The organism is Burkholderia sp. BCC1996 (assembly GCF_905339955.1).
Lineage (GTDB): Bacteria > Pseudomonadota > Gammaproteobacteria > Burkholderiales > Burkholderiaceae > Burkholderia.
Genome location: NZ_CAJPHM010000014.1, coordinates 1 through 112,849 on the forward strand (window position 1 = coordinate 1; position 112,849 = coordinate 112,849).

Sequence of the window (112,849 nt, forward strand, 5' to 3'; positions counted from 1 at the left end):
CGCCCTACTCGGCGACATGGGAACCGGCAGCGCGTTGACCGACGTCGCACTCGCAATCGGCCGAATCAACCATTTCGGCGGCAACGCCTTGGTAGCAGGCACGACCGACCCCGAGCACCCCGTCGCCGTCGTCGTCAGACCACCGTCGAAGCTCACCCCGATCGATCCCGCCAAGGACTGGTTCCGCGCACGCGGCGGCAACAACGCGTACCTCCCGTGGTGGGGACGCCGACACGACACCGACTACGGCATGCAAGGCTATTCGTGGTGATGCAAACCAGCACCGCGGCATGTGGCGAGCAAAACGCCAATGCCGCGCGAATCATCGAGAGGACGAGTCATATGCGAGGAATCATCCGGGTAGGCGACAGCCATACCCACGGCGGCCGGGTCGAGTCCGGCGCCGATATCAGCAAGGTCATGGGGCGGGCGGTCGCGCGCTTCGGCGACACGTGTTCGTGTCCGATCCACGGCACCTGCACGATTGCCGCCGGCGACGCTGCCTTCAACGTCGAAGGTCGGGCCGCCGCATTCGACGGTCACAAGACTTCGTGCGGTGCGACGCTCATTTCTTCCATTCCGAGCTCCGGGCGCCCCTGAATGCTGAAGATACGACGCATGACCGCCGAACAGTTCCAGCTGCTGCGGCTTCAAGATACCCGGATCAAACCGTTGAACCAATGGGCCCTGCACGAGATTTTCGTGAAGGGCCGCCCACAGCGCGAGCTGGCCGCGAAACTGGGTATGAACCGCTCGGCAATGTCGCAGCTCGTTCGCAAGGCGTGGCAGCGGTATCTGGAACTACCGGGCAACGTCACGCACCTCACCACGCTCACGATTACGATCCCCACGAAATATGAACAAGCGCTGCATGCCTGGGTGCAGGACGCGCATCGTTTATCGAATCAGCCCGATCAAGACGAGTTGACGTGATCGACGCGCCCCTCAAGGCGTTCACGGACATCCGATACGTCGCAGGCAGGCCGGGCAACGCCCATCGGCAGCGCCCGGCCGCGCCGGCATCCGCATGAACAATTCCCGATCTTCTATCAGGCCCAGACGAAAACAAATTCCCCCATATCAAACAAAAAGAAAACGTTATTCCACATCGCTCTGAATTCACAGCCACCTTTGGATCCTTTTTCCCCGTCCTCCCTCGTATCATTTCTCCCATTCCGAAGAGAAAGAACCAGAGAAGGACATGAGCGATACCACCCCGCTGCACTACCTCGACTACGCAGCCACCACCCCCGCGGATCCCCGCGTGATCGAAGCGATGACGGCCTGCCTCGGTGCCGACGGCATCTTCGGCAATCCCGCGTCGAGTTCGCACGCCGCCGGCCGGCTCGCGAAGGAAAAGGTCGAGCACGCACGCGCGCAGGTCGCCGCGCTGATCGGCGCGCAGGCCGACGAGATCGTCTGGACCTCGGGCGCCACCGAATCGAACAACCTCGCGCTGAAGGGCTACGCGGAGACCGCGACCGGCAAGCGCCACCTCGTCACGAGCCGCATCGAACACAAGGCGATCCTCGACACGATGGCGAACCTGTCGAAGCGCGGCATGACCGCGACCTACCTGACACCCACCGCCGACGGCGAAATCACCGTCGACGCCGTGGCCGCGGCGATCGGCCCCGATACGGGCCTCGTGTCGCTGATGCTCGTCAACAACGAACTCGGCACGCTGACCGACATCGGCGCGATCTCGCGCGTCGTGCATGCGGCCGGCGCGCTGCTGCACGTCGACGCCGCGCAGGCGCTCGGCAAGACGCCGATCGACGTGCGCGCGCTCGGCATCGACCTGCTGTCGATGTCCGCGCACAAGGTGTACGGCCCCAAGGGTATCGGCGCGCTGTTCGTCCGCCGCGAGATCGCCGAGCGCATCGCGCCGCAGATCCACGGCGGCGGGCACGAGCGCGGCCTGCGCTCGGGCACGCTCGCGACGCACCAGATCGTCGGCATGGGCGTGGCGTGCGAACTGGCCGCCGAGAAACTCGAGCGCGAAGCCGCGCGGATCGCGGCACTCAGCGCACGCCTGAAGGACGCGCTGCTCGCGCTCGGCGACATCACGCACAACGCGGCAGCGGCACGCCGCATCCCGCACACGCTGAGCCTCACGGTGAACGTGCCGGGCTTCTTCCCGTTCATGCTCGGCGATGCGCTCGCCGTGTCGTCGACCTCCGCATGCAACTCGACCAGCGGCGCGCCGTCCCACGTGCTGACCGCGATCGGTCTCGACGAGCAAGCCGCGGGCCGCACGGTGCGGATCAGCTTCGGCCGCTTCACGACGGAACAGGACGTCGATTTCGCGATCGCGTGTTTCGCGCGCGCGCTCGAGCAATGCCGGGCCGCGGCAGCGACCGGGTTCACCGCATCGCGACAGATCACGCCGGCGGACCTGAAAGCGATCCGCAGCGCCGGCTTTCGCGCGGTGATCTGCAACCGGCCGGACGGCGAAAGCGCCGATCAACCGGCATTCGAGGCAATCGCCGCCGCTGCGCGCGAACTGGGCCTCGACGCGCGCTATCTGCCGGTCGAGCGCGACCGGATCGGCGATGCGGAAGTCGACGCGTTCGGCGCGCTGGTCGATGCGCTGCCGAAGCCGGTGCTCGCCTATTGTCGAAGCGGAAGCCGCGCCGGGATGCTGTGGAACCGGCTGACGGCGCGGCGGACGGCAACGGTCTGAGCGCAGCCCGCATGTGACGAAGCATCGCGCGCGTCCACGTTCATGCTCGAAACCGACGTTTCGACGCGTGGCCGCTCGGGCGTCGCGATCAGCCGCCGAATGCAAGTCGGTGGAAAGCGCGAAGTGCGCGCGAAGTGCTGCGCGCATGTCCGCTGGCACAGGCCGGGCTCGTCGATCGGGACATCATCCCGCTCGGGTCTGTTCCGGCGTCGGAGGCCCTGTTTGCATCTGGCGACGCGCAAGCCCGGCAGCCGCTACTTCGCATACTCCAGTTGCAGCGCCACCCAGTCCGACGTCGCGCCGCCGTAGCGCGCCGCGACGTCGCCGAGCACACCGGGCAGCACCGCGTCGCCGCGCCGCCCGTCCGGAATCGTCACGCGCGCGTGGCCGGCATCGACCGGTTGCGTCAGCAAGCGCAGCCCGTGCTTCGATTCGATCACGTGCGCGTCCGCCGTTGCGACGATGTCGCTGCGCCATGTCCGCGCCCACGCATCCGCGGTGAGCGCAACCGGAAGTTCGTCGAATCCGCTCGCGACAGGCAGATCGAAGGTCCGATGCCGCCAGAACGCGACGCGATTCGTCAGTGCGGTCGCCACGGCGCGCGCGGTCAACCCGAACCGGCTGCCGTCGTGAACGTCGCTCCATCCGTGCGCGCCGATGTCGCGTGCCGTTTCGCGCGCCGCCACCGGCCCCGCCAGCGCATTCACCAACGCAAGCGACGCGGGAATCGACGCCGACACGCCGCTCGTCGTCATCACCTTGCCGTCCATCACGTAGCGGCGATCGTCGACCCACGCCGTATCGGCAAAACGGCGACGCAGCCCGTCGCGCGAATACCAGTGCGCGGTCGCGATGCGATCGCGCAGCAGCCCGGCGTTCGCGAGCACGGCCGCGCCATCGCAGATCGCCACCATCGTGGCGCCGGCAGCGGCCTGTTTGCGCAGCCACGCGAGCACGGCCGGCCGGTCGGCATGATGCAAGGCCGGCACGATCACGACGTCCGCGCCGAGGGGCACGTCCGCGTCGAACCGGTCGAACGTCGTATCGGCCAGGATCCGCAGCGCGGGCATCAGTTCGACGGCGCCGGCGTCGGCCGACACGGCCACGACATCGGCCGCGCCCGACGTCTTCAGAATCGCGTACGGGACGATGAAATCGGTCGTCTCAGTTCCGGCATTGTCCGCGACGATCGCAACGAGCGGCCGCGTGCGGCCCGCCTTCGGTGCGTTCACGCTCAGCGTTTGCGTGACCGTTCGTGCGCCGTGCGCGGCCGACGGCCCCGACTGCCCCGACATGCACGCGCCCAGCACCGCACACACGAGCAGCGCAACCGCCACGCGCATCGCCCCGTTTCTGTTCCGTTCCCGCATCGCCCACCCGCGTCAATCGATTGCATGTGCGGAAAATTACAAGGATCATGCACGCGGTCACAATGACAACTCCACCGCACTTTCCGCCATGCCCCAGTCAACCGGTCCGGCACGCGACATCGTCGTCGTCGGCTTCGAAGGCGTCCAGTCACTCGACATCACCGGCCCGATGGAAGTGTTCGCGGTCGCGAACCGCCATCTTCCCGGGCATGTCCCGCGCTATCGGCTCACGCTCGCATCGCAACACGGCAACGACATCGTCACGCACGCGGGCCTGCGTCTTGCCGGCCCGACCGCGCTTGCGGCGTTGCCCGAGCCCATCGACACGATCATCGTCGCAGGCGGCAGCGAAGCGGCGCTGCGGCACGCGGCGTCGAACGCCGGCGTGCTGCCCTGGCTGCGCACGCGGATCGCGGGCACGCGGCGGATCGCGAGCATCTGCACGGGCGCGTTCGTGCTCGCCGCGGGCGGATGGCTGGATGGCAAGCGCGCCACCACGCACTGGAATCAGTGCGCGACGCTGCAGGCGCTTTGCCCCGACGTGCGGGTCGAGCCGGATGCGATCTACGTGAGCGATCCGCCGTTTCATACGTCGGCCGGCGTGACGGCCGGCATCGACCTGTGTCTCGCACTCGTCGAGGCCGACTGCGGCGCGCCGACCGCGCTCGCGGTCGCGCGCGAACTCGTGCTCTTCATGCACCGTCCCGGCGGACAGGCGCAGTTCAGCGTCGGTCTCGACATCCAGGCAAACGCGACGCCACCGATGCGCGCGCTGCTCACGTCGATCGCCGACGACCCGACCGGCGATCTCGGCGTCGCCGCGCTGGCCACGCGCCTGCACATGAGCGAGCGCACGTTTGCGCGCAATTTCCTCAAGGAGGCGGGGCTCCCACCCGCGCAATTCGTGCTGGCCGCACGCGTCGAGCGCGCGAAGGCGCTGCTGGAGCGGGCAGACTGGCCTCTCGAACGGGTCGCGGAACGTTCGGGGTTCGGCAGCGTGGATGCGCTGCAACGTGCATTCGCGAAGCGGGTCGGGATATCGCCGCGCGACTACCGTGCGCGGTTCGGACGGAAACCCGGCAAGCCGCAAGCCGAGTAGGCCGCCACAGGTTCCCTGCCGGGCCGACTCACGGAATTGCGACACGGGGCGCGGTCGACTTCAGAAGGCGATTGCGGGCCATGTCGCCCTTCACGGGAGCGCACTTTTTCCCCCGGCTGTCGCATTTCGACAAGTACGGATCATCCCGATCCGCATGGATTCCTTACAAATATTCAGCCCGCCATGCGATGCCCCCGAACGGTGCACCCGTCCGGAGTTTCACCGGATTGCCGAAATCCGATATCGCCGCGAGATTTGGCTTCATACCGTTCCGTATCGGACCGGATACGCGATCGCCATCGATGCATGACAACGCGTGCCCGCCGACGAATTCCAGGAGCGGGCCGCAGCACCGGGCCCGGGCAGCGATGACGGTCCTGCCTCGCAGGACATACGTGACGGAGCGAATATGGATGCGAAAATCCAGCCTGATGCAGGTACCGACAGCGACGTAAGCCTCCTCCACAAGATGGGATATGCGCAGGAGCTGTCGAGACGCATGAACGGCTTCTCGAACTTCGCCGTGTCGTTTTCGGTGATCTGCATTCTGTCGGGCGGCATCACCGCGTTTCAACTGGCGTTCTCCGCGGCCGGCGGCGCCTCGGTCGGCCTCGGCTGGCCGCTCGGCTCGCTGTTCGCGCTGATCGTCGCGGTGTCGATGTCGCAGATCGCGTCCGCGTTTCCGACCGCCGGCGGCCTTTATCACTGGGGCGCGATCCTCGGCGGGAAGAAATGGGGGTGGATGACGGCGTGGCTCAACCTGATCGGCCTGATCTTCGTGATCGCGGCGATCAACTTCGGCACCTACGATCCGTTCTTCAAGACGCTGATCGCACCGATGTTCGGCGTCGGTCCGGACAGCCTGACGTGGTGGCATCAGACCGCGTTCATCACGGTCATCACGATTTCGCAGGCGATCCTGAACGCACGCGGCATCCGGATCGCGAGCAAGATCACCGACCTGTCCGGCTACCTGATCTTCGTCGTGACGATCGCGCTGGTCGTGTCGCTGCTGGTCTACTCGCCGGTCACGTTCGACCTGCATCGGCTCGTCACCTTCACCAACTACACGGGCGTCGACGGCGGCGCCTGGCCGAAGCAGACCACGCCGCTCGCGTTCCTGTCCGGCCTGCTGCTGGTGACCTACACGATCACCGGTTTCGACGCGTCCGCGCATACGTCGGAAGAAACGCACGACGCGGCGAAGAACGTGCCGCGCGGCATCATCGGCTCGGTGTTCTGGTCCGCGGTGTTCGGCTACGTGATGGTGTGCACGTTCGTGCTGGTCATGCCCGACCTGACCGCCGCGATGAAACAGGGCACCGGCTTCTTCGAAGCGATCCTCGCACCGATCCCGAAGACCTTGCGCGTCTGCCTCGAGCTCGCGATGTTCTTCATCAACTACGTGTGCGGGCTCGCCGCGATCATGTCGACGTCGCGGATGATGTACGCGTTCGCGCGCGACGGCGGGCTGCCGGCGTCGAAGCTGCTGCGCAGCGTGAATCACAAACACCGGACGCCCGGCCCGGCAATCTGGACGTGCGCGGTGCTCGCGATCGTCGTCACGCTGTACGGCGACGCGTTCTCGGTACTGAGCGCGGGCAGCGCCGTGTTCCTGTTCATCTCGTATGCGATGCCGATCGGTTCCGGGATGCTCGCCGAAGGGCGCACGTGGACCGAAAAGGGCCCGTTCCAGCTGGGCATCTGGTCGAAGCCGTGCGCGCTGCTCGCGCTGGTGGGCGCGTGCGTGCTCGCGTACGTCGGCATCCAGCCGCCGAACGAGAAGGTGCTCTACGTGCTCGTCGCATTCGTGGGCGTGCTGATGGTCATCTGGTACGGGTTCGGCGTGCGCAAGTCCTTCGCCGGGCCGCCGGTGCTCAAGGACACGCGTAACGACGAGCGTATTCGCGAACTCGAGGCGAACGTCGATCCGACCGTGTGACGCGACACCGATTCGCACACAGTGCAAAAAATCCGGCTCGCGGTGTGCGAGCCGGATTTTTTTACATCGCTTCGGAACGAGCGAGGCTCAACCGCATCGACGGTCGAACCCGATTGCCGCGTCTCAGCCGTAGACCGGGAAACGCTGGGTCAACTCCGCGACCAGACCGCGTACGCGTTCGATCGTCGCGGCATCTTCCGGAGCTTCCAGCACGTCGGCGATCAGGTTGCCGACCTTCTCCGCTTCCGCCGGTCCGAAGCCGCGCGTCGTCATCGCCGGCGAACCGAGGCGGATGCCGCTCGTCACGAACGGCTTTTCCGGATCGTTCGGGATCGCGTTCTTGTTCACCGTGATGTGCGCCGCGCCGAGCGCCGCTTCCGCTGCCTTGCCCGTGATGTTCTTCGCGCGCAGGTCCACCAGCATCACGTGGCTTTCCGTGCGGCCCGACACGATCCGCAGGCCACGCTTGACCAGCGTTTCAGCCAGCACGCGTGCGTTCTCGACGACCTTCTGCTGATATTCCTTGAACTCCGGCGACAGTGCTTCCTTGAACGCCACCGCCTTCGCCGCGATCACGTGCATCAGCGGGCCGCCCTGGATACCCGGGAAGATTGCCGAGTTGATCTGCTTCTCGTACTCGGCCTTCATCAGGATCACGCCGCCGCGCGGGCCGCGCAGGCTCTTGTGCGTCGTCGTCGTCACGAAGTCGGCGTGCGGCACCGGGTTCGGGTACACGCCCGCTGCGATCAGGCCGGCGTAGTGCGCCATGTCGACCATCAGGTACGCGCCGACCGACTTCGCGATCTTCGCCAGACGCTCGAAGTCGATCTTCAGCGCGAACGCCGATGCGCCCGCAACGATCAGCTTCGGCTTGTGCTCGTTAGCCAGCTTCTCGGCCGCGTCGTAGTCGATGTCTTCCTGTTCGTTCAGGCCGTAGCTGACGACGTTGAACCACTTGCCAGACATGTTCACCGGCGAGCCGTGCGTCAGGTGGCCACCATGCGCGAGGCTCAGCCCCATGATCGTGTCGCCCGGCTTGAGCATCGCGAAGAACACGCCCTGGTTCGCCTGCGAACCCGAGTTCGGCTGCACGTTCGCGGCTTCCGCGCCGAACAGCTGCTTCACACGGTCGATCGCCAGCTGCTCGACCACGTCGACGTACTCACAGCCGCCGTAGTAGCGCTTGCCCGGATAACCCTCCGCGTACTTGTTCGTGAGCTGCGAACCCTGTGCGGCCATCACGGCCGGGCTCGTGTAGTTTTCCGACGCGATCAGCTCGATGTGATCTTCCTGGCGGCGGTTCTCGTCCTGAATGGCAGTCCAGAGTTCCGGATCGACGTTGGCGACGGTGCTGGTAGTGCGATTGAACATGATGATTGATCAAAAGAGAGTGATGGATTGACCCTGGTGGGCCGGACTTGCCCGGACCCGCGAAGTCGAGCGCCGGACCGGCGCTCGATGACGTCGACAACCATGCCGCCCCGCGACGCCGGCTGAACGGTGATTCGGCATTGCCATTCCAGCAGACGCAGATTCGTTCAGATAGAAGGATTACGACAATCCGCTAGGACACATCGCGCGGCGAACCGGCAAAAAAAATCGAAGGTCCGCATCGCTGCGGAACCTTCGACAGAACCTGCCGTTCCTGGGGAGCTCGCGCCTGCCCGTCGGCTTCCTGCGAATATCGGGGCCTAAACGGCGGAGAAACAGTTGTCGACGAACAGATGGGTGCCGTTGACGAAGCTCGATTCGTCCGACGCCAGGAACAGTGCGGCCGCCGCCACTTCCGACGGCTCGCACAGCCGGCCTTGCTGCACTGCGATAGCCGCTTCGGTCGCGTCCACGCCCATCGCCTGCAGATCCCTCAGCTCGCGCATCCCGTGCGGCGTGCGGATGAACCCGGGCGCGAGCGCATTGCAGCGGATGCCGCGATCGCGGTATTCGACGGCGATCGCGCGCGCGAACATGTGGCATGCGCCCTTGGTCGCGTCATACAGCACTTCGCCGGGCGTCGCGCAGACGGCCGAGATCGACGACGTGCAGACGATGCTGCCGCGCCCTTTTTCCAGCATCTGCGGCAGCACCGCCTGCGTCATCAGGAACATGCTCTTCACGTTCACGCCCATCAGCCAGTCCCACTCCGACTCCTCGATGTCGAGGAACGGTTTGACGATCAGCGTGCCCGCGTGATTGAACAGGATGTCCGCGTTGCCGAACTGCTTGCGGGCCGCGTCGACCGCGTTCCGCACGTCGGACTGCTTCGACACGTCGGCGCCGAGGCCGATCGCCTGCAAGCCGGCCTCGCGCAGCCGCGACGCGAGCGTGTCGGCCGCGTCGCCGTCGCGGTCGATGATCGCCACCTTCGCCCCCTGCGCGGCGAACAGTTCCGACGCGGCGGCGCCGCATCCGCCCGCGCCGCCGCTCACGATGGCGACCTTGCCGGCCAGGCGCCCGTCGATCTTGACATTCATGAGTCGTTCTCCAGTCTGGTTCGTTCGGACCGCTCAGCTGAACAGCGTCCGAAGATGATCGTTGAGGAAATGGCCTTCAGGGTCCACGCTGCGGCGCAGTTCGCGGAACGCCTCGGCCTTCGGGAACCAGCGGTCCACGTCGTCGCGGTTCGTGAAGTGCAGCTTGCCCCAGTGCGGACGCGAGCCGTAGTCGCGCAGGATGTCGTCGACGTCCTTCAGGAACGGCCAGTAGTCGACGCCGTTCGGACCGCCCGAGCACGAAATCGTCACGCTATCCTGATGATTGAACGGGCTGATCCACGCCGGGTCGCCCTTCGTGAAGCGGTACTCGACCGGGAAGATGCAGTCGCGATGCTTCGTGAGGATCAGCTCGCGCACGCGGCGCAGCGCTTCCTTGCCGTGTTCGGCGGGCACCGCGTATTCGAGCTCGTGGAAGTTCGCGACGTAATGAATCGCGTAGACCTCGGAGCTGTACGCGATCTTCTCGTGCTCGCCTTCGTAGAACGTGCGCTCGTCGGTGATGTCCATCACCTTGATCTCGCACACGTCGTAGTCCTTCTTCGAATTCGACACCTTCGTGGTGTCCGGCAGGCAGTACAGGTGACGGCTTTCGGACGTCGGGCACCAGAAGAACCCGAAATGGCGATGCTTCGCCGCGAGGTCGTCGTACTGTTCCATCAGCGCCTCGAAGTCCTCGCGCCACACGCGGTCGTGCAACCAGAACGCGTCGGTCACCTGCAGCGTCAGCTCCGACACCACGCCGAACAGGCCGAGGTTCACCTGGGTCGCGTGCAGCAGATCGAGGTCCTGCTGGTCGCTCACTTCCATGATCGAGCCGTCGGGGCGAACGATCCGCATCCCGACCACCTGCGACGACAGGTTGCCCAGCGTCGTCCCCGTGCCATGCGTGCCGGTTGCGAGCGCACCGGCAATCGCCTGGGAATCGATGTCGCCCTGGTTGACGAGCGAGAAACCGATGTCCTTCAGATGACGCGTCACCGCATTGATCCGCGTGCCGGCCTTCACCGTGACGCGCTTGCGTCGCTCGTCGACCGCGACGATGCCCTCGTAGTCCTTCAGCGACAGCAGCAGGCCGCTCGTCGCGACGATCGGCGTGAACGAATGTCCCGATCCCGAGCATCGGACGTTCTTGCCCTGGCGCGTCGCGGCCTGCACCAGTTCGGCGATTTCCGCCTCGCTGGTCGGCGACGCCATGTGCGCGGCGACGCACGACTGATTGCCGACCCAGTTCCGCCAGAACCCGCCACGTGGAAGCTCCATCGACGTCTCTCCAGAAAAGTGCCGCCGGACCCGCGCCGGCAGCCGTGTTCGGTTCGTCCGGCAACGAAGCGGGATGCTCCCGGCGCCGGCGCGATGCGTTGTGTTCCGTTCGTACCAAAGGTATTGCGCCGGCCGGCTTTTCACTATCGGATTTCGGCAAGCGAGGGTTTTCTCCGGGAATCGGGCCGCCGGGGTTTTTGACCGGCGCGCGCAGCGGCTACAATGCGTCGATCCGGCCCGCCCCTTCCCGACTCCGATGACGCCGTCCGCCGATCCGAGCGATTTTTCCGGCGCCCCGCCGTTCGCACGCGCGGTGGCGTTCTGCGCGTTCACCGACGTGGAGGAACAGGCGCGGATCTTCGACGGCTGGCATCTCAACTACACGCAGATCTCGGGCGGCCGGTTTCATGGTTCGTCGTCCATCGTGTCGCTCGGCGGCATCCGGCTCCTGGTCGAAGACCTCGACAAGGTGATCCTGCAGCAGGGCGCGGTGCCGTCGGACCGCATCGCGGTGGCCGTGCCGCTGGAACTCGAAGGGCATGCGCGCATGTGCGGCGAGAAGAGCGGGCGCGACAGCCTCCACGTGTTTTCCAGCCAGCCGGTGTTCGAGTTCTATTCGCCCGACCGGCACGTGCTCGTGAACGTCGAGATCGAGCCCGACAAGCTGTCGACGGAAGCGATGCGCACGCTCGCCGCGTCGCTGCGCGCGCGCACCTTCGCGCCGCTGATCCCGATGACGCCCCAGGTCGCGGACCGCCTGCGCGACCTGCTGCGCCACACGATGGCCGCGGCCGCGAAGAGCACGCCGATCGAGGACGTGACGACGCCGGCGCGGATCGAACTGCTCGAACGGACCGTGCTGTATGCGATTTCAGAAGCAATGACGATGCCCGCGCCGGATGCGAACGCCCTCGCGACGCGGCCGACGAAGTACTGGTCGCTCGTCAACGCGGTGCAGGCGCGGCTGCAGGATGCGTCGACGTGCCCGCTGTCGATCGCCGAACTGTGCGTGCAGCTCGGCATCAGCCGGCGTACCGCGCAGTACGCGTTCAACGACACGCTCAACCTGAATCCGATCGCGTACCTGCGCGCGGTCCGGCTGAATCACGTTCGCCGCGAGCTGCGGCTCGGCGGGTCCGTGACGTCGGCCGCGACGAAGTGGGGCTTCTGGCACCTGAGCAGTTTTGCGCAGGACTACCGCGCGATGTTCGGCGAGTTGCCGTCGGCGACGGCGAGGCGCTACGCGCACCGGGAAGGCTGAGCGTCGATCGCATGAAGCATGACGCGGCTTCGCGTTGCCCGCGCGTGAACCGAACTTCGATGAAGAAAGCCGCGGCCGAACGTGCGCCGCGGAGGTTGAAGGCAGGCCGCCGCCGCGGTCGAGCGGCCGACCCCCATCGGCACCGGCCGACACCGGCCGCCCTCCCGCGCGCGACCTGGCTACACCGTCACTCCTGCTGTTCCTGCTGCGCCTGCACCTGCCGCTGCTGGATGAACTGCCGCACATCGCTCATCGTCACGCGACCGGTGTGTTTCGCATCGATCTCGTCGAAGTGCTTCGCGACGAACCCGAGCCCGCCCCTCTGCGCCTGCGCTTTCGTCACCGCCGCGCCGTTGCTCAGTACCGTGTTGCCGCCGAGCCGGGCATCGACGCGCTTCTGCGCCTGCTGCTGCAGCGTCGCGCCGGTCGACGGCAATACCGGCGCCACGCGGGTCGAAGGAAAGAACGGGCCGTCGACGCCGTGCCCGCCGCGCGGCAGCTTCACCGGCGCCACCGCCTGCGGCGGCAATGCGTAGGCGCTGCTCATCACGGCACCGAGGACGATCAACGGGGACATACGCCGCATCAAGTTGATTAGGGACATGATCACTCGCATTCAATGGATGAATAGAGGGTTCCTTTTCGCAAGGAGTCCGTCGTTTACGGTTTACGGTGCCGTTGCCAGCGTCGTCGCGGTGGTCGCGCCCGGCGCGGCGCCGGTCGGCGTGCCGGCCGGGTTCTCGTCCGGCCACGGCGGCGGCAGCGTGTGCAGCGTCAGCGCGGTCGGAATCCGCCGGCCCTGATAGAAGAGCTTCAGGTCGCGCTTCATCTGCGGACGGGCCACGTCATCCAGATACGTCATGTGCCCGCCCTGGAAGAAGTTCACCTGCAGCTTCGGGTTCAGCCCCTTCACCGTCTGCAGCCGCGCGAGTTGCTTCTCGGTGTTGAAGAACGGTGTCGCCAGATCGTGGAGGCCGTTCTCCGCGAGCACCCGGAGCTTCGGATTGAGCTGCAGCGCGCCCAGCAGATCGGGGATCGTGTCGGGCATCGGCTGGCCGTCATGCGAGAAGTCCCACACCTGGATGATGTTGTCGTTCAGCGGCAGGTAGGTCGCGTTCGGCGCGGTGTAGCCGAGGTAGTCGGGCATCTGCGTCGCGAGCGCGTTGGTGAACGGCTGCGAGATCAGGATGTCCGACGGATCGCCGTCCGTTTGCAACCGCGGGTCGGCGTTCGGCAACGACACGCGTCCGTCGTAGCGGCCGATCGTCGTGCCGGGCACCAGGTTCGTGCCGAACGGATTCGCGTTGAAGTAGTCGCGCAGCGCGTGCTGCGTGAGGCTCGACGGCAACGACCACAGCGTCAGCGTCGCATCGCTCGGGAACACCGGCGTGCCGAGCGCGTCCGGAATGCCGAGCTGGCTCAGCACCCACGACTGCGAGTACTGCTGCAGCTGGTTGTAGATCAGCGTTGTGAACAACTCGGTCTGCAGCGCATACAGATAGGGATTGACCGGCGCCGGCGACACCTGGTTGAAGTACGCCGCGACCGCCGCATAGCCGGGCAGGTAGCCGGCCACGGTATCGGTCTCGAGCAGCAGCCCTTCGGTCGACTGCGTGATCGCGACCGCTTCCACCGCATCGGCGAAGTAGTTCAGGATCGCCGACTGCAGCACGATCCCCGTCAGGTGCACGCCGGCCGATTCGAGCGCCAGCGCGAGCATGTCGGTACGCGGCGTGCCGTACGATTCACCGTACAGGTAGATCGGCGACGTGCCGCGGTTGTTGACGTTCAGGTAGCGCTGGATGAAGTCGCGCATGATGTTGACGTCCGCATCCGAACCCCAGTACTTCTGGTTGGTGTTCGGCAGCACGGCTTCCGACAGCCCGGTTCCCGGCGGGTCGATGAACACGAGGTCGGTCGTGTCGATCAGGCTTTCCGCGTTGTCGACGAGCGGATAGTTCGGCCAGTTGCTGCCGAACAGCGGATCGGGCGTGGCGACACGCGTCGGCGCGAACGAGCCGAGCCGCAGCCAGATCGACGACGAGCCCGGGCCGCCGTTGTAGACGAACGTGACGGGGCGCGGCTTGCCGTTCGTGCTCGGCACCGTGTACGCGACGTACGACATCGACGCTTCCGCGTTGCCGTTCGCGTCCTGCGCGGTCAGGTGGCCGGTGGCCGTCGTGTAGCTGACCGTCGTGCCGCCGGATTGCCACTGGTAATGCATCACCGCCGCCTTCTCCGAGACCTGCGCGGCCGCGAGGCCGTCGGTCGCGTTCATCGAATAGGCGACGGGGTCGACGTAAGGCTGGTTCGCCGCCGGCGTCTGGCTGCCGGCCGCCTGTTGCGCGCCGGCCTGCTGGCTGGCGGTGGCCTGCGCGAGGCTCGATGCGCCGACCGACGACGAATCGTCGCCGCCGCAGCCCGCAAGCACCATCGTCACGACGGTCAATGCGCCCAGCCCGGCCAGCCGGCCGCGACGTGCGCGGCGGCTGCCGGTAATGCTCCTGTCTGGTTTCATGCCTCGATCCTTGTGTTGGGTCGGATACCGCTTCACACAGGCCGCCATCGCCGGCGAAAAACGCGCAGGCATACCCGCCACTCGCGTTGCACGGTCGGCAGACGGCGGTTGGGGAATGGACTTCTTCGAGAGACTGAACTTGATACAGACACAGCAAACTGCTGGCGGAGAATGATGCGGGAACGCCGCCCCCTGGCAGTTTCGACGACTTATCGTATTACCAATATTTACGACATGACAAAAATAGGCGGTGCTGCGCCGCGTTGTCAAAGATCATTCCGATATTAAAAAATCTCTTATGATGCGAACGGCGGTCAGTGTCTGGTATTTGAAAGAAAAACGATTGTTCGAACTAGACACGTTGCGTGAATCATTTTTCCTGAAATGCCGTCCGTTTTGCGCAGATCCCGTAGCGCTTGGCGAGTATTGGAATCGCGCGCAAAAGCCCTTCAAATCGACAGGATTTTTCTTTCATTTTAATTATCCGAATTCGATTAGAGCGAATCATTGAATAAAGCCCGACATCATCCACAAAATACCGATTCCGACCATTTGCACGATGCACCGAGGAATTATTTACCCGATATCGGAATTAAACCATCGGATGCACTGAACGGCATTGATGCGTAATACGCGGGTATTCGCAACGAAGAAGCGATCATTCGCGCCACGCGTTCCGGATCGGATTGCGGCGATCGCGAATCGGGCACGTGATGCATGGAGGAGAGAGAGGCCGGTGAGCGAGCGACAACGCATGATTTGCGCGCCGCCGCCGACTCACGCGACGACGTGCGGCAGCGCCGCACGCCGTACTTCAGAGGTTCGACGTGGAGGAAATCAGCGCCCGCCGCCCGGCAGCGCGATATCGATCAGCACCGGATCGTGGTCCGACGAACGATACGCATCCGGCGCGTAGAAGGTCTTCTGCTGCTCGGCCGACTTGTACGCGAGCGTGTACTGCAGCGCGAGCGGCTCGTCCGCGTTGATGTGCCATTCGTGCACGGCCTTCACGTGCGATGCGAGCGGCAGCGACGCGAGCGCGTGATCGAGGTAGCCGGCTTCGCCGTTGTACACGTAGCTGTACGCGTTCGCGCCGATCCAGCGCGACACGAGGTTGCGGTAGCCGCGCGATTCGAGCAGGCGGATCGGGTCTTCGTACGTATAGCTGTTGAAGTCGCCGATCAGCAGCGTGCCCTGCCCCGCGACGCCCGTCGGCGTGCCGGCGAGCCAGTCGGCCAGCTTCGCGGCCGCGCGCGTGCGCGTCGGGTTCCAGCAGCCCTGGCCGTCGCCCTGGTCGAGATCGTCGTTCGCCGCGTCCGGGCAGTTCTTCGACTTCAGGTGGTTGACCGCGATCGTCAGCGCCTGCTTGCCGCCGATCCGGCGGAACGACTGCGCGAGCGGCTGGCGGTTCTTGTCGTCGATCGCGAGCGTCGACGCGCGGCCGACGGGTTCGACCGTGCGGCTGTCGTAGATCATCGCGACCGTGATCGCGTCGCCGCCGAGGCGCGACGTGCCCGGGTCGACCACGCGCCAGTGGCTGCCGAGCTTCGCCGCGAGCTGGCGCACCGCGCTCAGTTCGCCATAGCCGTTGTTCTGGATTTCCATCAGGCCGATCACGTCGGCGTCGAGCGCCTTCAGCGCACTGACGATCTTCGCTTCCTGGCGCTGGAATTCCGGGTAGCTCTTCGCGCCGCGGTTGTTCGGATCGTCGAAGCCGCCGCCGAGACCGTTGCCGTTGAAGTAGTTGAGGACGTTGAACGACGCGACGCGCAGGTTCGATTTCGGATCGCGCGCCGGCGCGTTGGTGCGCGGGTTCGCACGCGCGTCGAACGCCGGCGCGGCCGCGCCGGGCAGCGGCTGCACGCGCCATGCGCCGTAACGCACCTCGAGCACGCCTTCGACGTCGCGCACGGTGTAGCCCGAGCGCAGCGTGTTGGCGGCCGACAGTTCGGGCGCCGGATACGGCACGGTCGCCGGGTTCTGCTTGTTCGAGCCGTCGTCGAGGATCAGCCGGTTGCGTGCGTTCGCATCGATCTGCGTCTGCGCCTGCGACGGCGGCACCACGCTCGTCGGCGTGTGCAGGCGGCCGTTGCTCAGCATCACGCTGCCGTAGCGGCCGAGCTCGTAGTTGTCGGTGACGGTGAGCGTCTGCGGCAGGCGCACGCGCATCCCTTCGTACGCGGCGAACGCGTTCGGGTTGTCGACCGGCAGCGTGAGCGTCGCGGGCGTGACCGTCTGGCCGTTCGCGCACACCGCGATCGCGCCCGACAGCGTCAGCTGCGTCTGCCCGTATTTTTCCTCGACCTTGCCGCTCACGTGCACGAGATCGCCGGCCTTCGCGCGCGCTTTCGGCGCATAGACGAACAGGCCTTCGGACACGCCCGGCTGGTTGCGGCGCTGCGCGTCGGCCTGCTGGACGAAGAAGCCGCCGAAGCCGTCCGTGCCGCCGAAATCGGCGGTGACGACCGCTTCGATCGACACGTTCTGCCCGGCGAGCGGCGACGGCGCACCCGGCCCCTGGATGTCGGCGATCGGCGTCGTGCTGCCGCCGCAGTTCGGGCTGACGGGGGCGGCAGTGGCGGCGAAGACCGGTGCGGCAAGCGTGGGAAGCAGCAATAGCGGGGCAAACAGGCGGATTGTCGAGCGCATGGCGGGGAATCCCGGTTGTGAGGATAGCGAAAGCTTAGCGGCGCTCGATGACAGTTGTTAGTAACCGGAAGACAGATGAACGTAATCTTCGACACCGCTGCGCGATGGCGATCGACCGCGCGCCCGCGGTCGGAAAGCGGGAAATCGCCTGACGAATCCCGCCCCCTGTTGCGACGATTTCCCGATGCCGGCTTCGCCCCGCCAACCGTGGAGCTAAACCGTCCCCGGCAACGCGCTCGACACGAGCACGGCAGCCACCATCAGCACGCCGGCCAGCACGACCGCCTCGATCCGCAGCACCGCGCCGAACCGGCGCAACAGGCCGGCCGGCGTCGCAGCGGCCGGGTCCTTCAGCGCCGCCAGCAGCTTCGGCATCTCGAAGAACCGGTTGTGCCCGCCGAGCGCCGCCGCGATCAGCACGAGCGCGAGCTTGAACAGCAGGATCTGTCCGTACGTCGACGCAAGCAGGTTCGCGGGCGTATCGACACCGCGCCAGCCGTTGTAAGCGCCGGTCGCGAACAGCACGATCAACGCATACGTCGACGCATCCGACAGCGACTGCACGAACGATGCGCCGGTCGTGCGTTCGCTCGCGGGCATGCCGGCAAGACGCGGCATCACGCCGAACGCCGTCACGAACACGAGCCCGACCCACGCGCTGATCGCCAGCAGATGCAGCCAGTCGACCCACACCGGCACGCTGAACAGCCCCGCGTCGACCGGATGCCCGCCGTTGCTGCGCGCGAGTGCGACGCCCGCGAGTGCGGCCCACATCGCGAACGGAAAGCGCGTGTCGTTCGCATCCCGAAGCAACGACAGCAGCACGACGACCGCCGTGAACACCGCACTGGCCAGCCACGCGTGGCCGAAGCCGGTGCCGGCGAGCATCGAGCGGACGGCCGGCCCGGCGTCCAGCATCGACACGTCGCTCATCAGCGCGCAGTGTGCCCAGAACGCGGTGGTGCTCGCGAGCAGCGACACGACGGACGCGATGCGCAGCGTCGCGACGAGACGCCGCGCGATGCCGTGCTGCCACGCCGACTCGCCGCGCGCGAGCCAGTGGCTGCCGAGCAGCGCGCCGACGATGACGGCGAACCCGGTGTTCTGGATCGCCACCGACACGAGCCTCAGGAGGCCGACGAAGCCCTCGTTCACCCCTTCACCCTGAACGTATAGGTACCCTTGGTGCGATGCGCGTCGGCGGTCATCGCCACCCACTGCACCGTGTACGCGCCGGGCGCGAGCTTCGGGATCGCGACGGTCATCACGCGCGGGTTCGACGCATCGACTTTCGCCTTTTCGTGCGCGACGGCGTTGCCGCTCGCGTCCGACACCTTCACCGAGCTGAACGCCGGTTCGAGGTCTTCGTTGAACGCAAGGCGCAACGTGTCGGGCGCGGTATCGACCGTGCTGCCCGTCGCCGGCGCGGCGCTTTCCAGCTTGCCGTGCGCGAATGCCGCGGCCGGCACGGCGGCGGCGATCGCGCCGGCCGTGGCGAGGGCGGCCAGCCGCCCGAAAGTGGTGATCTTCATGGTCATGCCCGTCATCACGGTTTCTTCAGCTCAACGACGGTCAGCGCGCCGCTCACGTCCTCGGCGACGAAGTCGACCTTGTCGCCCACCTTCACCTGCGACAGCATCGCCGGATCCTTGACCTTGAACACCATCGTCATCGCATCCATCCCGAGGTTGTCCAGCGGACCGTGCTTGATCGTCAGCTTGCCCGTGCCCGTATCGATCTTGCGGATCTCGCCGTGCGACATCCCGCGCTTCGCGTCGGCGCCCTGCATCGCGCCGCCGCTCATGTCCATGCCGGCCATGTCGCCGGCCGCGTACGACGCGGCGGAAAACGCCAGCATGCAACCCGTTGCAATCGAAACCAGTTCCTTCTTCATCGTGCGTGCTCCTGAGTGAGTGAAACGAAAACCGGCGGCCGCATCGTCACGCGCCGCCGCATGCTGCCTGCCGCTCAACCGTCCGGCAATTCGCCGGTGTATTCGTAGGCGACGGTGCCCTTCGGATGCCGGAACCAGCCCGGATCGCGATAGTCGTTGCGGCCGAGCCCCTGCCGCACCTTGCAGACCGTGAACATGCCGCCCATCTCCAGCGGCCCGAACGGGCCGGTGCCCGTCATCATCGGCAGGGTGTTGTCGGGCAGCGGCATTTCCATGCCGCCCATCGCGCCGCCGGTGCTGCCCATCGCCATGTAGTCGGGCACGAGCTTGCCGATCTTCTGCGCGAGATCCTTCTGCGGCACGCCGATCAGGTTCGGCACCTGGTGGCCCATCGCGTTCATCGTGTGATGCGACTTGTGGCAATGGAACGCCCAGTCGCCCGGACGATCGGCGGTGAACTCGATCGCGCGCATCTGGCCGACCGCGACGTCGGCCGTCACCTCCGGCCAGCGCGCCGCCGGCGGAATCCAGCCGCCGTCGGTGCCGGCGACCTCGAAGCTGTAGCCGTGCAGGTGGATCGGATGGTTCGTCATCGTCAGGTTGCCGAAACGAATCCGCACGCGATCGCCCGCCCGCACCGGCAGCGGGTCGATGCCCGGAAACACGCGCGAGTTGAACGTCCACATGTTGAAGTCCGTCATCTCGTTGACGCGCGGCGTGTAGCTGCCCGGATCGATGTCGTACGCGGCGAGCAGAAAGACGAAGTCGCGATCGACCGCCATCGTCGCGCGATCCTTCGGATGCACGATGAACATGCCCATCATCCCCATCGCCATCTGCACCATCTCGTCGGCGTGCGGGTGATACATGAACGTGCCGTGCGCCTCCAGCTGGAACTCGTAGACGAAGGTCTTGCCGGGCGGGATATGCGGCTGCGTAAGGCCGCCGACGCCGTCCATGCCGTTGGGCAGCCGCAGCCCGTGCCAGTGGATCGTGGTGTGCTCGGGCAAGCGGTTCGTCACGAAGATGCGGACCTTGTCGCCTTCGACGGCCTCGATCGTCGGGCCCGGCGACTGGCCGTTGTAGCCCCACAGGTTCGCGTTCATCCCGGGCGCCATCTCGCGCACGACGGGTTCGGCCGTCAGGTGGAACTCCTTCCAGCCGTTCTTCATGCGCCACGGCAGCGTCCAGCCGTTCAGCGTCGCGACGGGCGTGTACGGGCGGCCGTTGGGCGGCACGAGCGGCGGCTGCGTGCCGGCCTTCGCCATCGTGGGCGCTTCGGGCAGCGACGCCGCGCCGGCCTTGCTGACCATCGCCGCACCGAGCAGCGCGGCACCCGAGCCGCTGAGAAATTGTCGACGGGACACCATGTCAATGACCTTCCGGATGCGTTGCGGGCGCTGGTTGCGCCACGGGTGAAGAAGCCGGCCGCGACGCAGCGTCGGGCGTGGATGCGGCGGGAGCGTCCGCGCGCGGCGTTGGCTGTGTTGGCTGTGTTGGCTGTGTTGGCTGTGTTGGCTGTGTTGGCTGTGTTGCCTGCGTTGCCTGCGTTGCCTGCGTTTCCTGTGTTGCCTGTGTTGCCTGTGTTGCCTGTGTTGCCTGTGTTGCCTGTGTTGCCTGTGTTGCCTGTGTTGCCTGTGTTGCCTGCGTCGGCTGCGTCGCCTGCGTTGCCTGCGTTGCCTGCATCGGCTGCGCCTGCGTTGTCTGCCCAGTCGGCAGCCGGCCGCCGACGGCCGCCTGCAGATCGGTTTCAGCGAGCCAGTAGTCCTTTAGTGCATCGATGTAGCCATTCACCGCGCCGACCTGCTCGCGCGCATCGGCCAGCAGCTCGAACACGCTCGCGAGCATCCCGTTGTAACGCAGCAGCAACTCGTCCGAGATCGTTCTACGCAGCGGCACGACTTCGTCGCGATAGTGCTTCGCGACGTCGTAGCGCGTCGTGTATGCCGCATACGATTCGCGCACTTCCGAGCGCGCGTCGATGGCCGTCTGCGCGAGCCGGTTCGCCGACTGCATGTAGACGGCCTCGGCCCGCGCGACCTTCGCGCCGCCCCAGTCGAACAGCGGAATCTCCACGCTGATCTCGTAGCCGTGCTCGTGCCCCTTGTCGGTCTCGTAGTTGTTCACGTAGCCGAGATCGACCGCGTTGACGAAGCGTGTCGCCTTGCTGAGCCCGAGCGACGACGCGACGCCCTGCGTCCGCAGCTTCGCGGCCTGGATGTCGAGGCGGTTGCTCATCGCATAGCGTTCGAGATCGGGCAGATCGGGGCGCGCCTTCGGCAGGTCGGGCAAGCGCTCGGGCAGCGTGTACCGCGTGCGCTCGCCCCACAACCCCATCGCGCGCGTGAGCTTCTCGCGCGCGGCCACGGCCTGCTGTTGCGCCTTCGCCTGCTGTGCGACCGCGTCCGCGTGGAACGCCTGTTCGCGTGCGTAGTCGAGCCGGCTGGAATTGCCGGCCTGCCGCATGCGCTGCGCGAGTTCGGCGGCCGCGCTCGCGGCATCGCGCACCTGTTGCGCGTAGTTCGCGGCCTGTTCGGCGGCGACGGCTTCGACATACGCACGGCGCGCGTCGGCCGCGACCTTCAGCATCGCGTCGGCCGTCTCGAGCCTGGTCTGCTCGAAGCGGCGGCGTTCGATGTTCGTCGCGAGCGGCAGCATCAGCAGCGCGAACACGTTGGCCGAGAACGTACGGCCGAGACTCAGTTCGCCGTCGCCGGCCCGCGTGCGGCTGAACGAGAAGCGCGGATTCGGCAGCCGGCCGGCCTGCACGAGATCGGCCTCCGACAGCCCGAGTTCCGCATACGACGCCTGCAAGCCGCGATTGTTCAGCAGCGCAAGCTGCACCGCGTCGTCCATCGACAGCGGTTTCGCGAGCAATTCCTTCGTCCGCTTGTCAACGGCTTCGCGGTCGGCATCGGTCCTGACGATGACGGCGTCTTTCCCGATCCGCTCGGATGCGGCGGACGACACGGCGCCGAAGCCGCCGTCCTTCGAAAACGTCGTGCAGCCGGCGAGGAATGCCAGCGCGAGCATGGTCGCGCCGAATCGCGGTGAAATCGCAAATCGCATCATTGCCCGGCCTCTCCGTGCATCGAATGGGCTGCGCCGCCCGCCGGGTTTCCGGGCTTCGCGTGTCCGGTCGCGGGTCCCTTCGTGGCCCCCTTCGCGGGCCGCTCCATCACGTCCCGGTTCAGTTGCTTCCAGCCCGGGCCGGCGTCGTCGCGATACGGCACGTAGCCGTCGAACGCGGACGTCGTCGTGACGTCCGGCACCGACGCGGCCGCATCGGCCGGATCGGGAAAGGCGGTTTGCGCGGGCGCGAGCGACGGCACGAGGCTCGCCGCGCCAAGCAGCGCCGCAATGATCAATCGCATGGATGTTTCTCGTCGTGAGTCGTGAGTCGTGCGGCGGACGTCGGGCGTTCGCCGGCACCGTGTGTGGATCGCGGCCGGTGGCCGCGGGCAGGGACTAGACGGAAATCCGGCGCGGCGGCCTGTCGATGCCGCCGGTCAGGAACGACACGACGACGGTCGAAGGCGCGAAAGAGACGATCGCGGTACCGATGTCCGACGTAACGGGCACCGCAGGCACCGCCGCCATGCCCGTGCCGAAACAGCAGGATCCGCAGGCGGAACAAGGCGTCGCATGCCGCGAGTGGTTGTCGTGCTCATGCGGTTCGCCGTGCATGCGCTGCATCGCATGCGACGCAGCGGGCGCAGCGGCGCTCGCCCCATGCTCCGCATGCGGCACCGCAGCGACCGTGCCCGCGCACCGCATCGACCCGGTCGCGAACGACTGGATCGGCACGCACAGCGCCAGCAGCACGACGAGGATGAATTTGCGCCAGTACGACATGGATGCGGAATCAGGCAGACAATGACCGGATGAACGGGAGCGGCGCCGCGATGGCGCGCTCCGGACACAAGACGGCCGCAGCTTATCGTCGCCGGCGTGACGACGACATGGCCGAAACATGACCGGATTTTCATGAAGGGCGGCACGGCATCGCACGCGCGCCGGATGACAATTCCGTCATCCGCCGGTCATCTTTCGCGCACGCGCGGCGCCGTAAGCTCACGCGTTACACTGACCGGCCGGAATCACCCACGGCCTGCACCACCATGCGGATACTGATAGTCGAAGACGAACCCAAGATGGCGTCGTACCTCCGCAAGGGGCTGACGGAGGCGAGCTACACGGTCGACGTCGCCGAGAACGGCCAGGACGGGCTGTTCCTCGCGCTGCACGAGGATTTCGATCTCGTCGTGCTCGACGTGATGCTGCCGGAACTGGACGGCTTCGAGGTGCTTCGGCGCCTGCGCGCGCAGAAGCAGACGCCGGTGCTGCTGCTGACGGCCCGGGAGGCGATCGAGGACAAGGTCACGGGGCTCGAACTGGGCGCCGACGACTACCTGCTCAAGCCGTTCGCGTATGCGGAGTTCCTCGCCCGCATCCGCTCGCTGCTGCGCCGTGCGCCGCGCAATGCGCGCGAGATCCTGCAGGTCGCCGATCTGGAAGTCGACCTGATCAAGCGCCGCGTGCGGCGCGCCGACACCCGCATCGACCTGACCGCGCAGGAATTCGCGCTGCTGCAGCTGCTCGCGGAACGCGAGGGCGAAGTGCTCACGCGCACCTTCATCACATCGCAGATCTGGGACATGAATTTCGACAGCGACACGAACGTCGTCGATGCGGCGATCAAGCGCCTGCGCGCGAAAATCGACAACGCATACGAGAAGAAGCTGATCCACACGATCCGCGGGATGGGCTACGTGCTCGAGGATCGCGCGTGACCGGCGGCCCCGCCCCGTATTCGCTGCTTCGGCGCCTGACGCTCGCGTTCGCGGCCGTGGCCGCGCTCGTGTTCGCGCTGACCGGCGCGTACCTGTACCGCTCGCTGTCCGCCGAATTGACCCGGCGCGACGACATCGAAATCGCCGGCAAGCTCGACCAGTTCCTGCAGCTCGCGCGGGCGAGCGGCTCGACCGCCGCCCTGCGCGCCGACCCGGCCGTCTTCCATGAAGTGCTGCTGTCGCATCCGGGCGTCTATCTCGGCATCTACGACGGCGCGAACCGCCCGCTCGTCGAACACACCGACGCGGCCGGCCACACGCTCGCATCGGTGATCGCACGGCCGCAGCCGGCCGGTGCCTCGCGCGCGGCCGCCAGCCCGTTCAGCTGCGCGCCGCCCGGCATCGGCCCGTCGCGCTGCGTGCGTGCACGCGCCACGTTGCCGTCGGGCGAAACCGTCCAGGTCGCGGTGGCGCGCACGGCGGCCGATCGCCAGTCGCTGCTCGAAAGCTATCGCGTCGACATCTGGCTCGCGGCCGCGCTCGGCGCGCTGCTGGTCGGCGCGCTCGGCTACGCGGTCGCGTCCCGCGGCCTGCGTCCGGTCGAGAGCCTCGGCCGGCAGACGTCGCGCATCGAGGCGCACAACCTCAACGCGCGTCTCGACGCGCGCGGCGGCCCGGTCGAGTTACGCGAGCTCGCCACCTCGGTCAACCGGATGCTCGACCGGCTCGAGCGCGCGTTCGTGCGGCTGTCGCAGTTCTCGTCCGACCTCGCGCACGACATGCGCACGCCGCTCGCGAACTTGATCAGCGCGTCGCAGGTCACGCTGTCGCGCGCCCGCACCACCGAGGAATACGAAGCGCTGATCGAATCGAACATCGAGGAATGCGAACGGCTGCAGCGGATGATCGAGAACATGCTGTTTCTCGCGCGCACGGACAACGCGCGGCAGCACCTGAAGACCGCCGAACTCGACGCCGGCAACGAACTGCGCCGGCTCGCGTCGTATTTCCAGGCGCTGGCCGACGAGGCCGGCGTGCGGCTCGACGTGCGCGGCGAAGCGCCGATCGTCGCGGACGCGACGCTGTTCCGCCGCGCCGTCAGCAACCTCGCGTCGAACGCGCTCGAACACGCGGAAGCCGGGTCGACGATCGAGCTGGCCGTCTCGACCCGGCCCGGCTTCGCGGTCGTCGAAGTCACGAACCGCGGCGTGGCGATTCCGCCCGAACAGATCGAGCGGATCTTCGAGCGCTTCTACCGGATCGATTCGTCGCGGCACGGCGCGGCGCGCAACGCGGGGCTCGGGCTCGCGATCGTCAAGTCGATCGTCGAACTGCACCGCGGCAAGGTCGAGGTCGTGAGCCAGGGCGGACGCACGACGTTCGCGCTGTATTTCCCGGCCGGCGCTGCGTGACACGCGCGTGACGCCGCCGCGCGCGCACACCGATTGCTTCCTGGAATGGCATGTGCGTCCGGCAGAAGGCGGCTTACCATCCCGAATGAAGCGGCATGACCGCACACGCTTGCCGAAAGCGGCCGGCTCGGCTAGACTGCCCTTCGTCTTTGGGGAGTAGCCTGCTTTCCATCCCCGGAAAGCGAATGCGTCAACACACTCGGCCTGCGGCCGTGGCGTATTCGGCCGTATCGGTCTGGCGAGACCATCGACGCATCGCGTCGTTCCTGGTCGGACGTCGGCAGATGCGTCATGGTTCGTCCACGTCCGACCACGGAGTCCCCATGTTCCTCCTGGCTTCCCTCTCGCATTTCGCCACTGCCCGCCTGCCTGCCTGCGGAGGTGCCGCATGACCTTGATGCTCGTCGAACTGGCGTTCATGCTGATCGTCATCCTGGTCGCGGCCGAACTCTTCACGAATGCGCTCGAACATCTCGGCGAACGGCTGAAGATTTCCGAAGGCGTGACCGGTTCGCTGTTCGCCGCCGTCGGCACCGCGCTGCCCGAAACGATGGTGCCGCTGCTCGCGCTCGCGGGCGGCACGTCGAACGCGGCGGTCAACGAGGAGATCGGCGTCGGCGCGATTCTGGGCGCGCCGCTGATGCTCGCGACGCTGACGACCTTCCTGATGACGCTCGCCGTGATCCGCTCGCGCGGACTGACCGGCACGATCGCGCCCGAGCGGACCGGCTTCGTGCGCGACCTGAACTACTTCATCGCCGCATTCGCGCTCGCCACCGTCGCGATGTTCGTCCCGCATCACGTGTGGGCGGTCCGCGGGCTGCTCGCCGCGATGCTGGTCGGCATCTACGTGATGTACGTCGTGATGACGTTCCGCGCGTCGACCCGGCTCGTCGATGCCGGGCACGGCACCGAGGCGCCGCACGCGATGTTCCTGTCGCGCGTCGGGCTGCCGACCAACCTCGCGACCATCGCGCTGCAGCTCGCGCTCGGCGTCGCGCTGCTCGTCGGCGGGGCGAAGGGCTTCATCCACGGCGTCGAAGGCGTGTCGCACCTGCTCGGTATTTCCGCGCTGCTGCTGTCGCTGATCATCGTGCCGATCGCGACCGAGTTGCCGGAAAAGGTCAACAGCGTGCTGTGGATCCGCCGCAAGAAGGACACGCTCGCGTTCGGCAACATCACCGGCGCGATGGTGTTCCAGGGCACGCTGCTGCCGGCGATCGGCATCATGCTGACGCCGTGGGAGCCGCGCCCCGAAGTGCTGACCGGCGTGGTCATCACGCTCGCGGCGGCGGTCTGGCTGCGTGTCAATGCGCGTGCGCGCGGGCTCGCGATCTGGGCACTGCTGGCGAACGGGGCCGGGTATGTCGGCTATCTGTTCGTGACGTTGACGCGCTGACGCGCTGAAGACGCTGAATGCGTTGAAGGCGCTGAAGGTGCTGAAGGTGCTGAAGGTGCTGAAGGTGCTGAAGGTGCTGAATGCGCTGAAGACGCGGATCGGGCGCGTCGCCCGACAGGCGTACGCCCCCGAACGCGACCGTCGTCACCGCACTGCGCTTGACGACGCTCGCGGCGGGCGGCCATCCCGCCCGCTTCCCCGCGCTTACGACGCCTTCACGAGCCTGACGATCGTCAGCGTGCCGTTGACGTTCTCGACGCGGACCTTCACCTTGTCACCCGCATGGACCTCGGCGAGCATGGCCGCGTCCTTCGCCTTGAACGCCATCGTCATCGGCGGCATCCCGACGTTCTCCAGCGCGCCATGCTTCAGCGTGATCTTGCCGCTCGCGGCATCGACCTTCTTCACTTCGGCATCGGTCAGCGCGGCATGCGACTCGGCCGCGCCGCCCGACGACATCTTCATGCCGGACATGTCCATGCCCGACATGTCGCCCGCGGCCAGCGCGGGAACGGCGAACACGCCGGTCGCGAAAACGGCAGTGGCGGTGGCGATCAATTGATTCATCTTCATCGGGACTCTCCAGTGGGGGTGGACGGCACGTTCATGCCGTGAGGAACTGCATCGGAATGCCGCTGACGGCTTGCACCTCGCGCACGACGGCGCTGCAGCAGAAGCCACGCGGCGGGAATGACGAACATCGACAGCAGCGGCGCGGTGATCATGCCGCCGACCATCGGCGCGGCGATGCGCTGCATCACTTCGGAGCCGGCGCCGTGTCCGACCATGATCGGCACGAGGCCGGCCAGCACGACGGCGACCGTCATCGCTTTCGGCCGGACGCGCAGCACCGCGCCTTCGCGAATCGCGTCGAGCAGCACGGCATCGGTCAGCGGCGTGCCGGCGTCGAGGCGGCGCTGCAGCGCGCCCTTCAGGTACAGCAGCATCACGACGCCGAACTCGGCGGCCACGCCCGCCAGCGCGATGAAGCCCACCGACGTCGCGACCGACACCGCGTGGCCCAACGCCCAGACGAGCCAGAAGCCGCCGATCAGCGCGAACGGCACCGTGGACATCAGCAGCAGCGCATCGGCCGCGGAGCCGAACGTGACGAACAGCAGCACGAAGATCACGGCGAGCGTCACCGGCACCACGGTGCGCAGCGTCGCCGCCGCGCGTTCGAGATACTCGAACTGTCCCGACCACGCGATCGAATAGCCGGGCGGCAATGCGACCTGTTGCGCAACGACCTGCCGCATCGCACGGACTGCCGTACCCAGATCGGTGCCGCGGATATCGACGTACACATAGCCGGACAGCCGCGCGTTCTCGCTGCGGATCATCGGCGGCCCGTCGGCGATCGCGATGCGCGCGACGTCGCCGAGGCGGATCTGCGCGCCGCGCGCGGTGACGACCGGCAGTTGCCGCAGGTTCTCGAGCGAATCGCGGAGCTCGCGCGGATAGCGCAGGTTGATCGGGAACCGCTCGCGCCCCGCGATCACTTCGCCGACATCCTCGCCGCCGATCGCCGACGACACCACCGACTGGATGTCGGCCACCGACAGCCCGTAGCGCGCGGCCGCGAGCCGGTCGACGTCGACGTCGAGGTAGCGGCCGCCGTTCAGCCGTTCCGCGAGCGCGGACGTGACGCCCGGTACACGTTTCACCGCCGCCTCGACCTGCGTCGCGATCGCGTCTATCCCCGTCAGGTCCGGCCCGGAAATCTTCACGCCGACCGGCGTCTTGATGCCGGTGGAGAGCATGTCGAGCCGGTTGCGGATCGGCGGCACCCACACGTTCGACAGGCCCGGCACCTTCACCGTGCGATCGAGTTCGTCGACGAGCTTCTCCGGCGTCATCCCCGGCCGCCAGGCGCTGCGCGGCTTGAAGCGGATCGTCGTTTCGAACATCTCGAGCGGCGCGGGATCGGTCGCCGTATCCGCGCGCCCCGACTTGCCGAACACCGTGTCGACCTCGGGCACGGTCTTGATCAGCCGGTCGGTCTGCTGCAGCAGTTCGCTCGCCTTGTCGGCCGAGATGCCCGGCAGCGCGGTCGGCATGTACAGCAGATCGCCCTCGTCGAGCGGCGGCATGAACTCGCCGCCGAGCCGCGACAACGGCACGACGGTCAGCAACAGCGCGGCGATCGCGACGCCGATCGCGCGCCACGGGCGCCGCAGCGTCGCTTCGAGCAGCGGCCGGTACACGCGGGTCAGCACGCGGTTGATCGGGTTCGCGTGCTCGGGCGGAATGCGGCCGCGCACGAGATATCCCATCAGCACGGGCACCAGCGTCACCGACAGCGCGGCCGCGGCGGCGATCGTATAGGTCTTCGTGAACGCGAGCGGCGCGAACAGCTTGCCTTCCTGACCTTCGAGCGAAAACACCGGCACGAACGACAGCGTGATGATCAGCAGCGAGAAAAACAGCGCCGGCCCGACCTCCGCGGCCGACGTCGCGACCAGCTCCCAGCGCTGCGCAGTCGTGATCGGCTCGCCGGGATGCGCGTGGCCGTATGCCTCCAGATGCTTGTGCGCGTTCTCGATCATCACGATCGCCGCATCGATCATCGCGCCGATCGCGATCGCGATGCCGCCCAGCGACATCAGGTTCGCGTTCACGCCCTGGTAGCGCATCACGATGAACGCGGCCAGCACGCCGAGCGGCAGCGACAGGATCGCGACGAACGCGCTGCGCAGGTGGAACAGGAACACCGCGCAGACGATCCCGACGATCACGAACTCCTCGATCAGCTTGTCGCGGAGGTTGTCCACCGCGCGCTCGATCAATTGCGAGCGGTCGTAGGTCGTGACGATGTCGACGCCGGGCGGCAGCGATCGCTTCAGGTCGGCGAGCTTCGCCTTCACCGCGTCGATCGTCGTCAGCGCGTTCTTGCCCGAGCGCATCACGACGACGCCGCCCGCCACCTCGCCCTGCCCGTCCAGCTCCGCGATCCCGCGCCGCATCGCCGGGCCGACCTGGATGCGCGCGACGTCGCCGAGCAGCACCGGCGTGCCCGCGTCGTCGGTGCGCAGCACCACGTGGCGGAAGTCGTCGAGCGTGCGCAGGTAGGCGGACGAACGCACCATGTACTCCGACTCGGCCAGCTCGACGACCGCGCCGCCCGATGCCTGGTTGGCCTTGCCGAGCGCGTCCGCGACCGCCGCCTGCGTGATGCCGTACGCGCGCAGCTTGTCCGGATCGAGCACGACCTGGTACTGGCGCACCATCCCGCCGACGCTCGCCACTTCCGACACGTTCGGCACGGCCTTCAGCTCGAACTTCAGGAACCAGTCGTTGAGCGCACGCAGTTGCCCGAGGTCGTGACGGCCGGTGCGATCGACGAGTGCGTACTCGTACACCCAGCCGACCCCGGTCGCATCCGGCCCGAGCGACACGGTCGCGCCCGCGGGCAAGCGGCTCTGCACCTGGCTCAGGTATTCGAGCACGCGCGAACGCGCCCAATACGGGTCGGTGTGGTCGTCGAACAGCACGTAGACGAACGCGTCGCCGAACGACGAGTACGCGCGCACGGTCTTCGCGCCCGGCACGCCGAGCAGCGTCGTCGTCAGCGGATAGGTGACCTGGTCCTCGACGACCTGCGGCGCCTTGCCCGGATACGACGCCTTGACGATCACCTGCGTGTCCGACAGGTCGGGCAGCGCATCGAGCGGCGTCTGCCGCAGCGCATGCGCGCCCCACGCCGCGATCAGCACGGTGGCGAGCAGCACCAGGAAGCGGTTGCGGACGGACCAGCGAATCACGTGCGCGATCATCGCGTGCCTCCCTGCGGCTCGACCTTCGTCAGCCGGTAGCCGTCGTCGCGCTGCACGAACGCGAAACGCACCGTCTGGCCAGCCTTCACGTCCGGGAACGCGTGTGCCGACGGCTTGCCGAACGCCATCGTCATCGCGCCCCAGCCGAGTGCCGGCACCGGCTGGTGCGAGAACGTGATGTCGTCGTCGGTGACTTGCTCGACCTTGCCGGTGGTTTCGTACACCGGCGCGGCCGCGGCGGCCGGCGCTTGCGCCGCGCTCGCGCCCGCCGCGCCTTCCAGCCGCGGCAGCACGCTTTTCAGGCTCGCTTCCGAATCGATCAGGAACTGCCCCGATGCGACGACCGTATCGCCTTCGCTCAACCCGTCGAGCACTTCCGTGTCGCCGCCGACGTCGTTGCCCACCTTCACAGATACCGGCCGGAGCCGGCCGTCGCCCGTCTTCACGATGACGATCGTGCGCTTGCCGGTCGCGATCACCGCTTCGGACGGCACCAGCAGGCGCGACACCGCCTTCCGCGCCGCGACATGCACGCGCATCAGCATGCCGGGCGTGAGCCTGAGCGCCGCATTGTCGATCTCCACGCGGGCCTGCAGCGTGCGGCTGCCCGTGCTGATGCCGGGCAGCACTTCGCGGATGCGGCCGGTGAAGTGCCGCGCCGGGTCGCCCGCGAACGTCGCGTCGACCGCCATCCCCGGCTGCACGTTCAGCGCGAGCGCTTCCGGCACCTCGACGATGAGCCAGAGCGTCGACAGCCCGGCGATCTTCGCGAGCGTCTGTCCCGGCGCGACCATCGCGCCGTCCCGCACGTTCAGTTCGCTGACGACGCCGGTTTCCGGCGCGCTCAGCACGACGTGCGTCTGCGCGCGGCCGGTGCGATCGAGCGCGGCGATCATCGCGTCGGGCATCGACAGCGCACGCATCCGCGCGCGCGACGCATCGAGCAGGCTGCCATCCATCCCGCCCCGCTTGAGCGCGAGATATTCCTCCTGCGGCGCGAGCCATTCCGGCACGAACAGCGACGCGATCGGCGCGCCCTTTTCGATGCGCTGCATCGGCGCCCGTGCGTAGAGCCGGTCGATGTAGCCGGTGACGCGCGACTGCACGACGTCCGCGCGGGATTCGTCGAATTGCGTGGTGCCCACCGCATCGAAGCCGTCCGCCGTCTGCTGCCGGCGCACGGTCGCATAGCGGATGCCGAGGTTCTGCTGCAGGCCCGGATCGATCCGGACGCCCCGTGCATCGCCGCCCTCGTCCGCATAGACGGGCTGCAGTTGCATGTCCATGAACGGCGATTTCCCCGGTTTGTCGAAGTGCTGGTTCGGCACCATCGGGTCGTGCCAGTACAGCACCTTGCGTCCTGCCTGCGAATCGGGCGTGCCTGCCGCCGCGACGGCAGCCGTTGCCGCGCCGCCCGATGCATCGCGCATGCCCGCGACATAACCGGCGCCGAGCAGCGCCGCGCCCGCGCATGCCAGCAGCACCGCACGCGCCAGTGATTGCTTCGTCATGAGGTTCTCCTTCACTGCGCGGCGGCCATCGTCGCCGGCACGACCTGATATTCGAGCTGCGCCCAGGTCCGCGACACGTCGCGTCCGAGCTCGAGCACCTGCAACTGCGCGTCCAGTTGCGCGCGCCGGGCGGCGAACGTGTCGGCGAGCGAACCGGTGCCGGCCCGGTAGGCGGCCGTGGCGAGCTGCACGCGCTGCCCGGCGGCGGGCAACAGCGATTCGCGCAGGGTCGCGAGGCGTTCTCGGCCGCTTGCCAGCGTTTCGGACTGCGTACGGATATCGGCTTGCACCTGACGCAGCGTGTCCTCGTACATCAGGCGCGCCTTCGTCGCGAGCGCGGCCTTTTCGGCGACGTCGCGGTTCTGCCGGTTCTTGCGATCGAGCGGCAACGGGATCGTGACACCGACGGACACCATGTTCGAATACGCGCCGCCGCGCTGCTGGTACGCGATTTCCCACGTCCAGTTCGGGCTGCGCTCGCTGTCGGCCACCGCGGCGTCGGCCTCGGCGACCGCGATGTCGTCCGCGGCGGCGACGAGCGCCGGTTGCGACACGCGCAGTTCGTCCGGCGGCAACGACGCCACGAAGGATTCGGGCGCGGGCGGCGTGCCCGTCACATCCGTGACGGGCGCAGCCGTCCAGCGGCCGAGCGCGATGAGTGCGGTGCGATAGGCCTGCCGCGCGTCGAGCACCTGATCCTGCGTTTGCGCCAGCATCGCGCGAGCCTGGACGACCTCGCCCGCGCTCGCCTTCGCGCCGCGATACGACGCCTGCGTCGCGTCGAGCTCATGCCGCATGTGATCGAGCAGCGCCTGGCGAAGCGCGAGCGCCTGCTTCGCATAGATGGCGTCGAGCCAGGCCGCCGCGGTCCGCTGGCGCACCGTGGCCAGCTGCACGAGATAGTCCGCGCGTTCGCGGCCGACTCGCTCGTCGGCCAGCGCCGCGCGCAGCCGTCGCTTGTCGCCGGACACCCATTCCTGCTCGATGCCGATGCGGCGCATCGTCATGAAGTCCTGGCCGACGGTGAAGCGCTGCCCGCCGTTGACCGGCAGGTTGTCGATGCCGGCCTTGAGCATCGGGTCCGGCAGCTGGCCGGCCTTGACTGCCGCTTCCGAACTCGCGCGCACCGAAGCCTGCGCGGCCTGCATCGACGCGGAACGTTCGGTGGCGGCCTGCAGCGCGGCGTCCAGCGTGACGGGCGACTGCTGCGCATGGGCGCCCGCCGCCAGCAGCGCCGCCCAAAGCACGGGCGCGCGCCGGCACGCACGCCGCATGCGCGGCGTGCAGAAATCGAATGACATGGTGTAACCCCAAGTCGGAACCCGAATGGATTCCACGTCCCGAACACGGGACGAACCTCACCGCCTCGGCGGTGAACCGGTCAAATCGGGATCAGCCGATGCGGGGCGGGCGCCACAACCCGTTCGGGTCGCGGATCGGGACGGACTGCGCGTAGTGGAAGACGATCGTGCTGGCGAATGCAGCGGGACGGCTCACGTCGGCGCGGGCGGCCGGGTGATAGAGACTGCCGAACTGGCATTGGGCCGTCACCTTGCAGGCCATGCCCTTCGCTTTGGCCTTCGTGGTGTCGGTGGGCGACGCTTTCATCGAATCGCAGCCGCTCATATCGGCGGACATGCTCATGCCCGTCTTCGCTTCCATCGACGTCGTGTGCTGCATCGGACATTCACCGGTCAAGCCGCTGGCTGCCAGCCCGCTGATGGGCAGCACCGCGCAAAGCAGCAGCAGGATGAAGGTCCGAAGCAGTTTCATGGCGGCGATTATAGCGCGGCGGTTTGCGGTATGGCGCGGCGACGTGAGCGGCTTCTTACGGTGTCCGGCGCCGCCCCCAAAACGCGCTAGCGTGCCAGCCTGTCCGCGGCGAGCACCTGCTGCACGGCCGGCCGCGCCCGCACCCGCTCGTACCACGCGCGCAGGTTCGCATGGCGGCTCAGGTCGATGTCCGCGTTGTACACCGAGCGCATCCAGTCGGCCTTGCCCCAGCCCGTCAGCGCGAACAGGTACGCATCGGCGACGGTGAACGTGTCGCCCGTCACATACGGGTTGCCGTCGAGCTGCCGGTCGATCCACGCAAAGCGGCTGTCGAGCTTCTGCCGCACCGGGTCGACGTATTGCCCCGCCTGCACCGCGTAAAGCAGCGGGAGGAAGCCCTTGTGGATTTCGGTGCCGAGGAAGTTCAGCCATTCCATCAGCCGGTAGCGGGCGAGCGTGCCGTACGCGGGCGCGAGCCGCGCTTCGGGGCGCCGGTCCGCGAGATACTGCGCGATCACCGGTCCTTCGCGCAGCATCGTGCCGTCGTCGAGTTCGAGCAGCGGCACGTAGCCGAGTTCGCTCACATCGTAGTAATTGCGTCCGTCTTCAATGACGTGTTTGCGCGCGTCGACCTTGATGACCTGCGCGTCGATGCCGCTTTCGCGCAGCACGATGCAGATGGCCTGCGAACAGCTGCCGGGAGCGTGATAAAGCTTCATGCGTTTCCTTGATTGGGTGGTTCGACTATCGATTCGCCGCGACGCGGGCGCTAATATCTCGCATCGGCGCAGCACTGAGAAGAAGGCAGTCGTTTGTGCCGTAGTCACAAAAAAGTTACCGACAGGGTCAGCGGCATGAAGACGAGTGCGACAGGATGTTCCGTGGAAGAAGCGATGCGCGTGCTCGGCGGCCGCTGGCGGCTGCTGCTCGTGTCGTATCTGCTCGACGGGCCGAAGCGCTTCAGCGACCTGCGCCGCGACATGCCCGGCATCTCGCAGCGGATGCTGACGCTCGATCTGCGCGCGCTCGAGGACGCCGGCTTCGTGCGGCGCACCGTGTATCCGGAAGTGCCGGTGCGCGTCGAGTACGATCTGACCGCGGACGGCGACCGGCTGCGGCCCGTCGTCGAGGTCATGCGCGCATTCGGGCTGTGGCTGAAGGCGCGCGATGCGCATGGCGAGGTCGACGCGCAAGCCGCGCTGCCCCGATAACCCCTTACCGAGAGAAACATCATGGAACTACACGCTACCGTCGGCGCGGCCACGTCCGATGTCGACGACGACGAAAGCTTCGCGAACATCTATTGCCACGACGCGGCGCAGAACTATTGCTTCTCGCTGCTGCGCTTTCCGGAGGAAACGTCGATCGAGGTGATGGTGCTCGACCAGCTCACCGCGCACGTGAACGATCTGTCGGTGCGGCTCACGGGCGACACGCTCGACGTCGAACTCGACGAGCGCACCGCCGCGCGGCTCGACGGCAACACGCATTACGTGATTCATCTTGCGCCCGGCGAACACGATCCCGTCGCGCTGCGCGCCGCGCTGAAGGAAATCTTCGACGGCAAGAGCGGATATCGCGACGACAGCGCAAGCGCGTAACGCGAGCCGCCCGATACTCGTTCACATCACGCGCGTTCGCCGACCGCCAGCGACACGCGTTTCGCGATTCCTGCCGCTGCGCCTCGCGCCCGCGGGGGGCTGCGCGACCTCACGGGCGGCACGCGCTATGCAGCCAGCGCGGCCGCCTTGATGTTGAACGCGCGCAGCAAGTCCTCGCGGAACGCATCGACGATCGGCTTGCCGCTCGCGTTGCGCTTCATCGCGAGATGCAGCGGCACATCGAAGCCGAACGTCGCACGGCCGACGGCCTTCACGAGCCCGCGCTGCTCGAACGGCTCCGCGTAATGCGCGGGCAAGTAGCCGAGATGGCCGCCCGACAGGATCAGGATCGTCGCGGCCTCGATGCTGTCCGCGCTCGCGGTCACGCGCCGCTCCGGCAGCGGACACTGTTCCTCCGGCACCGGATACGTACGCCACACCCAGTCATGCGCCTGCAGGTCGTCCATCGACACGGGCCGCGACACATGGAACAGCGGATGGCCGCGACCGCAGTAGATCACCTGCTCCTCGGTAAACAACGGCGTGTAGTCGAGCCCCGGCACGCGATGCCAGAAATACCCGATCGCGAAATCGAGCTGGTTGTTGACGAGGCCCTCCTCGAGCTCCTGCGGCGATGCGACCTTCATCGAGAACGTGACGGCCTGGTCGCGCTTGCGGAACGTGCCGATCGCGTCGGCGACGCGCGCGTTCTCGACGAGCGGCGCCTGCCCGATCAGCCCGATCGACAACGTGCCGACCAGCTTGCGGTCGATGTCGCGCACGCGCGCGACGAACTCCGACGTCGCCGCGACCAGCGTGCGCGCCGTGGCCGCGAAGCGTTCGCCCTTCGACGTCAGCCGAAAGCCGCCGCGACCGCGGTCGCACAGCTTGAAGCCGACACGCGCTTCCAGCGCGGAGAGCTGCGTGCTGATGGTCGACTGCCGCACGCCGAGCGATGCCTCCGCGGCCGTGATGCCGCGTGCGTCGACGACGGCCAGGAAGACCCGGATGAGCCGGAGATCGAGATCGGTGGTATTCGAAAACATGCTTCAAGCCGCTGCGCTTCTCGCGCGTTGCCGGGCCGGCACGACACCGGCCGCCCGCGCCGATGAACCTGACCGGACGCGCGCCGTCATCGGCAACGGCACGCGCCATACCCGTCGTTCGTGAACGACCGCCGCTTACATCGGGAAGCCCATCGCCTTGAGCCCGTTGATCCACGCGCGTTTCCAGCCGCCTTCGGCATCCGCGCCGTCGAACGCGTGGAACGTGATCTTCGCGGCGACCCAGCGCATCGGCTCGGGCGGGATGTAGCTCGGGCTCTGGTTCGCGATGTCGAGCTTGCGCTCCGGGCTGTCGCGGTCGAACAGGATGTTCAGCCCCATGAACGCGCCGAACCGGCTCGCCGCAACGCCGAAGCCCGTGTAGCCGGCGACGAACACGGCCTTGCCGCCGAGATAGCGCTTCGCGAACACCGAGCCGCGCGAGCAGTAGTCGATCGGGCCGCCCCACGCGTGCGAGAAGCGCACGTCGGCGAGTTGCGGGAAGGTCCGGTAGAACGCCTCCGCGAGCCGGTAGTAGGTTTCGCGCCGGCCGTCCTGGTGCGGTTCCGGGTCGCCGTCGAAGTGATAGCTGACCAGCCCGCCGAAGATGATGCTGTTGTTCTTCGTCAACCGGAAATAGTTGAGCTGCGTGCGCGTGTCGTACACGCCCTGGCGATTCTTCCAGCCGATCCGCGCGAGCTGTTCGTCGGTGAGCGGCTCGGTCGCGAGCACGTGATCGCGCACCTGCATCACGCGGCGATTGATATCAGGAATGCCAACCTTTGCGGTGCCGCTGCCGAACACGACACGCGGCGCGCGCACGCTGCCCTTCGGCGTCGTCACGTACACGGTGCTGCCTTCGTCGGTCACCGTCGTGAGCGGCGTGTGCTCGTACAGCTTCACGCCGAGCGACAGCGCCGCGCGCTTGAGCCCCCACGCGAGCTTCGCCGGATGCACGATGCCGCTGCGGTTGCGCGACCACAGCGCGCCCGCGAACAGCGGCGAGTTCAGTTGCTCGAGCGTTTCCTCGCGGTTCAGCAGCACGACGTCGTGCCCGTATTCGCGATGCAGGTCGTAGTCGCCCTTCAGGTGCGCGAGGTGCCCGGGGTCCACCGCGACCGTCATCTCGCCGTTCCACTCGATGTCGGCGTCGATGGCGTAGCGCTTCAGCGTGTCCTCGAAGCCGTCGAGGTTGTGGTGGCCGAATGCCTCGAGCTGCGCGATGTCGTTCGGGAACACGCGCACCGCGTTCGGCAGCCCGTGCATCACCGACGTCGAGATGATCCCGCCCGCGCGGCCCGACGCGCCGTGCGCGATCTTGCCGGCCTCGATCAGCACCACGTTCAGGTGCGGCATCTGTTCCTTCGCCTGCACGGCCGTCCACAGCCCGGTGAAGCCGCCGCCGACGACCAGCAGGTCGGCCGTCACGTCGCCGACGAGTTCCGGCTCGGCGGCCGGTGCGGCCGGGTTGTCGAGCCAGTACGGGAACAGTTTCGTATTCGCGAGCGCCTCGGCGGCGCCCAGTGCGACCGGCGCGTGACGCGCGGCGTGCGCGTGAGCCGGTGCGGCTTGTGCTGCTTCGTTGACTTCCATTTCCATGATCCCAGCCATTCCACCTGATCGCGGCCCGCGCATGCGATGCGTGCACGGCGTGCCGAATTCGCCGAATTCAGCGATTGCGCCGATTACTTCTATCGCCGCGGTTGCCTCGGTTGCGCCGACGGCGACGATCGGCGCGATGCACCGCAAGCCGCGACGTGTGCCTTCGACACCCGCGCGACGCACGTCGCCTGCAGTCGATCGAAAACGCCGCCGCCGGGCCTCGCGTCAACCTGACGACGACGCCACGGCGGCCGCTCGCATCACGACTTCTCGAGCAGCACGTAGAACTTCTTCGCGTCCTCGATCGTTTCCCAGCGGCCCGCGAAACCGGCCGGCAGCAGGTAGCCCTGGCCCGGCGTGAATTCCTTGCGGTTGCCTTCGACATCGGTCAGCGCGATCCGGCCCTCGACGAGCCACACCGCTTCGTCCGCCGCGGTTTCCGGGAACTCCACGGAGCCGACCTTGCCTTCCCACCAGCCGATGAGGTAGCTGCCGCTCTTGCCTTCGGCCGCGCGCCAGTCGCTTTCGTCCATCCCGAAGTCGAGCTTCGTGAATTCGCCCACGCCTGCGCCCAGCGGCAGGATGTCCTTGATCAGTTTGGTCATTTGAATCTTTCGTCTCTCGATTGAAAAAAGCAGAGACAAAGTTACTCATTTACACTGCCCCGGTATGCCCCCCTGCGGGGGGGACAAACCGCGTTTTCCGCGGCGCGCAGGGTCGCAGGACTCCGTACCGTATTTCCCCCTAATGACGTTTTTGACTTCGGACGCTAGAATCGCCGCCGCTTTTCACCGGGGAACCGCATGCTGCTCAACGTGAACCCCTTCCACCGCGACACCGACCGCTTCAACGTGTCGTTCAAGGCGCTGGGCGAGCTGATCGAGACGGTCGGCACGCCGCACTTCGTGCCGCGTCTCACGCAACTGCTGAACGACGTCGTGCCGCTCGACGTCGCGCACGTCGAGCGCTCGCGCGTCGACGGCACGATGCCCACCGGCTACCGCTGCGAATGGATCGGCAGCAGCGGCATCGGCACCGCGACCGCCGAGATCTCCGACGTGATGACGCTCTACTACGAGCGCTTTCTCGACAGCGACCCGCTGTTCGCGGGGCTGCGCGGCAAGACGGGCACGATGCTGGTCGTGCGCGACATCGCGGCGATCCCGCCCGGCGAATTCCGCCAGCGGCTGTTCGACGACGTGCATATCGGCCATGAATGCGTGCTCGCGCGCGGCACCCGCTATGCGCAGCATTCGATCGCGCTGGAACGCGGCCGCGACCGCCCGCCGTTCACGCTCGCCGAAATGAACCGCTTTCGCAGCATCAGCGACGTGCTGTTCCCGCTGCTCGAGCTGCACGCATCGACCACCGCCGCGCGGCGCATCGCGCACCCGACGCCCGACGTGCATCCGCTCGCGCAGTTCGACGCGCGGATCGCGGCCGACGGCGTGAAGCTGTCGAAGCGCGAATACGAAACCTGCAAGCACCTGATCTCCGGCAAGACCGTGCCGGAAACCGCCGACATCCTCGGCGTGCGCGTCGCGTCGGCCGAGTCGTACGTGAAGCGTGCGTTCGCGAAGCTCGGGGTGCGCACGAAGCGCGAGCTGGCCGCGTGGGGCTCGGCCGTGCCGGCGTTTCCTGCGGCCGCAATGCGTGACCACGTAGGCAACGACGGCGACGACGCCGGCACGCCGCCCGCGATTGCCGGCTGATCCGGTCGCGCGTCGGCGGCCTCCCGTCGCCGGCCGCCCGTCGCCCGCCACCGGTCGCGCCGCGTCGATGCGGCGGCGCCGTTCGCATCGAAACCCGTCGATGTAAACGTTGCGACTTCAAGATCTTCGCGCCCGCGTTCTCCTCTACCATCGGCCGATCGCTTTTCACCATAAAGAGGAGACGGCCCCATGCACCGCGAACTGAACCAGCCGATGGGCGGCAACGAGATGCCGCGCTTTGGCGGCATCGCCACGATGATGCGCCTGCCGCAGGCCGACACGACCGACGGCCTCGACGTGTGCTTCGTCGGCGTGCCGCTCGACCTCGGCACGTCGAACCGCTCGGGTTCGCGCTTCGGCCCGCGCCAGATCCGCACCGAATCCGTGCTGCTGCGCCCGTACAACATGGCCACGCGCGCGGCGCCGTTCGATTCGCTGCAGGTCGCCGACATCGGCGACGTCGCGACCAACCCGTATGACCTGAAGGATTCGGTGCGCCGCATCGAGCACGCGTATGACGAGATCGTCGCGAACGGCTGCCGGCCGATCACGCTCGGCGGCGACCACACGATCGCGTGGCCGATCCTGCGCGCGCTGCACAGGAAATACGGCAAGGTCGCCGTGGTGCACGTCGACGCGCACGCGGACGTGAACGACACGATGTTCGGCGAGAAGATCGCGCACGGCACGCCGTTCCGCCGCGCGGTGGAAGACGGCCTGCTGCAATGCGACAAGGTCACGCAGATCGGCCTGCGCGGCACCGGCTATCACGCGGACGATTTCGACTGGTGCCGCCAGCAGGGCTTCACCGTCGTGCAGGCGGAGGAATGCTGGAACCGGTCGCTCGCGCCGCTGATGGCGCAGGTGCGCGAACGCGTCGGCGACACGCCGGTGTATCTCAGCTTCGACATCGACGGTCTCGATCCGTCGTTCGCGCCCGGCACCGGCACGCCGGAAATCGGCGGCCTGTCGGTGCAGCAGGGTCTCGAGATCATTCGCGGGATGAAGGGGTTGAACATCGTCGGCGCGGATCTCGTCGAAGTGTCGCCGCCGTACGATCCGACCGGCACCACCGCACTCGTCGGCGCGAACCTCGCATTCGAGATGCTCTGCGTGATGCCGGGCGTCGCCTGCCGCTAATCCGATCGACAGGAACACGTTCATGTCCACCGCCGAGCTTTCCCCTTCCGCCGCCGCCATCGTGCTGCCCGCCGCGCGCATCGCCGGCCAGCCCGTGCGCACGCATTCCGATGAAGCCGGCGCGCCGATCTTCGATGCGTCGACCGGCGCGACGATCGGCTGGCAGGAATTCGCGACGGCCGCGCACGTCGACGCCGCGGTCCGCGCCGCGCGCGACGCGTTCGCCGGCTGGCGCGACACGCCGCCCGCCGAGCGCGGCCGCCTGCTCGCGACGATCGCCGAGCGCGTCGAAGCAGGCCGCGAGCGGCTCGCGGCGCTGCAGATGCAGGTGAGCGGCAAGCCGCCGTTCGAGGCCGACGCCGACGTCGGCGACGTCGCCGCGACGTTCGCGTATTACGCGACGCTGTGCGGAAACCCGGCGTTGTTCGAGGCCGAGCCCGTCGCGTTGCCGAGCGACACCGTCGCGGCCGAACGCTTCCACGACGCGGTCGGCGTCGCCGCGCTGATCGTGCCGTGGAACTTCCCGATGGTCACGACCGCATGGAAGCTCGCGCCCGCGCTCGCGGCCGGCTGCACGGTCGTGCTGAAGCCGTCCGAACTGACGTCGCCGGCCGAGCACGCGCTGCTCGACCTGATCGCCGAAGCCGGCGTGCCGGACGGCGTCGTCAACGTCGTGAACGGCGGCGCCGAGGTCGGCGCGGCGCTGACCGCGCATCCGCTGATCGACAAGATCTCGTTTACCGGCAGCACGGCCGCCGGCCGCAAGGTCATGCAGGCCGCGGCCGAGGACATGAAGCGCGTGACGCTCGAACTCGGCGGCAAGTCGTCGCTGATCGTGCGCGACGACGCCGATCTCGACGCCGCGGTGTCGCTCGCGGTCGCGGGCGCCTTCACGAACGCGGGCCAGATGTGCTCGGCCACCGCGCGCATCCTCGTGCACGACAGCCTCTATCGCAGCTTCATGGCCGCGTTCGAGACGGCCGTGCGCGCGCTCGTCGTTGCGCCGCCTGCCACCGCGGAGGTCGCGATGGGGCCGATGATCTCGGCCGCGCAACGCACGCGCGTCGAGGCGATGCTCGCGCAAGGCATCGCGACGGGCGCGCGCGTCGCGTTCAGCGGGCGCGTCGCCGAGGGCGGCGGCAATGGCTTCTTCATGGCACCCGTCGTGGTCGCGGAGCCGGCCGCCGACAACCTGCTGTGGACCGACGAGGTGTTCGGCCCGGTCGCGTGCGTGAAGTCGTTCCGCACCGACGACGAGGCGATCGCGCTCGCGAACGACACGCGCTACGGGCTCGTCGCGACCGTCGTGACGCGCGACGCGGAAGTCGCGAAGCAGTTCCAGGCACGCGTGCGCGCCGGGCTCGTGTGGATCAACGCGCCGCAACTCATCTACCCGCATGTGTGCTGGGGCGGCTTCGGGCTCAGCGGAATCGGCCGCGAACTCGGCGTGACGGGCCTGCGCAGCTACCAGGAACTGCGCCACGCGATGCGCGCGATCGATTGACCTGCGCGGCCGTTCAGGCCGCCGGCGGCACCATCCCCGGCGGGCCGGCGCGGCACCGCGGGCCATGCCGGCCGCGCGGGATGCCGAAGCCGCCGGGCACAGCGGCCCGGCGCATCTTCGGCACCGTCACCGTCGATGCGCGGCCGCTTCGGCCTCCGTATCGTGATACTCGACGAACGCCGCGATCTTCCCGTTTTCGATCGTGAGCAGGTGCACCCAGTCGTCCTCGTAAGTGCGCCCGGTCGAATGGACACGCCAGCGTTGCGTGCCGAGCACGACGACCCGGTTGCCGCTCGCGATGAACTCGAGCGGCTCGAAGCGTTCCGCGGTCTGCGTCGACGCAAGCGCCGCGAAGAACGCCGCGACCGCCTGCTGCCCATGTCGTCTGCCGACGAACGGAACGACGTCGGCCGGCCCCGGGATGAACCAGTCGACGCTGTCGGAAAGCGTCTGCAGAATGCCCTCGATATCCGCGCGGCCGAACGCCGCGTATGCCTGCTGCACGAGTTGCACGTTGTCTTGTTCGCTCATCGCCCTCTCCCGTCATCGCAGGTTCGCCGCGGACAATTCAGCATAGTCGAACCGCGAGGCGGCCCCCATGAGGGTCTCCGGCAATCGGGCCGTGTGGATTCCGTATGAGCAATCCGTTGCGTGATCGCATCGCCCTGCCAGATGAAGCAATGCGCCGACGAATACGCGGCATGGCCGGGATCGGCGCTCCGCCACCAGACGAGATGCGGATGAGTCCGCGCCGATATCCCGCATAATCGGGCGTTGAGCGCCGCCGCGGGAAGAGACATCGTGCGAGCGCATCAATTCAAAACAGGAACGGGTGCGATCCGGCTCTCGCCGCCAGGCGCCGCCGCCCGCCCCGGGGGAAGACCAGGCAATCCCGCTGAAGACAGGACACCGACACATGGACCGAGCCGAGCACATCAGCATCGAACAGGCGGTCGATCTGCCCGCCGACGAACTGAACGGATGCGACTTTTCGTTCGAGATCGCGTGGGAGCTGAATGCGCCGTACCAGGATCTGCTCGATTTGCGCGCGCTGCCCGTGCAGCGCAAGGACTACGGCTTCGATCCGGCCGGCTGGGCGCGCGAGGCGTCCGGCGGCACCGCGCTGTTCCGCGCGAGCGCGGGCGGGCGCCTCGCGGGATTCGTCGCGATCACCGAAAGCTGGAACGGGATGGCCGAGATCGCGGAACTCGCGGTCGACCGCAGCTGCCGGCGGCAAGGGATCGGCCAGTTCCTGCTCGCGGCCGCGGAAGCGTGGGCGCGCAGCCGCGGGTTCGGCTTCATGCGGCTCGAAACGCAGGCGAACAACGTCGCAGCCTGCTGCACGTACGCGCGGGCGGGCTTCGTCGTGGGCGGCCACGACCGCTTCCTGTACGCCGACGGCGCGAACGACGGGGAAGTCGCCCTCTTCTGGTACAAGGATCTGCGCGACGGGCAAAGCGCGAAGAGCCGGACGGTCGATCCGGAATCGATGCGGCCGCTGTCGTGACCGCCGCCCCGCCGCCGCCCGCTCCGGTCCTGCTTGCGCCTTTGCTTGCGCCTTACTTCCGCGTCGCGACGATGAACAGGCGCGGGAACGGCAGCAGCACGGTGCCGTCGTCGAGCGACGGGTAGCCATCCGGACCGGCGAGCGCATCGCGATAGCGCGCGACGAACGCGTCGCGTTCGCCTTCATCGAGTGCCGCGAGGAACGGCCGCAGCGCGCTGCCCTTGAACCATTCGACGACCGCGTCGGCGCCGCCGCGCAGCGGATGGTAGTAAGTCGTGCGCCAGACATCCACCCGCGAACACGACGGCGACAGCAGCGCGTAGTAATACCGCGCGTCGAACCGCTCGGTGCGCGCCGCGTCCTTGAGCTTGTCCGCCCAGGGCCCGCCCGCGGCGACCGCGCGCATCAGCCGGTGCGCGGGTTCGTCGAGGTTGTCGGGCATCTGCACCGCGAGATGGCCGCCCGGCGCGAGCCGGCCGACGAGCGACGGAAACAGCGTGTCGTGCGCCGGCACCCATTGCAGCACCGCGTTCGACAGGATCAGGTCGTAGCCGCCCGGATCGTCCCACGTGGAGACATCCGCGAGATCGAAACGCAGCGCGGGCAGGCGCTTGCGCGCGGCCGCGATCATGTCCGGCGACGCGTCGATCCCGCGCACCGTCGCGTCGGGTGCGCGCGCGATCAGCGCTTCGGTCGAATTGCCCGGCCCGCAGCCGATGTCGAGCGCGGTATGGATCGGCGTGTCCGGCACGGCGGCCAGCAGGTCGCGGACAGGCCGCGTGCGTTCGTCTTCGAATCGCACGTACTGTCTGGCGTATTGATCGAGTGGAATTGTCACGATATGCCTCCGGCTCGGCGTGGACGGCGTCGCGCTACCCGTCGCCGTCGATGCAGCGCATGCTGCGATCCCGCCGGTCTTCGGTGGCGACGCCGGCGCGGTGACGTCAGGCTACCTCGCTCAAAGCGTCTTGACCATGAACACGCGCGCCGTCCCTTCCGGCTCGCACGGCACCTCGCCGAACGCCTCGTAACCGTGCTTCCGGTAGAAGTCCGGCGCCTGGAACGTAATCGTGTACAGCACGGCGCGCGCACACCCGCGCCGCTTCGCCTCCGCTTCGGCCTCGCGCAGCAGCCGGCTGCCGAAACCGCCGCCACGCAGCGATTCCGGCAGGTAAAAGAGGTCGATGAAGAAGAGGCCCAGTGACGTCCGGCCGGTGAGGCCGCCCACGACCTCGCCGGTCGCGGGATCGGTCACGTAGACGTCGAGCGCCGCCGAGTCGGATCGGCCCGTCATCGCGTGGTTGAACTCGCCGAGCTTGCGGCTGATGAGGTCGCGTGCGGCCGGCTGCTCGATGTCGGTCAGTTGAAGCGAAACGGCGGGATGCGCGTTCATGGCGTGAAGGTGTACGTGAAGGGGCCGCCGGGCCTGCAGCGTCCACGGCGGACGTCGTGAATCGACGCGAAACGACCAGGCGTCAGTTGTACCCGAGAATCGCCACGGCCGCGACATCCGGCCGATCGATCGTGCTGCCGACGAGCGACGTCATCGGCTCCTGCAGCACGGCCTGATACGACGTCACGCGCACCTCTTCCGGCGCGCCGGCGTCATCCCGACCGGGTTCGTCGAATGCGTCGTAGCCAGTGAAAAAACCCGCTTGCGATTGCGTAAAAGTCATCTCCACTCCTTTCGATATGTCGTCGATGTTCTGATTCAATTTGCCTGTTGCAACGTCGCCGCTTGCACGGCTGCGCCGCCATGCGCGGCCTCCGACCGCGCGAGCTGCGCGCGCGTGCGCCGCGTGATGTGAATCACCGCGAACACGACCGGCGCGATCAGCAGGCCTTCCGCGAGTTCGGGATCGACCGGCAGGTTCATCACGTGCAGCGCCTTGAACGCCGCGGTCGCGAGCGACAGCACGTAGTACGAAATGGCCGCCACCGACAGCCCTTCGACCGCGTGCTGCAGATGCAGCTGGTTGCGCGCGGTGCGCTCCATGCCCGCCAGCAGGCGCGTGACGTCCTTTTCCTGCGCGAGATTCACGCGCGTGCGCAGCAGGTCGACCGCGCGCGCGATCCGCGCGGCGATCTGCTCGTGACGCGCCCACACGCTGCGGCAGGTTTCCATCGCCGGCGCGAAGCGCCGCTCCATGAACTCCGCGATCGTCGGCATCCCTTCGATGCGCTCCTCGCGCAGCTCGTGGATGCGCGCCAGCACGAGCTTTTCGTAAGCACGCGACGCGCTGAAGCGGCCGCCGGACCCCGACAGCGCTTCGACCCGCACCGCGAGATGCGTGAGCTTCACGAGCAAGGCCGCGTCGTCGCCGTCGGCGCCGCCCGCGTCCATCCGCTGCATCAGCGTATGCAGCGCCGCGTGGATCTCGTCGAGCTCGCGGCTCATCCGCCGTGCGACCGGCAACGCGAGCAGCGCCATCATCCGGTACGTCTCGATTTCATGGAGGCGTTGCAGCAGGCGGCCGCCCTGCTCCTCGCGGAAATCCTCGTCGACGACGAGAAAGCGCATGAAGCCGTCGTCGCGCACGTGCCAGTCGCAGTACACCTTGCCGCCGCCGAGCACGTTGCTGCCGACGAGCGCGGGCCCGTCGATCCAGCGGCGCAGGTCGCCGCACACGAGCCGCGCGGCATCGCCCGACAGCAACTCCATGCGCACCGCGACGAAGCGGATGCCCGCGAGCCGTGCGAACCAGGCGGCCGGAATCCCTTCGATCGCGAGATCGTCGAAATAGCCGGTGTCGCGGCGCGGCGCGACGAACGTGAAGGTCGAGAATTCGGTGTGGCGCTCCCACTTCAGGTACCAGCCGCCCGGCGACTGCACCGCGTAGTGGGTCGCGCCGTCCTGCGGCGCGGCAATGCCGGTGTCGCGGCACAGCGCGTGCAGCAGCGTTTCGTGGATGTCGGGCTGGCCGTCCGCGTAGATCGCGTAGTGCGTGAGCGACACGGCTTCGGCGAGCCGCAGGAACGGCCGGGCATGCAATTCCGCGGCCAGTGCGGCACGCAATGGATGATCCATCATCGGTACACCACTCTTCCCTGTTCGGCGCTGCGTGCCGGGCACGCCGGCGTGATCGCCGCACCGCATCGAACGATGCGGCCGGCTCGCTGCCACTATGGCAGACACACAGCGACAATAAAAACGCATAATGCTGATCGTTACGTTCAGTTTTCCTGATACCGATGAAGATGCTCGATCACGACGTGCTGGCCACCGTCGTCGCCGTCGCGGAAACCGGCAACATGACCCGCGCCGCCGAAGCGGTGAACCGCTCGCAATCGGCCGTGAGCATGCAGATCAAGAGCCTGGAAGACGCGATCGGCCGGCCGCTGTTCGTGCGCAAGCCGCGCAGCATCGTGCTGACGCGCGAAGGCGAGGTGCTGCTGGGATTCGCCAGACGAATGCTGGCGCTGCGCGACGAGGCGTGGGCGGCCGTGGTGCGGCCGGAAGTGACGGGTAAGGTGGTCATCGGCGTGCCGGACGACTATGCGTCGTCGCTGCTGCCGTCGGTGCTGAAGAAATTCTCGGCGACCTATCCGAAGGTCGAGATCCAGGTAATCGGGTTGCCGAGCAGCGCGCTCGCGCCGCTCCTGAAGGACGGCACGGTCGATCTCGTGTGCGGCACGCGCATCAAGGGGCTGTCCGGCGACTTCATCCGCCACGAGCCGATGGCATGGGCCGCGATGACGAACGGGCCGCGCGTATGGGAAGAACGGCCGCTGCCGATCGCGGTGTTCATGCCGGGCAGCGTCGCGCGCGAGAACGCGATCCGCAGCCTCGAACGCGCGAAGCTGCCGTTCCGCACTTCGTATGAAAGCCCGAGCCTGCTCGGTCTGCTCAGCATGGTCGAGGCCGGCCTCGCGGTCGCGCCGCTCGCGCGCTGCGCGATTCCCGCGCAACTGTCGATGCTCGGCCGCTCGCACGGGCTGCCCGATTTGCCGCCGCTCGAACTGATCCTCGCGCGCAGCACGAAATCGAAGCGCCCGCCGTGCGACTTTCTCGCGGAACAGCTGATGGAAGACCTGCAGCGGCAAACCGGGCAGACCGGCGACGCGTGATCAGCGCGTCGCGCCGAAGCCGGCCGCGCCCAGCGCCGCATTGACGTTCGCGGCCACCCGATCGACGAGCGCTTCCAGCGTATCGCCGCATACCTGCGCGTGTTCCGGCGCGACGTGCTCCGCGCGTTGCCAGCCCCACTGCGCGCCCGACACGACCGACAGCGTCGCGCCGAAGCGGTTGCCGTGGCGGCGGCCGAAAGTGCTCACGCGCCGCCCGGCCACGTAGTCCTGCTCGGGCAGGCAGAGCCGGATCTCGACCGCGACCTGGTCGCGATCGTTGACGCGCGCGGCGGGGCTCACCGACGCTGCGAACACCTTGCCGATCCGCCAGGTCACGAAGCTCTCCCAGGCCTCGAGCGGCCCGCCGGCCGCGTCGACCCGCTCGGTGTCCACCGACCACTGATGCCGGTCGGGCACGACGATCGCCTGATGCAGCAGCATTTCGGCCACGCGCACCGTCGTCACGAGCTGACGCGCGAGTTGCTGGCCGGACGGCAGCAACGCCGTCCGTAACCGGCCGCTCGCCGGCCGCGCGACAGGTACGGCTTCCAATAGATCCATGACTCCTCCGTATTCGTGATCGGCGCCGCGCACGCAGCATCGCGCGCCGGTTCGCCGCCTGCGGGCGGACGACACGGCGACCGGCGATCGGGCGGCGGATCGGACAAGCCATCAAGGAACGAACGACAACCCACGAGCAACAACCGTTCCCAGCTTCACCGTGGGTTCGGCCCGACATGCAATCGGCGCGCGACCGGCCCGATCACCGCATCGGCCTGCTGCGCGATCAGCATGTGCAGCGTGAAATCCAGGTCTTCCGGCGCGATGTCGAAGTGCACGTGGATCACGTCGCGCACGGCACGCGCGCTGACGACATACACGCCGAGCGGGGAATGCAGCAGCGCCGCGAGCCGGGCGTGCGCGCGTTCGCCGGAATCGGCCGTCAAGGTGACGGGCAGCTGCAGGCGCGGGCGCGGCGGCGGGAACGGAATGACATTGCTGGGTGCGCCGGCGCGCAACTGGCGGCCGGCGACATCGCTGGCGGGAACGGGATGAATGAAGGTCATGGAGCGGACGGAGGCCGTCCCGGCTGTTCGACACGTCCCCAGCTTAGAAGAGACCGGATAAACGTCGTGCAAAAAAACGGGCCGCCCGTGCAAAAAACGGCACGGGGGACATAACACGACAGCGAGCTGCGGCGGGCCGCGCGATCGTCATGCGCGCGTTGCGGCCGCGCGCCGCGGTTCGCGTCAATCTCACCCGCGTTTGCGCCGCCCTGCCCCGCTAAGCGAACGCTTCGAGCGACGCGCGCCGCCGCTCGTCGACCATCGATTCGATCAGCGACACCAGATCGTCGGTCAGCGGATCGCAGATGCCCGGCGAGCGATGCAGCTCGAGATCGGCCGCCGGCAGCGGCGGCAACCCGTCGGTCTCGTCGAGCACGCGCCAGTTCTCGGGCAGCGTGCAGCGGTCGATCATCGTCACGGCCGCGCCGTGGTTCACCGCGATCTTGATGCCGGTCGGGCTCTGGCTCGTATAGACGACGTGATACGGCCGCTCGGCCGTCGCGAGCGCCTGCAGCCCGCGCTGCCGGTAGCAGCACGTCTCCGGAAACAGCGCGAGCGGCACCGACGCCTGCGGGCCGAGCGCGAAATCGCGGTGCGCCGCCCACACGACCTCGTGCCGGCCGAGCAGCCGCCCGCCCGCGTTCGGCCCGTGCCGCACGACGAGCGCGACGTCGAGCTCGCCGGCCTGCAGCCGTTCGAGCAGTTCGAGCGACGTGCGGCAATGCACGTGGAAGCGCGCGCCCGGCCGCATCGCATAGAACGACTTCAGCAGGTCGGGCAGCCAAAGCTCCGCATAGTCCTCAGGCAGCCCGAAGCGCACGACGCCGCGGTCGCTGCTCGCCTGCTTCAGCGCGAGGATCGCGTCGTTCTGCACCTGGATGATGCGGCGCGCATGGATCAGGAAGTTCTCGCCGTCGCGCGACAGTTCGAGCCGCCGGCTGTTGCGCATGAACAGGTGCGTGTCGAGCCGCTCCTCGAGCGTGCGGATGCGCAGGCTGATCGTCGATTGCGTGCGATGCAGTTGCCGGGCCGCCGCGGTGAAGCCGCCGCTCTCGACGACGGCGACGAATGCGCGGATCAGCTCGGGATCGAGCGAACTGAGCTTCGACCAATCGGGCCTTTGAATGGCAGCCATCGGAATTACTCGCTTTCGAAAAAAGAAGGGAAGACGAAAGATAGGGCTCGGAGCACGCCGATTGTTGTCCGGAAGCGCCCGGCCCTCCAACCCTTGCCCGGGTATGACAAACCCGGAGCCGGTTCGCGAATGCCCACCCGCCGATCCCGCCCCGCCCGCCGTCACGACGCCGGCCGAGGCCCGCCCGGCGGGCCTCCGCGCGCCGGGCTCAGGGCATTCCCGGAGACGACGAAAACTCATAGCCCGATCAGAAAACATCGATTCACCGGCCGCGCCGCGGCCCACCACAATCGCCTCACTCCCAACCTCATCGACGAGACACCGCAATGACCGCATCCCAACCCAGGCAGCTTTACATCGGCGAAGGCTTCGAAGGCCCCGGCGTCAATCTCGCGCACATCAACGTGCTGGTCGGCCCGCGCAACGGCCCGGCGGGCCAGGCGTTCGCCACCGCCCTCGCGACGCCGTCGGCCGGCCATGCGCCGTTCGTCGTGATCGCGCAGCCGGGCGTGCCGACCAAGCCGCTCACGCTGTATGTCAACAAGGCGCAGATCGCCAGCGATTTCCACGGCAACGCCACGTGGGGCGCGTCGCAGGCCGGCATCGCGAAGGCCGTGGCCGAAGCGCTCGAGAACGGCACGCTGCCGCCCGAAGCGGAAAACGACTGGGTCGTCGTGTCGGCGAACTGGGTGAACCCGCAGACCGACGATCTCGATGCCGTGTTCGAGAACAACTATCGCGCGTGCCGCAACGCGATCGTCGCCGCGATGGAAGGGCTGCCGCATCGCGATGCGGTATTCGCCGCCGCACGCGACGTGTCGAACCCGTTCTACACCCCGAAGAAAAACTGACGACGACGAGCGGCCGACACAAGGCCGCACCTGGAGGAAACATGGAATACGTCCGCCTCGGCCAGTCCGGCCTGAAGGTGTCCCGCCTGTGTCTCGGCACGATGAACATGGGCACCCCCGAATGGAAGCCCTGGATCTTCGACGAAGCGCAGAGCGAGCCGATCGTGCGCCGCGCGCTCGACGCCGGCGTCAACTTCATCGATCTCGCGGACTTCTATTCGACGGGCGTCGGCGAGGAAGTGGTCGGCCGCATCCTGAAGCGCAACGCGCGCCGCGAGGAGCTCGTCGTGACGACCAAGGTCGGCTACGACATGGGCAGTTATCCGAACGCGGGCGGCCATTCGCGCAAGCACGTGCTCGACGGCATCGACGGGTCGCTGAAGCGGCTCGGGATGGATTACGTCGATATCTTCATGCTGCACTTCTTCGACGTGAACACGCCCGTCGAGGAAACCATGAGCGCGCTGCACGACATCGTGCGCGCGGGCAAGGCGCGCTATATCGGCGTATCGACGATGTACACGTGGCAGTTCGCGAAGATCATGCAGGCCTGCGAACGAAACGGCTGGGACAAGCCGATCAACATGCAGCTGCAGCTGAACCTCGCGTATCGCGAGGAAGAGCGCGAGATGGTGCCGTACTGCATCGACCAGGGCGTCGGCGTGTCGGTGTTCAGCCCGCTCGCGCGCGGCCTGCTGACCTGCGAGCCGCAATCCACGCGCAACCAGACCGACTTCTTCACCGCGCAGATGTACGGCGACGCTGCGTCGCTCGCGATCGCGGAATCGGTCGCGAAGGTCGCGAAGCGCCGCGGCGTACCGCCCGCGCAGATCGCGCAGGCGTGGGTGCTGAGCCGCCCCGGCGTCGCGAGCATGCTGGTCGGCGCGGATTCCGTCGCGCAGTTCGACGGCGCGCTCGGCGCGCTTGAAACGCAGCTCACCGAGGAAGAACTGCACGAACTGGAACGCAACTACACGCCGTGCGACCTGATCAACGACTACACGGCCGGCAAGCGCATCGCGCGCGCGTCGCGTCCGGCGCAGGGCAGCTTCGCAACGGACTGAAGGGCTGCGGCTCCGACGCACTGAAGGAACGACACACATGAACGAATTTCTGAGGACCGGCCATTACATCGGCGGCGAATGGCACGAATCGCATGGCGCGAGCGATGCGACCTATCCGGTGCTGAACCCCGCGACCGGCGAGACGATCGCGAAAGTCGCGAAAGGCGGCGCCGACGACACGCAGCGCGCCATCGACGCGGCCGCGCACGCGTTTCCTGCGTGGCGCGCGCTGACCGCGAAGGAGCGCGGCGCACGCGTGAAGCGCTGGGGCGAGCTGATGCTCGAGCATCGCGATGCGCTCGCCGAGCTGCTGACGCGCGAGCAAGGCAAGCCGCTCGCGGAAGCGCGCGGCGAAGTCGCGTACGCGGCGAGCTTTCTCGAATGGTTCGCGGAAGAAGCGAAGCGCATGTACGGCGACGTGATCCCGAGCCCGAAGCCGGATTCGCAGATCGTCGTCACGCGCGAGCCGGTCGGCGTCGTCGCGGCGATCACGCCGTGGAACTTCCCGCTCGCGATGATCACGCGCAAGGCCGGCCCCGCGCTCGCGGCCGGCTGCACGATGGTGCTGAAGCCGTCCGAGGAAACGCCGCTGTCGGCGTTCGCGCTCGCGGTGCTCGCCGAGCGCGCGGGCGTGCCGGCCGGCGTGTTCAACGTCGTGTCGGGCGACGCGGTCGCGATCGGCGAGACGCTGACGAGTTCGTCCGTCGTGCGCAAGCTGTCGTTCACGGGCTCGACGCGGGTCGGCAAGCTGCTCGCGAAGCAGTCGGCCGACACGCTGAAGAAGTTGTCGCTCGAACTCGGCGGCAACGCGCCGTTCATCGTGTTCGACGATGCCGATCTCGATGCGGCGGTCACGGGCGCGATCGCGTCGAAGTTCCGCAACACGGGCCAGACCTGCGTATGCGTGAACCGCTTTCTCGTGCAGGACGGCGTGTACGACGCGTTCACGCGCAAGCTGGCGGACGCCGTGCGCACGCTGCGCGTCGGCAACGCGCTCGCCGGTGAAGTCGACCAGGGGCCGCTGATCAACGAGGCAGCGCTCGGCAAGGTCGAGCGGCACGTGGCCGATGCAACCGCGAAGGGCGCGCACGCGCTCACCGGCGGCAGGCGCCACGCGCTCGGCGGCACGTTCTACGAGCCGACCGTGCTGACCGGCATGACGCCCGACATGCTGATCGCCGAGGAGGAAACCTTCGGTCCCGTCGCCGGCTGCTTCCGCTTCACGACCGAGGAAGAGGCCGTCGCCGCGGCCAACGACACGCCGTTCGGGCTGTCCGCGTACTTCTACACGCGCGATCTCGGCCGCGCGTGGCGCGTGTCGGGTGCGCTCGAGAGCGGGATGGTCGGCGTCAACGACGGGATCATCTCGACCGAAGTCGCGCCGTTCGGCGGCGTCAAGCAATCGGGGCTCGGCCGCGAAGGCTCGAAATACGGCCTCGACGAATACGTGGAACTCAAGTACACGCTGATGGCCGGCCTCGGCCGCTGACCGCTCCCCGCGGTCGACCCGCGCCGCGCGCCGCCCGGGCGCGCGGCGCCTTGCACGGCGCTCGCGGGCATTCGTGCCCGCGCAGGCCGCCGCATCGCGCATGACAATCCAGGAGGCAGCTTGACCCAGGCCAACGTTCAATCCGGCACCGCGCGCGCGTTGCCGCTGTCGCGTGGCGCCGAGGCGCCGCACCGCCCCGTCGCGCTCGACGACGTGCCGCTCAACCGTTTTCACGTGAAGATCGCCGGCCTCACGTTCGGTGCGCATTTCACCGAAGGCTACACGCTCGGCACGATCGGTTATGCGCTCGCCGCGCTCGGCAGGCAGATGCCGATCGACGCGTTCTGGATGGGGATGATCGGCAGCTCGGCGCTGATCGGCATCTTCTTAGGCAGCCTCGTGTTCGGCTGGCTGTCCGACCGGATGGGCCGGCAGAAGATCTTCCTGACGAGCTTCGTGATCATCACGGCGGCCGCGTTCGCGCAGTTCTTCGTCACGTCGCCGCTCGAACTGTGCGTGCTGCGCGTGCTGATCGGCTTCGGGATGGGCGGCGACTTCACCGTCGGCCACGCGATCCTCGCCGAATTCTCGCCGCGCAAGCATCGCGGTGCGCTGCTCGGCTCGTTCAGCGTGATCTGGACGATCGGCTATGTCGCCGCGAACGTGCTCGGCCTCGCGTACGGCGACGCCGCGCCCGACGCATGGCGCTGGCTGCTCGCGTCGGCTGCATTGCCCGCGCTGATCGTGCTGGTGCTGCGGATCGGCACGCCCGAATCGCCGCGCTGGCTGCTCGGCAAGGGCCGCGTGCAGGAAGCGCGCGCCATCGTCGCGAAACATTTCGGGCCGCACGTGATGCTCGACGGTTCGGCCGAACCGCAGGCGAATGCCGGCTTCGCGCGACTGTTCCGGCGTGACCTGATCCGCCGCACGCTTTTCAACTGCGCGTTCTTCGTGTGCCTCGTGATTCCGTATTTCGCGATCTACACGTTCCTGCCGACGATCCTGAAGACGATCGGCCTCGCCGAAGGCTTCGGTGCGGACCTGCTGCTGAACGCGTTTCTCGTGCTGGGCGCGCTGATCGGCATCTGGCTGACGATCCGGCTGTCGCGACGCGGCTTCCTGATCGGCTCGTTCGCGGTGACGTGCGCGTCGCTCGTCGCGCTCGCGGTGCTGCCGTCGACGGCGGCCGTCGCGATGATCGTCGCGTTCGCGATCTTCACGCTGACGATGTCGGCATTCAGCAACCTCGTCGGCGTGTTCCCGCCCGAGTGCTTCCCGACCGAAGTGCGCGCGAGCGGCGTGGGCCTCGCGATCGCGTGCAGCCGGCTCGGTTCGGCGATCGGCACGTTCCTGCTGCCGGCCGGCATCGCGACGCTCGGCTTTCACGCGACGATGTTCGCGCTCGCGGGCGTGCTGCTGGTGGGGATGATCGTGTCCGTCGCGTGGGCGCCGGAGACGAAGCATCTGACGCTGGAGGAAGCGTCGGGGCATTGACGAGGGTGGCGGGTGGCGTGCCTGCCTCCATCGGTACGCTCGACGCTTTCGCGTCGGCTCGCCGCTGATGTGCGGCGGTGATGCCGAGCGCGATTCGAGCGAACCCAGCCGTGGCCAGGTGGGAATATCACGCGATGAGGGCCCTGACTGGATTCTCTTGTTTTACGAACCGGTCAGCCGCGTGGCGCTGCTGACGTTCGACTGGTCGTAGGGCGGGCGGGACGGCGGACGATCCGACTCGCGATTGGCCGTTCGGCGGACTCGGCGCCGCTGATTCGCGGCGATATGCTGGGGTTTTCCGCTTTTCGACCGCCACCATGCCCGCCCGCTTTGTCGACCTCAGCCATGTCCTGCCGTACGAGACGACGTACTTCGACGATCGGCTGGCGATCGAACGAAACGACCTGGATATTTCCGCGTTGTTGGGCGTGAGCGGCGATGTCCCCGATGAACTGCTCGTTTCGTTATGCGGAGCGCCTAAGGGATCGGAGATTCAAGCCTATCTCGACAGCAGAGGCTGGTTGACGCTCTCGGTCACGAACACCACCTGGATCCGATCCGAAAATCGTGTATCGGTGCGTCGGGAATCGGACACATCCCTACTCGAACTCAAGACAATCGATCTCGTCGACAACGCAATCGCGGGACTCGGCGCGGCGATGCTGTGGCGCATCGTCAGGGCGTCTGATACGTTGGGCATCACTCGAATCATTGCATTCGCGGCGGGGGGCCGGAAGGCGGCGCCCAAACCGGGCGGGCGTCGGCTATTCGGGTACTACGCATGGCCGCGGTTCGGTTTCGACGCGCCCATTCCCGACACGTGCAGCGATGAAGCGGCGTTGTTCCAGTATTTCCAGGGGCACCCGGTCGGTCTTGCCGACGGATCGCTCCGGACGCTGCGTGCGCTCTATGCCACGCGATTCGGGCGAGATTTCTGGCGTGTGGCGGGATCACATCGCTGGATGTCATTCGACGTCGCACCGCATGGCACATCCGTGCAGGCGCTACAAAGATACCTGATCGAAAAGGAGATTTACGAATGAACGCAAAGCACACGCCGATTGCCGGATTCCGGGTCGCGCGCGCCATGGCAAAGCGGGGCCGGCCGGCGAACCGGCATCGCCTTGCTCTCGTCTCCGAAGCCAGGCAATTCCTCGATACGCTCGTCGCAAACGAACTCCATCGAAGCCTGGCGCGCGTCATGCGCAAGTCCGCCGTCGGGCACGACACATGGTCGGCCGACATGCAGGCATCCCCGCCGCGACGCGTCGTCTTCAACGTCGGGCGTATCGATCTCTCCAAGTGCCAGTTGCCGGTCGAATCGATCGCCGAGATCGAAGCCAGCGGACGCCGGGAGACACTCATGCACTTCGGACACGACCCCGACGCGTAGCCGGCCACGACGGGAGAAAGCTGTCTGACTCGGCTCGACAACGAGCGTACAGGTCTCCCGTTGGTAACGATCTTTAACGGACACCAAAGTTGAAAGCACTGCGCGACTGGCGCGGACCGATCCGATTTTTCCCACATTCCGATCAGCCACGTCCTACAGTCGCCCCTACCCCTTCCGCCCCGCCTGCCCCCTCAACCACGCAGCAAACGCAACCACGTGCTCGACCGCGACACTTTCCGGCTCGACATCGAGCCAATAGCCGAACGGTCCGATCGGCTGCACCGGCGACAGCCGCACGAGGCTGCCCTCGGCGATCTCCTCCTCGATCATGTTCAGGTCGACCACCGCGAGCCCCGCGCCCTTGCGCGCCGCGCGGATCGCCTGTTCGAGCGTGGAAAACTCGATGCCGTCGGCGATCCGCGCCACCGGCACGCCGGCCTGCTCGCACCAGTCGGCCCATAGCGTCAGGCGCTTGCCTTCGTGCAGCACATGCAGCGACGGCAGTCGGCCGAGCAGCACGTCGAGCGCATCGCCGCGATAACGCGGCGCGCCGACGAGCGCATGCCGTTCCATCATCAGCAGCTCCGACTGCATTCCCGCGCGCGCCGCGCGCCCGAAGCGGATGTGGCAATGGCAGTCGTCGGCCGGCTCGGTGCGGATCGACAGCTCGACGTCGGGCAGCGCCTGCGCGAGCGTGCCGAGCCGCGGCGAAAACCACTGCGTCGCGAAGGTCGGCGGCAGCGACACCGTCAGGCGCCGCTTCGCACCCGGCCGCGTGGCGGCGACTTCGTCGACGCCGCGTTCGATCGTATCGAACGCCTGCCCGATGAACGGCAGCAACCGCTGGCCGGCATCGGTCAGGCGCACACCCTTGTGATCGCGCTCGAACAGCCGCGCGCCGAGCGCCTCCTCGAGCAGCCGGATCTGCCGGCTCACCGCCCCCTGCGTCACGCACAGCGAAACCGCCGCACGGTTGAAGCTCAGGTGACGCGCGGTCTCCTCGAAAAATCGCAGCGCGATCAACGATGGCAGGCGTCGCATGATGTGTGTCCCTTTCGTTCGTATCGTTCGTATCGTTCGAGCTGTTGCGGGCCGGCGCCGCCGACCATCCTGCGGGCAGGTCGCAACGAGGCGCGCCAACCGCCGTGCCGTAAAAGCCCCGGAGACCCGCGCCCTCCGTCGCATCCATTGATCGTCCCCGCGCCCGCGCCGCCCGCCTACAATAAGCATCCCGCACCAGACACGACACCGCCCCGTGAGACGCAAGATGCCGGCGCTGAATGCGCTGAAAGCCTTCGAGATGGCCGGCCGCACCGGCAGCTTCACGCGCGCGGCCGAGCTGCTCAACGTGACGCAGAGCGCGGTGAGCCGCCAGGTTCGCCAGCTCGAGGGCCAGCTCGGCGAATCCCTGCTCGAGCGGCGCCATCACCAGCTCGAACTGACGGCGGCCGGCCGCGTGCTGCTGCGCGCGTTGCAGCAATCGTTCGACAAGATCGAGCTGACCGTTCGCAGCCTGCAGGAAAAAACCCACCTGAACCGCCTGCGCGCGAACGTGCCGCCCACCTTCGCCGCGCGCTGGCTGATGCCGCGGCTCGGCCGGCTGCGCGACGCGCATCCCGAATTCGAGCTGAGCCTCACGACCCGCATCCACGACAGTCTCGGCGAATCGCGCGTGCTCGACTGCGCGATCCGCTTCGGCGACGGCGAATGGGACGGCTTCGACAACGCACTGCTGATGCAGGAGCAGCATATCGCCGTCTGCGCGCCCGCGCTGTATGCGCGGCTGCGACAGGACGGCGCGCCGATCGACCTGAACCGCTTCACGCTGCTGCACGTGCTCGCCACCGACGACCAGCGCTACCTGACCTGGCAGCACTGGCTGAAGGCCGCCGGCATCGCCGACGTCGACACGCGCGGCGGCTACGAATTCGACCTGCTCGACCACGCGATCCGCGCGGCGATCGACGGCCTCGGGATCACGATCGCCGATCGCCACATGGTCGCGCGCGAACTGGCGACCGGGCAACTGATGCAGGTGCTCAACGTACACGTCGACGGCCACCAGTCGTACTGGTTCGTCACGCGGCCCGAGCAGACGAACCTGCCGCACATCGTCCAGTTCCGCGACTGGCTGCAGCAGGAAGTGTGGCTCGCGAAGCGCCATCTCGAACCGTCGTCGCCGCTGCCGCAAGTGCCGCTGGCCTAGCACACGATCCGTGCGCCAAGCGTAGCCGACCGCCCCGCGCCGCGCCGAAGCGTCAACCGCGGCCGACACCTTACCGGCTCCCGCTCGCGCGCGCATCCGGATCAGTCGAAAAATGCGGGCCCGCCTCCGCCCGTCCCGCTCGCGGCCCGCACCACGGCAGCCTTGCCGGACGCGCGATTCCGGCCGATCGGTCGAGTAACGTGCATTTTTCTCATGCTCGACGCGAAAATAAGTCGTTTGTCGTGCGCTAAACGCATGAAGAGAATGGCCTCTGTCCCGTACCGCGCGCGTCGCCACCCGAAGCGATCCGCCCGCAATCATCGGAGGAGTCACTTCATGCGCACTGAACGCAACTACGTGAACGGCCGTTTCGTCGCCCCGGAAAGCGACGCGTTCATCGTGGTCCACAATCCCGCCACCGAAGCGCCTTTCGCGCGCGTGCCGGCCGCGACGCCGGCCGACGCGCTCGCCGCCGTCGACGCCGCGGCCGCCGCGCAAAAGGCGTGGCGCAAGCTGCCGAGCGCCGAGCGCGCCGTGTACCTGCACCGCTTAGCCGACGCGCTGACCGCGCGCGCTCCGGAGATCGGCGCGGCGCTCGCGCAGGAATCCGGCAAGAGCATCGAGGACGCGTCGAACGAGGCCGTCTACGCGGGCCAGATCACGCGCTATCACGCCGAGTGGGCGCGCCGGATCGAGGGCGAGATCATCCCGAGCGACACGCCCGACGAGAACCTGTTCCTGCAGCGCGAGCCGATCGGCGTCGTCGCATGCCTGATCCCGTTCAACTATCCCGTCTACACGCTGCTGCGCAAGGTCGCGCCCGCGCTGATCTCCGGCAATACCGTGGTCGTGCGGCCGAGCAACCACACGCCGGTGTCCGCGTTCGAGATCGCGAAGGCGGCCGACGAAGCGGGCTTCCCGCCGGGCGTCGTCAACATCCTGACGATGGATCACGCGACGGCCGAAGCGCTGTGCACGCACCCGGCAGTCGGGATGATCACGCTGACCGGCAGCGTGAACGCGGGCCGCAAGGTGCTCGATTACTGCAAGGCGAACATCGCGAAGCCGTCGCTCGAACTCGGCGGCAAGACGCCCGCGATCATCGAGCCCGACGCCGACCTCGAACGCGCTGCCGCCGCGCTCGTCGCGTCGAAGACGACCCATTGCGGCCAGCTCTGCACGGCGATCGAGCGCGTGTACGTGCACGACAGCGTGCACGACCGTTTCGTCGCGCTGCTGAAGGAGAAGATGGCCGCCGTGCGCATCGGCGACCGTGCGCAGGACGCCACGCGGATGGGCCCGCTCGTCAGCGCATCGGCGCGCGCGCACATCCACGGGATGGTCGAACGTGCGATCGCGGCGGGTGCGACGCTCGAAACCGGTGGCGCGATTCCCGACGGCCCCGGCTTCTTCTACCCGGCCACGCTGCTCACCGGCGTGCGGCAGGACATGGAGATCGTGCAGGAGGAAACCTTCGGCCCGATCATGCCCGTGCTGCGCTACACGACGATCGACGAAGCGATCGCGCAGGCGAACGACCACCAGTTCGGCCTGTCGTCGGTGCTCTATACCGAGCGCTACCGCACCGCGATGACCGTCGCGAACGCGATCGAGGCCGGCGAGCTGTACGTGAACCGCACGCCGGCCGATCCGTACCAGGGCTTCCACGCCGGCTGGAAGCGCTCGGGCCTCGGCGGCGACGACGGCAAGCACGGGATGCTCGAATTCACGCAGACGCGCCTCGTCGTCATGAAGTACTGACACCGCCGCACCCAAGCACCGTTTCCGGCGCGCGCGACGACACCCCGCCGCGCGCCGCCCTGACCCACCAGAACATAAAAAACCTGCACGCGTCCGCCTCAAGGACGCCTGATGGAGGAAGACATCATGCCGACCCAACCGTCGACGCCCGCCGCGTCGCTCGCGCTGCACGACGACGCTCACGCGTCGCAGCATTCCCGTGCGCAACGCTACCTGCAACTGCTGCTGCTCGTGATTGCCGCGGGCGCGATCTACCCGATGCTGTATCTGCGGCAGGTGTACCAGCCGACGATGCTGCAGTTTTTCCATATCGACGACGTGCAGCTCGGTTACCTGTATTCGTCGCTCGGCACGATCTTCCTCGTCAGCTACCTGCCGAGCGGCTGGCTGGCCGACCGCCTGTCGCCGCGCTGGCTGATCTGCTTCTCGCTGCTCGCGACAGGCGCGCTCGGGCTCGTCTACGCAACCGGGCCGTCGTTCCACACGCTCGTGCTGATCTTCGGCGGCTGGGGGCTGACCACCGGCCTCACGTTCTGGGCCGCCGTGATCAAGCGCGTGAACATGATCGCGGGCCCCGACGAACAGGGCCGTTTCTTCGGGCTGCTCGACGGCGGCCGCGGGCTCGTCGAGGCGCTGCTCGCGACGATCGCGATCACGCTGTTCGCCTACGTGACGCAAGCGCGTGGCGGCACCGATGCAGCCGGCTTCACGCTCGTCGTGCATCTGTACGCGTTCTTCTGCATCGCGCTCGGCGTGCTGCTCGCGCTGGTGAAGGATCCGGTGGGCGCCGGCGGTCGCAAGGCCGTGACGGAACGCCGAAAAGGCAGCGTGCTGACCGACCTGAAGACGCTCGCGGCGATCCCCGAGCTGTGGCTCGTCGCCGCGATCGTGTTCTGCGGCTACCAGGTGTTCTGGGCGACCTACAGTTTCTCGGCCTACCTGCATGAAGGCAATTTCGGGCTCAGCGCGACGGCGGCCGGCTTCATCACGACGCTCAAGCTGTGGATGCGCCCCGTCGGCGGCATCGGCGGCGGCTTCCTCGGCGACCGCGTGTCGAAGGTGTCGGTGCTGTTCTGGGCGCTGGTGCTCGCCGCGCTGTCGCTCGTCGGGCTGATCGCCGCGCCCGCGCACAGCCCGCAGGCGATGCTCGTCGTGCTCGTGCTGTTCATCGGCATCCTCACCTATGCGATCCGCGGCCTCTACTGGTCGCTGCTCGACGACTGCAAGGTGCCGACCCATTGCGCCGGACTCGCGATCGGCCTGATCTCGGTGCTCGGCTATTCGCCCGACGTGTTCGTGCCGCTGATCAACGGCTACGTGACGCAGACCTGGCCGGGCGCGCACGGCTACCAGCTCTATTTCGGCTACATCGCTGCGATCGCGCTCTGCGGCGCGGGCGCCGCCGCGTTCCTCAAATACCGCCTCAACCGCATTCACCGTATCCAGGAGTCCGCATGAAGATCGTTTCGCTCGAAACCCATATCGTCGCCGTGCCGCCGCCGCATATCGGCGGGATGTACTGGATCTTCGTGAAGCTGAAGACCGACGACGGCATCGAAGGCGTCGGCGAGATCTACTCGGCGACGTTCGGCCCGAAGGCGATGGCGCCGATCATCGACGACGTGTTCGAACGCCACCTGCTGAACCGCGACCCGCATCACGTCGAACGGCTGTTCCGCCAGGCCTATTCGAGCGGCTTCACGCAGCGACCGGATCTCACGATGATGGGCGTCGTCAGCGGCCTTGAAATGGCGTGCTGGGACATCATCGGCAAGGCCGCCGGCAAGCCCGTGTACGAACTGCTCGGCGGGAAGATCCACGAGCGGCTGCGCTCGTACACGTACCTGTACCCGAAGAACGCGAAAGGCGAATACGACTACGACGATCCCGACCTCGCGGCCGAATGCGCGGCCGAGAACGTGAAGCTCGGCTTCACGGCCGTCAAGTTCGATCCGGCCGGTCCGTACACGGCCTACTCGGGCCACCAGCTGTCGCTCGAAGTGCTCGACCGCTGCGAGACGTTCTGCCGCAAGGTGCGCGAAGCCGTCGGCAGCAAGGCCGACCTGCTGTTCGGCACGCACGGGCAGATGGTGCCGTCGTCGGCGATCCGGCTCGCGAAGCGGCTCGAGAAATACGACCCGCTGTGGTTCGAGGAGCCGGTTCCCCCCGGCCAGGAAGAGGCGATCGCGCAAGTCGCGAAGCACACGTCGATTCCGATCGCGACCGGCGAGCGCCTGACCACCAAGTACGAATTCCACAAGCTGCTGCAGGCGGGCGGCGCATCGATCCTGCAGTTGAACGTCGCGCGTGTGGGCGGCCTGCTCGAAGCGAAGAAGATCGCGACGCTCGCCGAAGTGCACTACGCGCAGATCGCACCGCACCTGTACAACGGGCCGGTGGGCGCGGCCGCGAGCATCCAGCTCGCGACCTGCACACCGAACTTCCTGATACAGGAAAGCATCATGACGTGGGGCGGTTTCCACACCGAAGTCGTGAAGACGCCGATCCGCTGGGAAGACGGCTACATCGTCCCGTCGAACGAACCGGGCCTCGGCATCGAACTCGACATGGACGTCGTGAGGCGCCACACGCCGTACACCGGCGAACGGCTGCACCTGCAGATGGGCGAACACCCCGTCGACGTGAAGGATCTCGCCCCCGCGAAGGGCTGAGCGCAAAGGACAGACATGAGCTACGACTACATCATCGTCGGCGCGGGCTCGGCCGGCTGCATCCTCGCGAACCGCCTGAGCGAATCGGGCCGGCACTCGGTGCTGCTGCTCGAAGCGGGTGAGCGCGACGGGTCGTTCTGGTTCAAGGTGCCCGTCGGCTTCACGAAGACCTACTACAACCGCCGCTACAACTGGATGTACTACAGCGAGCCCGAGGCGCAACTCGCCGATCGCAAGCTTTACTGCCCGCGCGGCAAGGTGGTCGGCGGCTCGGGCTCGATCAACGCGATGGTCTACGTGCGCGGCCAGCGCAGCGACTACGATGACTGGGCGGCCGCCGGCAATCCGGGCTGGGCGTACGACGACGTGCTGCCGTACTTCCGCAAGCTCGAAACCCACGCGGCAGGCGCGACCGATCCGCAGCATCACGGCGCGACGGGGCCGATCCACATCACGTCGATGAAGGCCGACGTGCATCCGATCGTCCATGAGTTCCTGAAGGGCTGCGGCGAACTGAACCTGCCGCGCACCGACGATTTCAACGGCGCGCAGTTCGAGGGCGCGGGCATCTACGACCTGAACACGAAGCACGGCGAACGCTGCTCCAGCAGCTTCGCGTACCTTCGTCCCGCGCTGGGCCGCGCGAACCTCACGCTCCGCTCGGGCGTGCTCGTGCGGCGCGTGACGTTCGACGGCACGCGCGCGACCGGCGTGGTCGTCGCGGGCGGACACGGCGACGAAACGCTCGTCGCCGCGCGCGAGGTGATCCTCGCGGCCGGTGCAGTCGATACGCCGAAGCTGCTGCAACTGTCGGGCGTCGGCGATCCGGCGCTGCTCGCGCGCTGGCGCGTGCCGCTCGTGCACGCGCTGCCGGCCGTCGGCCGCAACCTGCAGGACCACCTGTGCGTGAGCTTCTACTTCAAGGCGAACCGGCCAACGCTGAACGACGAGATGGGCACCCTGCTCGGCAAGATGAAGATCGGCCTGCGCTATCTGCTGATGAAGCGCGGCCCGCTCGCGATGAGCGTGAACCAGGCGGGCGGCTTCTTCCGCGGCACGGCCGATGTGCAGGAGCCGAACATTCAGCTTTACTTCAACCCGCTGTCGTACCGGATCCCCAAGAGCGACCGCGCGAGCATCAAGCCCGAGCCTTACTCCGGATTCCTGATCGCGTTCAACCCGTGCCGGCCGACGAGCCGCGGCACGATCGAGATCGCATCGAACCGCGCGGAAGATACCGCCAAGATCCACATCAATGCGCTGACCACGCAGAAGGATCTCGACGAAGCCGTGCAGGGCAGCAAGATGATTCGTGCGCTGATGCGCGCGCCGGCGCTGAAGTCGATGACCGTCGAGGAAATCTCGCCGGGGCCGCAGGTCGATTCCGACGAAGCGATGCTGCAGTATTTCCGCGAGCAGTCGGGTTCGATCTACCACCTGTGCGGCTCGTGCGCGATGGGGCCGGACGCCGCGACGTCGGTGGTCGATGCGTCGTTGCGCGTGCACGGGCTGCAGGCGCTGCGGATCGTCGATGCATCGGTGTTCCCGAACATCACGTCGGGCAACATCAACGCGCCGACGATGATGGTCGCGGAGAAAGGCGCGGATCTGGTTCTGGCGGATGCGGGGCGTGGCGAGACGAACGGCGTGCCGACGAACGAGCGGGAACCCGTCGCGCATTGAGCGAGCGCGGTGATCCCGTCGAAAGTCGTTCATACTTCGCGAGATCACTCTCCTCGCGCGACAGGTTACCGAATCAATGCCGACACACAAAAAGGAAATGAAGCGATGGCACGCGATCACGTTTCTCTCGCTGATTCTCGCGCCGCTCATCATCATGTTCGTCGGCCTGTTTGCGACGGAGCGCTGCTATCCCGCCGACTGGCCCGGTTCCTCGGCGGTCGTCGCCGGATTCACGCTCGCCTTCGTGCTGCTTGCAATCGTCGTCACGTCGGACCTTCGAACAGCGTGCAGTATCAAGGAGTTCTTGCTCTGCGTTCTGATGTTCGGCGGCCTGGGCATGATGTTCGGCAACTTCACACTCACGGCGCTGGTCAGAATGACCGCGCATTCGCCGCGGTCATTCGAGACCGGTTTCGCACTCGATGCGTCCGGTCCGAAGGGGTGCAGGCACCAGGCGACCTTCATGGACGCCGCCCTCGGCGCGCCGATTTCGGTGTGCAACCGCGATCTGGATCTGCCTGACGAAAGTGCGCCGGGTGTCGTCCGCGTCGAGGAGCTGGTCGGCCCGTATGGCGTGCGGCTGATCGACATATCGGTCGTCAAGTCAAACGCGGCCGGCACGTAGCATCGCCCCCGGGGATCGCGAACGGGTCGCCGCCCCGCCTCAGTCGCTCGCACTGCCCGGCGCTCCCGCATCGCCAAACACCCGCACGATGTGATCGATCATCGCGCTCATCCGCGCGGTATGCCGCAAGTCCTTGTGCGTCACCATCCAGACTTCGTAAGGACGCGCGGACGTACGCGCCGGCCACACGCGCACCAGCGCGTCGCGCTCCGCGATCGGCACCGGGAGCTCGGCGAGCCCGAGCCCGGCGCGCGCCGCCGCGCGCAACATCAGATTCGAATTCAGCCCCGACACGATCCGCCCCGCGCGCACCGGCTCGCCGACCACCGTGAGCGGGCCGCGTGCATTCAGGTGCGGCAGGAAGCACACGAGGTCATGCCCTTCGAAGCCGGTGCCGGGCACCGGTTCGCCATGCCGCTCCAGGTATTCCTCCGACGCGTACAACCCCGTCGGCCACGCGGCGAGCCGGCGCGTGAGCAGATCGGGATTGTCGGGCTTGATCGTACGGATCGCGATGTCCGCCTCGCGCTTGGCCAGGTTCTCCACCTGCGTCGACGTGTTGAGCAGCACGCGCACGTCCGGATGCTCGTCGTGCAGGTCGCGCATCGCGCGCATCACGAATTCGAGCCCGATCGTATCGGTCGTCGTCACGCGCACGTCGCCGGCAAGACGCCGGTCGACGCCCTGGGTCTGCCGCACCAGGTCGATCGCCGATTGCTCCATCTTCTCCACGTTGCGCAGCGCGACCTCGCCCACCGCGGTCGGCACGTACCCGGCCGACGTGCGCAGGAACAGCGTCGCGCCGAGCGCGCGCTCGAGCGCCGCGAGCCGCCTGCCGACCGTCGCCTGGTCGAGCCCGACCGCCCGCGCGGCGCCGCGCAGGCTGCGTTCGCGGTGGATCGCAAGAAAGATCCGTGCGTCGTCCCAGTTCAAGCGCCTTCTCCCGGTGTGATGCAAATTTGCATCTGTGGTTGTGAAAATCGCTGCGCGAATTCATCAAGACCCAAGCCTATACTTTTTTCACCGACCACTCACCAGTCTTTTCGAGGCAAACATGTCCGATACGCTCTCCCCCGTTCCCGCCGACATGGCGGCAGTCGAAATCACCCGCCCCGGCGGCCCCGAAGTCCTTGCAACCGCACGTCGCCCCGCGCCGCAGCCGAAGGCAGACGAAGTGCTGATCCGGGTTCACGCCGCCGGCGTGAACGGCCCGGACGTGCTGCAACGCAAGGGACTCTACAACCCGCCGCCCGGCGCATCCGACATCCCGGGCCTGGAAATCGCGGGCGAAGTCGTCGCGACCGGCGCAGCCGTGCACGGCTTCGCGCCGGGCGACCGGGTCAGCGCGCTGGTGACGGGCGGTGGTTATGCGGAATACGCGGTCGCCCATCACCTCACGACGATGAAGCTGCCGCCCGGACTCGACATGATCGAAGCCGCGGCGCTGCCGGAAACGTTCCTGACGGTCTGGCTGAACCTGATCCAGCGCGGGCGGCTGCAGGCGGGCGAATCGGTGCTGATCCACGGCGGCGCGTCGGGCATCGGCACCACCGCGACGATGATCGCGAAGGCGATGGGCGCGTCGACCGTCATCACGACCGTCGGCTCGGAAGCGCATCGCGCCGCGAGCCTGCAGCTTGGCGCGGATCACGCGGTGCATTACCGGGAAGAAGATTTCGTCGCCGAAGTCGACAGGATCACCGCCGGCAAGGGCGTGGACGTGATCCTCGACATCATCGCGGGCGACTACGTCGCGCGCAATTACCGGGCCGCGGCGATGAACGGGCGGATCCTGCAGGTCAGCGCGCTGAACGGGCCGGCGAAGGAACTCGACGTGTGGCCGATGATGACCAAGCGCCTCACGCACATCGGTTCGACGTTGCGCTCGCGCACGCCGGAGGAGAAGGGCGCGCTCATCGCCGAACTCGAACGGCACCTGTGGCCGCACGTCGCAGCCGGCACGGTCAGGCCGCAGGTGTTCCGCACCTTCCCGCTCGACGACGCGCGCGGCGCGCACGCGCTGATCGACTCCGGTGTGCACGTCGGCAAGATCGTGCTGACGACGGCCGCGCACCGCGCGGCCTGACCGGGCACGACGCGTCAGTTCACGCTCGTGCGCTTCTCGACGAACCGCCGCACATAATCGTCCGCCGGACGCGACAGGATGTCGTCCGGCGTGCCGACCTGCACGAGCGTGCCATCACGCAGGATCGCGATCCGGTCGCCGATGCGCAGCGCCTCGTCGAGATCGTGCGTGATGAACACGATCGTCTTCGACAGCGTCGCCTGCAGTTCGAGCAGTTGATCCTGCATCTCGGTGCGGATCAGCGGATCGAGCGCGGAGAACGCCTCGTCCATCAGCAGCACGTCGGTATCGGCCGCCAGCGCGCGCGCCAGCCCGACACGCTGCCGCATCCCGCCCGACAACTCGTCCGGATAATGATCGCCGTAGCCGTCGAGCCCGACCTTCGTCAGCCAGTTGCGCGCGGCCTCGGCCGCGTCGTGGCGCTTCTCGCCGCGCGTGCGCAGCGCATACGCGGCGTTGTCGAGCACGGTCTGGTGCGGCAGCAGCCCGAAGTTCTGGAACACCATGCTGACCTTGAAACGGCGCAGCTCGCGCAGCCCGTGCGCGTCGAGCTTGATCACGTCGCTGCCGTCGATCACGATCTCGCCGGCCGTCGGCTCGATCAGCCGGTTGAAGTGCCGCACGAGCGTCGATTTCCCGGAACCCGACAGCCCCATGATCACGAAGATCTCGCCCGACTCGATGCCGAGGCTCACGTCGTTGAGCCCGACGTTGCAGCCCGTTTCGGCCAGCACGTCGGCCTTGCGCTTGCCCGAGCGCAGCAGGTCGAGCACGCGCGCATGCGCGGCCTGCGGCCCGAACAGCTTGTACACGTGTTTGACGTCGATGGTCGCCATGTCTGCCTCCGTTCCTATGCGCGCGACGATTGCGTCGCCTGATTCGAATCGACGCCCGCCGACTCCGCCTTGCGCGGCAGCCGGTACGGCACGCGCGACGCGCCCTTCTGTCGGCGCTGCTGTGCGAGCCGGCGGCGCGCGCGCCGCTCCTGGCCGAAGCCCTGGCTGATCCGGTCGATCACGATCGCGAGGATCACGATCGCGAGGCCGGCCTGCGTGCCCTTGCCGACGTCGAGCGTCTGGATGCCCGCGAGCACGTCCTCGCCGAGCCCGCGCGAGCCGATCATCGACGCGATCACGACCATCGACAGCGCCATCATCGTCGTCTGGTTGATGCCGGCCATGATGCTCGGCCGCGCGAGCGGCAACTGCACGTTGACGAGCAATTGCCAGCGCGTCGTGCCGAACGCACGCGCGGCTTCCGTCACGTCCGGATCGACCTGGCGGATGCCGAGATCGGTCAGGCGGATCAGCGGCGGCAGCGCGTAGATGATCGTCGCGAGGATCGCGGGCACCTTGCCGAGGCCGAACAGCATCAGCACCGGGATCAGGTACACGAAGCTCGGCAGCGTCTGCATCACGTCGAGCACGGGCAGCAGCATCCGGCGCAGCCATGCGCTGCGCGACGCGAGGATGCCGGCCGGCACGCCGATCGCAACCGACAGCACCGTCGCGACGAGCATCAGCGCGAGCGTCTGCATCAGCTTGTCCCACAGGCCGAAGCAGCCGATCGCGTAGAGCAGCAGCATGAAGAGCGCGCCGAGGCCGATGCGGCGCGTCGCGTTCCACGCGATCGCGCCGACGACCAGCAGCACGAGCCACGGCGGCGCGACGCGCAGCGCGCCTTCGAGCGGCACGAGCAGGTAGCGCAACACGAGCGCGCTGAAGTGATGGAAGCTGTCGCCGTATTGCGCGACGAACGTCTCGAGCGCGCTGTTCACCCAGTCGGCGATCGACAGGTGCAGAAAGAAGCCGTTCATGTTGATTCTCCGTCGCGCCGCGAAGGCGCGTGACGGCGGCGGCGGGTGCGGGCCCGTCGCCGCGCGCAGGTTACGCGCCCTTCAGGCTGCCGGCGATCTTCTGCGCGACGTCGGCCGGCACCCACTGCTTCCACATGTCCTGGCGGGTCTTCAGGAACTGCGTGGCCATCGCCGCGCCGTCGATCTTCTTCGTCGTCATCTCGAGGATCGTCTGGTTCAGGAAGTCCATCGGGAAACGCACCTTGCCGAATACGCCGACGAGATCGGGATTCGCATCGGCGAACGGCTTCGACACGCCGACCGTCAGCCGCGACACCATGTACGACGACGCGCACTGGTGCGTGCTGCTCTCGTCGCGCAACGTCTTCCAGCATGCTTCGTTATAGGCCGGCATCTTCAGCGCCGTGAACTTGTATTTCGCCATCAGCGCGGCCGGGCCCCAGTAATAGAACACGATCGGCGCGCCGCGCTGGTACGCGGACGCGATCGCCGCGTCGAGCGCCGCACCGGTGCCCGGGTGGAAGTTCGTGTACGACTGGTCGAGCTTGAGCACCTTCAGCAGGCGCGTGTTCACGCGCTCGCAGTCCCAGCCCGTCGGGCAGTTCAGGAAGCGGCCCTTGTCCGGTTCCTCCTCGTCGGCGAACACCTGCTTGAACTTCGGCAGATCGTCGACCGATACGAGCCCGGGCGCGACCGGCTTGATGTTGCGCGCCGGATCGCCCTTCACCACGTAGTCGGGCACGAACCAGCCTTCGGTCGTGCCGCCCGGCAGCGTGTCGCCGATCAGCTTCACGGCGCCCGACGAAACGGCCTTCGCGGTGATCTCGCTGCGGCCCGTCCACTGCTCGGCCCAGATCTGCAGGTCGTTGCGCGCGAGCGCCGTTTCGGTAGCGGCCGTGCTGCCCGGCACGACGTCCGTCTTGCAGCCGTAGCCCTTCTCCATGATCTGCCGCAGCACTTCGGTCGCAAACGATCCGCTCTCCCACGTGATGCCCGCGAAATGGACCGTCTTGCCGTCGGCGCACGCGCCGCCGGCCGCATGGGCCGCGGGCGCGGACAGGATCGCCGCGGCGGCGAGAAGGACCGTTTTCAGTCGTCGAATCTGCATGGTGGGTCGTCTCCAAATCGAATCTGTTGTTTGTGCGTCGCGGCATGCGCGGCGACCGGCAAATCGCGAAGCCAGCCACGTCCGGTCAGGCTGCATGGTCGAGCCACCAATATGTTTAGGGAAACGAGTAATTCCGATCATTGCAATCGGCAGCGCCAATCGATCGTCGGGTGCCTCGCGAGGCCCGCCGGACGGGCCCCTCAGCCGATTCACCGGGCCCGCGCACGGCCCGGAACGGGCTGCGTCGAGCCTTGTTCGGGCACCGCTCGACCCACATTGAAGCGCGGCGCCGCGCACACCGTTTCGACCGTCGAAACGACCCGCCGCGCCCCATTGGCGAACCCGATCCCATCCATCGAAATTACTCGCTTTCGAATCCGTTTCGGCTTGGGAAGAATGCGCGGTGTCATCGGAGGAGACACGACCCGACCCAGCCGGTCGCCGCGCCGCCGCGCATCGCGCGTTTCCGGCGCCGCGCGCGCTGCGCCGGGTCGCCCCGGATGACGGGGCGCGCCTCGCCGGACGCGCTCACGACAACCGATACAAGAAGCTGGATATCCCGGAGATCTCTCAATGAAAAAGACCCTGACGGCGCTCGCCGTAACGGCAACCTTCGCAGCCCCCGCGTTCGCGCAAAGCAGCGTCACGCTGTACGGCGTGATCGACGAAGGCCTGAACTACACGAACAACGTCGGCACCGGCCACGTCTACGAGATGGCGAGCGGCTACGCGCAAGGCAGCCGCTGGGGCCTGAAGGGCAGCGAGGATCTCGGCGGCGGCATGAAGGCGATCTTCCAGCTCGAGAACGGCTTCGACGTGAACACCGGCCGGCTCAACCAGGGCGGCCGCATGTTCGGCCGCCAGGCATACGTCGGCCTGAGCCAGACGCAGTACGGCACGCTGACGTTCGGCCGCCAGTACGACTCCGTCGTCGACTATCTCGCGCCGACCACGGCCAACGGCAACTGGGGCGGCTACCTGCTCGCGCACCCGTTCGACAACGACAACACCGACAACTCGTTCCGCCTCGACAACACGGTGAAGTACGCGAGCCCGAACTTCGGCGGCTTCCAGTTCGGCGGTGCATACAGCTTCAGCAACAGCACGAACTTCTCGGACAACCGCGCGTACAGCTTCGGCGCGCAATACCAGAACAACGGCCTGCTGATCGGCGCCGCCTACCTGCAGGCGAACCGTCCGGGCGACGGCTCGGCCGGCGCGATCACCGCGAACGACGCGAGCTACATCGCCGAGCGCATGCGCGTGTTCGGCGCGGGCATCAACTACACGTTCGGACCCGCGACGGTCGGCTTCGCATACACGAACTCGAACTACAAGAACCCGACCGGCAACGGCTACCTCGGCACGCCGGGCGCGATCATCGCACCGGGTGCGACCGTCAGCGCGATCAAGTACCAGAACTTCGAGGTGAACGGTTCGTACCAGATCACGCCGGCGTTCATGGTCGGCGCGCAGTACGTGTTGTCGCTCGAGAAGTACGACGCATCGACCGGCGACGCGAAGCCGAAGATCCACTCGGTCGGACTGATGGCCGACTACAACCTGTCGAAGCGCACCGACGTGTACGTGCAGGCCGCGTACCAGCACATCGCCGGCGACAAGACGAACTCGATTCTCGACAACGCGTTCATCCCCGGCACCGACGCGCCGTCGTCGACGTCGAACCAGGTGGCCGTGCGTCTCGCGCTGCGCCACAAGTTCTGACGCAACCCGGTTCTCCGTTCTTCACGCGACACCCGCGCCGCTCGGCCCGAGGTGTCTTCGCCCGCCCGCAAGCGCCAGCCTGCCGGCGGGTTTTTTGTTTCGCGCCGCGACGACGCGAGGCAACGTGATTCGGCGCAGGTCGTGCGTGTGCCCGGTCAACGCTGACAGGACAATCGCCCACGAGCCGGTACGCTGCGTGCCACCTCGACGTCGGGCATTCCCATGCCGCACGACGAGCGCGACGTATCGCGCGGCCATCAAGCCCGAGCCGTATTCCCGATACCTGATCGCGTTCAACCCGTGCCGGCCGACGAGCCGCGGCACGATCGCGCTCGCGTCGAATCGTTTCCCGCGCAACCGACGCGCCCCACGGATGGAAGGGAACGCGCGACTTCCGCGCGATCGCCTCTCCGGCAACGACGGTCGGCCCCCTGCATCGCCTGGTCGGAATAACGCCCGCCGGCACACGGGAAAACACTGCCATGAATCAGCCGCGCAGCCTGCGCGCACGGGCTCGAAACGTGCATTCGGTTTTGACGCAAACCCCGGTGAAACAGGGAGAACCGTGACGTCCGTCGTCCACCGTACGCGGGCAAGGGTTTGTCTGGTTGGTTTTCGATGCCCGCCTGCACTAGCCTCGTGAGGTCTGCCCCCGCGTCGTTCGGCCGGCGGGACATGACGTCGTGCACATTGACAATCGAGTGTCGGCGCGCGGCCTCGCTGCCGACGTTTCATTGCGTTCGGTCACGCATGTCGTTGCCGCCGGAGAAACATCCTCTGGCTCGCGTGCGATGTGACGCGAGGCGATCCGGGGCAACACGCGCGCCGGCCAGCCGTCGGTGTGCACCGGGGAACCGCAGGCCCGATCGTGGAGACGCACCGTGAAGCGCATGCCATTTCGCTGCATCCATGCCATCAGCTATGCAAGCGTGCTGCTCTTTCAGGCCCAGGCGCAAGCGCAGTCGCTGGACGCCCAGTCGACGCAGGAGAACATTTCCGCGCTGCGCCACGAAGTCGATCGCCATCTGCAGGAACTGAGTGCACTCAAGCGCAAACTGGCCGACGAGGAAGCCAATCTCTCGCGCCTGAGCCGGGCGCTGGACAACCGCGAACTCGCGGCCCGGCGTGGCGCGGGCACCGGCGATGCCGGCGGCTCCGGCGACGCGGCGACGCAGGCCGATACCGGTTCCCCGGGCAGCGCGCCCGGCGCGGCCGGCAACGCCCCCGGCAACGTGCAATCTTCGGCCGGGTCCGCCGCGCCGCCGAGCCGGCCGGTCGGCCAGGCACCGGTGGCGGAAACCGCACCGCCGCCTGTCGCGCCGATCTTCGATCAGCCCGGCGTGCTGACGCCGAAGAACAAGTTCGTCGTCGAACCGTCGTTCCAGTTCAGCTATTCGTCGTCGAACCGCGTCGCACTCGTCGGCTACACGATCATCCCGGCGCTGCTGATCGGCCTGGTCGACGTGCGGGAAGTCAAGACGACCACGCTGACGGGCGCGGTCGCGGTGCGCTACGGGATCACCAACCGGATGGAAGTCGAAGTCCGCGTCCCCTATGTGTACTCGACGAACGACACGATCAGCCGCGAGATCTTCACCGGTACCGCCCAGGACAACGCGTTCAACAGCCACGGCAAAGGCCTCGGCGACGTCGAAATGACGCTGCGCTACCAGTTCAATACCGGCGGCCCCGACAAGTTCTATTACATCGGCTGGCTGCGCTTCAAGAGCGCCACCGGCAAGAGCCCGTTCGACGTCGTCACCGACTGCGTCACGCGCTGCGTCGGCAATGCCACCGGCACCGGCCTGCCGCTCGAGCAGCCGACGGGCTCCGGCTTCTACGCGATCCAGCCTGGCCTCACGTGGCTCTTTCCGTCCGACCCGGTGGTGTTCTTCGGCAACCTGAGCTATCTGCACAGCTTCAGCCGCGACAATCTCAGCCTCACGATTCGCGATGGACAGAAGGACTTCATCGGCAAGGTGCAGCCCGGCGACATCTGGGGTTTCAATATCGGCATGGGCCTCGCGCTGAACGAGAAAGCGTCGGTGAGCCTCGGCTACGACCAGAGCATCGTACTGCCGCCGAAACAGAACGGCCAGACGGTGCCCAGTTCGGTGCGCGTGATCCTCGGCTCACTGCTCCTCGGTTACTCGTACCGGTTGTCGCCGAAGACCACGCTGAATCTCTCGATCGGCGCCGGCCTCACACGCGACACGCCGGACGTGGTCATGACGCTGCGCGTGCCGATCGCATTCTGATCGCCCGCGTGCGCGTGCGGCGGGCCGCGCGCCGCACGCGGGCCCCGGCGCGCCAGTGCGCGCTCGTCTGCCATTCATCGGTCGCTCACCGAGCCTTCATCGCCCCGGCAATACGCCGATCAACGCATTGTTCAGCGTCGACATCACGTTCAGGTTCTTGAACGTCGACAGTGTGTTGACGGTCGTGTTGATCGTCGTCACCGCCTGGATTTGCTGGTTGTTCAACGTGTTCTGGATTACCGCGCCGGTCAGCGCCGGCAGCGCGGCGGGCTGCGCGGCGTTGCCGGCGCCGACCTGGATCAGCGCGCCCGCGTTCGCGGCCGCCAGCGCCTGCGCCTGTTGCGCGGTGATATGACTGATGTCCGGGATGTTGAAGCTGGTCGTCGTGACCAGATTGCCGTTCACGAACGCGACACGCGACACGCCGAACGAAACCTTCAGACCGCTCGGCATATCGAAGCCGCCGCGCATCGCATCGAGGCGCGCGTCGCTGAGCGCGATCGCGCCGGCTGCCGGCCAGTTCCGTTCCTGCGCGCCGCCCGGCTCCACGGCCGGCGGCCCTGCCGCGCACTCCGCCATCGCGAGCGGCGCGGCACGCAGGATCGGCACCTCGCCGGCCCGCGACTCCGCAGGCGCCGCATCCGCGCCCGCGTTCGCGGCGGATGCCTCGACGACGCCGCTCGTCTGCGCGACCGGCACGTCGGTCGCGGCCAGCGCGTCGTCCTGCATCGCCGCCGCACTGACGGACGTCACCCCGCCGCACACCATCACGGCGATGCCGGCGATGTTCCTGGTCTGGGATCTCATGACGGTCCTCAAAAGTCGTTCGGGCCGTGCTTCGGCATCACGACGTTGTACAGGCCGTCGCGCGCGATACCGGTGTAGAGCGGCGCGCTGGGCGCGACGCGCCAGTCACGCGGGTCGTTGAACACCGCCAGCTCGGGCCGGTTGTGAATCACGAAAATCACATGGTCTTCCCACTTCTGCTCGAAGCTCGCCAGCGACATCGGGCGCGTGCCGGTGGCCGGATCGCCGACGAGCACACGCCCGTCACGCAGCCCCTTCACGACCACGAAATGGTGATAGCCGTGCTCGGTGATCAACACGATCGCCGGCGTGTGCGTCCTGGCGAGCGTCTGCAACGGCAGCTCGAACCCGTCCGCGACAAAGCCGTGCGCGTCGAGAAACCGCCGGATGTCGAGCAGCGAGAAGCCCTGCTGGCGAATCTTCTCCTGATTGCCGTTCTCCCACATCTGGGCGAAGGCGGTCTGCTCGGTCATCGGATAGTTGTACTGATAAGTCAGCAGCGTCGCGACGGCAGCCGACCCGCAACTGAAATCGAATTGCTGCTTGACGGTGCGCTTGAAGCGGGCCTCCTTGAGACTCGTGACGTGCATCGCATAGCCTGCGCCCGCCGGATCGACGACCGTCATCTCGTCCGCCCATGCAATCGGGACGGACAGCGCGTAAGCGAGCGCCGCGATGCATGCTGCGGCAACCGGTCTCATCGCTCAGTTCCCGAAGCGCACGTTGAGCACCGTCGCGTTCTGAATCAGCACGTTGGCGCCGGTATTCTGGATGACCGTGGGCAGGCCGCTCGCATTGGCGAACGAGCCGTCGGCGATCGAATTCGAGCCGGTCGACACGCGGTTCGCCACGTTGTCGGTCACCGCGCCGGTCAGATAGTTTTGGCCGATCAGCGCATCGCCGCCCCGATGCTCGTCGAGCTGGTCAGGCGTCATCGCGACACCGAAGCTGCCCGCTTGAGCGGTCGCGGTGTCGGTCGCAGCGGGTATGGCTGCCGCAGCGGGCGCGACGGCCGCGGCCGGATCGGCGTGATCCGCGCGCGCGGCGGGTAGGGAAGGTGCCGCTGCCGGCGCAACATCGGCGGAGGCCTCCGCCGCAACGGTTCGCGACCCGTCAGCCGTGGCATGGGCCGTCAGGCCCGGCAGCAGCGCCGCAGGCAATATCACCAGCAAAAGTGCCGTTCGGATTCGCATGGCTGTCTCCTTGGTCCCTGCGCGAGCCGGCCCGAAACCGGCGCACCGGGAGCCGAATCCGCGTGACCGTCGATCGACGGAAATCAGCCCGGCCTGCGCCAACGAGAGCGAGACGGCCGTTCGGCCATCCCGCCCTCGCCGGCGGTCCTGTCCATCGGCGATGGAATGCAAGTCGCGGGCTCGCCTGCGCCCGCGTCAATGCATCCGGCTCGCCAGGACCGGCCGGCCGGCTAACGTCCTACGGACAGGTTCGCCTGCACGGTCACAGCCTGCTGAACGAACGACGCCATGCCGCTGTTCTGGTTGGCGACCATGATGCCCGCGGCGGTCTGGCCGACGCTCGCCATCGCGTTGGACATGTTGAACGTCCCCGCGTTGACCGCATTGGCTCCGCCTGCGCCACCCGCGCCGCCGACCGCGCCGTTACCGACGCCGCCGTTGCCGGTGCCGCCTGCGCCGCCCGCGCCGCCCATCGCGCCCACCGCGCCGCTACCCGCGGTTGCGCCGCCGTTGCTGGCCGTCGTCGTCGCGCCGCCGTTCGTCGCGCCGCCACCCGTGCCCGCGCCGCCGGCACCGCCGTTGCCCGCCGTGGCCGCCGCCGCGCCGCCGGTGCCGCCCGCGGCCGCACCCGCGCCGCCGATGCCTGCGCCCGATCCGCCCGAAGCGGTCGACGTACCCGCCGACCCTGCGCCGCCTGAGCCACTGCCCGAGCCGGTGCCGGTACCCGTGCCGGTGCCGGTGCCGCTGCCGGCCGATGCCGACGCGCTTCCGCTGCCATGATTCCTGGCCCACGCGGAGCCGGGATTGGCTGTGCCGGTGCCGCCGCCCCAGCCTGTGCCGCTGCCCTTGCCGGAACCGCCTACACCGACCGAGGCCGCGATCGCGCCGCCGCCCGTGCCGGAGCCGGAGCCGCCGCTCGCAGTGGCATTGCCGCCGCCCCCGCCGCTGGCGTCAGGTGAGCCGCCGGCTCCGCCGCCGCCGCCGTTGCCGGTGCCGGCCGTCGCGCTGCCATTGCTGGCGTTGCCCGCCGTGGCGCTGCCGTTATGCGCGCTGCCGCCTTTGCCGCCGGCGCCGCCTGCACCGCCGCTTCCGCCATTACCGCCGATGCCGCCGTAGCCATACCCGTTGCCGCCCTTGCCGCCGCTTCCGCCGGCCGCGCTGCCCGAGTTGGTCGCGTTGTTGCCGATGCCCCAGACCTGGACATTGCTCACGTACCCGTCGAGTTTGCTGATCGCGACGATCTTGGTGCTGTTGTACGAATCCTGGTAGACACTCGCGCCAGGCGAAACTTCATTCGCATTGGACCCGGTGGAGCTGGTCTGGGTTGAGCTGACTGCGTTGCTGAGAGTGTTCGATCCGTCATCGGCTTTCTGACTGCATGTCGAACTGGTATCGCTGCTGCATGGATTCGCCATTGCGTAGCCGCTGCATCCCAAGGCGAGAAGCGCAGCAGACGCCAATAGAGTTTTGCGCATGAAATCCTCCTGAAGTAACGAGGAACGGCTTGGCCAACTGCACCAATCCGGAGGACAACACGCATCGGCGATGCCAATCCCGCCAGCTGCCTGACGACAGGGAGCCGGTTGGATGCTTTGCGCGACATAACCCGCCTCGCCCGATTCCGGCATGCGATTTATGTTTCAGGTCTGAAACGTGTCGATCGGCACGGGGCCGGGACACCCTCGACCCGCGGATGGATTTCTCTATGTATTCAAACGCTTGTCCGATCTTCCGAAGAAGGTCCCTGCAAGCGCGGAATGTTTCACTTTTGAACGGCCGCGGCCGGCCCATACGGGTATGCCCGTAGCACCGGATATCCAATCCCAATCGCAAACGCAGGCCCGGCAAGGACGCCCGCCGAATTCATTCCGATGAGGCATCAAAATCCCGCATGGAGTGCCATTTAGAAATGTTTCGACTATGATTCGGCGCTTTTTCCTCGGATCCTGTCCGCGGCAAGCGCCGGCGCGCGCGAGTCCGGTTATCGGCCGGAACGAGGATTCCTGACGGCAAGCGCCGTGGAATGGCGACGCAAATCCCCCCGAGGTGCGCCGCACGTGACCCACGGGCTGCCTGCGGTGCAACCGCGTGCGGGTACCGGCAGGCTGCCGCTCAAAACACAGGCGAAACGCCCCCGTGCTTCACTGGCCGCTCCCGCCAGATCGGTTCGCACTCCTCTGCTTCTCGACGAACCGCCGCACATCATCGTCCGCCGGACGCGACAGGATGTCGTCCGGCGTGCCGTCGCGCAGGATCGCGATCCGGTCGCCGATCCGCGATGCGTCGTCGAGATCGTGCGTGATGAAGCGGCTACGCGACGCCGCTCGACCGCTTCATCAGGCGGGTCGCATCGCGGCCTGCGGCGCGCGTGCCGGACGCCGCAACATGAGCCGCGACCGACGGCCTCCGCAGGGTCGATGAAAGGAAGCGTGTCAGGATGCGGGCATCACGCCACCTGTCCGATGGCGGCCCTGCGCATCGTGACGATGCGCGCGGGCGGAATATTTGCCCACACGATCCGGCTGGCATCGGCAACGAATGCCGGATCGCGCAGCGGGTGACGCTCAGGCACGCGCAGGTCGTAGGTGAACTGGATCATCACGCCGTCGACCGACAGCACACGCTCGCACTGCCCGACGATCGCCGTCACGTCCTCGCGCGGCAACGTGCGCAGCGGCAGGCAGGACACGATCGCGTCGACACGCGCATCGGGCGGCAGCAGCCGCTCGAGCTGCCGCGCGTCGCCCGATACGATCGAAATCCCGGGAAAGCGCCGCCGCAGGTGCTGCACGAACGCCGGCGCCCGCTCGACCACGACGAGGCGCCCCGGCGCGACGCCGCGTTCGAGCAACGCGGCGGTGATCGCACCGGTGCCGCCGCCGAGCTCGACGACGAGCCCGTCGCCGTCCGGCACCGCATCGGCCATCTCGCGCGCCAGATGCCGCGAACTCGGGCACAACGCGCCCACCGCGGCCGGGCGGCCGACCCACTCGCGCACGAACAGTGCCGAGACACGCAACGCATTCGGCCAGATCATCGGCCAACCTTGCGCGGTTGCGCCATCAGCTTCGGCGTGCCAATGACTGCCTGTAACAGGGCTACGACGCCACGGGGCTCTTTCACGTGCATCCTCCTGAACAAATCCGTCCGCCACGCACGCGCGGCGCTCCATCGATTCTAGGAAATGCAAACTTAAGGCGACGTGAAGATTGTCCCTGATTGCGCCACCACTGCCGGCCGTGCAATCGACGGCTTCCCGCTCGGCGGTCGACGCGCCGCCGAAGCTGCGCGGGATACCGCGCGCCGACGATCGTGACCTGCCGCAGGGCCGTCTCGAGCGCCGACGGTTCGCCGCTCGACGGTTCGCGCCGCCCCGCCGCCTCACCGCAGATTGGTCCGCGCCAGCTCAACGATCTCGTCGCCGCGCCCGCTGAGGATCGCGCGCAGCATGAACAGGCTGAAGCCCTTCGCATGCGCGAACTCGATCTTCGGCGGCATCGCCAGCTCGTACTTCGACGTCACGACGTCGACGACCGCCGGCCCGTCGTGCGCGAATGCGGTGCGCAGCGCGTGCTCGACGTTCTCCGAATGCTCGACGCGCACGCTGAAGATCCCCGCGCCCTTCGCGATCGCCGCGAAGTCGGTCGGGCTCAGGTCGACGTTCGTGTCGAGATAGCCGGCCGCCTTCAGCTCCATCGACACGAAGCCGAGCAGGCTGTTGTTGTAGACGACGATCTTGATCGGCAGGTCGAGCTGGCGCGCGGTCAGCAGATCGCCGAGCAGCATCGACAGCCCGCCGTCGCCCGACAGCGACACGACCTGCCGCCCAGGGTGCGCGCCCTGCGCGCCGAGCGCCTGCGGCATCGCGTTCGCCATCGAGCCGTGATTGAACGAACCATGCAGCTGGCGCTTGCCGTTCATCGTCAGGTAGCGCGCGGCCCACAGCGTCGGCGTGCCGACGTCGGCCGTGAAGATCGCGTCGTCGGCCGCGACTTCGTCGACGATCTTCGTCAGGTATTGCGGATGGATCGCGCGGCCCGGCGGCTCGGCCACCGCGAGATCGTCGAGGCCCTTGCGCGCGGCCGCGTAATGCTTCAATGCGTTCTCGAGGAAGCGCCGCTGCGTCTTGCGCGTGAGGCGCGGCAGCAGCGCGGCGATCGTTTCCTTCACGGTGCCGACGAGCCCGAGCGCGAGCGGCGCGCGATGGCCGAGCTGCGAGCCCTTCCAGTCGATCTGCGCGACCTTCGCATTCGTCGGATAGAACGGCCGGTACGGGAAGTCCGTGCCGAGCATCAGCAGCGTGTCGCACGATTCCATCGCGTGATAGCCGGAGCTGAAGCCGATCAGCCCCGTCATCCCGACGTCGAACGGGTTGTCCCATTCGACGAACGGCTTGCCGCGCAGCGCATGCACGACCGGCGCGCCGAGCGTGTCGGCCAGCGCGACCACTTCGTCGTGCGCGCCCTGCGTGCCGCTGCCGCACAGCAGCGTGACCGCGTCCGACCCATTGAGCAGCGCCGCGAGCCGGTCGAGATCGGCGTCCGCCGGCAGGATCGACGGCGGCGCCGATTCGCTCCACGCGGGCGCTTCCTCCGGGCCGTCGCCGAGCGCGATGTCGCCCGGCAGCACGATCACCGCGACGCCGCGTTCCTCGATCGCGGTGCGCATCGCGCGCGCGAGCACGCGCGGGAACTGCGACGCGTTCGTCACAAGTTCCGCGAAATGGCTGCATTCGCGGAACAGGTCCTGCGGATGGGTTTCCTGGAAGTAGCCGAGGCCGATCTCGGTCGACGGAATGTGCGCGGCGATCGCGAGCACCGGCTGGTGATTGCGGTGGCAGTCGTAGAGGCCGTTGATCAGGTGCAGGTTGCCGGGGCCGCAGCTGCCGGCGCACACCGCGAGCCGTCCGGTCGACGCGGCATCCGCGCCCGCGGCGAACGCCGCGCTTTCCTCGTGCCGCGTATGCATCCAGCGGATCGAGCCGATCTGGCCCAGGCTGAACGACAAGCCGTTCAGGCTGTCGCCCGTCACGCCCCAGATGCGCTCGACGCCCGCTGCCGCCAGCGTCTTCGCCAGGTATTCCGCCATCGTCTGTCTAGCCATCATGCCCTCGCTCGTTGATCGGTCGTCACACGATTGAATCGGCTCCGGCAGCCGCCTTCGCCGCTGACCGAACGAGCATACGCGATCGTGCCGCGCGGCGTCGTGAAGACGCGGGCGCCCCGCGCGGCGACGCGCAGCGACCGGACCTGCGGCAGTCCGCCCCTTTCGACGGCGTCGGGCAATCGTCGGCGCGTTGTCGCCGTTTCGTCTGAAACCTGAAACCGGACGGGGCGCCGGCGCCCCGCGCTCAGCCCCAGTCGGACGCCGACTCGTCCGGATCGACGAGCGTCAGCCCGGCCGCCGGCAGCGGCAGCGCGGTCTTGTAGCGCACCTGCTTCAGCGCGAAGCTCGACCGGATGTTCGACACGCCGGGAATCGTCGTCAGCCGCTCGATGATGAAGCGCTCGAGCGTGCGCATGTCGGGCATCACGACGCGCAACAGATAGTCGGCGTCGCCCGACATCAGGTAACACTCCATCACCTCGGGCCGCTGCGAGATCGCCTCCTCGAAACGCTGCAGCGCATCCTCGACCTGCTTCTCGAGGCTGACCTGGATGAACACGTTGATCCGCAGCCCGAGCGGCTCGGGATCGAGCAACGTGACCTGCTGGCGGAACAACCCGAGCTTCTCCAGCGCGCGCACGCGGTTGAAGCACGGCGTGGCGGACAGGTTCACCGCGCGCGCGAGCTCCGCGTTCGTGATGCGCGCGTTCTGCTGCAACTGGTTCAGGATGCCGATGTCGATGCGGTCGAGCCGACGCGGGTTTGCGCTCATGGTCGAAATATTCCGGAAGAGTGGCTACATCCAGAATATTTACACTATCCGTGAGCGAAATCCCAATGAAATCAGACGCATATTTTGCGGATCGGCGGGTAGCATGATCCGACCGATTGCCACTGATTGCGCGCCGCTCCGAGCCGGCGCGCGGGAGACCTGCGATGACGGACCTGTCGAACGGAATCGACGCCACACGGCGCGCGGGCGCGGCTCACGCCGACGCCGACCCGGAAGAAACCGCCGAATGGCTGGAAGCGCTCGACGCCGTCGTCGCGCACGTCGGCAAGGAACGCGCGCAGTACCTGCTCGGCCGGCTCGCCGCGCATGCGCACACCCGCGGGCTCGCGGCGCCGCGCGGCCCCGTCACGCCGTACCTGAACACGATCGCCGCGCACGAACAGCCGCCGTATCCGGGCGACGCCGAGCTCGAGGAACGGCTGTCCGCCGCGCTGCGCTGGAACGCGCTCGCGATGGTCGTGCGCGCGAACCGGGCATACGGCGAACTCGGCGGCCACATCGCGAGCTACGCGTCGGCGTCGGACCTGTTCGAAGTCGGCTTCAACCATTTCTTCCGTGCGGCGCCGGCCGACGCAGGCGATGAAAGCGGCCCGGGCGGCGACCTCGTGTACTTCCAGCCGCATTCGTCGCCGGGCGTGTATGCGCGTGCGTATCTCGAAGGCTTCCTCACCGAAGATCACCTGAAGCACTACCGTCGTGAAATCGCCGGGCCCGGGCTGTGTTCGTATCCGCATCCGTGGCTGATGCCGGATTTCTGGCAGTTCCCGACCGGCTCGATGGGCATCGGCCCGATCAACGCGATCTACCAGGCGCGCTTCATGCGCTACCTGCAGCATCGCGGGCTCGCGAACACCGCCGGCCGCACCGTGTGGGGCTTCTTCGGCGACGGCGAGATGGACGAGCCCGAATCGCTCGGCGCGCTGTCGCTCGCCGCGCGCGAAGGGCTCGACAACCTCGTGTTCGTGATCAACTGCAACCTGCAGCGGCTCGACGGCCCGGTGCGCGGCAACGGCCGCGTGATCGACGAGCTCGAAGCGCTGTTCGCCGGCGCCGGCTGGAACACGATCAAGGTGCTGTGGGGCTCCGACTGGGATCCGCTGTTCGCGCGCGATCACGCGGGCGCCCTCGCGCGCGCGTTCGCCGACACCGTCGACGGCCAGTTCCAGACCTTCTCCGCGAACGACGGCGCGTACAACCGCGCGCGCTTCTTCAGCGGCGACCCGGCGCTCGAAGCGCTGGCCGCCCAGCTCACCGATGCGGAAATCGACCGCCTGCGCCGCGGCGGCCACGACGCGCGCAAGCTGCACGCCGCGTATGCGCGCGCGCTCGCCCATCGCGGCCAGCCAACCGTGATCCTCGCGAAGACGATGAAGGGTTATGGAATGGGCACGGCCGGCCAGGGGCGGATGACCACTCACCAGCAGAAGAAGCTCGACGTCGACGACCTGAAGGCGTTCCGCGACCGTTTCCGGTTGCCGCTGTCGGACCACGACGTCGAGCAGTTGAAGTTTTACAAACCAGCGGAAGACAGCCCGGAAATGCGTTACCTGCATGCCCGCCGGGCTGCCCTGGGAGGCTATCTGCCCAGAAGGCGGATGGCGGCATCGAAGGGGCTGACCGTCCCTTCGATGCCGGCCTGGGGTGCGTTCGCGCTGGAGGCGGCCGGCCGCGAGATGTCGACGACGATGGCGCTCGTGCGCATGCTCGCCGCGTTGATCAAGGATCGCGACATCGGTCCGCGCGTGGTGCCGATCGTCGCCGACGAGGCGCGCACGTTTGGCATGGCGAGCCTGTTCCGGCAGGTCGGCATCTACTCGCCGCTCGGACAGCGCTACGAACCGGAGGATCTCGGCTCGATGCTCTACTACCGCGAGGACACGCGCGGCCAGATTCTCGAAGAAGGGATTTCGGAAGCCGGCGCGGTGTCGTCGTGGATCGCCGCCGCGACCGCGTACAGCGTGCACGACCTGCCGATGCTGCCGTTCTACATCTACTACTCGATGTTCGGCTTCCAGCGGATCGGCGACCTGATCTGGGCCGCCGCCGACCAGCGCTCGCGCGGCTTCCTCGTCGGCGCGACGTCCGGGCGCACGACGCTCGGCGGCGAAGGGTTGCAGCATCAGGACGGCAGCAGCCATCTCACGGCGTCGACGATTCCGAACTGCCGCGCTTACGACCCGGCGTTCGCGTACGAAGTCGCGACGATCGTCGATGCCGGCATGCGCGAGATGGTCGAACAGCAGCGCGACGTGTTCTATTACGTGACCGTGATGAACGAGAACTATGCGCAGCCGTCGATGCCCGACGACGATCCGGCCGCCCGACGCGAAGGCATCCTGAAGGGCATGCATCGGCTGCCGGCCGCAGTGAACGCGACCGCGCGCGTGCAGCTGTTCGGCGCGGGCGCGATTCTCGGCGAGGTGCTCGCCGCGCAGCGGATGCTGCAGGACGACTGGGGGATCGATGCGGCCGTCTGGAGCGTCACGAGTTTCAGCGAGTTGCAGCGCGACGGGATGGAAGCCGAACGGCTGTCTCGGCTCGGCGACGGATCGGCATCGTCGTATGTCACGCGGATGCTTGAAGGAACGCAGGGCCCGGTAATCGCCGCGACCGATTACGTGCGTGCGGTGCCCGAACTGATCCGCGCGTACGTGCCGCGCCGCTACGTGACGCTCGGCACCGACGGGTTCGGCCGCAGCGACACGCGCGACGCACTGCGCGCGTTCTTCGAAGTCGATCGCGCGAGCATCGTGCTCGCCGCGCTGAAGGCGCTGGCTGATGACGGGGAACTCGATGCGACTATCGTGCGCGACGCGCGGGAGCGTCTCGGCAAGACCTCGTATCCGGGCGTCGCGCCATGGCAGCGCTGATCGGGCGACGCGATCGAGCGGCAGCCGACAACAATTCGTCGACCGAAACAATACGGCCGGCTAGCCGAACAGGCGAGGATCCAGCGCGAACGCTTCCTTGCCGATCACTTTCACACTTGAAGCAAAATCCGCATGCAGCGGGTTCAGCAGCAAGTTGAAGTCGGTCGGGCAGACGACGGACGGTACGCGCATCGCCAACTGCTCGCCCGCTTCGAGCCAGGCCTGCCCGATTCGGGCGGTCGACTCCGGGTCCTGCGACAGTACTGCCCAGTCGTCCGGCAGGTCCGGCTGGTACGCGTGGTCATGCACGGTGTCGGGCACCTCCAGCGTCACCAAATAAAATCCGCCTGCCGGAAGCAACCCGGACATATGGACGAGCGCCTCGAGCAACGACGTCGACGCATGGCAGCAGGTATACAGCACCCGCATGCCGCGAGGATTCCAGCGGCCGCCTGCGATCGCCGCGCCGTTCCCGCTCAGGTCGTCGGCCAGGTAGTGCCCCTTTCGTTCTTTCGCGAGACGATACAACCTCACGCGCCGACCCCGAACTGGGCGCGGTTCAGAATGTCGCGCACCCGGTCGTAGCCGGGCTGTACGTCGAGCACTTCGAGCGGCTTCAAACCGTCGAGCTCCGCGTTCGCCCGGTTCATCCACGCCGCTGCGCGTTCGCCGTCCTCAAACAGTTCGGTGGCGAGACCCCGTACATAGAGCACGCGCGCAACGCGATCGGATTCGCCTTGCGACAATCGGTCGTGTTTGGCAATTTTCCGCAGAATGGTCGAACTGGGCAGGCTCAGCGCGCTCAAGAGGGTCTGAACCGGCACGCCGAGCAACTCGCGCGCGACGCGCTCGATGATGACCGCATCGAAACCCTCCGCAATCGCGCGCCGCTGCGACATCGGCGCCATCCGGGCAAAGGTATCGAAATCGCCCTTGGCGGCGCCCAGGCCGTTCGAGCTACTCGCCTGAGGCGCGGCAGCCCGCTTGGCCGGCTGACGGGCCGCCGGTGTGGTTGCTGCCATGGAAACTCCCAAATGGGTTAATTGGAATTCTCATTGTATACACTCAATCGGGAATTTTCAATCGACCAAACGGCATATCCGTAACCAGGAGCAATCGACGGCGCTCCGCACTAAACCGGCAGTGCATGCGTCGACAGAATCTCCTTGAGCACCATGAACGAGCGCACCTGCCGCACGCCGGGCAGGTACAGCAACTGTTCGGCATGCAAACGGTTGAAGCTCTCGTTGTCGCGCGTGCGGACCAGCATGAAGTAGTCGAATTCGCCGGTCACCACGTGGCACTCGACGCATCCCGATACCTTCTGCGCAGCCTTCTCGAATTCGGCGAACGCCTCCGGCGTCGAACGATCGAGCACGAAGCCGATCACGACCAGCATCCCGGCACCGAGCGGCTTCGGATCGAGCAGCGCGACGATGCCGCGGATCAACCCCATTTCCTTCAGCCGCTCGACGCGCCGCAGGCATGCCGGCGCGCTCAGCTTCACCTTCGCAGCGAGGCTCACGTTCGAGATCGACGCGTCCTGCTGCAGCTGCCGCAGGATCGCGCGGTCGATGCGATCGAGCGTCGGCGCGGCATCGGCGGGGGCGGCGCTGCTGCGATCTAATTTCATTGCGCCTCCGATGAATTCTGCGAACCAAAATTATCTGCTTATGCTTTTCTACATCGATAACGTAGGCGTTCGCCATTTATTTCGCAAGCTCATTTCCCGGCGTCCTGCCTATCATCTTTGCATCGGGACACGGCGCACCGTCCGCACGCGACCGATCCGATTTCCTGCCCACCGTCTTTCGGAGACTGTCGATGAACCTGCAACGTTTCCCCCGTTATCCGCTCACGTTCGGCGCGACGCCGATCCAGCCGCTCAAGCGCCTGAGCGCGCATCTCGGCGGCAAGGTCGAGCTGTACGCGAAGCGCGAGGACTGCAACAGCGGCCTCGCGTTCGGCGGCAACAAGACGCGCAAGCTCGAATACCTCGTGCCCGACGCGCTCGCGCAAGGCGCCGACACGCTCGTGTCGATCGGCGGCGTGCAGTCGAACCAGACGCGCCAGGTCGCGGCCGTCGCCGCGCATCTCGGGATGAAATGCGTGCTCGTGCAGGAACATTGGGTGAACTACGAGGATCCCGTGTACGACCGCGTCGGCAACATCCAGCTGTCCCGGATGATGGGCGCCGACGTGCGGCTCGTCGCCGACGGTTTCGACATCGGCATTCGCCGCAGCTGGGAAGAAGCGATGGAGAGCGTGCGGCAGGCGGGCGGCAAGCCGTATCCGATTCCGGCCGGCTGTTCCGAGCATCCGCTCGGCGGGCTCGGCTTCGTCGGCTTCGCGGAAGAAGTGCGCGAGCAGGAAGCGCAGCTCGGATTCAAGTTCGATTACGTCGTGGTCTGCTCGGTCACGGGCAGCACGCAGGCGGGGATGGTCGTCGGCTTCGCGGCCGACGGGCGCGCGGATCGCGTGATCGGCATCGATGCGTCGGCGAAGCCGGAGCAGACGCGCGAACAGATCACGCGCATCGCACGGCATACGGCCGAACTGGTCGGCCTGGGGCGCGACATCGGCGAACGGGACGTCGTGCTCGACACGCGTTACGGCGGGCCCGAATACGGTTTGCCGAGCGACGGCACGCTCGACGCGATTCGTCTGTGCGCGCGACTGGAAGGCATGCTGACCGATCCCGTCTACGAAGGAAAATCGATGCACGGGATGATCGACAAGGTGCGCCTCGGCGAATTCGAGCCGGGGTCGAAGGTGCTGTATGCGCATCTCGGCGGCGTGCCGGCGTTGAGTGCGTATGCGGAGATCTTTCGCAACGGATGACGAACCGGCGCGCGCGGCGGGCGCGCGCCGCAACCCTAAGCGCTCCGCTCCCCGCTGTCGGGCAACAGACGTTCGAGCGCAGCGTCGATCTCTTGCCGGAACCCGGACCAGCAGCGCTCGACCGCACCGATATCGCCGTCGTTCGCCGCGCGCTCCATCCGGGCACATGCGTCGCTGGCTGCGACGTCGCCTACCAGTGCAAAACCGCCGCGCATCGAATGCAGTTCGCCCTTGACCCGCTCGAGATCGCCGGTCGCGAGCGCATCGCCGATCGCCGCCAGCGACTTCAGGGTTGCGTCGTTCAGGGTGTTGCGAATCTCGATCGACACGTGGGTCGGACCGCCTGCCTCGTCGGCGACGGTGACGGCCGCAAGATGGCGCGCCGCCTGCCGGCGCAGCACTGCATCAAGCGCCTGAATCGACAGCGGCTTGAGCACGACCTCCGCCACGCCGGCCGCGACGCACCGACGGTAATCGTCGTCAGTCGCATGCGCGGTCATCGCGATCACCGGCACCGTCGAACCCTGCTCGTGAAGCAGCCTCGCCAGCGCGAAGCCGTCGAGTTCGGGCATGCCCAGATCGGTCAGCACGATGTCGAACGGATGGGCGAAGTACGCACGCATCGCTTCGGCACCGTTCGTCACGATCGTCGCGTCGTGACCGAGCACGTCGAACTGATCCTGCAACAGCGCGCGACTCGCCGGATGATCCTCGGCGACCAGCACGCGCAGCGGCTCGCCGTCTTCGTGCGGCGGCGGCGCGTCGCCATCGTCGCCATCGTCGCCATCGTCGCGACCGTCGCGACCGTCGCCACCGTCGTCTCCGTGACCCGCGACCGGCGCCGGCAGCGCCGCGCACCAGCCGGCCGGCGCCGCAGGCAACGGCAGCGCGGCGACGAAGGTCGTGCCTTCGCCGAGCCGGCTGGCGACGCTCAGCTCACCGCCCATCAGCTTCGCGATGCGCTGGCACAGCGGCAATCCGAGCCCCGTGCCGCCGAAGCGCCGATAGATCGACGCGTCGGCCTGGATATACACGTCGAACAGCGTCGCCATGCTGCCCTCGGGAATGCCGACGCCCGTATCGCTCACGGCAATCTCGACCGCGCGCCCGCCCGCGCCGGCCGGCGCGATGCGCGCCTCGATCGTCACGTCGCCGTGCGTCGTGAACTTGATCGCGTTGCTGACGAGATTCGCCACGAGCTGCTGCAGCCGCACCGGATCGCCGACGTAGCCGTCGGCGAGCTCGGGCGCCAGCCGGCACGCGAGCGTCAGGCGCTTCGCTTCGGCAAGCGGCCTGAAAATCGCGGCGACGTCGCGCAGCACGCCGCGCAGATCGAACGGAATATGCTCGAGCGCCATCTGGTTCGACTCGGCCTTCGACAGGTCGAGCACGTCGTTGATCACGCGCAGCAGCGCATCGGACGACGACATGATCGTCGCCAGCCGGCGCCGCAGCGGCGTCGGCATCGCCCCGCGCTCCATCAGCTCCAGATTGCCGATGATCGCGTTGAGCGGCGTGCGGATCTCGTGGCTCATCGTCGCGAGAAACGTCGATTTCGCGCGGTTCGCCTGCTCGGCGGCTTCGCGCGCTTCGCTCAGCGACGCCTCCGCCTGCTTGCGGGCCGTGATGTCGAGCAACGTGCACAGCAGCACGTCGATCCCGCGATACTTGGTGCGCACGATGTGCGCGTCCAGGTACACGGTATCGCGCCCGCGGCGCTCGACGGGCAGCTCGTGCGTGACGAGCGCGCGGGCGCCGCCGTCGCGTGCGCCGTCGCGGTACGCGCGCCACAGGCGCTTGCCGAGCGGCTCGCCCGCCCCCTCCCGGTCGTACGCGAGCATCGCGTCGTTGCGCACGATCGCTTCGCCGTCGGCCAGCGACAGCAGCACGAGCCCGGCCGGCGCCGTGCGGATCAGCGTCCGGTTGAGCGCCTCGCTCTCGATCAGGCGGATCGCGCGCCGGTTCGCGACGCGCAGCGCGCGCCGGTCGAACGTGACGATCGCGAACCACAGCACGGTAATCGCCAGCAACGCGCCGCCGACCGTCAGGCTCGCGGATGCGGCGACTGCCGCCAGTACGCTGCGCCACGAGAACGTCGTCACCAGCACCAGATCGGTGTCGGGCAGCGCGTCGCCGATCACGAAGCGGCCGCCGATGCGGCGCGCGGCCGCGCGCTCGCCGTGCGGATGGTTTGCCTCTTCGAGCGCGTACGCGATCATCTTGCGATCGGACGACTGGCCGCCAAGGACGTCGCCGTCCCGATCGACGAGCGCGTAGCTGCGGTCGATCTCGTGCGACGCGAGCAAATCCTCCGTCTGTGGACGGGCGTTGAACATGAACCAGCCGACCGGCCGGCCGGCCGCGTCGCGAAACGGCTGCGCGACGCGCAGCACCGTACGCCCGAGCAGCGGATCGAAGCGTGCGTCCACGAGCGTGCCGCTGTCGCCCGTGCGCGCCTGCGGCAGCGCGCTGTCCTCGCGCGGCATCAACTCATGCCGCAACGTCGCGAGATCGACGCCGGGCGGCAGCGCGAGCGCGCGCTGGGCGAGTTCGCGACCCACCACGCCGAGAAACTCGCCATCCAGCCCGATCACGTAGCCGCTCAAGCCCGAATGCACGGTTTGCGCGGTCGGCAGGATCGTCACTTCGGCCTGCCGCAATATGATCGCCAGATACGCGGCATAACTCTCGGCCGGATGGGCCCGCGTCACGTTCGCGAGCGCGACGAACGTCGGCTGCCCGCCGCGCCCGCGGTACACCAGCTTGCCGCCGTCGGCCGCGAAGCGCGCGAGCACGTCGGGCGACGCGTAATCGCCGCGCCTCCACAGCAGCTCCATGTTGTCGACGTAGCGGTTCAGCAGGACCTTCGTCACCTGCAGCTCGGCCTGGAGTTCGGCCTTGCGCCCGAGGAACGCCGAACGCGATCGCGCCAGATAATCCTGGACGTCGAGCCGCATCACGAGCAGTGCGCACAACAGGATGAATGCGGTAATCGCGGCGCCGCCGCCGTACAGCAGCGCCTGTTGCTGGCGCCGGACGCGGCCGGGGTCGAAGGGTTTGCCGCCCATCGCGGCGTGCCGTTTGAGTTTGTCTGGCATGCGTTCGGGTGATGAGGATGGCGGGCGTGCCGCGCATGGCCGGCGCGACCGGCCGGCCACGCTATTCGGGTGCGCCCGGTGTGCCCGGCGCGGGCGACGCCGACGCGTCGGGGAGCTTCCCCTCGTCGGCATAGCGAATCAGGTCGGCATCGCGGACGATGCCGAGCTTCTTCATCGCACTCGACTTCTGCGAGCTGATGGTCTGCTTGCTGCGATGGAGCTGCGCGGCGATCTCGCCGACCGTGTAGCCGGCGCAGAACAACCGCACGACCTCGATCTCGCGCGTCGTCAGCGCACGGGCGATCGGCGTCGTATCGATGTCCTGCAGCAGCTGCTTGACGTGCGGCGACATGTAGTTCGCGCCGACATAGGCCGCATGCACGGCGCCGATCAGGTGCGAGATCGCGTCGGACTTGCTGAGGATGCAGCTCACGCCCTGCCGGTGAATCGCATACAGCACGCTCGGATTGTCGATCATCGTGATCGTCACGATATGCAGCGCGGGAAAGCGGCGCTGCAGGAACGACAGCAGCCCGAGGCCGTCGCCGTACTTGCCGCCCGGCATCACGTAATCCAGCACCAGCACGTCGCTCTGCTGTGCATCGAGCGCGGCGACCAGATCCGTCGAATTCGATACGGTGCCGACGAGCCGGATCGTGCTGTTGCCCTGAAGCGCCTGCGACATGCCGAGCGCGGATGCCGGATGATCGTCGGCCACCATCACGCGCACAAAGAATTCGTCCATGTTCTTGTATCCCGAGGCTTGCAGTCATGCATCCGGTTTCCCGCCGCGACGGCAAGCATGCTCGCACCATCGCGTCGACGATTGGCCGTGATCGGCTCGCCGGATAAAAAGTGACTCGATTTTAAGATAATTCCCGAAGCGCTTCCGTCCGGGTCGAACGCACGTCGGTCCGTTGCGCGCGACGCGGCGGCAAGGTCACGGCGCGCAGCCCGCAGGAGGACGCGCTACGGCCGGCCCGAATCGCCCGGCAGATCGGGCGAGTCGCCATCCGTCCTGCTCTTCCATTCGTTGATCGCGCGTCGTTTCTGCGCCGGCGACATCAGTAGAAACTCGTTCATCAGCGTCAGGAATTCCCGGCGGCCCTTCTCGGAAAGCGCGGCGAACTCGAGCAGCAGTGCGAATATCTTCCATGCGTGACGCACGGCGTTCCCCTCCCAGGTTGATGTGAAATGTGCCGTGCGGCGTCCGCCGGCATCCTGCCTGTTTCATTTCGGGCCGCGACAAAGCGCTTCGCGCGTTTGCCGCATTTGCCGCATTTGCCGCATTTGCCGCATTTGCCGCATTTGCCGCATTTGCTGCGTTTGCTGCGTTTGCTGCGTTTGCCGCATTTGCTGCGTTTGCTGCGTTTGCTGCGTTTGCTGCGTTTGCTGCGTTTGCTGCGTTTGCTGCGTTTGCTGCGTTTGCTGCGTTTGCGGCATTCGCCGCATTCACGGCGGTCGATCGCTCGACAACCGCTTACTCGTCACGCAGCGCCGTCGCGCGCTCGGCAGGCCGCCTAAGCCACGGCATGCCGCCGTCGTGCTGCGCGAGCGCGGCGCGCAGATGTGCGAGCGTCACGGGCTTCGTCAGGACGCGCCGCACGCCGGCCGCCGCGCAGCGGCGCATGCCGTCCGGCGTCAGGTGCGAGGTCACAACCAGCACGTCGCAACCGGCCGCGCTGCGCGCAGCCTCGGCGAGCACGTGGGCGCACATGTCGGGCAGGTCTGCACCGATCAGCAGCACGTCCCAGCCGCCGCCGGCCAGCGATTCGAGCGCGGCACGCCCCGACTCGACCTCGGCCGCCGCGCAGCCGAGCGCCTGCAGCTGCTCGCGGAAAATCGAGCCGTTGACGGCGACGTCGTCGGCGACCAGCACGCGCAATGCACGGCCGCCGCCGCGCGGCATCGCGTGGTCGTTCGGCGGCGAAGCGTCGCCCGACGAAGCATCACCCGGCGAAGCGTCGCCCGACGACTCGTCGTCGGCCAGCGCCGCACGCAGACCGCCGAGCGAATAGCTCGACACGCGCACCGTGCCGCCCGTCCGGTACGGTTCGAGCGGGCCGTCGCGTGTCGCGAGAATCAGCGGCGCGCAGTCGCGCAAGCGATCCAGTTCCGCATGCGACCAGGCATCGGGATCGCCGAACAGCACGACCGGCCCGGCCACGCCGGCCGGCAGGCTCGACGGACTGTCGTACACGTCGATGTCGAATCCCCATGCACGCAGATGCGGCAACGCGAACGCACGCCACTCGGGATCGGCGGCGACGAACGTCAGCGCACGCGCGCGAGCCGGCCTGCCCGACGCGGCAACCTCCACGCCGAGCGGCAGAAGAACCGTGAAGCAACTGCCGACGCCCGGCTCGCTCGCCACCTCGATGCGGCCGCCCATCGCCGCGACGAGCCGTTGGCACAGCGCGAGCCCGAGCCCCGTGCCGCCATAGCGCCGTGTGATCGACGAATCGACCTGCGAGAACGCGCTGAACAGCTTGTGCCGATGCTCGGCCGCGATGCCGATTCCCGTGTCCTCGATCGCGACCGACAACGCCGGCGCGCCTTTGCCTTCCTCGACGATCGCCACGCGCACGGTCACGCGGCCCGCGCTCGTGAACTTGATCGCATTGTTCAGCAGGTTGCCGAGTACCTGCGCGAAACGTGTCGGATCGCCGCGCATCGGTTGCGTGTCGGCTGCGTCGACTTCGCAGAACAGTTGCAGCCCCTTCGCCTTCGCGATCGGCGCGAACGCGCTCAACTCGCGCGCGACCGCCGCGATCGCATCGAATTCGATCGACTCGACCTGCATCGCACCGGCCTCGATCTTCGAAAAATCGAGAATGTCGTTGACGAGCGCGAGCAGGCTCGTCGCCGACGTGCGCAGCGTGCCGACCCGGCCATGTTGTACCGCGTCGAGCGCCGAGCGCTCGAGCAGTTCGAGGTTGCCGAGGATCACGTTCAGCGGCGTGCGGATTTCATGACTCGTCGCCGCGAGAAACGACGATTTCGCGGCGTTCGCCGAGTCGGCCGCGCGCACGGCCTCCTCGAGCTTCTGCATCAGTTGATGCTTCGCGGTCGTGTCCGCGACCGCGGCAATCAGCACGTCCGTCCCCTGATAGCGCGCGCCGCATGCGATGAATTCGAGGTGCAGATGCGCGTCCTCGCCGCCGCCCAGCACGAGATCGTCGTGCAGCACGCCGTCGCCGCCGCGCGCGACGTGCGCCTGCCACGCGGCGGCCACCTGGTTCGACAGCGCGTGAAAGTCGCCGCCGAACCGCGCGACCATCTCCCTCAGCGCGGGGCTCGCGAGCAGGAAATGTCCGTCGTCGCGCGCGATCAGCCCGAGCCCGATCGGCGCCATCTCGATCACGCTGCGGCACAGCGCCTCGCTGTCGAACACGCGCTGCGAACGCGCATAGAGCGGCGCGAACTCGCGTCGGTGAAAACGCAGCAGCAATCCCCACATGACGGTGAGCGTCAGCAGCGTTGCCGCCAGCAGCGTGCCGGCCGAACGCGCGACACCGGCCGCGACGTCGGCCCACGACAGCGCATACGCGAACGTCCAGCCGGTCGATTCGAGCCGGCCGTGAAACAGCAGGAAGCCGTCGCGGAACACGGGCGCCCCCGACGACGCGCGACCGCGCCACGGCGCCAGTTCCAGCAGGCGCGCGGTGCTGCCCGCATCGCCCGCGGCGGGATCCATCGCGACGAGCCGGCCATCGGCGGTCGTGATGTAGAACGCGCCGCCGGGGCGGTAATCGGCCAGCCACGACAGCAGGTAATCGGGGGAATATTCGGTCACGAGCACGGCGAACGTCCTGCCGTTGTCGCGCGCTTCGGCCGCGATCCGGATGCGCGGCTGCCCGGACACGGGATCGGTGAACGGCGGTAGCCAGCGCACGTGCGGCCGGGCATCGACGATCGGCGGATACGCGCGCGCGAAATCGATGTGCAGCGCATCGAGCACGCGGGCGCGCGCGTCGGGCGATGCCAGCGCCGGATCGTCGGGATTCCGGTTCGGCACCAGCCCGAACATGCCCGTGCGCGTGCTGTAGTGGTAACCCTCCAGCGTGCGCCCGCGATTGATCGAACTCGCCGCGCAGATGCGCGACAGCAGCACCGACAGCGACAGGTAGCGCGCCACCTCGGCGCGATCGCCGGTTCGCCCGGGCACGCCGAGCACGAGCGACGGATGCGGCCGGATCGCGACGCGCTGGCCGTCGCGAAAGAACGCGTCGACGTCCGACGCGGGCGCGCTATCGGCTTCGCGCCAGATCAGCTGCGCGTTCGCGACGCCGTTGCGGAACGACGTCTCGCTCACCTGGATCTCGTTGAGCGTCTGCTCCAGCCCGTTCAGGTAATTGCGCCGTTCGCCCTCGACATGGCCCGAGATGATCGCCACCATCCCGAGACCGCATGCAATCAGGACCAGGATCGTAACGACGATGCCGCCACCGAACACCGAAATGCTCAGATAGCGGCGCAGGGATTGGAGCGGACTCTGCGGCATGACGAGCGACGAGCACCGCGGCGCCGAACGATGCCGATCCGGATCGCACGATGTTGCGGGAACTCACCAGTGGAAAGGTGAAATGAGTTCCGACAATGCCAAACGCGTGCGGAAGCGTCCACCCCGGCCGAACCGTTTCGTACTTGTCAATTACGATTGAAGCGTCATTTAGAACTTGACCTAGATTCGAAGCCGCGAAAGGCCGCGGCGGGGTGCGTCCCGGCCGCGTGCCGACACACCCGACGCGCGGCGGCCTGGCACACGCCGTCGCCGCGGAAATCACTCGAGGTCATAGGCAGGCTTCGGCTGAGTCTTCGCGGCCTGCTTCAGCGACACGATGAGCGGATCCTCGCGGTCATCCGGATCGCCTTTCTTTTGATAGGAAACCTAAACTTCAGGGCGATCGAAACACCCTATGTCATCGCAGTCATCGCAGATCCGCACGGTATAGCCGGTGACGGACGGATCCCGCGCACACGCGGTCAATAGCAACAGCAACTCCGGTGCGAGTACCGGCGAACCATTTCGCGCTTTTTCCCCACGTCTTATCTTATTCGCGCCGTATTGCTTCGCACGATCCCGCCCCCGCGAGCGCGTACCCGGCTTGCGCGCGGCGAGGCGAATACAATTCACCCACGCCGACACGCAGTCCAAGGCTCTCTCAGGCTCTCTTTGGCTCTCTTCGAATCGTTCAGTCACGCGCTGGCTGCCGCTTTTCGCCGGGCCGAATGTGTCGACGCCGGCCTCCAAACATGACGCGACAAACAATAGTGACGTGGTGAGCAATAATAATGGAGAAAAATGGCATGTCAAGGTGATTCGCATTTTCAAAGTTTGCGTATTGCGTCACTTTTGAATATGCTCTTCGTCGCTCAACCTCAGGAGACCCCATCGAGATGCCCAATAGCGAGCAGGCCAACGTCGATCTCATCACCGCCACCAAGGTGCACGATCTGCTGACGCGCAACGGCATTCCGCCGCGCAGCCACAACACCACGATCGCGAACGTGCTGGGCCTCAGTTTCTCGGTCGTCACGCGCAAGATGAAAGGCCTGATCCCGTGGAACCTGTCGCAGTTGCAGGACATCGCGACGCACTTCGGCGTGCCGCCCGCGATCCTGCTCGACGACAAGGGCACGCAGCCGGCCGCCGCCGAGATGATCGACGCGACGCTCGTGATCGAGTCGCGCCGCTTTCGCTGCCGCGCGGCGATCTCGGCGAAGGCCAGCAGCCAGATCGAAACGGATTTCGTCGCGCTGCAGTGGCAGGGCGAATGGATCGTCACCGAACGCCAGCACGCACGCGAAGGCCGCCTCTATCCGGTCGACGTGATCGAACTGCGCTCGAGCCAGCCGACCGTCTACGCGGCGCGGATCGCGGTGGTCGACGATTCGCAGGACGTCGCCGAAACCGTGTGCGAATATTTCATCGAAAAAGGCGTGAACGCGATCCCTTACTATGACGGCGCATCGTTCCGCAAGGCGCTGGAAGTCGAGGATTTCGACGGCTACATCCTCGACTGGATGCTGGGCGACCAGACGGCCGCCGAGCTCGTGCGCGGCATCCGCTCGAGCGAGAACGGCGACGCGCCGATCTTCCTGCTGACCGGCAAGATCTCCACCGGCGAGGCGAGCGAGGACGAAATCGCGCACATCGTGTCGCATTACAACGCGCGCTGCGAGGAAAAGCCGGTGCGCCTGCCGATCCTGTTCGCCGAAGTCGCGCGCGAACTGAAGATCACGCTGCCGTCCGCCACGGCCGCCGCCGCGAATTGAGCCCACGGCGAAAACCCACCACCACACGCACACGACCGAAGGAAAGACATGCGCGTTTCGACCATCTGGATCAAAAGCCTGGTCACGGCCGGCCTGCTCGGCATCGCTGCCGCGAGCTGGGCCGCGTCGTTCACGTTCACCGTCGACGGCAAGATCGGCCGCAGCAACCAGCCCGGCAAGACCATGTTCGTCTTTACCGAGCAGGCGCTGATGGCGCTGCCGCAGTACACGATCGTCACGTCGACGAGCTGGACGCCGAAGGCGACCTTCACCGGCCCGCGCCTGTCCGACGTGCTGAAGGCCGTCGACGCGCACGGCACGCAGATCGAGTTCCGCTGCATCGACGAATACACGTTCACGATCCCCGTGTCGGATGCCGACAAGTACGGCGTGATCCTCGCGCGCACGATGAACGGCAAGGTGCTCGGCAACGACAACTACGGCCCGCTGTGGATCATGTATCCGCGCGACCAGTATCCCGACGAGCTCAAGACGCCGCTCGGCGAAGCCAAGTTCGCGTGGCAGATCATCGGCCTGACCGTGAAGTAAGCGCGCGACATGAAGCGCGGGCGGTGGAAGAACAGAAAAATCATCCTGGTCCTGGGATCGCTGTGGATCCTGGGATTCGCCGCATGGGCGTTCCTGCTGTGGGACCTGCTCGCGACGTCGGTCAACGAGGGCGTGCTCGAAGGACCGCGTGAAGGCGTGTTCTGGACCGCCGCGCAATACCGCAACGTCTACACGCGCTTCGACCGCCAGCTGATCCTCTACGCGACGCACGTGGACGACGACTTCGACCACGTGCAGATGCAGCTCGACAGCCTGTCGGTGTCGTTCGGGTTCCTGCAGCGGCCGTCCGAGGTGTCCGAATACTGGCTGCGCATCCCGCGTGCCCGCGCCCAGATCGCGGCGCTCGGCGAATTCATGACGCGCCTGAGGCAGGAAGTGCCGTTGCTGCGCAGCGCGCCGGGCGGCGCACAGCGCGTGATCGACGAGGTCAGTACGTACTGGCCGAAGGTCAACGGCCTCGCGAACGACTTCCGTGCGATCGAGATGGCGCAGCGCGACTTCACGTTCCATCAGCTGAGAGAAAAGCAGCAGGCGATCGTGTCGCTCGGCATCATCCTCGGCGTGATCCTGTGCGCGCTGTTCCTGCTGCTGTTCTATACGATGCGCACGCGCGACGATCTGCTCGAACGACAGAACGCGGCGCTCGATGCGGAGCGCAAGGCATCCGATCGCGCGTTCGAGATGATCGAGGCGAAGAACGCGTTCCTCGGGATGGTCAGCCATGAACTGCGCACGCCGCTGCAGGCGATCTGCGGATCGATCGAGATCCTGCTCGCACGGCCGCAATCCGACGCGAACCTGAAGACGATCCGGCGACTGCAGAATTCCGCATCGTCGCTCGAGGCGCTGGTCAAGGACCTGACCGATTACATCAAGCTGCGCTCGACCAAGCGCCTCGCCGAAACCGAAACGGTCGGCATCGCATCGCTGCTCGCCGAAGTGCTCGATCCGCTGCGCGCGAAGATCGCGGCCAAACGGATCGCGGTCGCGCAGCAGGTCGAGCCTGGCGATCTCGCGATCCGCTCCGATCGCAAGCTGTTGCGTCAGGTGCTGTCGAACCTGATCGAGAATTCGGTCAAGTACACGGCCGGCGGATCGATCGACGTGTCGATCTCGCTCGCCGACGCGCCGGCCGGCCAGCAATTGAAAATCGCCGTGCGCGACACGGGCGCCGGCATCGCGAAACAACACCTGTCGAAGATCTTCGAGCCGTTCTATCGCGCGAACGACGCGGTCGGGCTGCACGTGGACGGAATCGGCATGGGGCTCGCCGTCGTGCGCGAGATCGTGACGACGCTGCGCGGGCATGTGGACGTGCGCAGCACGGTGGGCGAAGGCAGCGAGTTCGTCGTGACGCTGCCGGCCGAAGTGCCGGGCATCGACACGGCCGGCCACGCGGCCGGGGATGCCTCCGCACTGCCGCCCGCGACCGAGCACCGGGACCGGCGCGCGCTGGTGGTCGACGACAACGACAACGCACGCGAAACGCTCGGCGCGATGCTGTCGGCGCTCGGCATCGAGGCCGATCTGTGCGGCACCGGACAGGAAGGCGTCGCGCGCTTCGGCACTGGCCGCTACGACATCGTCGTGCTCGATCTCGAGCTGCCGGACCTGAGCGGCTTCGAAGTCGCGCGGCGCATTCGGGCGGTGGCGCAACCCGACGACGACGGCCGCCATCCGGCGATCCTCGGCGTCAGCGCGTATGAGTCGGCGGCGCTGCGCGAAAACAAGCAGGTATTCGACGAATTCCTGCCGAAGCCTGTCCACCTGCGCGAACTCGGCGCGCTCGTCGAGAAGCTGCTCGCGTAAGCCCGCGATACCGTGTGCGCATGCGCACGGCATCGCATCGCGCGCCTGCGCCGCGTCACCCGTCGATACTCATTCGCCGATCAGATGCAGCACGATGTCGCGCCGGTGCGCGGCGCGGCGATGCTCGAACAGGTAGATGCCCTGCCACGTGCCGAGCACCATGCGCCCGTGCTCGACCGGAATCGACAGCTGCACCTGCGTCAGCGCCGTGCGCAGATGCGCGGGCATGTCATCGGGCCCTTCGGTGTCGTGCTCGTAGCGCGTGTCGTCCTCGGGTGCGAGCGTCGCGAAATAGCGTTCGAGATCGCGCTGCACCGACGGATCCGCGTTCTCCTGGATCAACAGCGACGCGGACGTATGGCGACAGAACACGGTCAGCAGCCCGGTGCGGATCGCCTGCTGGTCGACGAATGCGCGCACCTGCGGCGTGAACTCGACGAGGCCGCTCCCGCGCGCGTCGACGCCGATGTGCGTGATGGCCTGTTGCATGATGTCGACCTCAGGCGAATGCGGCGAAGCCGTCGGCTTCGATCTGCTTAGCGTCGGACGGGCGCACGACGCGCGCGACCTCGACACCGTCGCGCAGGAACACCAGCGTCGGCCACAGCTTCACGCCGAACGAGCGGCCGAGCGGGCGGCCCGGGCCATCCTCGATCTTCAGGTGACGCACGGCGGGATGCGCGGAAAACGACGCGGCGATCGCGGGCTGCGCACTCGCGCAGATCCCGCACCAGTTCGCACCGAATTCGATGACGGTTGCGCCGCCCAGTGCGTCGACTTCCGCGCGCGTCGGCGCATTGGCGGTGTAGCGTTGCTCGGTATCCATCAGGCCCTCGTGAGCGTTGGCGGAACATGGCCGCGCGCGCCTGCGTGATGCGGCGGGCTCGGCCTGCGATTTCCTACTGTAGCGGAAAAGCGCGCGCGATGTCGGCGGGCTCCGGCCGACGCGTACACCACCTGCGCGCGCCGGCCGGAATGACATGACAAGATCCGGAGCGCCGCGCCGCAGCGACAGGATCAGCATGAGGACCGATCCATCAACGAAGGCGCCGACCATGAATGCTCCGCATCGCGTCACCGAACCGAACATCCTCTATTTCGGCACGCCCGTCGTGCTGGTCAGCACGCTGAACGAAAACGGCACGGCCAATCTCGCACCGATCTCGTCCGCGTTCTGGCTCGGCTGGCGCGGCGTGATCGGCATCGCCGCCAGTTCGCAGACCACGCGCAACCTGCTGCGCGCGGGCGAATGCGTGCTGAACCTGCCGTCGTCGGCGCAGGCGCACGCGGTCGACCGGATCGCGCGCACGACGGGCACGTATCCGGTGCCCGACGGGAAGCGGGCAAAAGGTTACGTGTTCGAACCCGACAAGTTCGGCACGGCCGGGCTCACCGAGGCGGCGTCGCAGACCGTCGCGCCGCCGCGCGCGCTCGAATGCCCGGTGCACATGGAGGCCGTCGTCGCGGCCTCGCACGGGATCGGCGACGACACGCCCGACCTGCGCGGAAAGATCACCGTATTCGAGCTGCGCATCCAGCGTGTGCACGTGCATCCGGGTCTGCTGGCTAACGGCCATCCGGACCACATCGATCCCGACAAATGGTCGCCGCTGATCATGAGCTTCCAGAAGTTCTACGGCCTGGCGCCGCATCAGGTGCATACGTCCCGGCTCGCCGAGATTCCCGAGCGCGCGTATCGCAGCCCGGACATCGAGCGCTCGCGTGAGGCCGGCATGTCGATGGACGTTGCCCGGCGATAACGCGCGGCGGCCTGCGTGACGCGAACCGCGTCGAGATCGCTCGTCACTGCGTGCCGCACTTCCCTGAATCCGCTTCATTGCCGCCGCGCGTCGGTGCGGCGGATAACCTGGAGAACACCGATGACCGCCTCTCCAAATCGTGCTTCGTCCTGCACGGTCGCACCCACCGCGCGCGCCCTGCATCGTCTCGCGCACGGGCCGCGCGAAACGCAACGCCCGATCGGCTAAGATACGGGCCGCCTCGCCTTTTATCGAACCGACGGAGTGTTTTCAGTGATTCAACCGACCCCAGTATTCAAGGACAACCTCGCTCAACTGCCGGCCATCGACGGCGTCGCGCGCATCGATCTCGTCGGCGCGAACGGCGACGTGGTCGCGAGCATCGAGAACCAGCCGGGCAAGCAGGGCTCGCTCGCGGTGTACAACTACCTGAAGCAGGCGTTCGGTGCGCTTGACGCGAAGGCCGCCGAGCACGGCCTCGCCGTGTTCGCGGAGCACACCGCCGACGCGCGCAACCGCCCGGGCGCGCACCCGAACGTCGATCGTCTGCTCGCGATCGTCGACGGCGGCGAAGCGCTGCGGATCGACGTGGTCGCGAAGGCCTGAGCGCCGGGCGACGGGCGGGTACGCTGCGGGTCGACGCGCCGCAGCGGCTCGCGCCCGCCGCGCGCTTCACCGCGCGTCCGTCACTGCCACACCTCACGGTTCCGACGCGGTCACGCATGGCCACATTCCGGTTTCCATGCGCGCAATGCGACGAATGGCACGCAGGCGAGCCGAGCGTATTCCACAACGGGATGTCCGCCGAACGCGCGCAGGCGCTGTTCGAGAAGGTGCTGCATCAGGACGGAGCGGCGCACTGACGCCGCCGCCTCGTGCACCGTGCCGTCGTGACACCTGCGCGGAAAACCGCGACCATCGCGACTCCCCGTTCTTTCCCGGAGACCATCCACGTGCATCGCATGACTGTCCCGCTGTTTGCCCGCCGCATCGCATCGATCGCGGTACTCGCGTGCGTCGCACCCGGCGGTGCAGCGTCGGCCGAGACGCTGCGTGCGGCCTCCGATATCGCCGGCGCGTCCCTGGTTCCGCTCGGCGCGCTGCCGCGCTCGCCGGAACACGGCACACTCGACGCGTTCTGCGCGCGATATCGCGCGAAGACCGCCACCGCGGCTGGCCGCGACGTCGCGAAGCTCGGCTGGATCGTGACCTCGGAAGCGCCGCTCGGCCGCTACACCGTCGTCACGTTCGCGAGCGGGTTCAAGCCGGGGACGAGCGCGATCTGTTTTGCGCGCAACGCGAACATCGGCGTCTTCGACGGCACGACGCTCGTCGCGCTCGGCTATACGGCACGCTCGGCCGGCTGGCAGCTCGGCTCGGTCGAGCAGCTGGAAAGCGGCGCGTTGCTGGTCTGGGGCGGTGACGGCCCGTCGGCGCCCGTCGCCGAGCTGCGCGAAGAAAATGGCGGCTTGCGGCTGACCACGGTCGCGGCAGAACGCACGTACTGTCGCGGCCGTGCGGTCGTGCCCAACGTGTACGGCAAGCCGCTCGACGTGGCGCGCAAGATTCTGATCTCGCGTGGATGGCAGCCGCTGCGTCCGCACGAGAAGCCGGACCCGATGGACGGCGCGGCGACGCTCGCGAAGCACGGGATCATCGAAGCCGAAGCTTGCTCGGGCACCGGCATGGGCTATTGCGCGCTGCGGTATCGGAGTGTGTCCGGCGTGCTCGGCGTGACGACGGCCGGCGGCGAGCCGGACACGCCGTCGGCGAATACCGTGATCGATTATCAGGTGGCTTGCCGGAAGCAGTGATCGGCGCGGTGGCGTGCGCGTGATTCGTGCGTGATCGCATGACATGCGTTCGTCGCCGCACCGAAAAGCAGCGAATCCATTGGCGATCGACTGTACCGGCGCATCGGATCATCGGCCGTCCGGTCAATTGACCCGCTCCACGCTCGCTCCCAAACTGACCTCCCTTTCACGCGCGTTCACGCGTGTCCGGCATAAAGGGACTTCCATGATCGACCTCTCCACGCCGCAGCTTCCAACGTGCGCCACCCGCGCCGATACCGAATCGCACGCGTTGCCCGATTCAGGCCATCCGAATCTCGTCGAACGCCCCCTTCCTGACCGAAATCCCGACGCGACGTAACGACGCTTCGAACGCACCGAACGCCCGCCCGCGTCCACAGTCGCGGGCGAACTCCGCACTTGCACAAACATAACATATTTGTTATCATGTCAGCTAACGCGTGCGAAATTCAATTCTTCAATGCGCGCGTAGAGACGGGGGGCGTCACGTTACCGACGACGCTGCTTGCCCGTTTCTTTGCGCTCGCTGATCGCATGGAGCAGTACGGCCCGAATCTTGGCGAGCCGCACACCCAGTCAATGGGAAACGGGCTGTACGAAATGCGACTGAAGGGCGCCGAAGGTATCGCCAGAGTGTTCTATTGCGCGATCGTCGATCGGCGTATCGTCATGCTTCATTGTTTCGTAAAGAAGACGCAAAAGACGCCCCGGAAAGAACTGGAGATCGCGCGCTACCGACTCAAGGAGGTTCAAGATGGCAACGTATAAGGAACTGCGCGCGCGGGCATTGTCCGACCCCGAGGTGCGCGCCGAATACGAACGACTGAACCGCGAAGAACTCGCACTGCTCGACGTGATGCTGGCTGCTCGGCGAGACGCCGGCCTGTCGCAAGCCGATGTAGCCCAGCGCATGGGCACCAAAGCACCGGCAGTGACGCGACTCGAGCGCGCACTCGCAACGGGCCAGCATTCACCGTCCATCGATACGCTTCGCAAGTACGCGGCAGCTTGTGGCAAGAAACTCGTGATCTCGTTCGCTTGATTCCTCGTTCCGACCACCGGCCGGTCGAGCGGCCGGCGCGTCGCCACGGTTGTTCAAACCCCGGACGATGCCGCATCAGCAATCAGATGCGCCACCGGTTTCCGCCTCTTCCGAGCCACGCAGTTCCCGCGCCCCGGGATCGCGTCCACGCGTATCCACCACCACACGCAACTCACGGCTCTCGAACACGCTCGCCGGCGTCACCGTGCGGCGCTGCCACGGAATCCGGCCGAAATACCAGATCTTCCAGAACCCGAGCGGATGATCGGGATTGCGGCGCAGCAGCGTATCGAAGGTCTCGACGTCGCCGAGCGTACGCACCCGGCCGACGAGCCATGAGCGGCCGGGAACCCGTGTCGACGTGCATGCGAACCTCACGCGAATGGACATGGCGCGAGCATGTCAGCCGCGGCCGCGTCGCGCATCCGCGCCGTGCGTGAGGGAATCAATCCGCGCCGCCGGGTAGCGAATTCCGGTACCGGCGCGCAGCACGCGTGCGCAATCGTCAGCGATTCGCGCCCAGCGCCACGCGCAGCCGCTCCATCAGCCGCGTGTAGAACTGCACCACGTCGGCCTTGTCCGCCACGTTCGAGGTCGAGAACCGCTCGGACCACGCCGCCTTCCATTCATACGTGCCGTGCACGCTGCGGTCACCGTCCGGCGACAGGATCAGCGAACGGATCCGCGCATCGCGACCCGGCCCCGTGTGCATCTCGAACAACGCGTGGATGAACGTGTGATACGCGTCGTACACGTCGTCGTCGAACAGGTAGCGGTAGATGTGAAACGTGCGGTCGAGTTCGCGCTTCGCGCGGATCACGTCGTCCGGCGAGATGTCCTTCCAGTAGCCGATCCACGTGTAGAAGCACAGCAGCGCATTGAGTTGCGGCGCGACCGTGTCGTACAGCGTGAGCCGCTTCTCGATCAGCCGCTGGTTGGTCCACTGCACGAGCTCGAGCCACTTCAGCCGGCGCGCGACGAGCCAGCCCAGGCACGCGACCGACAACGGCGTCAGCACACCGAGCACGAGCTTGACGATTTCCAGCGAATTCCACGGATCGTTGAATGGCTGCATGAATGGCTCGACAAGAAAAACGCATCGATCGGCCGGTCACGTCGCGCGCGGCGCGCGTGTTCGTCGATCGCGTCGCGGTTGACCGTTAGTTGCTTGCGCATCGAAGTCGCACTGCGATGCAGCCAGTGCGCGGCGAAGCGGCTTGTCCCGACAGTGTATCGGCCGATCGTCACCGGCTGGTGACGATTCGCGGAATCGCCGTCGCGCGCCCGCGTCACGTTACGTCGGCAGCGCCGACGTGAGCTTGACCTTCTGCATCGGAATGTCGGTCTTCACGCTGAGCACGCCGGGAATGCGCGTGAGGTATTCCATCTGGAAACGCCGATAGTCGTCGATATCGGCCGCGACGACGCGCAGCAGGAAATCGCAATCGCCGGCCATCAGGTGGCATTCGACGACTTCCGGCATCTGCTGGACGGCCTCGGCGAAGCGGTTCACCGATTCCGCGTCCTGCCCCTTCAGCCACACGCGCGTGAAGATCGTCAGCCCCTTGCCGACCTTCGCCGGGTTCAGCACGGCCACGTATTTTTCGATCACGCCCGCTTCCTCGAGCAGCCGCACGCGCCGCAGGCACGGCGACGGCGACAGCCCGACCTCGTGCGCGAGTTCCACGTTCTGCATGCGGCCGTCGCGCTGCAGCGCGCTCAGGATCCGGCGGTCGATAGCGTCAAGCTTCATTGGCATCGAATTCCAAAAAAATCGCAAATCACTCGTTGGATGCCAAATTCTCATAAAAATTGGTCCGCAACGCAACCCGATTCGAGTCAAAAAAGCAGACAATCCTCCTCCCCCGAAGGAGGAGTAATGAGCAGTAGCGTTTCAACGTCGACCGGGCTTCGCGACAAGCCCGCCTATGTCGCCGAGATGGGTCGTGGCTTGCGCGCGGCGCTGCCCGTCATGCTGGGTTTCGTGCCGTTCGCGCTGGTGCTCGGCGCGCAGGCCGAGCAAAAAGGGCTGAGCCTGTTCGAGGTGCCGATGATGACGGGCCTGAACTTCGGCGGCGGCTCGGAATTCGCGGCGATCCATCTGTGGACGTCGCCGCCGCACATCGCGCTGATCGTCGCGATGTCGTTCCTCGTGAATTCGCGCCACATCCTGATGGGGGCGGCGTTCGCGCCGTACATCCGGCGCCTGCCGCGCCGCCGCGCGTTCGCCGCGCTGTTCTTCATGTGCGACGAAAGCTGGGCGATGTCGCTTGCCGACGCACGCTCGCGCTCGGCCACGCACATCAGCGTCCCCTATTACGCGGGCGTGTGTTCCGGGCTCTACCTGACGTGGATCTCGATGACGACGCTCGGCGCGGCACTCGGCCCGACGATCGGCGACGTCGAGCAATACGGCTTCGACATGGCGTTCACCGCCGTGTTTCTGGTGCTGCTGCGCGGCATGTGGAAAGGCATGCGCGCGAGCCGTCCGTGGTTCGTCAGCCTCGTCGTCGCGGCCGCCACGCACCTCGCGGTGCCCGGCGCGTGGTACGTCGCGGCCGGCGCATGCGCGGGTCTGATCGCCGCGCTGCTGTGGGAGCCGCGCGATGCTGCCTGATTTCGCGACGGCGGCGACCATCGTGCTGATGGCGTCGACGACCTACCTGTCGCGCGTGCTCGGCTACGTGCTGCTGCGCAACCGCACGCTGAGCCCGCGGATGGCGTCGGTGATGGAAAACGTGCCCGGCTGCGTGCTGATCTCGGTGATCGCGCCGGCGTTCGTGTCGACGCGCCCGGCCGACCTGCTCGCGCTCGCCGTCACACTGATCGCGGCGACGCGCCTGTCGATCCTGCCGACCGTGATCGTCGGCGTCGCGTCGGCCGGCCTGCTGCGGCATCTGCTCGGGTAATCGGATCTCGCGGGTCCCACTCGCCGCCCGGCCGGCACATCGAAGCGGAAAAACGGGCGCGCCATGCGCCTGTTTTCGTATCCGCGTATCCACGCGCGGCGGGCGCCGGGCGCGGCGCGGTGCGGTGCGGCGCGGCGCGGTGCGGTGCGGTGCGGTGCGCTGAGGTGCGCTGAGGTGCGCTGAGGTGCGCTGAGGTGGCTGAGGTGAGGTGCGCTAAGGTGAGGTGCAGTGAGATGCGGCATGACACGACACAACATGCGCCGCGACGGGATGCTAGCCTTGCGGGTGTACCTGCGATGCCTTTCCCCTCTCATTGCCTACCTGCGAGGATCGTCCCGATGCAAGAAACCCGCCCGCTGTTCGACCGCGTCCTGCTCACCAACGACGACGGATTCGACGCCCCCGGCCTTGAAGTGCTCGAACAGGTCGCCACGCAACTGGCGCGCGAAGTCTGGATCGTCGCGCCGGCGGAGGACCAGAGCGGCACGTCGCATTCGCTGAGCCTGCACGAACCGCTGCGCGTGCATCGCAAGGGCGAGCGCCGTTTTGCGGTGCGCGGCACGCCGGGCGATTGCGTCGCGATCGCGGTCAGCCACCTGATGAAGGACGCGCGGCCCGACTTCGTGCTGTCCGGCGTCAATCGCGGCGCGAACCTCGGCACCGAAACGGTGTTCTCCGGCACGGTCGGCGCCGCGATGACGAGCATGCTGGTCGGCGTGCCGGCGATCGCGCTGAGCCAGGCGTTCGTCGACCGCAACGCGGTGCCGTGGAATACGGCGCTCACGCACGCGCCGGACGTGATTCGCCGGCTCGTCGCGGCCGGCTGGGACAGCGACGCGTGCCTCAACGTGAATTTCCCGGCGCGGCCGGCCGACGACGTGCGCGGCCTGAAGGTGACGAACCAGGGCGCCGGCATGCTGCAAGGCGTCGACATCGTGTCGGGGCGCGATCCGCGCGACATCGAATACCACTGGCTGAAACTGGCGCGCGCACCGCGCGACGACGATGCGGGTTCCGAAACGGTCGCGCTCGGCGAAGGCTATATCGCGGTCACGCCGCTGAAGTTCGAACGCACGCACGATCAGGCGCTCGCGCGGCTGCGGTCGAACCTCGGCTGACCTCGAGAGCGTTTACCGGTCACGTCAGGTTCATCCCCCCGTCGAGCATCACGATCTCGCCCGTCACATAATCGGACGCGACGAGCATCGCAACCGTCTGCGCGACGTCGTCCGGCGTCGCCGCGCGGCGCATCGGCGCGCGCTCGCGCCAGAGCTGCTGCGCGTCGGTCCAGTCCGCGGTCAGCGGTGTGTCGACGAGCCCCGGCGCCACCGCATTGACGCGAATCGCCGGCGCGAGCGTACGCGCCAGCAAGCGCGTCGTGTGATTGAGCGCGGCCTTCGCCGCCGCATAGGGAATCGACGCCCCCTTCGGCCGCACGCCGGCGTGCGAGCTGACGTTGACGACGCACCCGGCACGCCCGCCCGACGCCGCTTCGAGCAGCGCGGGCTGCGCTTCGGCCACGAGCCGGAACGGCGCGATCACGTTGATCTCGTGCATCTCGCGCCACACGTCGGGCGTCGCGGCGGCGAGATCGTCGTGCGGAATCACGCGGCTGACGCCCGCATTGTTGACCAGCACGTCGAGGCGGCCGTGCACCGCCAGCGCGTCGCGAATCAACCGCACGCGTTGCGCGTCGTCGGCGAGATCGGCCTGCACGTAGGTCGCGCCGAGTTCGCGCGCCATCGCGCGACCGGTGTCGGCGGAACTGCGCGAATGGAGGATCACCGCGTAGCCGTCCGCCGCCAGGCGCCGCGCGATGGCCGCGCCGATTCCCGACGTCGATCCGGTGACGAGCGCGACAGGCCGATGCACGCGCGACGCGCGGGGCTCGGCGACGGTTTCGGTTTCAGGTTCCGTTTCGGAAATCGGGGCATTCATCGGCGGATGCGGCGCGTCCATGGCGTGGAATCCTGTCAGTGGCGTTCCCGCATCATAAGCATGACGACGGCCGATGCGGATGCGTGCCGTCTACGGCCGTTTCGGCAGGTCGACGAAATCCTCGAGCTCGCCGGCGATGTAAAGCCGCTTGCCGATTCTCGGGTATTCGCAGACGTCGTGTTCGAGGCGCTGGCCGAGGATGAACAGTTCCAGCGGCACCTCGCCGGTGTTCTGCAACGTGTGTGCGTCACCGCCGCGCGGAAAACCGAGGAAATCGCCCGGCCCGATTTCGCACGTGCGTTCGCCGATCGTGACCGAGCCGGTGCCGGACAGCACGTACACGCATTCTTCCTCGTACAGGTGGCGGTGATACTCGGCCGATTCGTGCCCGGGCATCAGCGTGAGCAGGTGCGCGCCGATCTGCGTGAGGCCGGTCAGGTCGCTGAGCTGTCGTTTGAGGCGAACGGCATTGGGATTGAGCGAATGCACCGCGCGCGTCGGTTCCATCTTCGCGATGTCGGCGGCTTTCAGCAGCTCCCGGGGAGGTGTCGTGGACATGGGGATCTCGTCGGCGTGAATGCTGCGGTTGGGCGCGCCGCCCGGGCCGGCACGGCGCGCATGCCGCGTTATTGTCCGACATTTTCACGCAGACGAGCCACACATCTCCAGAGACGGATAGCCGGCGGCGGCGGCACGCGCGCGACGCATTCGCCGCCGCCGCTCAACCGACGTGCACGCCGCGCAGCGTCGTCAGCAACGCGACGAGACGGTCGACGTGCTCGTCCTCCGTGCGCCACGACGACACGCTGATCCGGAACGCCGGCCGCCCCTGCCATACGGTCTGCCCGAACCATACGTCGCCCGAGTCCTGCGCGGCCTGAAGGATCGCAATCGTCTCGTCGTCGGTGCCGGCGCGCACGAGCACCTGGTTCAGCACGACACGGTTCAGCACGTCGTAGCCGGCCGCGCGCAGGCCGTCCGCGACGCGCTGGGCCTGTGCGCAATGCCGCTCGACCATCGTCGCCACGCCGGCGCGGCCGAGCGCACGCAGCGCGGCCCACACCGGAATGCCGCGCGCACGCCGCGAGAATTCGAGGTTCAGGTTCTTCTGCGCATCCTGCGCGCCGCTCAGGTAGACGGCATCGCTGTTCATCGCGGTCGCGAGCGCGGCCGCGTCGCGGCAGATCACCATCGCGCCGTCGTACGGCGTGTTGAGCCACTTGTGGCCGTCGGTGGTCCAGCTGTCCGCGCCGTCGATGCCGTCGGTCAACGCGCGCTTCGACGACGCGCGCGCCCACAGCCCGAACGCGCCGTCCACGTGCACCCACGCGCCGGCGGCCTTCGCGCGCGGAATCAGCGCCGCGAACGGATCGAATTCGCCGGTGTTCACTTCGCCGGCCTGCACGCAGAGGATCGTCATGTCGTCGAGCGGCGGCAATTGCGCGGGGTCGATGCGGCCGTGCGCGTCGACCGGCGCGACGATCAGGCGCTTCATCCCGAAGCCGAGCACGCGCAGCGCCTTCTTCACCGTGATGTGCGCGAGCTCGGAGAGCACGACCTTCACGTCGGGTGCGCCGCTCAGGCCGTCCGCGTCGACGTCCCAGCCCTTGCGCGCGAGCAGCGCACGCCGCGCGGCCACCAGCGCGACCAGCGTGCAGGCCGTCGCGCTCGTGCCGAAGCCGACCGCGCTGCCTTCCGGCAGCCCGAGCACGTCGACGACCCAGCGCGCGGCCTGCCGCTCGATCGTCGCGGCCACCGGCGAATTCGCGAACGACGACGCGCACTGGTCCCACGCGAGCATCAGCCGCTCGGCGGCGGCGGCGGCCGGCAGCGTCGCGCCGATCACGAAGCCGAAGTAGTTCGGGCCGTTCGATGCGACGGTCGCGGGCGTGCCCTTGTCGTCGAGCAGGCGCAGCACGTCGTCGGCCGGGCGGCCCGCATCGGGCAGCGGCTCGTCGAAGGCCGCAAGACCCGCGAGCGCCGCCGCGTCGGGATAGGCGCGCCGTTCGTCGGTCGCGGCGAGATACGCTTGCGCGCGCCGGTCGGCATCGGCCAGCAGGGCGAGTTCATCCATGTCGATTGCCTCTGTGAAGATCAGAGTTGCAGGAGGTCGCGGCCCAACCGATGCAGCGCATCGTCGATCCGCTTGTAGTACGTGAACTTGCCGACGCGCGTCGCCCGCACGAGCCCGGCATCCGCGAGGATCCGCATGTGGCGCGTGGTCGTCGCCGGCGCGATGCCGAGCTTCTCGGTGATGTACGTGCAGCACACGCCGAGCTCGTCGAAGTCGCCGTGAGGCTGCGGCGGGAAATGCTTGCGCGGCTGCTTGAGCCAGCGCATCACGGCCAGACGGCTTTCGTTGGCCAGTGCGCTGATGCGGGTGACGTCGTCCATGGTTCCGGTCTCGTTTGACGTTTTGAATATTAGCTAAATGACGAAACGTGGACAACCCGCTTCGCGGGCGATCTTGCGTTCGCTGTCGCGGGGGAAGCGGCCCCGTTCCGCTACCGCGTCGCATTTGGCGTCATCGCGTCGGACGCTGACGCGCGAACGCATCGGCCGCGGCGCGATCCGGTTGCGCTCACCCCGCCGCCAACGCCTGCGCCAGCCGTTCGATCAGCGCCCGCACGCGCCGCGGCTGCACCGCGCCGCCCGGATAGACGATCTGCAGGTCGACTTCGCCCGGCGAGAACTCGCGAAGGATCTCGACCAGCGCGCCGGACGCCAGATCCTGCTCGACGTCGAGCAGCGACTTCAGCGCAATCCCGTGCCCCGCGACGCACCACGCGCGCACGAGCGCGCCGTCGTTGGCGACGCGCCGGCCGCGCACCGTCACGCGTTTCGGTTCGTCGTCGATACGGAACGGCCACTCGGCATACAGCTCCTGGCCGAAGCGCATCACGATGCAGTCGTGCGCGGCAAGCTCGGCCGGATGCCGCGGCGTGCCGTGCGCGGCGAGATACGCAGGCGCGGCGCACACCACGCGGCGCGAGCGGCCGAGCGAGCGGCTGCGCAGCGCGCTGTCCGCGAGCTGGCCGCGACGGATCGCGAAGTCGAGCCCCTGCCCGACGAGATCGACGTAGCCGTCGCCGAGATGCAGGTCGACCGTGACGCCCGGGTGTTCGGCCAGGAACGCGTCGACCACCGGCACGACGCGCGCCTGCCCGAGATCGGCCGGCGCGCTCAGCCGCACGGGCCCCGACAGCGTCTGCGCGCCGAGCCGCACGCGGCTTTCGAGTTCGTCGGCCTCGGCGAGCAGGCGCCGCGCGCCCGCGACCAGCGTGCGGCCCTCGTCGGTCAGGCTGATCGCGCGGGTCGTGCGCGTGAGCAGCGTCGCGCCGTAGTGGCGCTCGAGCGCCGTCAGCCGCTCGGAAACCGTGGCCGGCGACAGGCCGACCTCGCGGCCGGCCGCGGCCAGCCCGCCCTTCTCCACGATGCGCAGGAACAGCGCGAGGTTATCGAGCAGCATTCTTCGCTTCCTCCGAAGGATATTTTCGAAGTCTGCCCAATTATCCGGATTAACCGCAAGCGCTAGAGTGAACGCTCACCTTGCCGACGCCCGTTCGCGCCGGCCT

General features: G+C 67.5%; 104 protein-coding genes, 4 pseudogenes and 1 riboswitch. Of the genes and pseudogenes, 46 read left to right on the top strand and 62 right to left on the bottom strand.

Annotation, left to right across the window (positions count from 1 at the left end):
- The 4 genes and pseudogenes from U4Z64_RS20735 to U4Z64_RS20750 all read left to right on the top strand — a co-directional run.
- Positions 1-271, top strand: a pseudogene (locus tag U4Z64_RS20735) (virulence factor); the annotation flags it as partial.
- A gap of 71 nt (positions 272-342) precedes the next feature.
- Entirely contained in the window at positions 343-600 is a 258-nt protein-coding gene (locus U4Z64_RS20740; protein ID WP_321821047.1) for a PAAR domain-containing protein, read from the top strand.
- 18 nt (positions 601-618) lie between these two features.
- Entirely contained in the window at positions 619-933 is a 315-nt protein-coding gene (locus U4Z64_RS20745; protein WP_044848364.1) for a TrfB-related DNA-binding protein, read from the top strand.
- A gap of 268 nt (positions 934-1,201) precedes the next feature.
- Positions 1,202-2,686: an aminotransferase class V-fold PLP-dependent enzyme gene (locus U4Z64_RS20750; protein ID WP_321820936.1), complete on the top strand. Its 1,485-nt coding sequence runs from the start codon at positions 1,202-1,204 to the stop codon at positions 2,684-2,686.
- A gap of 254 nt (positions 2,687-2,940) precedes the next feature.
- On the opposite strand, the gene U4Z64_RS20755 is transcribed toward U4Z64_RS20750, so the two are convergent.
- The gene (locus U4Z64_RS20755) at positions 2,941-4,056 is read right to left on the bottom strand and encodes a DJ-1/PfpI family protein (protein WP_321820937.1); all 1,116 of its coding nucleotides are present in this window, start codon (positions 4,054-4,056) and stop codon (positions 2,941-2,943) included.
- 88 nt (positions 4,057-4,144) lie between these two features.
- Between U4Z64_RS20755 and U4Z64_RS20760 the strand changes: the two genes are divergently transcribed.
- Positions 4,145-5,155 carry a GlxA family transcriptional regulator gene (locus tag U4Z64_RS20760; RefSeq protein WP_321820938.1) on the top strand — a complete coding sequence of 337 codons (1,011 nt, stop codon included), beginning with the start codon at positions 4,145-4,147 and terminating at the stop codon, positions 5,153-5,155.
- 409 nt (positions 5,156-5,564) lie between these two features.
- Positions 5,565-7,097: an amino acid permease gene (locus U4Z64_RS20765; protein ID WP_321820939.1), complete on the top strand. Its 1,533-nt coding sequence runs from the start codon at positions 5,565-5,567 to the stop codon at positions 7,095-7,097.
- 123 nt (positions 7,098-7,220) lie between these two features.
- Here U4Z64_RS20765 and glyA read toward each other — a convergent pair whose 3' ends face one another.
- From glyA to U4Z64_RS20780, 3 genes are all read right to left on the bottom strand, one after another.
- Entirely contained in the window at positions 7,221-8,468 is a 1,248-nt protein-coding gene (gene glyA / locus U4Z64_RS20770) for a serine hydroxymethyltransferase (protein WP_124667788.1), read from the bottom strand.
- Positions 8,469-8,788: 320 nt separating this feature from the next.
- The gene (locus tag U4Z64_RS20775) at positions 8,789-9,568 is read right to left on the bottom strand and encodes a glucose 1-dehydrogenase (RefSeq protein ID WP_321820940.1); all 780 of its coding nucleotides are present in this window, start codon (positions 9,566-9,568) and stop codon (positions 8,789-8,791) included.
- 33 nt (positions 9,569-9,601) lie between these two features.
- Positions 9,602-10,849 (bottom strand): D-arabinono-1,4-lactone oxidase, encoded by a 1,248-nt coding sequence (locus tag U4Z64_RS20780; protein ID WP_321820941.1) that lies wholly within the window; start codon positions 10,847-10,849, stop codon positions 9,602-9,604.
- Positions 10,850-11,105: 256 nt separating this feature from the next.
- Between U4Z64_RS20780 and U4Z64_RS20785 the strand changes: the two genes are divergently transcribed.
- Positions 11,106-12,110 carry a helix-turn-helix domain-containing protein gene (locus U4Z64_RS20785; RefSeq protein ID WP_321812933.1) on the top strand — a complete coding sequence of 335 codons (1,005 nt, stop codon included), beginning with the start codon at positions 11,106-11,108 and terminating at the stop codon, positions 12,108-12,110.
- Between the two features lie 187 nt (positions 12,111-12,297).
- Here U4Z64_RS20785 and U4Z64_RS20790 read toward each other — a convergent pair whose 3' ends face one another.
- From U4Z64_RS20790 to U4Z64_RS20835, 10 genes are all read right to left on the bottom strand, one after another.
- Positions 12,298-12,726, bottom strand: coding sequence for a 2-oxoglutarate dehydrogenase (locus U4Z64_RS20790; RefSeq protein WP_321820942.1), 429 nt, complete (start codon positions 12,724-12,726; stop codon positions 12,298-12,300).
- Positions 12,727-12,777: 51 nt separating this feature from the next.
- The gene (locus U4Z64_RS20795) at positions 12,778-14,628 is read right to left on the bottom strand and encodes a S10 family serine carboxypeptidase-like protein (RefSeq protein WP_321820943.1); all 1,851 of its coding nucleotides are present in this window, start codon (positions 14,626-14,628) and stop codon (positions 12,778-12,780) included.
- Between the two features lie 837 nt (positions 14,629-15,465).
- Complete coding sequence (locus U4Z64_RS20800) at positions 15,466-17,277, bottom strand: ExeM/NucH family extracellular endonuclease (protein ID WP_321820944.1); 1,812 nt, start codon at positions 17,275-17,277, stop codon at positions 15,466-15,468.
- A gap of 213 nt (positions 17,278-17,490) precedes the next feature.
- On the bottom strand, positions 17,491-18,432 hold the full coding sequence (locus U4Z64_RS20805) for a copper resistance D family protein (RefSeq protein WP_321820945.1): 942 nt from the start codon (positions 18,430-18,432) through the stop codon (positions 17,491-17,493).
- Entirely contained in the window at positions 18,429-18,809 is a 381-nt protein-coding gene (gene copC / locus U4Z64_RS20810) for a copper homeostasis periplasmic binding protein CopC (protein ID WP_321820946.1), read from the bottom strand. The genes U4Z64_RS20805 and copC overlap by 4 nt, the downstream gene beginning before the upstream one ends.
- Positions 18,810-18,823: 14 nt before the next feature.
- Positions 18,824-19,171, bottom strand: a complete 348-nt coding sequence (locus tag U4Z64_RS20815) for a copper-binding protein (protein ID WP_321820947.1) — start codon at positions 19,169-19,171, stop codon at positions 18,824-18,826.
- 74 nt (positions 19,172-19,245) lie between these two features.
- Positions 19,246-20,541, bottom strand: coding sequence for a copper oxidase (locus U4Z64_RS20820; RefSeq protein ID WP_321820948.1), 1,296 nt, complete (start codon positions 20,539-20,541; stop codon positions 19,246-19,248).
- Position 20,542: 1 nt separating this feature from the next.
- The gene (locus U4Z64_RS20825; RefSeq protein WP_321820949.1) at positions 20,543-22,243 is read right to left on the bottom strand and encodes a TolC family protein; all 1,701 of its coding nucleotides are present in this window, start codon (positions 22,241-22,243) and stop codon (positions 20,543-20,545) included.
- The gene (locus U4Z64_RS20830) at positions 22,240-22,545 is read right to left on the bottom strand and encodes a hypothetical protein (RefSeq protein WP_321810661.1); all 306 of its coding nucleotides are present in this window, start codon (positions 22,543-22,545) and stop codon (positions 22,240-22,242) included. The genes U4Z64_RS20825 and U4Z64_RS20830 overlap by 4 nt, the downstream gene beginning before the upstream one ends.
- Positions 22,546-22,639: 94 nt before the next feature.
- The gene (locus tag U4Z64_RS20835) at positions 22,640-23,026 is read right to left on the bottom strand and encodes a hypothetical protein (protein ID WP_321820950.1); all 387 of its coding nucleotides are present in this window, start codon (positions 23,024-23,026) and stop codon (positions 22,640-22,642) included.
- A 266-nt stretch (positions 23,027-23,292) separates the two neighbouring features.
- Between U4Z64_RS20835 and U4Z64_RS20840 the strand changes: the two genes are divergently transcribed.
- From U4Z64_RS20840 to U4Z64_RS20850, 3 genes are all read left to right on the top strand, one after another.
- A complete protein-coding gene (locus U4Z64_RS20840) occupies positions 23,293-23,964 on the top strand; it encodes a heavy metal response regulator transcription factor (RefSeq protein WP_044848315.1) in 672 nt (223 codons plus the stop codon).
- Complete coding sequence (locus tag U4Z64_RS20845; protein ID WP_321820951.1) at positions 23,961-25,376, top strand: heavy metal sensor histidine kinase; 1,416 nt, start codon at positions 23,961-23,963, stop codon at positions 25,374-25,376. Before U4Z64_RS20840 ends, U4Z64_RS20845 begins: the two co-directional genes overlap by 4 nt.
- Before the next feature lie 139 nt (positions 25,377-25,515).
- Positions 25,516-25,691, top strand: a riboswitch (yybP-ykoY riboswitch).
- A gap of 73 nt (positions 25,692-25,764) precedes the next feature.
- Positions 25,765-26,775, top strand: coding sequence for a sodium:calcium antiporter (locus tag U4Z64_RS20850; protein ID WP_321820952.1), 1,011 nt, complete (start codon positions 25,765-25,767; stop codon positions 26,773-26,775).
- A 204-nt stretch (positions 26,776-26,979) separates the two neighbouring features.
- On the opposite strand, the gene U4Z64_RS20855 is transcribed toward U4Z64_RS20850, so the two are convergent.
- The 6 genes from U4Z64_RS20855 to gstA all read right to left on the bottom strand — a co-directional run bounded on the left by U4Z64_RS20855 (position 26,980) and on the right by gstA (position 34,554).
- Positions 26,980-27,348, bottom strand: coding sequence for a copper-binding protein (locus U4Z64_RS20855; protein ID WP_321820953.1), 369 nt, complete (start codon positions 27,346-27,348; stop codon positions 26,980-26,982).
- The gene (locus U4Z64_RS20860; RefSeq protein ID WP_321820954.1) at positions 27,345-30,551 is read right to left on the bottom strand and encodes an efflux RND transporter permease subunit; all 3,207 of its coding nucleotides are present in this window, start codon (positions 30,549-30,551) and stop codon (positions 27,345-27,347) included. Before U4Z64_RS20860 ends, U4Z64_RS20855 begins: the two co-directional genes overlap by 4 nt.
- Complete coding sequence (locus U4Z64_RS20865) at positions 30,548-32,062, bottom strand: efflux RND transporter periplasmic adaptor subunit (RefSeq protein WP_321820955.1); 1,515 nt, start codon at positions 32,060-32,062, stop codon at positions 30,548-30,550. Before U4Z64_RS20865 ends, U4Z64_RS20860 begins: the two co-directional genes overlap by 4 nt.
- Before the next feature lie 11 nt (positions 32,063-32,073).
- Positions 32,074-33,363, bottom strand: coding sequence for a TolC family protein (locus U4Z64_RS20870; protein WP_321820956.1), 1,290 nt, complete (start codon positions 33,361-33,363; stop codon positions 32,074-32,076).
- A 91-nt stretch (positions 33,364-33,454) separates the two neighbouring features.
- Positions 33,455-33,835 (bottom strand): hypothetical protein, encoded by a 381-nt coding sequence (locus U4Z64_RS20875; RefSeq protein WP_321820957.1) that lies wholly within the window; start codon positions 33,833-33,835, stop codon positions 33,455-33,457.
- A gap of 86 nt (positions 33,836-33,921) precedes the next feature.
- Positions 33,922-34,554, bottom strand: a complete 633-nt coding sequence (gene gstA / locus U4Z64_RS20880) for a glutathione transferase GstA (protein ID WP_321820958.1) — start codon at positions 34,552-34,554, stop codon at positions 33,922-33,924.
- A 135-nt stretch (positions 34,555-34,689) separates the two neighbouring features.
- On the opposite strand from gstA, the gene U4Z64_RS20885 reads away from it, so the two are divergent.
- Positions 34,690-35,046 (top strand): helix-turn-helix domain-containing protein, encoded by a 357-nt coding sequence (locus U4Z64_RS20885; protein ID WP_321820959.1) that lies wholly within the window; start codon positions 34,690-34,692, stop codon positions 35,044-35,046.
- A 21-nt stretch (positions 35,047-35,067) separates the two neighbouring features.
- Positions 35,068-35,436 (top strand): hypothetical protein, encoded by a 369-nt coding sequence (locus U4Z64_RS20890; protein WP_044848306.1) that lies wholly within the window; start codon positions 35,068-35,070, stop codon positions 35,434-35,436.
- A gap of 125 nt (positions 35,437-35,561) precedes the next feature.
- On the opposite strand, the gene U4Z64_RS20895 is transcribed toward U4Z64_RS20890, so the two are convergent.
- The 3 genes from U4Z64_RS20895 to U4Z64_RS20905 all read right to left on the bottom strand — a co-directional run bounded on the left by U4Z64_RS20895 (position 35,562) and on the right by U4Z64_RS20905 (position 38,686).
- Positions 35,562-36,482 carry a LysR family transcriptional regulator gene (locus tag U4Z64_RS20895; RefSeq protein ID WP_044848305.1) on the bottom strand — a complete coding sequence of 307 codons (921 nt, stop codon included), beginning with the start codon at positions 36,480-36,482 and terminating at the stop codon, positions 35,562-35,564.
- Between the two features lie 135 nt (positions 36,483-36,617).
- A complete protein-coding gene (locus tag U4Z64_RS20900) occupies positions 36,618-38,078 on the bottom strand; it encodes an FAD-dependent oxidoreductase (protein ID WP_321820960.1) in 1,461 nt (486 codons plus the stop codon).
- 263 nt (positions 38,079-38,341) lie between these two features.
- Positions 38,342-38,686 carry a cupin domain-containing protein gene (locus U4Z64_RS20905; RefSeq protein WP_124487026.1) on the bottom strand — a complete coding sequence of 115 codons (345 nt, stop codon included), beginning with the start codon at positions 38,684-38,686 and terminating at the stop codon, positions 38,342-38,344.
- Between the two features lie 198 nt (positions 38,687-38,884).
- On the opposite strand from U4Z64_RS20905, the gene U4Z64_RS20910 reads away from it, so the two are divergent.
- The 3 genes from U4Z64_RS20910 to U4Z64_RS20920 all read left to right on the top strand — a co-directional run bounded on the left by U4Z64_RS20910 (position 38,885) and on the right by U4Z64_RS20920 (position 42,437).
- A complete protein-coding gene (locus U4Z64_RS20910; protein WP_321820961.1) occupies positions 38,885-39,793 on the top strand; it encodes a helix-turn-helix transcriptional regulator in 909 nt (302 codons plus the stop codon).
- A gap of 189 nt (positions 39,794-39,982) precedes the next feature.
- Positions 39,983-40,933 carry an agmatinase gene (speB, locus tag U4Z64_RS20915; protein WP_321820962.1) on the top strand — a complete coding sequence of 317 codons (951 nt, stop codon included), beginning with the start codon at positions 39,983-39,985 and terminating at the stop codon, positions 40,931-40,933.
- Between the two features lie 22 nt (positions 40,934-40,955).
- Entirely contained in the window at positions 40,956-42,437 is a 1,482-nt protein-coding gene (locus U4Z64_RS20920; RefSeq protein ID WP_321820963.1) for an aldehyde dehydrogenase family protein, read from the top strand.
- 126 nt (positions 42,438-42,563) lie between these two features.
- Here U4Z64_RS20920 and U4Z64_RS20925 read toward each other — a convergent pair whose 3' ends face one another.
- Positions 42,564-42,968, bottom strand: a complete 405-nt coding sequence (locus U4Z64_RS20925; RefSeq protein ID WP_321820964.1) for a nuclear transport factor 2 family protein — start codon at positions 42,966-42,968, stop codon at positions 42,564-42,566.
- 385 nt (positions 42,969-43,353) lie between these two features.
- Between U4Z64_RS20925 and U4Z64_RS20930 the strand changes: the two genes are divergently transcribed.
- Positions 43,354-43,944, top strand: a complete 591-nt coding sequence (locus tag U4Z64_RS20930) for a GNAT family N-acetyltransferase (protein ID WP_044848062.1) — start codon at positions 43,354-43,356, stop codon at positions 43,942-43,944.
- A gap of 52 nt (positions 43,945-43,996) precedes the next feature.
- Here the strand turns inward: U4Z64_RS20930 and tam are convergent, their stop codons facing one another.
- The 4 genes from tam to U4Z64_RS20950 all read right to left on the bottom strand — a co-directional run bounded on the left by tam (position 43,997) and on the right by U4Z64_RS20950 (position 46,975).
- Positions 43,997-44,782, bottom strand: a complete 786-nt coding sequence (tam, locus tag U4Z64_RS20935; RefSeq protein ID WP_321820965.1) for a trans-aconitate 2-methyltransferase — start codon at positions 44,780-44,782, stop codon at positions 43,997-43,999.
- Positions 44,783-44,902: 120 nt separating this feature from the next.
- The gene (locus U4Z64_RS20940; RefSeq protein WP_321820966.1) at positions 44,903-45,337 is read right to left on the bottom strand and encodes a GNAT family N-acetyltransferase; all 435 of its coding nucleotides are present in this window, start codon (positions 45,335-45,337) and stop codon (positions 44,903-44,905) included.
- A gap of 82 nt (positions 45,338-45,419) precedes the next feature.
- On the bottom strand, positions 45,420-45,620 hold the full coding sequence (locus tag U4Z64_RS20945) for a hypothetical protein (RefSeq protein WP_044848059.1): 201 nt from the start codon (positions 45,618-45,620) through the stop codon (positions 45,420-45,422).
- A 35-nt stretch (positions 45,621-45,655) separates the two neighbouring features.
- Positions 45,656-46,975 carry a DUF3422 family protein gene (locus tag U4Z64_RS20950; RefSeq protein WP_044848058.1) on the bottom strand — a complete coding sequence of 440 codons (1,320 nt, stop codon included), beginning with the start codon at positions 46,973-46,975 and terminating at the stop codon, positions 45,656-45,658.
- A gap of 161 nt (positions 46,976-47,136) precedes the next feature.
- On the opposite strand from U4Z64_RS20950, the gene U4Z64_RS20955 reads away from it, so the two are divergent.
- Complete coding sequence (locus U4Z64_RS20955) at positions 47,137-48,012, top strand: LysR family transcriptional regulator (RefSeq protein ID WP_044848057.1); 876 nt, start codon at positions 47,137-47,139, stop codon at positions 48,010-48,012.
- On the opposite strand, the gene U4Z64_RS20960 is transcribed toward U4Z64_RS20955, so the two are convergent.
- The 3 genes from U4Z64_RS20960 to U4Z64_RS20970 form a co-directional block, all read right to left on the bottom strand.
- Entirely contained in the window at positions 48,013-48,573 is a 561-nt protein-coding gene (locus tag U4Z64_RS20960) for a hypothetical protein (protein ID WP_321796248.1), read from the bottom strand. It lies immediately after the preceding gene.
- A gap of 155 nt (positions 48,574-48,728) precedes the next feature.
- Positions 48,729-49,079 (bottom strand): hypothetical protein, encoded by a 351-nt coding sequence (locus U4Z64_RS20965; protein ID WP_321821048.1) that lies wholly within the window; start codon positions 49,077-49,079, stop codon positions 48,729-48,731.
- A 217-nt stretch (positions 49,080-49,296) separates the two neighbouring features.
- On the bottom strand, positions 49,297-50,214 hold the full coding sequence (locus U4Z64_RS20970; protein WP_044848054.1) for a LysR family transcriptional regulator: 918 nt from the start codon (positions 50,212-50,214) through the stop codon (positions 49,297-49,299).
- A 326-nt stretch (positions 50,215-50,540) separates the two neighbouring features.
- Here U4Z64_RS20970 and fae point away from each other — a divergent pair, with 326 nt between their 5' ends.
- The 6 genes from fae (at position 50,541) to U4Z64_RS21000 (ending at position 56,505) form a co-directional block, all read left to right on the top strand.
- Complete coding sequence (gene fae, locus U4Z64_RS20975) at positions 50,541-51,065, top strand: formaldehyde-activating enzyme (protein ID WP_011356415.1); 525 nt, start codon at positions 50,541-50,543, stop codon at positions 51,063-51,065.
- Positions 51,066-51,106: 41 nt separating this feature from the next.
- Positions 51,107-52,129, top strand: a complete 1,023-nt coding sequence (locus tag U4Z64_RS20980; protein ID WP_321820967.1) for an aldo/keto reductase — start codon at positions 51,107-51,109, stop codon at positions 52,127-52,129.
- A gap of 37 nt (positions 52,130-52,166) precedes the next feature.
- The gene (locus tag U4Z64_RS20985; RefSeq protein WP_321820968.1) at positions 52,167-53,618 is read left to right on the top strand and encodes an NAD-dependent succinate-semialdehyde dehydrogenase; all 1,452 of its coding nucleotides are present in this window, start codon (positions 52,167-52,169) and stop codon (positions 53,616-53,618) included.
- Positions 53,619-53,777: 159 nt separating this feature from the next.
- A complete protein-coding gene (locus U4Z64_RS20990) occupies positions 53,778-55,112 on the top strand; it encodes an MFS transporter (protein ID WP_321821049.1) in 1,335 nt (444 codons plus the stop codon).
- Between the two features lie 317 nt (positions 55,113-55,429).
- A complete protein-coding gene (locus U4Z64_RS20995; RefSeq protein WP_321810639.1) occupies positions 55,430-56,155 on the top strand; it encodes a hypothetical protein in 726 nt (241 codons plus the stop codon).
- Positions 56,152-56,505, top strand: coding sequence for a hypothetical protein (locus U4Z64_RS21000; RefSeq protein ID WP_321820969.1), 354 nt, complete (start codon positions 56,152-56,154; stop codon positions 56,503-56,505). Before U4Z64_RS20995 ends, U4Z64_RS21000 begins: the two co-directional genes overlap by 4 nt.
- Positions 56,506-56,670: 165 nt before the next feature.
- Here the strand turns inward: U4Z64_RS21000 and U4Z64_RS21005 are convergent, their stop codons facing one another.
- Positions 56,671-57,546: a LysR substrate-binding domain-containing protein gene (locus tag U4Z64_RS21005; RefSeq protein ID WP_321820970.1), complete on the bottom strand. Its 876-nt coding sequence runs from the start codon at positions 57,544-57,546 to the stop codon at positions 56,671-56,673.
- Positions 57,547-57,772: 226 nt separating this feature from the next.
- Between U4Z64_RS21005 and U4Z64_RS21010 the strand changes: the two genes are divergently transcribed.
- The 6 genes from U4Z64_RS21010 (at position 57,773) to U4Z64_RS21035 (ending at position 65,452) form a co-directional block, all read left to right on the top strand.
- The gene (locus tag U4Z64_RS21010; RefSeq protein ID WP_321821050.1) at positions 57,773-58,711 is read left to right on the top strand and encodes a LysR substrate-binding domain-containing protein; all 939 of its coding nucleotides are present in this window, start codon (positions 57,773-57,775) and stop codon (positions 58,709-58,711) included.
- Positions 58,712-59,047: 336 nt separating this feature from the next.
- On the top strand, positions 59,048-60,472 hold the full coding sequence (aldA, locus tag U4Z64_RS21015; RefSeq protein ID WP_321820971.1) for an aldehyde dehydrogenase: 1,425 nt from the start codon (positions 59,048-59,050) through the stop codon (positions 60,470-60,472).
- 126 nt (positions 60,473-60,598) lie between these two features.
- Entirely contained in the window at positions 60,599-61,930 is a 1,332-nt protein-coding gene (locus tag U4Z64_RS21020; protein ID WP_321820972.1) for an MFS transporter, read from the top strand.
- Positions 61,927-63,144: a mandelate racemase/muconate lactonizing enzyme family protein gene (locus U4Z64_RS21025; RefSeq protein WP_321810635.1), complete on the top strand. Its 1,218-nt coding sequence runs from the start codon at positions 61,927-61,929 to the stop codon at positions 63,142-63,144. Before U4Z64_RS21020 ends, U4Z64_RS21025 begins: the two co-directional genes overlap by 4 nt.
- Positions 63,145-63,159: 15 nt before the next feature.
- Positions 63,160-64,827: a GMC family oxidoreductase gene (locus U4Z64_RS21030; protein WP_321820973.1), complete on the top strand. Its 1,668-nt coding sequence runs from the start codon at positions 63,160-63,162 to the stop codon at positions 64,825-64,827.
- Between the two features lie 97 nt (positions 64,828-64,924).
- Positions 64,925-65,452 carry a hypothetical protein gene (locus U4Z64_RS21035; protein WP_321820974.1) on the top strand — a complete coding sequence of 176 codons (528 nt, stop codon included), beginning with the start codon at positions 64,925-64,927 and terminating at the stop codon, positions 65,450-65,452.
- 39 nt (positions 65,453-65,491) lie between these two features.
- Here the strand turns inward: U4Z64_RS21035 and U4Z64_RS21040 are convergent, their stop codons facing one another.
- Positions 65,492-66,385, bottom strand: coding sequence for a LysR family transcriptional regulator (locus U4Z64_RS21040; protein ID WP_321820975.1), 894 nt, complete (start codon positions 66,383-66,385; stop codon positions 65,492-65,494).
- A gap of 121 nt (positions 66,386-66,506) precedes the next feature.
- Between U4Z64_RS21040 and U4Z64_RS21045 the strand changes: the two genes are divergently transcribed.
- Positions 66,507-67,538, top strand: coding sequence for an NAD(P)H-quinone oxidoreductase (locus U4Z64_RS21045; RefSeq protein ID WP_321820976.1), 1,032 nt, complete (start codon positions 66,507-66,509; stop codon positions 67,536-67,538).
- Positions 67,539-67,552: 14 nt separating this feature from the next.
- On the opposite strand, the gene U4Z64_RS21050 is transcribed toward U4Z64_RS21045, so the two are convergent.
- The 3 genes from U4Z64_RS21050 to U4Z64_RS21060 form a co-directional block, all read right to left on the bottom strand.
- Positions 67,553-68,374 carry a quaternary amine ABC transporter ATP-binding protein gene (locus tag U4Z64_RS21050; RefSeq protein ID WP_052664826.1) on the bottom strand — a complete coding sequence of 274 codons (822 nt, stop codon included), beginning with the start codon at positions 68,372-68,374 and terminating at the stop codon, positions 67,553-67,555.
- A gap of 14 nt (positions 68,375-68,388) precedes the next feature.
- Positions 68,389-69,354 carry an ABC transporter permease gene (locus U4Z64_RS21055; protein WP_044848041.1) on the bottom strand — a complete coding sequence of 322 codons (966 nt, stop codon included), beginning with the start codon at positions 69,352-69,354 and terminating at the stop codon, positions 68,389-68,391.
- Positions 69,355-69,424: 70 nt separating this feature from the next.
- Positions 69,425-70,462, bottom strand: a complete 1,038-nt coding sequence (locus U4Z64_RS21060) for an ABC transporter substrate-binding protein (protein WP_044848040.1) — start codon at positions 70,460-70,462, stop codon at positions 69,425-69,427.
- Positions 70,463-71,035: 573 nt separating this feature from the next.
- Between U4Z64_RS21060 and U4Z64_RS21065 the strand changes: the two genes are divergently transcribed.
- Positions 71,036-72,187, top strand: a complete 1,152-nt coding sequence (locus U4Z64_RS21065) for a porin (protein WP_124487047.1) — start codon at positions 71,036-71,038, stop codon at positions 72,185-72,187.
- Between the two features lie 881 nt (positions 72,188-73,068).
- Complete coding sequence (locus tag U4Z64_RS21070; protein ID WP_415750588.1) at positions 73,069-74,445, top strand: acetate kinase; 1,377 nt, start codon at positions 73,069-73,071, stop codon at positions 74,443-74,445.
- Between the two features lie 96 nt (positions 74,446-74,541).
- Here U4Z64_RS21070 and U4Z64_RS21075 read toward each other — a convergent pair whose 3' ends face one another.
- The 8 genes and pseudogenes from U4Z64_RS21075 to U4Z64_RS21110 form a co-directional block, all read right to left on the bottom strand.
- A complete protein-coding gene (locus U4Z64_RS21075; protein WP_321820977.1) occupies positions 74,542-75,252 on the bottom strand; it encodes a hypothetical protein in 711 nt (236 codons plus the stop codon).
- An 8-nt stretch (positions 75,253-75,260) separates the two neighbouring features.
- Complete coding sequence (locus U4Z64_RS21080; RefSeq protein WP_321820978.1) at positions 75,261-75,953, bottom strand: C39 family peptidase; 693 nt, start codon at positions 75,951-75,953, stop codon at positions 75,261-75,263.
- Positions 75,954-75,956: 3 nt separating this feature from the next.
- A complete protein-coding gene (locus U4Z64_RS21085) occupies positions 75,957-76,445 on the bottom strand; it encodes a hypothetical protein (protein WP_321820979.1) in 489 nt (162 codons plus the stop codon).
- A gap of 230 nt (positions 76,446-76,675) precedes the next feature.
- A complete protein-coding gene (locus U4Z64_RS21090; protein ID WP_321810626.1) occupies positions 76,676-77,920 on the bottom strand; it encodes a hypothetical protein in 1,245 nt (414 codons plus the stop codon).
- A 711-nt stretch (positions 77,921-78,631) separates the two neighbouring features.
- Positions 78,632-78,751, bottom strand: a pseudogene (locus tag U4Z64_RS21095) (glycine betaine/L-proline ABC transporter ATP-binding protein); the annotation flags it as partial.
- A 140-nt stretch (positions 78,752-78,891) separates the two neighbouring features.
- Positions 78,892-79,482: a class I SAM-dependent methyltransferase gene (locus U4Z64_RS21100; RefSeq protein ID WP_044845405.1), complete on the bottom strand. Its 591-nt coding sequence runs from the start codon at positions 79,480-79,482 to the stop codon at positions 78,892-78,894.
- A gap of 344 nt (positions 79,483-79,826) precedes the next feature.
- On the bottom strand, positions 79,827-81,548 hold the full coding sequence (poxB, locus tag U4Z64_RS21105) for a ubiquinone-dependent pyruvate dehydrogenase (protein WP_044845406.1): 1,722 nt from the start codon (positions 81,546-81,548) through the stop codon (positions 79,827-79,829).
- Between the two features lie 247 nt (positions 81,549-81,795).
- Positions 81,796-82,323 carry an Lrp/AsnC family transcriptional regulator gene (locus tag U4Z64_RS21110; protein ID WP_124487053.1) on the bottom strand — a complete coding sequence of 176 codons (528 nt, stop codon included), beginning with the start codon at positions 82,321-82,323 and terminating at the stop codon, positions 81,796-81,798.
- Between the two features lie 164 nt (positions 82,324-82,487).
- Between U4Z64_RS21110 and mdeB the strand changes: the two genes are divergently transcribed.
- A complete protein-coding gene (gene mdeB / locus U4Z64_RS21115; RefSeq protein WP_321820980.1) occupies positions 82,488-85,214 on the top strand; it encodes an alpha-ketoglutarate dehydrogenase in 2,727 nt (908 codons plus the stop codon).
- 60 nt (positions 85,215-85,274) lie between these two features.
- Here mdeB and U4Z64_RS21120 read toward each other — a convergent pair whose 3' ends face one another.
- From U4Z64_RS21120 to U4Z64_RS21130, 3 genes are all read right to left on the bottom strand, one after another.
- Positions 85,275-85,748: an RES family NAD+ phosphorylase gene (locus U4Z64_RS21120; RefSeq protein ID WP_044845408.1), complete on the bottom strand. Its 474-nt coding sequence runs from the start codon at positions 85,746-85,748 to the stop codon at positions 85,275-85,277.
- Positions 85,745-86,236, bottom strand: coding sequence for an antitoxin Xre/MbcA/ParS toxin-binding domain-containing protein (locus U4Z64_RS21125; protein WP_321810624.1), 492 nt, complete (start codon positions 86,234-86,236; stop codon positions 85,745-85,747). Before U4Z64_RS21125 ends, U4Z64_RS21120 begins: the two co-directional genes overlap by 4 nt.
- 110 nt (positions 86,237-86,346) lie before the next feature.
- Positions 86,347-86,847: an Lrp/AsnC family transcriptional regulator gene (locus U4Z64_RS21130; RefSeq protein WP_124520873.1), complete on the bottom strand. Its 501-nt coding sequence runs from the start codon at positions 86,845-86,847 to the stop codon at positions 86,347-86,349.
- Positions 86,848-87,038: 191 nt separating this feature from the next.
- Between U4Z64_RS21130 and U4Z64_RS21135 the strand changes: the two genes are divergently transcribed.
- The gene (locus tag U4Z64_RS21135) at positions 87,039-88,055 is read left to right on the top strand and encodes a 1-aminocyclopropane-1-carboxylate deaminase (protein WP_321820981.1); all 1,017 of its coding nucleotides are present in this window, start codon (positions 87,039-87,041) and stop codon (positions 88,053-88,055) included.
- 35 nt (positions 88,056-88,090) lie between these two features.
- Here U4Z64_RS21135 and U4Z64_RS21140 read toward each other — a convergent pair whose 3' ends face one another.
- From U4Z64_RS21140 to U4Z64_RS21160, 5 genes and pseudogenes are all read right to left on the bottom strand, one after another.
- Positions 88,091-91,153, bottom strand: a complete 3,063-nt coding sequence (locus U4Z64_RS21140) for a hybrid sensor histidine kinase/response regulator (protein ID WP_321820982.1) — start codon at positions 91,151-91,153, stop codon at positions 88,091-88,093.
- Positions 91,154-91,214: 61 nt separating this feature from the next.
- Positions 91,215-91,898, bottom strand: coding sequence for a response regulator (locus U4Z64_RS21145; protein ID WP_044845413.1), 684 nt, complete (start codon positions 91,896-91,898; stop codon positions 91,215-91,217).
- A 224-nt stretch (positions 91,899-92,122) separates the two neighbouring features.
- Positions 92,123-92,320 (bottom strand): hypothetical protein, encoded by a 198-nt coding sequence (locus U4Z64_RS21150; protein WP_044845414.1) that lies wholly within the window; start codon positions 92,318-92,320, stop codon positions 92,123-92,125.
- A 313-nt stretch (positions 92,321-92,633) separates the two neighbouring features.
- Positions 92,634-95,657 carry an ATP-binding protein gene (locus U4Z64_RS21155; RefSeq protein ID WP_321820983.1) on the bottom strand — a complete coding sequence of 1,008 codons (3,024 nt, stop codon included), beginning with the start codon at positions 95,655-95,657 and terminating at the stop codon, positions 92,634-92,636.
- A gap of 285 nt (positions 95,658-95,942) precedes the next feature.
- Positions 95,943-96,206: pseudogene (locus tag U4Z64_RS21160) on the bottom strand (hypothetical protein); the annotation flags it as partial.
- A gap of 347 nt (positions 96,207-96,553) precedes the next feature.
- On the opposite strand from U4Z64_RS21160, the gene U4Z64_RS21165 reads away from it, so the two are divergent.
- The 3 genes from U4Z64_RS21165 to atsR are packed head-to-tail and all read left to right on the top strand — an operon-like array spanning position 96,554 to position 99,811.
- Positions 96,554-97,432, top strand: coding sequence for a response regulator (locus U4Z64_RS21165; RefSeq protein WP_321796200.1), 879 nt, complete (start codon positions 96,554-96,556; stop codon positions 97,430-97,432).
- 48 nt (positions 97,433-97,480) lie between these two features.
- Positions 97,481-97,981, top strand: coding sequence for a molybdopterin-dependent oxidoreductase (locus U4Z64_RS21170; protein ID WP_321810619.1), 501 nt, complete (start codon positions 97,481-97,483; stop codon positions 97,979-97,981).
- Between the two features lie 9 nt (positions 97,982-97,990).
- A complete protein-coding gene (atsR, locus tag U4Z64_RS21175) occupies positions 97,991-99,811 on the top strand; it encodes a hybrid sensor histidine kinase/response regulator AtsR (protein ID WP_321820984.1) in 1,821 nt (606 codons plus the stop codon).
- Positions 99,812-99,880: 69 nt separating this feature from the next.
- Here the strand turns inward: atsR and U4Z64_RS21180 are convergent, their stop codons facing one another.
- Positions 99,881-100,300, bottom strand: a complete 420-nt coding sequence (locus U4Z64_RS21180) for a secondary thiamine-phosphate synthase enzyme YjbQ (RefSeq protein ID WP_059605044.1) — start codon at positions 100,298-100,300, stop codon at positions 99,881-99,883.
- A gap of 10 nt (positions 100,301-100,310) precedes the next feature.
- A complete protein-coding gene (locus U4Z64_RS21185; RefSeq protein ID WP_321821052.1) occupies positions 100,311-100,637 on the bottom strand; it encodes a thioredoxin family protein in 327 nt (108 codons plus the stop codon).
- 229 nt (positions 100,638-100,866) lie between these two features.
- Between U4Z64_RS21185 and U4Z64_RS21190 the strand changes: the two genes are divergently transcribed.
- The 6 genes from U4Z64_RS21190 (at position 100,867) to U4Z64_RS21215 (ending at position 104,427) form a co-directional block, all read left to right on the top strand.
- The gene (locus U4Z64_RS21190; RefSeq protein ID WP_321820985.1) at positions 100,867-101,571 is read left to right on the top strand and encodes a flavin reductase family protein; all 705 of its coding nucleotides are present in this window, start codon (positions 100,867-100,869) and stop codon (positions 101,569-101,571) included.
- Between the two features lie 273 nt (positions 101,572-101,844).
- Positions 101,845-102,177, top strand: coding sequence for a DUF2322 family protein (locus tag U4Z64_RS21195; protein ID WP_321820986.1), 333 nt, complete (start codon positions 101,845-101,847; stop codon positions 102,175-102,177).
- A gap of 116 nt (positions 102,178-102,293) precedes the next feature.
- Positions 102,294-102,434 (top strand): hypothetical protein, encoded by a 141-nt coding sequence (locus U4Z64_RS21200; protein ID WP_193759801.1) that lies wholly within the window; start codon positions 102,294-102,296, stop codon positions 102,432-102,434.
- Positions 102,435-102,533: 99 nt separating this feature from the next.
- Positions 102,534-103,385: a hypothetical protein gene (locus U4Z64_RS21205; protein ID WP_321820987.1), complete on the top strand. Its 852-nt coding sequence runs from the start codon at positions 102,534-102,536 to the stop codon at positions 103,383-103,385.
- 426 nt (positions 103,386-103,811) lie between these two features.
- Positions 103,812-104,153, top strand: coding sequence for a type II toxin-antitoxin system RelE/ParE family toxin (locus tag U4Z64_RS21210; protein ID WP_321820988.1), 342 nt, complete (start codon positions 103,812-103,814; stop codon positions 104,151-104,153).
- Positions 104,140-104,427, top strand: coding sequence for a helix-turn-helix domain-containing protein (locus tag U4Z64_RS21215; protein ID WP_044845424.1), 288 nt, complete (start codon positions 104,140-104,142; stop codon positions 104,425-104,427). The genes U4Z64_RS21210 and U4Z64_RS21215 overlap by 14 nt, the downstream gene beginning before the upstream one ends.
- Before the next feature lie 75 nt (positions 104,428-104,502).
- On the opposite strand, the pseudogene U4Z64_RS21220 reads toward U4Z64_RS21215, so the two are convergent.
- From U4Z64_RS21220 to U4Z64_RS21230, 3 genes and pseudogenes are all read right to left on the bottom strand, one after another.
- Positions 104,503-104,739, bottom strand: a pseudogene (locus U4Z64_RS21220) (hypothetical protein); the annotation flags it as partial.
- 193 nt (positions 104,740-104,932) lie between these two features.
- The gene (locus U4Z64_RS21225) at positions 104,933-105,502 is read right to left on the bottom strand and encodes a hypothetical protein (protein ID WP_321820989.1); all 570 of its coding nucleotides are present in this window, start codon (positions 105,500-105,502) and stop codon (positions 104,933-104,935) included.
- Positions 105,503-105,721: 219 nt separating this feature from the next.
- Positions 105,722-106,180 (bottom strand): Lrp/AsnC family transcriptional regulator, encoded by a 459-nt coding sequence (locus tag U4Z64_RS21230; RefSeq protein WP_006486309.1) that lies wholly within the window; start codon positions 106,178-106,180, stop codon positions 105,722-105,724.
- Positions 106,181-106,306: 126 nt separating this feature from the next.
- On the opposite strand from U4Z64_RS21230, the gene U4Z64_RS21235 reads away from it, so the two are divergent.
- From U4Z64_RS21235 to surE, 3 genes are all read left to right on the top strand, one after another.
- Positions 106,307-107,044: an AzlC family ABC transporter permease gene (locus U4Z64_RS21235; protein WP_321820990.1), complete on the top strand. Its 738-nt coding sequence runs from the start codon at positions 106,307-106,309 to the stop codon at positions 107,042-107,044.
- Positions 107,034-107,336 (top strand): AzlD family protein, encoded by a 303-nt coding sequence (locus U4Z64_RS21240; protein ID WP_321820991.1) that lies wholly within the window; start codon positions 107,034-107,036, stop codon positions 107,334-107,336. The genes U4Z64_RS21235 and U4Z64_RS21240 overlap by 11 nt, the downstream gene beginning before the upstream one ends.
- 338 nt (positions 107,337-107,674) lie before the next feature.
- Positions 107,675-108,454 (top strand): 5'/3'-nucleotidase SurE, encoded by a 780-nt coding sequence (gene surE, locus U4Z64_RS21245; protein WP_321820992.1) that lies wholly within the window; start codon positions 107,675-107,677, stop codon positions 108,452-108,454.
- 19 nt (positions 108,455-108,473) lie between these two features.
- Here surE and U4Z64_RS21250 read toward each other — a convergent pair whose 3' ends face one another.
- The 5 genes from U4Z64_RS21250 to U4Z64_RS21270 form a co-directional block, all read right to left on the bottom strand.
- Positions 108,474-109,295: an SDR family oxidoreductase gene (locus U4Z64_RS21250; protein ID WP_321796179.1), complete on the bottom strand. Its 822-nt coding sequence runs from the start codon at positions 109,293-109,295 to the stop codon at positions 108,474-108,476.
- Between the two features lie 69 nt (positions 109,296-109,364).
- Complete coding sequence (locus U4Z64_RS21255) at positions 109,365-109,832, bottom strand: cupin domain-containing protein (RefSeq protein ID WP_044845430.1); 468 nt, start codon at positions 109,830-109,832, stop codon at positions 109,365-109,367.
- A gap of 163 nt (positions 109,833-109,995) precedes the next feature.
- A complete protein-coding gene (locus U4Z64_RS21260) occupies positions 109,996-111,348 on the bottom strand; it encodes a pyridoxal phosphate-dependent decarboxylase family protein (protein ID WP_321820993.1) in 1,353 nt (450 codons plus the stop codon).
- A 20-nt stretch (positions 111,349-111,368) separates the two neighbouring features.
- On the bottom strand, positions 111,369-111,668 hold the full coding sequence (locus U4Z64_RS21265; RefSeq protein ID WP_040139054.1) for an ArsR/SmtB family transcription factor: 300 nt from the start codon (positions 111,666-111,668) through the stop codon (positions 111,369-111,371).
- 187 nt (positions 111,669-111,855) lie between these two features.
- The gene (locus U4Z64_RS21270; RefSeq protein WP_321820994.1) at positions 111,856-112,743 is read right to left on the bottom strand and encodes a LysR family transcriptional regulator; all 888 of its coding nucleotides are present in this window, start codon (positions 112,741-112,743) and stop codon (positions 111,856-111,858) included.
- Positions 112,744-112,849: the final 106 nt, after the last annotated feature.

Bases quoted from the DNA above. Each gene is read 5' to 3' on its own strand.
- U4Z64_RS21050 (WP_052664826.1), bottom strand. From the start codon at position 68,374: ATGGCGACCATCGACGTCAAACACGTGTACAAGCTGTTCGGGCCGCAG.
- U4Z64_RS20905 (WP_124487026.1), bottom strand. From the start codon at position 38,686: ATGACCAAACTGATCAAGGACATCCTGCCGCTGGGCGCAGGCGTGGGC.
- U4Z64_RS21240 (WP_321820991.1), top strand. From the start codon at position 107,034: ATGCTGCCTGATTTCGCGACGGCGGCGACCATCGTGCTGATGGCGTCG.
- U4Z64_RS21085 (WP_321820979.1), bottom strand. From the start codon at position 76,445: ATGCGAATCCGAACGGCACTTTTGCTGGTGATATTGCCTGCGGCGCTG.
- U4Z64_RS20985 (WP_321820968.1), top strand. From the start codon at position 52,167: ATGAACGAATTTCTGAGGACCGGCCATTACATCGGCGGCGAATGGCAC.
- U4Z64_RS20760 (WP_321820938.1), top strand. From the start codon at position 4,145: ATGCCCCAGTCAACCGGTCCGGCACGCGACATCGTCGTCGTCGGCTTC.
- U4Z64_RS20820 (WP_321820948.1), bottom strand. From the start codon at position 20,541: ATGGTGTCCCGTCGACAATTTCTCAGCGGCTCGGGTGCCGCGCTGCTC.
- U4Z64_RS20945 (WP_044848059.1), bottom strand. From the start codon at position 45,620: ATGACTTTTACGCAATCGCAAGCGGGTTTTTTCACTGGCTACGACGCA.
- U4Z64_RS21000 (WP_321820969.1), top strand. From the start codon at position 56,152: ATGAACGCAAAGCACACGCCGATTGCCGGATTCCGGGTCGCGCGCGCC.
- U4Z64_RS20980 (WP_321820967.1), top strand. From the start codon at position 51,107: ATGGAATACGTCCGCCTCGGCCAGTCCGGCCTGAAGGTGTCCCGCCTG.
- U4Z64_RS20740 (WP_321821047.1), top strand. From the start codon at position 343: ATGCGAGGAATCATCCGGGTAGGCGACAGCCATACCCACGGCGGCCGG.
- U4Z64_RS20750 (WP_321820936.1), top strand. From the start codon at position 1,202: ATGAGCGATACCACCCCGCTGCACTACCTCGACTACGCAGCCACCACC.
- U4Z64_RS20900 (WP_321820960.1), bottom strand. From the start codon at position 38,078: ATGGAAATGGAAGTCAACGAAGCAGCACAAGCCGCACCGGCTCACGCG.
- U4Z64_RS20950 (WP_044848058.1), bottom strand. From the start codon at position 46,975: ATGATGGATCATCCATTGCGTGCCGCACTGGCCGCGGAATTGCATGCC.
- U4Z64_RS21020 (WP_321820972.1), top strand. From the start codon at position 60,599: ATGCCGACCCAACCGTCGACGCCCGCCGCGTCGCTCGCGCTGCACGAC.
- atsR (WP_321820984.1), top strand. From the start codon at position 97,991: ATGAAGCGCGGGCGGTGGAAGAACAGAAAAATCATCCTGGTCCTGGGA.
- U4Z64_RS20910 (WP_321820961.1), top strand. From the start codon at position 38,885: ATGCTGCTCAACGTGAACCCCTTCCACCGCGACACCGACCGCTTCAAC.
- U4Z64_RS20835 (WP_321820950.1), bottom strand. From the start codon at position 23,026: ATGTCGTACTGGCGCAAATTCATCCTCGTCGTGCTGCTGGCGCTGTGC.
- U4Z64_RS20995 (WP_321810639.1), top strand. From the start codon at position 55,430: ATGCCCGCCCGCTTTGTCGACCTCAGCCATGTCCTGCCGTACGAGACG.
- U4Z64_RS21265 (WP_040139054.1), bottom strand. From the start codon at position 111,668: ATGGACGACGTCACCCGCATCAGCGCACTGGCCAACGAAAGCCGTCTG.
- U4Z64_RS21045 (WP_321820976.1), top strand. From the start codon at position 66,507: ATGTCCGATACGCTCTCCCCCGTTCCCGCCGACATGGCGGCAGTCGAA.
- mdeB (WP_321820980.1), top strand. From the start codon at position 82,488: ATGACGGACCTGTCGAACGGAATCGACGCCACACGGCGCGCGGGCGCG.
- U4Z64_RS20830 (WP_321810661.1), bottom strand. From the start codon at position 22,545: ATGCGATTGATCATTGCGGCGCTGCTTGGCGCGGCGAGCCTCGTGCCG.
- U4Z64_RS21260 (WP_321820993.1), bottom strand. From the start codon at position 111,348: ATGGATGAACTCGCCCTGCTGGCCGATGCCGACCGGCGCGCGCAAGCG.
- U4Z64_RS20795 (WP_321820943.1), bottom strand. From the start codon at position 14,628: ATGAAACCAGACAGGAGCATTACCGGCAGCCGCCGCGCACGTCGCGGC.
- U4Z64_RS21025 (WP_321810635.1), top strand. From the start codon at position 61,927: ATGAAGATCGTTTCGCTCGAAACCCATATCGTCGCCGTGCCGCCGCCG.
- U4Z64_RS21005 (WP_321820970.1), bottom strand. From the start codon at position 57,546: ATGCGACGCCTGCCATCGTTGATCGCGCTGCGATTTTTCGAGGAGACC.
- copC (WP_321820946.1), bottom strand. From the start codon at position 18,809: ATGAAGATCACCACTTTCGGGCGGCTGGCCGCCCTCGCCACGGCCGGC.
- U4Z64_RS20785 (WP_321812933.1), top strand. From the start codon at position 11,106: ATGACGCCGTCCGCCGATCCGAGCGATTTTTCCGGCGCCCCGCCGTTC.
- U4Z64_RS21155 (WP_321820983.1), bottom strand. From the start codon at position 95,657: ATGCCGCAGAGTCCGCTCCAATCCCTGCGCCGCTATCTGAGCATTTCG.
- U4Z64_RS21180 (WP_059605044.1), bottom strand. From the start codon at position 100,300: ATGCAACAGGCCATCACGCACATCGGCGTCGACGCGCGCGGGAGCGGC.
- U4Z64_RS21270 (WP_321820994.1), bottom strand. From the start codon at position 112,743: ATGCTGCTCGATAACCTCGCGCTGTTCCTGCGCATCGTGGAGAAGGGC.
- U4Z64_RS20865 (WP_321820955.1), bottom strand. From the start codon at position 32,062: ATGACGAAGCAATCACTGGCGCGTGCGGTGCTGCTGGCATGCGCGGGC.
- U4Z64_RS20765 (WP_321820939.1), top strand. From the start codon at position 5,565: ATGGATGCGAAAATCCAGCCTGATGCAGGTACCGACAGCGACGTAAGC.
- U4Z64_RS21225 (WP_321820989.1), bottom strand. From the start codon at position 105,502: ATGCAGCCATTCAACGATCCGTGGAATTCGCTGGAAATCGTCAAGCTC.
- U4Z64_RS20850 (WP_321820952.1), top strand. From the start codon at position 25,765: ATGACCTTGATGCTCGTCGAACTGGCGTTCATGCTGATCGTCATCCTG.
- U4Z64_RS21170 (WP_321810619.1), top strand. From the start codon at position 97,481: ATGCGCGTTTCGACCATCTGGATCAAAAGCCTGGTCACGGCCGGCCTG.
- speB (WP_321820962.1), top strand. From the start codon at position 39,983: ATGCACCGCGAACTGAACCAGCCGATGGGCGGCAACGAGATGCCGCGC.
- U4Z64_RS20870 (WP_321820956.1), bottom strand. From the start codon at position 33,363: ATGTCATTCGATTTCTGCACGCCGCGCATGCGGCGTGCGTGCCGGCGC.
- surE (WP_321820992.1), top strand. From the start codon at position 107,675: ATGCAAGAAACCCGCCCGCTGTTCGACCGCGTCCTGCTCACCAACGAC.
- U4Z64_RS21145 (WP_044845413.1), bottom strand. From the start codon at position 91,898: ATGGACGAATTCTTTGTGCGCGTGATGGTGGCCGACGATCATCCGGCA.
- U4Z64_RS20790 (WP_321820942.1), bottom strand. From the start codon at position 12,726: ATGCGAGTGATCATGTCCCTAATCAACTTGATGCGGCGTATGTCCCCG.
- U4Z64_RS21215 (WP_044845424.1), top strand. From the start codon at position 104,140: ATGGCAACGTATAAGGAACTGCGCGCGCGGGCATTGTCCGACCCCGAG.
- U4Z64_RS21075 (WP_321820977.1), bottom strand. From the start codon at position 75,252: ATGAGATCCCAGACCAGGAACATCGCCGGCATCGCCGTGATGGTGTGC.
- U4Z64_RS20890 (WP_044848306.1), top strand. From the start codon at position 35,068: ATGGAACTACACGCTACCGTCGGCGCGGCCACGTCCGATGTCGACGAC.
- U4Z64_RS21065 (WP_124487047.1), top strand. From the start codon at position 71,036: ATGAAAAAGACCCTGACGGCGCTCGCCGTAACGGCAACCTTCGCAGCC.
- aldA (WP_321820971.1), top strand. From the start codon at position 59,048: ATGCGCACTGAACGCAACTACGTGAACGGCCGTTTCGTCGCCCCGGAA.
- U4Z64_RS21250 (WP_321796179.1), bottom strand. From the start codon at position 109,295: ATGGACGCGCCGCATCCGCCGATGAATGCCCCGATTTCCGAAACGGAA.
- U4Z64_RS21255 (WP_044845430.1), bottom strand. From the start codon at position 109,832: ATGTCCACGACACCTCCCCGGGAGCTGCTGAAAGCCGCCGACATCGCG.
- U4Z64_RS21055 (WP_044848041.1), bottom strand. From the start codon at position 69,354: ATGAACGGCTTCTTTCTGCACCTGTCGATCGCCGACTGGGTGAACAGC.
- U4Z64_RS21110 (WP_124487053.1), bottom strand. From the start codon at position 82,323: ATGAGCGCAAACCCGCGTCGGCTCGACCGCATCGACATCGGCATCCTG.
- U4Z64_RS21185 (WP_321821052.1), bottom strand. From the start codon at position 100,637: ATGGATACCGAGCAACGCTACACCGCCAATGCGCCGACGCGCGCGGAA.
- U4Z64_RS20940 (WP_321820966.1), bottom strand. From the start codon at position 45,337: ATGAACGCGCATCCCGCCGTTTCGCTTCAACTGACCGACATCGAGCAG.
- fae (WP_011356415.1), top strand. From the start codon at position 50,541: ATGACCGCATCCCAACCCAGGCAGCTTTACATCGGCGAAGGCTTCGAA.
- U4Z64_RS20960 (WP_321796248.1), bottom strand. From the start codon at position 48,573: ATGGATCTATTGGAAGCCGTACCTGTCGCGCGGCCGGCGAGCGGCCGG.
- U4Z64_RS20920 (WP_321820963.1), top strand. From the start codon at position 40,956: ATGTCCACCGCCGAGCTTTCCCCTTCCGCCGCCGCCATCGTGCTGCCC.
- U4Z64_RS21030 (WP_321820973.1), top strand. From the start codon at position 63,160: ATGAGCTACGACTACATCATCGTCGGCGCGGGCTCGGCCGGCTGCATC.
- U4Z64_RS20745 (WP_044848364.1), top strand. From the start codon at position 619: ATGACCGCCGAACAGTTCCAGCTGCTGCGGCTTCAAGATACCCGGATC.
- U4Z64_RS20780 (WP_321820941.1), bottom strand. From the start codon at position 10,849: ATGGAGCTTCCACGTGGCGGGTTCTGGCGGAACTGGGTCGGCAATCAG.
- glyA (WP_124667788.1), bottom strand. From the start codon at position 8,468: ATGTTCAATCGCACTACCAGCACCGTCGCCAACGTCGATCCGGAACTC.
- U4Z64_RS21205 (WP_321820987.1), top strand. From the start codon at position 102,534: ATGACTGTCCCGCTGTTTGCCCGCCGCATCGCATCGATCGCGGTACTC.
- U4Z64_RS21010 (WP_321821050.1), top strand. From the start codon at position 57,773: ATGCCGGCGCTGAATGCGCTGAAAGCCTTCGAGATGGCCGGCCGCACC.
- U4Z64_RS21090 (WP_321810626.1), bottom strand. From the start codon at position 77,920: ATGCGCAAAACTCTATTGGCGTCTGCTGCGCTTCTCGCCTTGGGATGC.
- U4Z64_RS21130 (WP_124520873.1), bottom strand. From the start codon at position 86,847: ATGAAATTAGATCGCAGCAGCGCCGCCCCCGCCGATGCCGCGCCGACG.
- U4Z64_RS20825 (WP_321820949.1), bottom strand. From the start codon at position 22,243: ATGATGCGATTTGCGATTTCACCGCGATTCGGCGCGACCATGCTCGCG.
- U4Z64_RS20815 (WP_321820947.1), bottom strand. From the start codon at position 19,171: ATGAAGAAGGAACTGGTTTCGATTGCAACGGGTTGCATGCTGGCGTTT.
- U4Z64_RS21035 (WP_321820974.1), top strand. From the start codon at position 64,925: ATGAAGCGATGGCACGCGATCACGTTTCTCTCGCTGATTCTCGCGCCG.
- U4Z64_RS20855 (WP_321820953.1), bottom strand. From the start codon at position 27,348: ATGAAGATGAATCAATTGATCGCCACCGCCACTGCCGTTTTCGCGACC.
- U4Z64_RS21190 (WP_321820985.1), top strand. From the start codon at position 100,867: ATGAATGCTCCGCATCGCGTCACCGAACCGAACATCCTCTATTTCGGC.
- U4Z64_RS20970 (WP_044848054.1), bottom strand. From the start codon at position 50,214: ATGGCTGCCATTCAAAGGCCCGATTGGTCGAAGCTCAGTTCGCTCGAT.
- U4Z64_RS20875 (WP_321820957.1), bottom strand. From the start codon at position 33,835: ATGAAACTGCTTCGGACCTTCATCCTGCTGCTGCTTTGCGCGGTGCTG.
- U4Z64_RS21140 (WP_321820982.1), bottom strand. From the start codon at position 91,153: ATGCCAGACAAACTCAAACGGCACGCCGCGATGGGCGGCAAACCCTTC.
- U4Z64_RS20860 (WP_321820954.1), bottom strand. From the start codon at position 30,551: ATGATCGCGCACGTGATTCGCTGGTCCGTCCGCAACCGCTTCCTGGTG.
- U4Z64_RS21200 (WP_193759801.1), top strand. From the start codon at position 102,294: ATGGCCACATTCCGGTTTCCATGCGCGCAATGCGACGAATGGCACGCA.
- U4Z64_RS20930 (WP_044848062.1), top strand. From the start codon at position 43,354: ATGGACCGAGCCGAGCACATCAGCATCGAACAGGCGGTCGATCTGCCC.
- gstA (WP_321820958.1), bottom strand. From the start codon at position 34,554: ATGAAGCTTTATCACGCTCCCGGCAGCTGTTCGCAGGCCATCTGCATC.
- U4Z64_RS21080 (WP_321820978.1), bottom strand. From the start codon at position 75,953: ATGAGACCGGTTGCCGCAGCATGCATCGCGGCGCTCGCTTACGCGCTG.
- U4Z64_RS21230 (WP_006486309.1), bottom strand. From the start codon at position 106,180: ATGAAGCTTGACGCTATCGACCGCCGGATCCTGAGCGCGCTGCAGCGC.
- U4Z64_RS20925 (WP_321820964.1), bottom strand. From the start codon at position 42,968: ATGAGCGAACAAGACAACGTGCAACTCGTGCAGCAGGCATACGCGGCG.
- U4Z64_RS20955 (WP_044848057.1), top strand. From the start codon at position 47,137: ATGAAGATGCTCGATCACGACGTGCTGGCCACCGTCGTCGCCGTCGCG.
- U4Z64_RS20800 (WP_321820944.1), bottom strand. From the start codon at position 17,277: ATGCGCTCGACAATCCGCCTGTTTGCCCCGCTATTGCTGCTTCCCACG.
- U4Z64_RS20775 (WP_321820940.1), bottom strand. From the start codon at position 9,568: ATGAATGTCAAGATCGACGGGCGCCTGGCCGGCAAGGTCGCCATCGTG.
- U4Z64_RS21125 (WP_321810624.1), bottom strand. From the start codon at position 86,236: ATGGCAGCAACCACACCGGCGGCCCGTCAGCCGGCCAAGCGGGCTGCC.
- poxB (WP_044845406.1), bottom strand. From the start codon at position 81,548: ATGGCTAGACAGACGATGGCGGAATACCTGGCGAAGACGCTGGCGGCA.
- U4Z64_RS20965 (WP_321821048.1), bottom strand. From the start codon at position 49,079: ATGACCTTCATTCATCCCGTTCCCGCCAGCGATGTCGCCGGCCGCCAG.
- U4Z64_RS20840 (WP_044848315.1), top strand. From the start codon at position 23,293: ATGCGGATACTGATAGTCGAAGACGAACCCAAGATGGCGTCGTACCTC.
- U4Z64_RS21060 (WP_044848040.1), bottom strand. From the start codon at position 70,462: ATGCAGATTCGACGACTGAAAACGGTCCTTCTCGCCGCCGCGGCGATC.
- U4Z64_RS21135 (WP_321820981.1), top strand. From the start codon at position 87,039: ATGAACCTGCAACGTTTCCCCCGTTATCCGCTCACGTTCGGCGCGACG.
- U4Z64_RS20755 (WP_321820937.1), bottom strand. From the start codon at position 4,056: ATGCGGGAACGGAACAGAAACGGGGCGATGCGCGTGGCGGTTGCGCTG.
- U4Z64_RS21165 (WP_321796200.1), top strand. From the start codon at position 96,554: ATGCCCAATAGCGAGCAGGCCAACGTCGATCTCATCACCGCCACCAAG.
- U4Z64_RS21235 (WP_321820990.1), top strand. From the start codon at position 106,307: ATGAGCAGTAGCGTTTCAACGTCGACCGGGCTTCGCGACAAGCCCGCC.
- U4Z64_RS20895 (WP_044848305.1), bottom strand. From the start codon at position 36,482: ATGTTTTCGAATACCACCGATCTCGATCTCCGGCTCATCCGGGTCTTC.
- U4Z64_RS20885 (WP_321820959.1), top strand. From the start codon at position 34,690: ATGAAGACGAGTGCGACAGGATGTTCCGTGGAAGAAGCGATGCGCGTG.
- U4Z64_RS21210 (WP_321820988.1), top strand. From the start codon at position 103,812: ATGTCAGCTAACGCGTGCGAAATTCAATTCTTCAATGCGCGCGTAGAG.
- U4Z64_RS21100 (WP_044845405.1), bottom strand. From the start codon at position 79,482: ATGATCTGGCCGAATGCGTTGCGTGTCTCGGCACTGTTCGTGCGCGAG.